Raw genomic sequence first — 115343 nt, 5'->3', positions numbered from 1 at the left:
CACGATCGGCGCGGCCACGAAGAGCCCCAGCGTCTCCGCCACGCTCAGGCCCGTGCCGGGGTCGTCACCGTCGTCGCGGGTCAGCGCGAGCGCGGGGGACGACATGAGCAGCATCATCAGCGTCGTACCGGCGGCCAGGGCGCCGGCGCGCAGGGCGTTCTTCTTGTCCACGGTGCAAAAGTAGCGAACGCCGGAACGGCCCGCGCGCCCGGGGGTGCGCTACGGCTCACGCCGGCCGTCACCCGGCCCTGCCCCGCAGCACTCCCATCAGCGCGTGCAGCCGCGGTGAGGCCGCCAGATCCTCCAGGGTCACCGGTTGTCCCTCCGCATCCGCTATCGGCAGTCGCCAGTTCGGGTACTCGTCCCAGGTGCCCGGCAGGTTCTGCGGGCGGCGGTCGCCCACCGCGTCCGGAAGCCAGACGCCGATCAACCGGGCCGGGGTGCGCAGCAGAAAGCGATGGACCGCCTGGATCTCCATCTCCTCCGACACCACCGAGACCCCGCCACTCCCTCCCTTCAGCAGTCCGAGCCGGGACAGCAGGGCGAGCCACTCACCGGTGTCGGTGGCCGCGGCGGCCCGCTCCTGGTCGAGCGGGCGGGTCAGCAGACCGAGCCGGTCGCGCAGTTCGACGTGTTCGCCGGTGAGCCGGGCGGCCGTCGAGGGCAGATCGTGGGTGGTGGCGGTGGCCAGGCAGTCCGCGCGCCAGCGCTCGGGCGGCAGCGGTTTCCCGGTGCCCTCCCAGTCGCGCTCGAACCACAGCACGGATGTGCCGAGCACACCGCGCTCGTGCAGCGTCCCCCGCACCCCGGGCTCCACCGTCCCGAGGTCCTCACCGATGACGAGCGACCCGGCCCGCGAGGCCTCCAGCACCAGGACGGCGAGCATGGCCTCGGCGTCGTACCGGACATAGGTCCCCTCCGTGGGCGGCTCCCCCTGCGGTACCCACCACAGCCGGAACAGGCCCATCACATGGTCGATGCGCAGGGCGCCGGCGTGCCGCAGCAGGGCGCGCAGCAGCCGGCGGAAAGGGGCGTAGCCGGACGCCGCCAGACGGTCGGGGCGCCAGGGCGGCAGGCCCCAGTCCTGGCCGCGTGCGTTGAAGGCGTCCGGCGGAGCGCCCACCGACATGCCGGCCGCGAGGTGCTCCTGCTGCGCCCAGGCGTCGGCGCCACCGGGGTGCACGCCGACCGCGAGATCGTGGATCAGGCCGACCGCCATCCCGGCGTCCCTCGCGGTGCGCTGGGCGGTGCCGAGTTGGGCGTCGGTCAGCCAGGCGAGCCGGCTGTGGAAGTCGACGCGCTCCATCAACTCGGTGCGGGCCCGGGCGGTCTCGGGCGAACGCGGATCGCGCAGCCCGGGCGGCCAGGAGTGCCAGTCGGCGCCGTACGCCTCCGCGAGCGCACACCACGTCGCGTAGTCCTCCAGTACCTCGCCCTCCTGGGCGAGGAAGTCCGCGTAGGCGGCGCGCCGTCCGGGTCCGAGCGGCACCGCGTGCACAAGTTCGAGCGCCTCGCGCTTGAGCTCCCACACCGCGTCCCGGTCGATCAACTCGCCCTTGTCCACGACCGATTCACGCAGTCGCGCGGCGCGCTCCAGCAGCGTACGCAGGCGGGTCCGGTCCTCGACGTACGGGAGCTCGGGAACGTCCTCGACACGCAGATGCACGGGGTCGGGGAAGCGGCGGGAGGAGGGGCGGTACGGAGAGGGGTCGGTGGGTACGCCGGGCACGGCCGCGTGCAACGGGTTCACCTGGACGAAGCCGGCGCCGAGGGCCCGTCCGGCCCAGGCCGTCACCTCGGCGAGGTCACCGAGATCTCCCATGCCCCAGGACCTCTGGGACAGCAGGGAGTAGAGCTGGACGAGCAGTCCGTAGGAGCGGGCCGGAGGTACGGGCAGCCGGGCGGGCGCGGCGATCAGATGGGCCCGGGCGGTGCGTCCGTCGGGTGCGGTGACGTGCAGGGCGTGGATCCCGGGCGGAAGTTGCTCGGCCGACGCGCGCGTCTCGCCCTGTTCGGTCTCGACCGTGACGCGGCTGCCGTCCGGTAGTGCGGCGAGCGCCGCGGGCGCGCGTCCGCCCCAGCACACCACGGTCGGCGGCAGCAGGCGTTCACGCAGCTCGGTCTCGCGGGCGGCCAGGGCCTGCCGCACGGCGTCCGGAGTGCCCGCGTCCACGCCGAGCGCGGCCAGAACGGCGGTGACGGCGGTGTCCGACGCCGCGACCGTACGGTCCGCGGACGGGCGGTAGGAGGTGGCGACACCGTGCAGCGCGGCGAGCCGGGCCAGCGGCGTCCCGTCGCGCGCGGGGTCGGCCGACGTCATCTAGTACCCCGTGGGGTCCGCGCCGGCGGCCGAGGGCTCGCTGGTCAGCGGCGTGAGATCGGTGTGGGGCGGTTCACTGGTGAGGGGCTCGGCATCGGGCAGCGGCGGCTCGCTGGTCAGCGGCGCCTCCGCGCAGGCACCCTCGGCGCTGAGCACGCACAGCAGGGCGTCGGCGTCGGCGGACGGCACCGCGTCGGGTTTGTACTGCGCCGGGAGCAAGGGGTGTACCGGTGCGGCCACGGGGGCCTCCTCGTCGTCGTACGACAGATGCGGGTGAGAGCAGCCCTACCCAGTGGGCGCGTTCGCAGACGTACGAGGACGAACAACGTGTGTCTGGTCACATTTCGTTCCCGTGCACGTCCGCCCAAGGGGCAAAACGCGACACATCGACCACTCCCGTCGACACTCTAGTCAGGATGGCGGCGCGTTCGACGTCGCCGGGCGCCACCGGAAGAGGCCGCCTGCGAACCGGCGGTCCCCACCGGAGCGATAGACGGGGTGTGAGACTGTTCCGCCCCATGGGGGGCCACAGGGAGAAGGACACGGACGCGGCCCTGCTGCGCGCGGTCGCGGACGGCGATTCGACGGCGATGGCCGCCCTGTACGACCGGCACGCGGGATGGCTGCACATGCGGCTCGCGCGGCGCTGCGGCGACGTCGAAGCGGTGCGGGAGATCCTGCAGGACACCTTTGTGACGGTGTGGCGGTCGGCAGCGGCACACCGCGGCGAGGAGGTCGGCGGCTGGCTGTGGACGATCGCCGCACGGCGACTGGTCGACGCGCGCCGCGCACAGGAGCGCACCGCACGGATCGAGACGTCACCGATGGACGCGATACGGGTCGAGCACGAATCGTCGGTGGCGGCGCCGTCCACGGAGGAACGGGTGCTCGCGGGGCTGGAGTTCGGCGAAGTGGGCACCGCCCTCGACCGGATCTCCCCCGAGTTGCGGGACGTGTTGCGCGCGACGGTCGTCGACGGGCTGACCACCCGTGAGACCGCCCGTCTCCTCGGGATACCCGAAGGCACGGTCAAGAGTCGCGCCATGCGCGCCCGCGCCGAACTCCGCTCGGCGCTTGCCCATTTGAGCCCGACACCGCTGGGAGGCCCGGCATGACCGGCTGGCACGCGCCCGACGACCTGGTCACCCGCTATGCAGACGACGCGCTGCCGGAGCCGGACGCGTGGTCGCTGGAGAAGCACCTGGAGGAGTGCGGCAGTTGCGCGACACGCGTGTCGCAGGCGGTACGGGAAACGGCGGCGGGCGCTGTCCTGGCGGACGTGCGGACGGCGGTACTGGCAGCGGCCCCCGCAAGGCGCGTGTCGAACGCACGGCTGTGGTCACCGCGCGTCTTCCTCCCCTCCTCCCGCCCCCGTCTGGCCCGCGTCCTGTGGGCCGCCGGCCCCGCCGTCCGCGGACCCTGGCCGGCGGCCGTGCTGCTCGTGGCCCTCGGAGCGGTCGCACTGGCCCATGCGGGCGGTTTCGACGGGACTCGGCCGCTGCTGCTCGCCGTCGCGCCGGTCGCGCCCCTCGCAGGGGTCGCCCTCTCCTACGGGGCGCACGCCGACCCGCTGCACGAGATTGTGACGGCCACCCCCTCCGGAGGCCTGCGGCTGGTGTTGACGCGCACGGCCGCCGTGCTGGCCGTGAGCTTGCCACTGCTGACCCTGGCCGGGCTGCTGCTGCCCGCATCCGGCGCGCCGGGCGCGGCCGCCTGGCTGCTGCCCGGGCTCGCACTGACATCGGCCTCGCTGGCCCTCGGCTCCTACGTCGGTTGCCGCACCGCGACGGCCGTGATCGCGGGCGGCTGGCTCTGCGCCGTGCCTGCCCGGGCACTCGCCGGCCACGGCGGCCACCCGACGGCCCGCCTCGCCGAGCAACTCTCCCGCTGCCTCGACGGGGCCCCGGCGCAGGGCGCCTGGGCGGCCGCGGCCACGCTCTGCGTCGCCCTGCTGGTCGCCCGCCGGGCCACCTTCGACCACGGGGGGCAGCGTTGACGACCCGAGAGCCCCTTTACGAGCCCACCGGCGCGCGTCGCCGCCCCCCTCTGGAGAAGCGTTGAGCACGATACGAGTGACCGGTCTGCGTGTGCGGCACCGCAGGACCATCGCCCTCGACGGGGTCGACCTCGCGTTCGGCCCGGGCGTGCACGGACTGCTGGGCCCCAATGCCGCGGGCAAGACGTCCCTGATCCGCGTCCTCGCCACGGTGGCAGCACCGAGCGACGGCCGGGTGGAGATCCTCGGAGAGGATGTCGGCGACCACCGCCGTCGTGGCAGGGTGCGCGGTCGTCTGGGCTATCTGCCCCAGGAGTTCGGCTACTACCCGGGGTTCACGGTGCGCGAGTTCGTCTCGTACGTGGCCTGGCTGAAGGAGATGCCGGCCACCGCCACCCCGGCCGCCGTGGAGCGGGCCGTGGCCCGGGTCGGCCTGACCGACCGCATCGACGCGAAGATCAGGACACTGTCCGGCGGCATGATCCGCCGCGTCGGGATCGCCCAGGCCATCGTCAACGAACCGCACATCCTGCTGTTCGACGAGCCGACGGCCGGACTCGACCCCGAGCAGCGGGTGGAATTCCGTGCATTGCTGCGCCGTCTGGGCGCCGACGCCACGGTGATCGTCTCCACCCATCTGGTGGAGGACGTGGCCGCCGCCTGCACGGAGGTCACCCTTGTGGACGCGGGGCAGATCGCCTACCGCGGCACCCCCGGGGCGCTGGCCGCGCTCGGCGGATCGGATGACGGCAGTGGTGACAGCGCGATCGAACGTGGGTTCATGGCGGCGTTGCGGGCGCACCGCGCACCGTCGGCCGCCCGGGAGGTCTCGCCATGACTCTCACGGCCGATAGCCGGAAGCCGCCCGAGCGCCGGCTTCACCCCCTGCGCGCCGAAATCGTCCGCGGCTTCGCCCCCTGGACCGGAGCCGCCGTGCTGCTGACGCTCGGCATGCTGCTGACCGGCACTTCCGCGCAGTGGCAGGGCGGCTGGGCCGAGACCCGCTCCCAGCTGCACGACTCGATGCTCGTGATCGCCCCCCTCACGGCAGCCGCGGGCTGCCTGCAGGGCGGGCGGGAACGCCGGCGCCGTACCGACGAGCTGTGGGAGACCGCCGTACGCGGGCGACTCGCACGGTTCCTGGCGTCGGCCATGCCGGTCGCCCTGTGGGCTGCCGCCGGGTTCACGGCTGCGGCAGCCCTGGCCCTGCTCGCCACCTGGCCCTACGCCCAGGGCGATCGTCCGCACCTCGGCCTGCTGCCGGGGGACGCGGTGCTGCTGGCGGCCTGTGCGATGGCGGGTCATGTCGTGGGGCGGCTCGTGGCCTGGCGGCCGGCGGCCCCTGCGCTCGCGATGGCCGGGTACGTCGGTCTGGCCGTTCCGGCGATGGCTTCCCCTGGGGCCGGCCGCCATCTGGACGCAGCCTTTCCGGCGCCGGTCGGTTCGTACCCGGTCTGGTGGCAGCCGGTGGTGATGGCGGTGTGGACGGGCGGGCTGGCGTCGGCAGCGGTGCTGGCGTACGCCGCCCGGCGGCGGTACACGGCGCTGGTACCACTCGCCGCGGCGATCGCCGCCGGTGCCCTTCTGGTCCGGACCGGGGACGGTCTGTGGCACGACGACCCGCTCGCGAGCCGTCAGGTCTGCGACACGTCTACCACACCCCAGATCTGTGTGAACGCCCGCTACGAGGGTCTGTTGCCCCAAGTACGTGAAGCCCTGTCAGAAGTCGTTGGTCGGCTGGAGGGCGTGCAGAACCTTCCGGTCCGGTTCGAGGACCGTCCGACCGCGCCGCGACACGGCGAAGCGCGGTTGCCGATGCTGGCGCCGTTGGGCTGGTCCGTCGTCCGGGGGCGGTTGACCGATCCGAAGCAGTACGCGTGGGAGGCGGTGGCGGAGCTGGAGGGCCGCGGCGACTGCCAGAGCACCCTGGACCCGCGCGTGCGCAGGGCGGACGACGCGGTCGAGCACTATCTGGCCCCAGGCCCTCACCAGGAATACTTCGACCAACTGGCAGCCGAGGGCAGTGCCGCCGAGCGCGCCGAGCTGACGGCCAGGCAACGGGCCAGGGCCCGGCTGGCGTCTATGGGCGAGGAGGAACGCCGCATCTGGCTGTCGGCGTACTTCGCGACGGCAGGCAGCTGCGGTGCGCGGGCGGTGCCGGCCCTGTGACAGCCATCGGTCTCCTGTTGTACGCCCGCTCCCGCGCGCTGTGGCCCACCCTCGCGGCGCTCGTCGGGACCACCGGATTCGCCCTGTGGGCCGCACACCTCATGGACGCCTACCTGGACCCGTCCCGGCGGGTGCCGGTGGTCGCACTGGCCCCGCTCCTGGCCGCCGCCGTGATCGGTACGAGCCTGTACACGGCGTCCGACGAACTGGACCGCACCGCCGTCCGCCCGTGGTGGCCCCGGCGACTGGTGCAGTTGCTGGGCCTGAGCGCTGTGGCGGCCGCGCTGCTGCCGACGGCCGTGCTGGGTGACACGCTCGTCTTCGGGCCGCCTGCCATGATCCGCAACACGCTGGGCAGCACGGGCGTCACGGCGGCCGCGGCGGTGCTGTTCGGCGCACGGCTGAGCTGGCTGCCGGCTTTCGGCTACGTGAGTGCGGTGTACCTGGCGTCCGGCGGCGCGCGCGGACCTGCGGTCACGGTGTGGGCGTGGCCGATGCAGCCGGGCACGCAGACGGGCGCCTGGGCGGCCGCCCTCGTCGCCTTCGCCGCGGGCGGAGCCCTGTACGTCGCGCGCGGAGCGCGCCCCGAGGGGGCCCGCGCCTGAGACGCGGGCCTCCTCTCCGGGTATGCAAAAGCCCGGATCGTCAGGCGGAAATGCCGTCGATCCGGGCCAAGGCGTCGTCCGCGCCGTACGGCTGCAGGTATGGCAGCCAGCGCGGGTCCCTATGCCCGGTGCCGATGATGCGCCAGGCCAGACCTGTTGGTGGAGCGGGTTTGTGGCGCAGGCGCCAGCCCAGCTCGAACAGGTGCCGGTCGGCTTTGACGTGGTTGCAGCGGCGACAGGACGCCACCACGTTGTCCCAGACGTGCTGACCACCGCGGCTGCGCGGAATGACGTGGTCGACGCTGGTTGCGACGCCACCGCAGTACATGCACCGGCCGCCGTCGCGCGCGAACAGCGCGCGCCGGGTGAGAGGAACGGGCCCCCGATAGGGAACCCGCACGAATCGCTTCAGCCGGACCACGCTGGGTGCGGGGACAGTAACGGTTGCGCTGTGCATAAAGGCGCCGGACTCCTCGAGGCAGATGGCCTTGTTCTCGAGGACGAGGACGAGCGCGCGGCGGAGCGGTACGACGCCGAGTGGCTCGTACGACGCGTTGAGGACCAGGACGTGCGGCACGGATGCCTCCTTGTACGCCGGCGGCGCGTGGCTCGCGCCGGGACGATCTGCAGCCAGTTTCCCCTCATGCCTGGTGGAAGCGCCACCATGTCCCGGTAACGGGCTGGGAGTGTTTTCGACCACACCTGAAGCATTCCCCGAGATGCACCCCCTGACTTCTCCGGGTGAGCACCGTCTCTCCTCGCCACTTCGGCATGATCCTCACACGATGCCCCGTTAGTGTGGTGGGGCTGCCCATCCGGTGACCTTCCGTGACCTCGCCGACCTGACGACCGTGCCCGCTCGTGCCGGAGGCAGACGTTGCACCAGGAGGTACCTGCCGTGTCCCTGACCGCGCTGTCGTTCGCCGGCGCTGCCAGTCCTTCGCCGTCGCCGTCGCAGTCGACGCCTCCGGCGGTCCCCACCCTCCAGGACGCCCAGGAGAGTGCGACGAACGCCGCGACCTGGGTCCAGCAGAACTGGTCCACGTGGCTCGCGATCGGTCTCAGGGTCCTGCTGATCCTGGTGGTCGCGGCGGTACTGAGAGTGATGGTGCGGCGGGCGATCACCAAGCTGATCGACCGTATGACCCGCACCGTCCAGGCGGTGGACGGCACGGCGCTCGGCGGTCTGCTGGTGAACGCGGAGCGCCGCAGGCAGCGCTCGCAGGCGATCGGCTCGGTGCTCCGCTCGGTGGCGTCGTTCCTCATCCTGGGCACCGCGGCACTGATGGTCCTGTCGACCTTCCAGATCAATCTGGCGCCGCTGCTCGCGTCCGCCGGTGTCGCGGGTGTGGCCATCGGCTTCGGCGCGCGCAACCTGGTGACGGACTTCCTGTCCGGCGTGTTCATGATCCTGGAGGACCAGTACGGCGTCGGCGACAGCATCGACGCGGGCGTGGCCTCCGGCGAGGTGATAGAGGTGGGCCTGCGGGTGACCAAGCTGCGCGGCGACAACGGCGAGATCTGGTACGTCCGCAACGGCGAGGTCAAGCGCATCGGCAACCTCTCGCAGGGCTGGGCGACCGCCGGAGTGGACGTGACCGTCCGCCCCAGTGAGGACCTGGACCGGGTGAAGGCGACCCTCGAGGCGGTGGCCGAGCAGATGAGCAAGGACGAGCCCTGGAACGAGCGCCTGTGGGGGCCGATCGAGGTACTCGGCCTGGACAGCGTGCTGCTGGAGTCGATGGTGGTCCGCCTCACGGCGAAGACGATGCCGGGCAAGGCCCTGTCGGTGGAGCGCGAGTTGCGCTGGCGCATCAAGCGGGCCTTCGACGAGGCGGGCATCCGCATCGTGGGCGGCCTGCCCACGGCCGAGGCGCTGGAGGCCGCTCCCGACCCGGCGGCCACGGTGGCGGCCCCCTCCGTCTACTCCAACACTGCCTCGCCCCAGGCGGAGGCGGCGGCGCCGATCACGCCAGCGCGGCCGCCGGCGCGGTAGCGGTCCGACGAGAAGGAGGCGGCGCCCGGTATCCACCGGGCGCCGCCTTTTCGTGTCCCAAGGCCGGCGCACTCCGGGGCCGGGCCATGGCGGTCCGCCGGACGAACCGCGCGCGCCGCCGGCCCCCTGGGCACCGGCTCCGGCCGCCCGCCTTCAAGGCCGTCAGGTAACGAGTTGGTTGCCGCCAGTGGCCGGTATTGACGCCTTCGTGGCGGCGGGCCTACCTTCCTGTCACCAATAGGAAACTTTCCTAACAGTGATCTCCAAGGGCCGCCCCGAACACGGGAAATCCCCCGAACGATCACCCGGTGGACTTCCCGGCGGCCCCGCTGAGAAGCTGGGCCGTTGAAAGGCAGGTGGCGACACACATGGCAGGATCCGCCGGCACACCGGGCACCCCGCGTGTGCTGCGCGCCATGAACGACCGCGCCGCCCTGGACCTCCTCCTGGAGCACGGTCCGCTCAGCCGCACCCGCATCGGCAAGCTCACCGGACTGTCCAAGCCCACCGCCTCCCAGCTCCTCGCACGCCTCGAGGCGGCCGGTCTCGTCCTGATGACCGGCACGAGCGAGGGCCGGCCGGGCCCGAGCGCACAGCTGTACGTCGTCAACCCGGCCGCCGCCCATGTCGCCGCCCTCGACGTCACCCCCGAACGCATCCTCGCCGCCGTCGCCGACATCACCGGCAGAACGGTGGGCGAGCACAGACTGTCCACCCCGGGCCGCCGCCCCTCCCAACCCGTCGTACGCCAGGTCACCGACGCGCTCGAGGGCGCCGTGAAGGCCGCCGGGCTCGCCGTCTCCGACGTGCACCGGGTGGTCATCGGCACCCCGGGCGCCTTCGACCCCAACACCGGCCGGCTGCGCTACGCCTCCCACCTGCCCGGCTGGCACACCCCCACGCTGCTCGACGAACTCGCGGCCGGCCTCCCGATGCCCGTCGAGTACGAGAACGACGTCAACCTCGTCGCCCTGGCCGAACAGCGGCTCGGCGCGGCCAGGGGCCACGCTGACTTCGTCCTGCTGTGGAACGAGGGCGGTCTCGGTGCCGCACTCGTCCTCGGCGGCCGGCTGCACCGCGGCTGGACCGGCGGTGCCGGCGAGGTCGGTTTCCTGCCGGTGCCCGGCGCTCCCCTGGTCCGCCAGGTGACGAAGGCCAACAGCGGCGGCTACCAGGAACTGGCGGGCTCCCAGGCCATCCCCCGGCTCGCCCGCGAACTCGGCGTCACGGACGTGCCCTCCGGTCCGTACACCGAGGTCGCCGCCACCCTCGTCGCCCTGGGCGCCGACAGCGCCACCGGCCCCCACCGACGGCTCCTGGAGACGTACGCGACCCGGCTGGCCACCGGTCTCGCCGCGCTCGTCTCCGTGCTCGACCCCGAACTCGTCGTCCTCAGCGGCGCCTCGCTCACCGCCGGAGGCGAGCCGCTGCGCACCCTGCTCCAGGCCGAACTGGAGGAGCTGGCCGCGTCCCGGCCGCGCCTCGCCGTCGGCGATGTACGCGAACACCCCGTACTGCGAGGCGCGTTGGAGAGCGCCCTCGCAACCACCCGCGACGAGGTCTTCGACACCTCGCGCTGAGCCATGGGCCCCGGCCCCGGCACCCGCTCCGGTCGAATCACACCCAGCCCGTCCCAGGGAGACCCCGTCATGCCCGAAGTCATGCCCAAAGTGATCCGAAAGACGGCTTTCGCCCTCACCGCGTCCCTCGCACTCCTCACCACCGCCTGTACCGGTCAGTCCTCCTCCGGCGCGAACGACGACGCCTCCAAGGACACCACCATCAACTTCTGGCACGCCTGGAGCGCGCCCTCCGAGACGAAGGCCGTGCAGGACCTGATCGCGGGCTTCGAGAAGGCGCACCCGAACATCCACGTCAATGTCGTCGGCAACATGACCGACGACAAGATGAACCAGGCCCTGCGCACCGGCGGCGACAAGGCCCCCGACGTCATCTCCTCCTTCACCACCAACAACGTCGGCAAGTTCTGCTCCTCCAACGCCCTGATCGACCTCAACCCGTTCTTCAAGAAGTCCGGCGTCGACCCGGCCACCACCTTCCCGAAGGCGATGAACGAGTACACCCAGTACGACGGCAACCGCTGCACGGTGCCACTGCTCGGTGACGCCTACGGGCTCTACTACAACAAGACGGCCTTCGAGAAGGCGGGCATCACGAACCCGCCCAAGACCTGGAGCGAGTTCGAGGCCGACGCCAAGAAGCTGACGATCCCCGCCGGGGACGGCTACAAGCAGCTCGGATTCATGCCGGACTACCACGGCTGGGAGACCACCACCGAGCACTACTTCGCGCAGTTCTCCCCGACGTACTTCGACACGAGCGGCAAGTCCAGCCTCGCCACGGACCCGGCCTTCAAGGCCGGATTCACGCTCCAGAAGAAGCTGGTCGACGAACTGGGCGGATTCCAGAAGCTGGAGAAGTACCGCTCCAAGCTCGGCGACGAGTGGGGTCCCAAGCACCCCTTCCACACCGGCCAGGTCGCCATGCAGCTGGACGGCGAGTGGCGCCTGGGCATGGCCCTGGACGCGAAGCCGAAGTTCGACATCGGCGTGGCCCCGCTGCCCGTGCCCGACGACCAGGCCGACCAGTACGGCAAGGGCTACATCACCGGCACCATCGCCGGCATCGCGGCCACCAGCAAGAAGCAGAACGCGGCCTGGGAACTGGTGAAGTACATGACCACGGACACGGACGCGGTCGTCGGCTTCTCCAACGCCATCCACAACGTGCCCTCCACGCTGGAGGCGCTGAAGTCCCCGAAGCTGAAGTACGACCCGCGCTTCAAGACCTTCCTGGACATCGCGGCGAACCCGAACTCGACCACGACGCCCGCCTCCATCAACGGCGGCCAGTACCTCGTGACCATCCAGCAGTTCGGCTACGACTACGAGAGCGGCAAGGTCACGGGCCTCGACGCGGGCCTCGCCGGCGCGGCCAAGCAGATCGACACGGACATCGCGCAGGCGAAGTAGCGATGAGCACGATCACCCTCGCGTCGAAGCGCCGCCGGGCGGCGCTTCGCACGCTCGCCTTCATGTCGCCCTGGCTGATCGGCTTCGCGGTCTTCTTCGCGTACCCGCTGATCTCGACGGTCTACTTCTCGTTCATGCACTACGACGGCTTCAGGCCGCCGTCGTGGAGCGGGACGAAGAACTGGACATACGTCTTCAACGACTATCCGTACTTCTGGGCCGCCCTGCGCAACACCCTGTGGCTGGTGCTCGTCATGGTCAGCCTCCGGGTCGTCTTCGGACTCGGCGTCGGCATGCTCATCACCAAGATCAGGACGGGCACGGGCGTCTTCCGCACCCTCTTCTACCTGCCCTACCTCGCCCCGCCCGTCGCCGCGACGATGGCCTTCGCCTTCCTCCTCAACCCCGGTACGGGCCCGGTCAACGCGATCCTCGACAAGATCGGGATACCGGCGCCGGGCTGGTTCAACGACCCCACCTGGTCCAAGCCCGCCCTCACCCTGCTGGCCCTGTGGGGCGTCGGCGACCTGATGGTCATCTTCATGGCGGCGCTGCTCGACGTGCCCAGGGAGCAGTACGAGGCGGCCGAGCTGGACGGGGCGTCGGCGTGGCAGCGCTTCCGGTACGTCACCCTGCCGAACATCTCGCCGATCGTGATGTTCGCCGTGGTCACCGGAGTGATCCAGACCATGCAGTACTACACGCAGCCGCTCATCGCCGGAAAGGTCGCCTCGGGCGTCATCCAGGGCGCCGGGACGCAGTTCGAGCCGGGCTATCCGGAGAAGTCCACACTCACCCTGCCCCAGCTCGTCTACAACCTCGGCTTCCAGCGCTTCGACTACGGCTCGGCCTGTGTGGTCGCACTCGTGCTCTTCGTCCTGTCGATGGTGTTCACCGCGTTCCTGATGCGGCGCCGGGGCGGCCTCAATCTGGCAGGTGACTGACCATGACCCAAGTACTCGACAAGCCGGTGGAGTTGAGGACGCCCGTCTCGCCGGCCGAACGCACCGCACGCCGCAAGGCCCTCCTCGAGTGGATAGGCGTCCATTCCCTCGGCGTGGCCGCCGCGCTCTTCTTCACCCTGCCCTTCGTGTTCGTGTTCCTGACCTCGCTGATGAGCGACACCCAGGCGCTCAGCCGCGATCTGATCCCGCACACCTGGGAATGGGGCAACTACAAGAAGGTCTTCGACACACCCGGCTTCCTCACCTGGTGGAAGAACACGCTGATCTACGCGGGCCTCGGCACCGTCCTGACCGTCGTGTCCTCGATCCCGGTGGCCTACGCACTCGCCAAGTTCCGCTTCCCGGGGCGCAATCTGTCCCTCATGCTGGTGATCTCGATGATGATGCTGCCGCCGCAGGTGATCATCATCCCGATGTACCTGTTCTGGGCGAAGCAGCTGGGCCTGTCCGGCACCCTGTGGCCGCTGATCATCCCCATGGCGTTCGGCGACGCGTTCTCCATCTTCCTGCTCCGCCAGTTCCTGATGACCATCCCCAACGAGTACCTGGACGCGGCGAGGGTCGACGGCTGCGGTGACCTGCGCACGCTGCTCAAAGTCGTCCTTCCGATGGCCAGGCCGGGCATCGCCGCCGTAGCGCTCTTCCAGTTCTTCTACGCCTGGAACGACTATTTCGGCCCGCAGATCTACGCCTCGGAGAACCCGGGCGCGTGGACGCTCAGTTACGGCCTTGAGTCGTTCAAGGGCGCACACCACACCGACTGGAACCTCACCATGGCCGCGACCTTGCTGGTCATGGCCCCCGTGATCCTCGTGTTCTTCTTCGCCCAGAAGGCGTTCGTCGAAGGTGTCACGCTCACCGGAGTGAAGGGCTAGCAACGCAATGAAACTCACCGTGGTCGGCGGAGGCTCGACCTACACACCCGAACTAGTCGACGGGTTCGCACGGCTGAGGGACACCCTGCCCGTCGAGGAACTCGTCCTCGTCGACCCGGCCGCCGAACGCCTCGAGCTGGTCGGCGGACTGGCCCGGCGCATCTTCGCCAAGCAGGGGCATCCCGGGCGCGTCGTGACGACGAGCGACCTGGACCAGGGGGTCGAGGGCGCCGACGCCGTGCTGCTCCAGCTGAGGGTCGGCGGCCAGGCCGCTCGGGAGCAGGACGAGACCTGGCCGCTGGAGTGCGGCTGCGTCGGCCAGGAGACGACCGGCGCGGGCGGTCTCGCCAAGGCCCTGCGTACGGTGCCCGTGGTCCTCGAGATCGCCGAACGGGTCCGCAACGCCAACCCGAAGGCCTGGATCATCGACTTCACCAACCCGGTGGGCATCGTCACCCGCGCCCTGCTCCAGGCAGGCCACCGCACGGTCGGTCTGTGCAACGTGGCGATCGGCTTCCAGCGGTCCTTCGCCCGCCTCCTCGGCGTCACCCCCGCCGACGTCCACCTCGACCATGTGGGCCTCAACCACCTCACCTGGGAGACCGGTGTGCGCCTGGGCGGCCCCGAGGGCGAGAACGTGCTGCCCAAGCTGATCGCCGAGCACGGCGACTCGATCATCGAGGGCATGGGGCTGCCGCGCGCCCTCCTCGACCGGCTCGGCGCGGTCCCCTCCTACTACCTGCGCTACTACTACGCGCACGACGAGGTCGTACGGGAACTGAGGACAAAGCCGTCGCGCGCCGCCGAGGTCGCCGCCATGGAGCGGCAGTTGCTGGACATGTACGGCGACCCGGCGCTCGACGAGAAGCCCGCGCTGCTGGCCAAGCGCGGCGGTGCCTACTACTCGGAGGCCGCGGTCGACCTCACCGCGTCCCTGCTGGGCGGAGGGGGTTCGCCCTACCAGGTGGTGAACGCGTACAACAAGGGCACGCTGCCCTTCCTGCCGGACGACGCGGTGATCGAGGTGCAGGCGGCGGTGGGGCCGCAGGGTCCGGCCCCCCTGCCCGTGGCGGCGGTGGACCCGCTGTACGCGGGCCTGATGGCGAACGTGACGGCCTACGAGGAGCTGGCCCTGGAGGCGGCCCTGCACGGCGGCCGTGATCGCGTCTTCCGGGCACTGCTCGCCCACCCCCTCATCGGTCAGTACGCGTACGCCGACGCCCTCACCGATCTGCTGATCGCGCACAACCGGGAGCACCTCGCGTGGGCCTGACCGCAAGTGTCCTCGCCATCGACGCGGGCAACAGCAAGACCGACGTCGCCGTCGTGGCAGGCGACGGCGAGGTCCTCGGCACCGCGCGGGGCGGGGGCTTCAGGCCACCGGTCGTGGGGGTCGGGGCGGCCGTGGACGCCCTGGGCGAGGTCGTCGCGGAGGCCTTCGCCCGGGCCGGGGTCACCGCGGCCGACCATGTCTCGGCCTGTCTCGCCAACGCCGATCTTCCGGTGGAGGAGGAGCAGTTGGCGGCCGCCCTGCGTGCACGCGGGTGGGGCACGACCGTGGAGGTGCGCAACGACACCTTCGCCATCCTCCGGGCCGGTGTCTCCGCGCCCCGGGGGGTGGCGGTCGTGTGCGGGGCCGGCATCAACTGCGTCGGTATGCGTCCCGACGGCCGCACCGCCCGCTTCCCGGCACTCGGCCGTATCTCCGGTGACTGGGGCGGTGGTTGGGGCCTGGCGGACGAGGCCCTGTGGTGGGCGGCCCGCGCGGAGGACGGCCGGGGCGGGCCCACCGAACTGGCGCGCACCCTGCCCGCGCACTTCGGGCTCGACTCCATGTACGCGCTCATCGAGGCGCTCCATCTGGAGCACATCGAGCACGCCCGGCGGCACGAGCTGACGCCGGTGCTGTTCGCCACCGCCGGGCACGGGGATCCGGTGGCGCGCGCGATCGTCGACCGGCTCGCCGAGGAGGTGGTGGTCATGGCGACGGTCGCACTGACCCGCCTCGACCTGCTCGACGAGGAGACACCCGTCCTGCTCGGCGGCAGCATCCTCGCCGCCCGCCACCCCCAACTCGACGACCGCGTACGGGAGCTGCTGACCGTCCGCGCGCCCAAGGCGGTCCCCCAGGTGGTCACGGCCCGACCGGTCCTGGGCGCCGCCCTTCTGGGCCTGGACCACGAACGCGCGGAGGGGCGGGCGCACGCGCGGGTGCGGGGCCACTTCGAGCGCTAGCGAGCCCCGGCTCGAGGCCCGGCGCCACCCCTGGGAACCGAACACAGGCACGTCGCGTATTCATGAGCGGGGGTGGTGCGCGGCAACGGCGTGAACGGACATCTGCACAAACGCTGCGATCCGGAAACAAGATCGTATAAAGGCCTGTGCGGATACCCGTCCCGGCGGCGATACTTGCCGCCGTACACCTGTGTCCGCTCCCACGCTCCGGGCGGAGGCGACCGACGGATGACCATGGGGGAGGTCGAGTGACACACCCGCAGCAGAGCGGCGCGCCACCCGCGACGCCCACGATGCCCGACGCACCGGCGCGGGCCACGGCGGGCGGGGGGCGCAGTGCGGCCGTGCCACAAGACCCGCCGGGCCCGCGGCGCCGCACCGCCTTCGCCGAGGGCGCCGACCGGCTGCGCTCGGCCGCCACCACCGAGCCCGGCCGGCTGCGCGTCATCGGTGCCGTCCTCGCCCTGCTGGTCATCGCGTTCGGGGCCGTCACCGCCTGGCAGATGACCGACCGCTCGAACGCCGCCGACGACGTGCTGCACAGCAGCCAGCCGCTCAGCGCGGGAGCCGCGGACATCTACCGCTCGCTCGCGGACGCCAACACCACAGCCTCCAGCGGCTTCCTGGCCGGCGGCCAGGAGCCCAGGGCGACCACCGAGCGGTACGACCAGGACATCCGCACGGCCGCCGCGGGGCTCGTCACGGCGGCCGCCAGCACCGAGCCGGGCTCGCCCTCGGCAGCCACCATCACCAAGCTCAACAAGCTGCTTCCGGAGTACAAGGGCCTGATCGAGCGGGCCCGTGCCAACAACCGGCAGGGCTTCCCGGTGGGCGGCGCCTATCTGCGGACGGCGAACGAGGTGATGCAGAAGCAGATGCTGCCGGCCGCACAGGACCTGTACACCAAGGAGAACGAGCGGCTGCGCTCGGACTACGCCGACGCGACCCCCTACCCGTGGTTCGCCATCGCCCTCGGTGTGCTGGCGCTCGTGGCCCTCGGCTTGACGCAGCGGCGCAACTACCGGCGCACGAACCGCCTGCTGAACCGCGGACTGGTCGCCGCGACGGCCGCCTCGGCGATCGTCCTGCTGTGGACGGTCGTCGGCCACAGCGTCGCCCGCGCCGGGCTCAACGCCTCGTACGACCACGGCGTCCGCTCGCTGAACGTGCTGCACGATGCGCGCATCGCCTCCCTGAACGCCCGCGGCAACGAGAACCTGACCCTCGTCAGCCGGGGCGCCGAGACCAAGCAACTGCCCGACGGGACGGTCGAGGACGCGTACGACTACGCGTTCCAGCAGGACATGAAGACACTCTCCGCGGGGCTGGCCAAGGCCGTGACACTCGCCGACGACCAGACGGGCAGGGCGCCTGTGACGGCTGCCACCGGCAATATGAAGGTCTGGCAGCAGCGGCACAAGCAGGCCCGCACCGCCGACGACGACGGCAACTACCAGGCCGCCCTGAACAAGATCATCGGCTCCGCGGCCGACCAGCCGACGGGTGAGTGCTTCGACAGCGTCGACGCGAACCTGGCGAAGGCGCTGGGCCACGAGGAGGGCGAGTTCCAGCACCGGGCGGCCGACGGCCGGAACGCCATCGCCGGGCTGCCGGTCGGCGCGGCGGTCCTCGCGGTGCTGGCCGCGTCCGGCGCGCTGCTGGGCATCGGACGCAGGCTTTCGGAGTACCGGTGAGAGGGGGACGGGCGATGATCGCTCGACGCCTGAGGGCGAGCCTGAAGGGCTGGGGCGGTGTAGGAGCGATGCTGAGCGTCTGTGTCCTCGCCGTGGCCTTCGCCCTGCTGCTGCCGCTGACCCACGCGCCCGTGGACTCCGCGCCCGGCTCCGGGAGCACAAGGCTCGCCGAGGCCACCCAGGCCAAGGCCGACACCTGCGGCAGGCACCCCGAGCAGCTGAGCCCGCAGCCGTCCGGCGACGAGAGCGGCCCCGCGGTCACGGCCGTCAAGCAGCGCGGCTATCTCTCGGTCGGCGTCGACCAGAACAGTTACCGCTGGGGCTACCGCGACCCCAACAGCTCGGGCGGCGACCTCGAGGGCTTCGACATCGACCTCGCCCACGAGATCGCGCGGCAGCTCCTCGGCGACCCGAACGCCGTCCGCTTCCACGCGATCCCCACCAACCAGCGCATCCCGGCGATCAAGAGCGGCCAGGTGGACATGGTGGTGCGGACCATGACGATCACCTGCGACCGGCTGAAGGAAGTCGCCTTCTCCGACCCGTACTTCGCGACCGGGCAGCAGGTCCTCGCCCCCAAGGCGTCCGGCATCACGGGCTACGACGCGTCGCTGGCCGGCAAGAAGATCTGCACCGCCGAGGGGTCGACGGCCAACACCGCGCTGACGCAGGACAAGAAGAACCACAAGCTGGCGGCCTCCACGGACATCTCCACCACCGTGCCCAATCAGCTGGACTGCCTGGTCGAACTGCAGCTGGGCGAGGTCGACGCGATCGTCACCGACGGCGCGCTCGCCGCGAGCCAGGCGGCCCAGGACCCGACCGTGGAGCTCAAGGGGAAGCCCTTCACGACCGAGTACTACGGCGTGGCGATGAACAAGGGTGCCGGGGATCTGGTACGCCGGGTCAACCAGGTGCTCGTGGACTACCGCAAGAGCGGCTGGCAGACCTCGTACGACAAATGGCTGTCCCCGACGCTGGGCACGGACTCGGCGTCGTCACGGCCGCCTTCCTCCTGACCGAAGCAACCGACCTGATACCACTGGAGAGTTACCCCCGGCGCACCGGACACGCGCACTGGGCACGACAGGACGAGAGGTGATCGATGGGCGTCACGGGACCCACCGGGCCGGTGCTGGACCGGGACGAGGTGGACCGTGCGCTGGCGCGGCTCGGCGCGGAGCACGAGGCCATAGAGACCTCGCTCCTCGCCCTGCAGGACCACGCGGGCCGCAGACTCCTCGAGGGCGCCGAGCTGACGGGCGTCACCAAGGAGCGCTGGACCTCGGCGGAGGCATCGATCACCCTGCTGTGGACGTACTTCGACGCCTACACGGGCGCTCTGCGCCGCGCGCGCGAGATCCGCACCCGGCGGCGCTGGTCCAGCCGTGAGGACCTGGTCGAGCTGACCGAGCTGCTGCGCGGCACCGGCGTCACCGTCGCCGGCGGCGCGGCGAACACGTCGGCGGGCGCCGCGCGGCTCAGCGAGCAGTTCACGCTGGCCCAGCTCGTGGAGCGGATGAACGACCTGTACGCCTCCTCGCTCGACATGGTCGTCGCCGCGGACGCGGTGTGGTCGGCCCTGCCCGCCCGGATCGATTTACTGGCCGCCGAGTTGCAGCGCACCCGGCGGCTCGCGCACTCCGTGGGTGTGCGTCCCGGTGAGCATCCGGCGGGCGACGACCTGGAGCGCATCACCCGCACGCTGACCCACCTGCGCGAGCAGGTGATCTCCGACCCCCTCGCCTACTGGGTCCCCTCACAGGGGAGTTCGGCGCCCGGCGGCGGCAGGCCGGACACATCGACGTACGACCGCGAGGCGCGCGCCCTGGAGGACGTGCGCCGGGAGATCGACGCCGTCCTCGCCGTCCGCCAGGACGCGGAGACCCGGCTGGTCAAGCTGCGCGACCTGCTCAGCCGCGCCGATCGCACACTGGCCGAGGCCCGCAACGCACGCGGTGAGGTGCTCGCGAAGATCGCCGCCTCGGAGGTGCCCGCGGTCAGCGGTCCGCCGACCGCGCTGCAGGAGCAACTGGCGACGGCGGCCGAGTACCGCCGACACGCGCAGTGGCACCGTCTGTCGCCGCTCCTGGAAGCGCTGGAGCAGGACGCCGAGGAGGAACTGCTACGCGCCCGCGAGTCGCTGACGGCGGTCACCGCTCCCCTCGCGGTCCGTGCCGAGTTGCGCGGCCGGCTGGACGCGTACAAGGCGAAGGTCGCCCGGCACGGACTCGCGGAGGACCCGCTGCTGGTCGAGCGGTACGACGCGGCGCGCCGCATGCTGTGGAGCGCGCCGTGCGACCTCCGGGTCGCCGAAGAGGCGGTGCTGCGCTACCAGCGGGCTGCCGCGGAACTGCTCGGACCGCGCGTGCCCCGGCAGGGCGAGCCGGCCGATCGTAGGGGGGAAGTATGAGTCAGGCTGGGCAGAAGTGCCAGCGCCCCGGATGCGAGGGGTCCTACGAGGACGTGGGCGGCGGCGAGCTGTACTGCGACACGTGCGGGCTCGCGCCGGTCGTCTCGGCGAACGGCGCGGTCGGCTCCCCGGCCACCGGGATCACGGCCGGCGGCAAGGGCTCCGACGGTGACAGTTCGCGCTCCAGTTCCCGTACGTCGTCCCGGTCGTCCCAGTCCCGGCGCTCGGTGTCGGGGCGGCTGACGGGCAGTTCCACCGGCCGCTCGGTGTCGGTGCGCAGCTCCGGTACCGCGAGCGGGAGTTCGGGCCGTGCCCGGCTCGGCCTCGGCCTGGTGCAGGTCCCGGACGTACCGCGGCCCGACCCCAGGGCGATGGTCCTCGAGAACCCCGAGGTGCCGGAGCGCAAGCGGTTCTGTTCACGCTCCGACTGCGGTGCCCCGGTCGGGCGTTCGCGCGGCGAGCGGGCCGGTCGCACGGAGGGCTTCTGCACCAAGTGCGGCCACCCGTACTCGTTCGTGCCCAAGCTGCACGCCGGGGACGTGGTGCACGGGCAGTACGAGGTCGTGGGCTGCCTCGCGCACGGCGGGCTCGGCTGGATCTACCTGGCGGTGGACCGCGCGGTCTCCGACCGGTGGGTCGTCATGAAGGGCCTGCTGGACACAGGTGACCAGGACGCGATGGCCGCGGCGATCTCCGAGCGGCGGTTCCTCGCCGAGATCGAGCACGCCAACATCGTGCGCATCTACAACTTCGTGGAGCACCTCGACCAGCGCACCGGCTCCCTCGACGGCTACATCGTCATGGAGTACGTCGGCGGCAAGTCGCTGAAGGAGATCGCCAACGAGCGCCGCACACCCGACGGAAGACGCGATCCCCTCCCCGTCGAGCAGGCGTGCGCCTACGGCATCGAGGCGCTCGAGGCCCTCGGCCACCTGCACAGCCGCAATCTCCTGTACTGCGACTTCAAGGTCGACAACGCGATCCAGACCGAGAACCAGCTCAAGCTGATCGACATGGGCGCCGTGCGCAGGATGGACGACGACGAGTCGGCGATCTACGGCACGGTGGGCTACCAGGCGCCCGAGGTCGCGGACGTCGGTCCGTCGGTGGCGAGCGACCTCTACACGGTCGCGCGCACCCTGGCGGTGCTCACCTTCGACTTCCAGGGCTACACGACCGTCTTCGCGGACTCCCTGCCCGACCCGGACACCATCGAGGTGTTCCGCCGGTACGAGTCCTTCTACCGTCTGCTCGTCCGGGCCACCGACCCTGACCCGGCCCGCAGGTTCGCCTCGGCGCAGGAGATGTCGGAGCAGCTGACGGGCGTGCTGCGGGAGGTCGTCGCCGTCCAGACCGGTCGCCCGCGGCCCGCCCTGTCGACGCTGTTCGGGCCCGAGGTGAAGGTCACGGACAGTGAGATGTTCCCGAAGCTGGACGAGGACGTGTCACGGCTGGGCGCACGAGTGGTGCCCTCGCGGCGCAGGCCCGTGGCGTCCCCGGCCGGCTCGCTTCCGTCGGCGGCCCCGGCGGGCGTCATGGTGCCCGCCCCGCGCTCCGGCGGGGCCTCGGACGCCGGAGCCACCGTCGCTCCTGCCGCGCCGGCCTTCGTCAAGCCGGTCGACACCTCCGCCGCCGCCCTCGCGCTGCCCGTCCCGCTGGTCGATCCGGGCGATCCCAACGCCGGTTTCCTCGCGGGTCTCATGACGTCCGCACCGGGCGAGCTGATCGCGGCGCTGCACGCGGCACCCAGCAGCTCCCTGGAACTGCGGCTGCGCGAGCTGCGGGCCCGGCTGGAGATGGGCGAGACGTCGAGTGCGGGGCGCGCCCTTGAGACCTTGGAGGCGGACCACCCCGACGACTGGCGGGTCGTCTGGTACCGCGGTGTCACCGCGCTCGTCACCGGCGACCACGAGGCCGGCGCCGTCTCCTTCGACGCGATCTACGACGCCTTCCCCGGCGAGCCCGCTCCGAAGCTGGCCCTCGCCCTGTGCGCGGAGGTGCTCGGCCAGCTCGACAACGCCGCCGAGTACTACCGCCTCGTGTGGAGTACCGACCCCAGCTATGTCAGCTCGGCGTTCGGCCTGGCCCGCGTCCAGTTCGCCGCCGGCGACCGCAACGACGCCGTGCGCACACTGGAGTCCGTGCCGGAGGCGTCCATCCACTACACCGCCGCCCGCGTCGCCGCCGTACGGGCGCGGCTGCGGCAGCGTGCGGGCCGGGTGCCCGACCCGGCCTTCCTGGACGACCTCGTCGCCGCCGCGGGACAGATCCAGGCGCTCGAGGGGTACGGTCTGGACGCCGTACGACGCGAGCAGTTGTCCACAGAGGTCCTCGGCTGCGCCCTGGACTGGGTACTCTCCGGTAGCCAGGGCCCGGAGCCGTCCGCCGAGGGCGGGCGGGCACTGCTCGGCAGTGATCTGGACGAGCGTGGCCTGCGCTTCGGCCTGGAGCGCTCGTACCGCACGCTGGCCCGGCTCGCACAGGGCAGCGATGAGAGGATCGACCTGGTGGAACGTGCCAACCGTTACCGCCCCCGGACGTGGGTGTGATCGATGTCGCAGATGCCCCAGTCGACGGCGCTGTCCAGGTGCCCCAGTTGCGAGGAGCCCCTCGAGTCGGGTGACCGCTTCTGCGGCGCCTGCGGGTACGACCTCTCGGTGGTGCCTGCGCCTCCGCCGGACACCCCGACCCTGACCATGAACGGCATGGCCCCGCACCCCCGTTCGGAGACGGCCCCCGTCGACTGGCCGACCGCTCCCGAGGCGGGCGGCGCGAACACGCCGGCCGCGGTGCATCTGCCGTCCGACATCCAGGGCACGGACTCGGGCGGCTCCCAACTGGCCGCCACGACCCCGGCCAAGGGCGTGTCCAAGGGCGTACGGTTCGACCGCCCGTCGGACGCCGACGACTACCACCTCGCGGCACCGCAGCCCGTCGACCCGCGCACCTCGGTCCCCTCGACTCCCCCCGCCGGCACAAAGGTCTGCGTGGCCTGCCGCACCGGCCAGGTGGACAGCGACGGCTACTGCGAGAACTGCGGCCACGCACAGCCGCGCGAACGCGACCATATCGAGCAGGAGCTGGACGCGGTCGCCGCGGTCAGCGACCGGGGCCTGCGTCACCACCGCAACGAGGACGCGTTCGCCGTCTCCTCGACCGCGCTGCCCGACGGCTCGCCCGCCGTCGTCGCGGTCGTCTGCGACGGCGTCTCCTCGGCGACCCGGCCCGACGAGGCGTCGATCGCCGCCGCCGGGGCCGCGAACGAGGCGCTGCTCGCGGCCCTGCCGCTCGGCACGCACCCCCAGCAGGCCATGCACGACGCGATCATCGCGGCGTCCCACGCCGTCAACGCGCTCGCCGTCGAGCCGGAGACGGCCCAGGAGCACTCACCGCACCAGAACGCCCCCGCGTGCACGTTCGTCGGCGCCGTCGTCACCACCGGCCTGCTCGTCGTGGGCTGGGTCGGCGACAGCCGCGTCTACTGGATCCCCGTCGACCGCGGCGCGTCCCCGGCCCGCCTCACCGAGGACGACTCGTGGGCCGCTCAGATGGTCGCCGCAGGCCTGATGAGCGATACGGAGGCGTACGCCGACGAGCGCGCCCACGCGATCACCGGCTGGCTCGGCGCTGACGCGTACGAACTGGAGCCGCACACCGCTTCCTTCAAGCCGGACCGGCCCGGGGTGGTGGTGGTGTGCACGGACGGTCTGTGGAACTACGCCGAGGCCGCCGAGGAGATGGCCGAGGCGGTGCCGTCCGATGCCGAACGGCGTCCGCTGCACGCCGCCCAGGTACTGGTGGGCCACGCCCTGGACGGCGGGGGCCACGACAACGTAACAGTGGCGGTCCTGCCGTTCCCGGCCCAGCTCCAGGGGGCAGGATCCGCCTGAGGCGTGTCCGGGGACACACCCGGAGCCGGTGGGACCGGCCACGGGACCGGAGGGGACCGGTCCGCAACCAGTCATCACCCCACAGCGCTGGGGTTCTCGAGGGGGCTCAAAGAGGGCATGGCCAATTTCTCGAAGTCGAACGTGCCGCAGTTCTCGGTGGACGTCTACCAGAACGAATACCTGCCGGAGGGCGGCCGCGAGGTCAATGCCATCGTGACGGTGACGGCCACCGGGGGCGGCACGATCGGAAGCGCGTCCGCCGCGCCCCACCTCTACTCGCCGGGACGTGGCCCCAGCGCCGCCGTGGCCGTCATGGTCGACTGCTCGGGATCGATGGACTACCCGCCGACCAAGATGCGCAACGCCCGCGACGCCACGGCCGCCGCCATCGACACCCTGCGCGACGGTGTGCACTTCGCGGTCATCGGCGGCACCCATGTCGCCAAGGAGGTCTATCCGGGCGGCGGCCGGGTCGCCGTCGCCGACGCGACCACCCGCGACCAGGCCAAGCAGGCGCTGCGCAGGATCAGCGCGGGCGGCGGGACCGCGATCGGCACCTGGCTGCGTCTGGCGGACCGGTTGCTCTCCTCGGCGGACGTCTCCATACGCCACGGCATCCTGCTCACCGACGGCCGCAACGAACACGAGTCGCCCGAGGACCTGAAGGCCACGCTGGACGCCTGCGCCGGCCGTTTCACATGTGACGCGCGTGGAGTGGGCACCGACTGGGAGGTCAAGGAGGTCACCGGGATCGCCTCGGCGCTGCTCGGCACCGCGGACATCGTCGCCGATCCGGCCGGACTGGCCGCCGACTTCACCCGGATGATGGAGACGGCCATGGGCAAGGAAGTGGCCGATGTCTCACTGCGGCTGTGGACCCCCGTCGGTACGGAGATCAAGTTCGTCAAGCAGGTGGCGCCCACGGTCGAGGAACTGACCGGCCGTCGCACCGAGGCCGGCCCGCGCGCCGGGGACTACCCCACGGGCTCGTGGGGCGACGAGTCCCGCGACTACCACGTGTGCGTCCAGGTCCCGACCGCAGGGCTCGGCCAGGAGATGCTGGCCGCCCGGGTCTCACTGGTGATACCGCAGGCCGGGGGCACCGCCCAGAACCTCGGGGCCCAGGGGCTCGTACGGGCCGTGTGGACCGACGACATGGTGGCGTCCACGTCGATCAACCCCCAGGTCGCCCACTACACAGGGCAGGCCGAACTGGCCCAGGTCATCCAGCAGGGTCTGGATCTGCGCAAAGTGGGCGATTTTGATGGCGCAACGGCCAAACTGGGCCGCGCCGTTCAGCTCGCGAGCGTCTCGGGGAACGCAGATACTGCGAAACTGCTTGCGAAGGTGGTGGACGTGGTCGACGCCGCGACAGGTACTGTGCGACTTAAGGCAAAGGTCACGGAAGCCGACGAGATGACTCTCGAGACACGGTCCACAAAGACTGTTCGTGTAAAGAAGTGACCTGAGAGTTCCGACAGCGACGAGCCCGGCCCCCGGTGGGTCGGAGAACCACACCGGTCGTAGCGACCGGAGAAGGAGAGGGGGAAGCGCCGACATGCCGACCTGCCCGAACGGACACCAGTCGGGTTCCGACGACTGGTGCGAGGTCTGCGGTCACCGTATGGCCGGTGCCGTACCCCCGCCGCCTCCACCGCCGCCCACCGCCGGCTACGGCTTTCCGCCGCCCGGTTCGGCCCCGCCCCCTCCGGGGCCCGGCGGCCGGCCCGGAGGCCGCCCGCAGTCCGCGATGCCGAACCTCGAGCCGGAACTCTGCCCGCAGTGCCGCACGCCCCGCGAGGGCGGCGCCCCGTTCTGCGAGGAGTGCCGCTGGAACTTCCTGACCAACACGGCGACCTCCTACACCCCGGCCGCACCGCGCCCGCCCGCGCCCAACCCCGCGCTGCGCTTCCAGCAGGGCGGACAGACGATGCCGGGTCCCGACTCGTTCGACTACGAGCGGTCCAGGCCGTCGCAGGTGAACCGGCCCGCTGAACCGATTCCGCCGGGCCCGCCCTTCGGCGACGAGCCCTCCGGTCCCACGGGCTTCGGCGGTGCGTCCTCGCGTCCGTCCGTGTTCGGGAACGAGCCCCCGCGTCCGCCCGCCTTCGGCGGCGAGACCTCACCCCAGCCTCCCTACGGTACGGATCCCGCGCGTCCGGGGCCGCCGCCCGGACCCGCCGCCGGCGGCCCCGGAGGTCAGCAGGGCGGCGGTGCCCCGAGTGCACCGTCGGCCTTCCAGGGCGGTGCCCCGTCCGTGTTCCGGCGGCCGACCCCGCCCTCCTCGTCCGCGTCCCAGGGCTTCCCGCCCTCCGCCCCGCCGCAGCAGGGCGGTCCGTCCTTCGGCGGCGGTGACGAAGACTGGGTGATCTCTCCGCCGTCGAACTCCCCCGCGCCCGGTGCCCCCGGGGCCGGCGGCCAGGGCGGTGGCTACGGCTTCCCGCAGCCCGGCGCCACCCAGGCCCCGCCGTCGCCCTACGAGCAGCAGCCGGCGACCTGGACCGCGACCATCGGTCCGGACCGCGAGTACTTCATGGCGATGATGCAGCGCTCCGGTCCCGAGGCCGCCGGCCTGAACCTGCCCGCCTACTCCCCGGAGCAGCAGCGCACGCTCACCGGCAACCAGATCACCATCGGGCGCCGACGGCACTCCACCGGTGACACCCCGGACATCGACCTGTCGGTGCCGCCGGAGGACCCGGGCGTCTCGCACCAGCACGCGCTCCTGGTCCAGCAGCCGGACGGCTCGTGGGCGGTCGTCGACCAGAACTCCACGAACGGCACCACGGTCAACGGCGGTGAGGAGCCCATCCAGCCCTTCGTGCCCGTGCCCCTGCAGGACGGGGACCGGGTGCACGTGGGCGCGTGGACCACGATCACGGTCCGTCGCGGCTGAGTACGACGGCTGCTCTGCGCGTGCGAGGGCCCTCATGGGCTCTCGCACGCGCATCCGCCCGGTCCGCTCACCGTGGCCGGCCGTTTCGGCGTTCGCGTTCTGCGTTCCCGGCGGCCGTGGCCCGGCCCTCACGGCATCGGCCAGCGGTTCGGCCCCTCCGGGTCGTCCAGCCAGGCCCAGGAGCGGTCTCCGCTGACGGTGATCCCGAACCGCTCGCGTGCGGGCCGCCCCTCCCGCTCCCACAAGACGTACGCCTCGTACGGGTCGAGGCTGCGCTGCGTCAGGGCCAGCAGGAACCTGAACAGCTCGTGACCGCGGGCCCGGGACGGCAGCCCGTCCAGGTACAGCGCCTCGGGCTCGACCCGCGTTCCGCCGCGCAGCGGCACGAAGTAGGCGGGCGTGCGCAGGAAGCGCCCCTCCGCGTGCCCGGCACTCCCCACCCGCAGCGAGATGAGGCCGGTCGCGAACGGCGCGAGGATCCGCGCACCGGGGCGGCACTGCGCCGGCCACGCCGCCGGCACCGTGGTCGGCGCGCAGGTCGCGATGATCCGGTCGAAGGGTGCCCGCTCCGGCACACCACGAGCGCCGTCGCCCGTGACCACGGCCGGGTGGTGTCCCGCGGCGGCCAGATGCTGCCGGGCCGACTCGGTGATCTCCGGATCGAGGTCGACGGTGGTGACCAGGTCGTCAGCGAGCCGGTGCGCGAGCAGTGCCGCGTTGTACCCGCTGCCGGCTCCGATCTCCAGGACGGTGTTCCCCTCCTCGACCTCGAGCTCGGTCAGCATCTGCGCCATCAGCGAGGGCTGGCTGCTGGAGGAGACGAGTTCGTCGCCCCGTACGAGAGTGGCCAGCGGGGCGTCCTCGTAGGCGCCGCGCAGCCACTGCTCCCGGCGCCAGGGGTCGGGGTCGTCACCCGATCTGCGCTCGTAACCGTCGGCGGCGCCCACGTAGTAGTAGGGCACGAAGAGATGGCGGGGCACCGCCTCGAACACCTCCCGCCAGCCCGGATCGGTGTCCCAGACGCCGCTCGCATCGATCTCGCGCACGAGTTCCGCCCGCGCCGAGGCCGCGAGGGCCTCCAGCTCACGATCAAGAGAGTGCGTGGCCATACCTCCACTGTGCTGCGGGAGACGGCCCGGGGGCGAGCCCCCTCCCCCGCGCCGGAAGAGCGGACCCGCCCGTGGGGCCGGTTGCCGTCGAGAGGGCGGGCCCTACGAGAGGGCGGGTCCTAAGCCTCGGGTCCTCGGTCTCCGCGTCTGAGACCATGGAGCATGTGACAGAGATTCGGCGCGGCACGCTTCAGGAGCAGACCTTCTACGAGCAGGTCGGCGGTGAGGAGACCTTCCGCCGCCTGGTGCACCGGTTCTACGAGGGAGTCGCCGAGGACCCGCTGCTGCGGGCCATGTACCCGGAGGAGGACCTGGGCCCGGCCGAGGAGCGCTTCACCCTGTTCCTGATGCAGTACTGGGGCGGCCCGACGACGTACAGCCAGAACCGGGGCCATCCCCGTCTGCGGATGCGCCACGCGCCCTTCGCCGTGAACCAGGCCGCGCACGACGCCTGGCTCCGGCACATGCACGTCGCGGTCGACGAACTGGGCCTGTCCGAAGAGCACAGGACCACGCTCTGGAACTACCTGACGTACGCCGCGGCCTCGATGGTGAACACCCCGGAGTGAGCCGGCGGCCGGCCGGTCCACGGACTGCCGGTGCACCGGATTCCCGCCCGGCGTCAGCCCGGTCCCCGATGGGAGAGGTCAGCGGACGCTGACATCCAGGGCGCCGAGTCCCGCCCGGCGCACGGCGATCGAACCGAACGGTGTGCGCAGCCTCAGCCAGGTGCCCGACGACAACAACGCCGGCGGCTCGCTGTCGGAGGCCTGCGGGACGGGCCGCAGAAAGCCCAGCGACTGGGCGGCGTGCAACGCCCGCACCGGAAGCTCGGTGTCCCCCAGCGTGCGGGACCAGATCTCCCGGCCTATGCGGTCCAGGGCGACTCGGGTCCGCTGCTCGGGCGCCAACTCCTCCGTGCGCGAACGGAATTCACCGACGGCCGCGGCCACGGTGGCCCGCAGGGCGTCCATGGCGGGCAGTCCCGGCCGGGGACGCCAGCCGCCGCGCGGCGGAAGGACCCCCGCCCACGGGGGCCCTGTGACGGCCGCCGGCACCTCGGCCGTCGCCGCCGCCTCGTCGACGGACTCAAGGAGTTCGCCCGCCGAGACGGTCACATCGAGCCGGGCCTCCAGCCCGTTCTCGTACGGCTTGGCGAGCCGCACCGCACGGATGGCGAGCACCTCGAACGACGGCGGGCGCCCGAACACCGCCAGCGTCTTCCCGGTCGTCTGCAGACGCACGGCGGCGCCGCGGTCGTAGTGGATCAGACGCGCCAGGAAGGCGGCGAAGTCCGCCGCCTCCCCCTCGTCGGCGAGATGGAGCACCGTCATGCGGCGACGGCCTCCCCCTCGTCATCCCGGTAGTCCGTGAGGAACTCCCGTTCCTCGGCCGTGATCCTGCGCGGCCGTTGCGCCTCGAAGTCGAACGGCACGATCACCGTCGAGGCCCGGACGTAGATCTGGTCCGGGTCCTTGACCTCGTAGGTGAGCGTGAAGGACGCGGCCTTGATGTCCGTGACCCACAGCTCGACGTCCACCGGCGCGTGCCGGTGGACCAGCTGCCGCTTGTAGTCGATCTCATGGCGCGCCACCACGGACCCCTGCTTGAACTGCTTGTCCGGGCGGAACAGGAAGTCGATACGCGCTTCCTCCAGATAGCGGAGGAACACCACGTTGTTGACGTGGCCGTATGCGTCCATGTCCGCCCAGCGCAGCGGGCAGCGGTAGATGTGCCGCAAGATCAGCCCCGGGTCAGCTTCTTGTAGGTGGCACGGTGCGGACGGGCCGCGTCCGGGCCGAGCCGCTCGATCTTGTTCTTCTCGTACGACTCGAAGTTGCCCTCGAACCAGAACCACTTGGAGTCGCCCTCGTAGGCCAGGATGTGCGTGGCCACACGGTCGAGGAACCAGCGGTCGTGGGAGACGACCACGGCGCAGCCCGGGAACTCGAGAAGGGCGTTCTCGAGCGAGGACAGGGTCTCGACGTCGAGGTCGTTGGTCGGCTCGTCGAGGAGCAGCAGGTTGCCGCCCTGCTTCAGGGTGAGCGCGAGGTTGAGGCGGTTGCGCTCACCGCCGGAGAGCACACCGGCCGGCTTCTGCTGGTCCGGGCCCTTGAAGCCGAAGGCGGAGACATACGCCCGCGACGGCATCTCGACCTGACCGACGTTGATGTAGTCGAGACCGTCGGAGACGACCTCCCACAGCGTCTTCTTCGGGTCGATGTTCTCGCGGCTCTGGTCGACGTACGAGATCTTGACGGTCTCGCCCACCTTGATCGAGCCGGCGTCGGGCTCCTCGAGGCCCTGGATCATCTTGAACAGCGTGGTCTTGCCCGCGCCGTTCGGACCGATGACACCGACGATGCCGTTGCGCGGCAGGGTGAAGCTGAGGCCGTCGACGAGGACCTTCTCCCCGAAAGCCTTGTTGAGCTTGTCGACCTCGACCACGACGCTGCCCAGACGCGGGCCCGGCGGAATCTGGATCTCCTCGAAGTCCAGCTTCCGCATCTTGTCGGCCTCGGCCGCCATCTCCTCGTAGCGGGCCAGACGCGCCTTGGACTTGGCCTGCCGCCCCTTGGCGTTGGAGCGGACCCACTCGAGCTCTTCCTTCAGACGCTTCTGCCGCTTGGCGTCCTTCTGGCCCTCGACCTTGAGACGCGTGGCCTTGGTCTCCAGGTACTTGGAGTAGTTGCCCTCGTAGCCGTGCAGACGGCCACGGTCGACCTCGCAGATCCACCCGGCGACGTTGTCCAGGAAGTACCGGTCGTGGGTGACCGCCACGACGGTGCCCTCGTACTTGGCCAGGTGCTGCTCCAGCCAGTTCACGGACTCGGCGTCGAGGTGGTTGGTGGGCTCGTCGAGCAGCAGCAGGTCGGGCTGCTCGAGCAGGAGCTTGCAGAGCGCGACGCGGCGGCGCTCACCACCGGAGAGCTTGGTCACGGCCCAGTCGCCGGGCGGGCAGCCCAGGGCGTCCATGGCCTGCTCCAGCTGCGCGTCCAGGTCCCAGGCGTTGGCGTGATCGAGCTGCTCCTGGAGCTTGCCCATCTCGTCCATGAGCTCGTCGGTGTACTCGACCGCCATCTGCTCGGCGATCTCGTTGAACCGGTCGAGCTTGCCCTTGATCTCGGCGACGCCCTCCTGGACGTTCTCCAGGACCGTCTTCTCCTCGTTCAGCGGCGGCTCCTGGAGCAGGATGCCGACGCTGTAACCGGGCGTGAGGAAGGCGTCACCGTTCGACGGCTGCTCAAGACCGGCCATGATCTTGAGGACGGTGGACTTACCGGCGCCGTTCGGGCCGACGACGCCGATCTTCGCACCCGGAAGGAAGCTCAGGGTGACGTCGTCGAGAATCACCTTGTCGCCGTGCGCCTTGCGCGCCTTGCGCATGGTGTAAATGAACTCAGCCAAGAGAAACCGTCCGGCAGCTTGAAATCTGGCAGTGGGCAGATACACCCCATCTTGCCTGACCGCCACCCCTGGACGGAAACCCGTCAGACGCGACGGCGCTGACCTGGGGTTTCACCGCTGCCTTCGGTGGCTTGCCTGTCACTGTCGGTTGCCGTCGAGCGCCCTCGGGCGCCCTCGGGCGCTCGCACGGCCCAGCGACGGCCCTGGAGCGATCAACAGGCAGTCGAATCTTCACCTGACGGTTGCGGTGAGCATGATCAACCACCTCACCCCCACGTGGGCGCACATGGAGACGGCTCCATCCCGCATGGCGGGGCAGCTGCATCCTGCTTGGGGGCGGCCCCATCCCGCATGGGGAGCGGCTCCCTCCCGCGCGGCATGGCGGTGATCTCGGCCGGCCGGGTTGTCCGATCGTGTGGGCCTCCGCCTGGATGGATGACGCGAACGAGGCGGTCGCCCCATACATCGGACTGCCAAGGCTGCCCGTCGTGGAGTGGCCGGACGCCCCGGCCGACGACAACCCGCGTGGCCTTCACCGGAAGACCCGTCATCTTGTCGAGTGGGCCAACCGTCGGCCATTCATCTGGGTCGATGACGAGATCAGCTCTATGGACGGCCTCTGGGGCGCATACCGTCGGTTTGAACCATGGGGGTGGAAGCCTGTGTTGTACGCACACGAGGTGATCCTGAACGAACTCGCGCAAGAGCTCAGACCAGCGGCTGAGGGTGTCGAGTGGTTCGAGGGCCTTCCGGAGGATGAGCAACGCAAGGTCTTGCACGCGCTGGTGCTGTTCTGCGGACAGGCACGTGCCCGTCAGGATGATGTGCCGGAAAGCATCGCGCGTTCCGGCGTTCGCCCGACTCACACGCCCGCAGTGATGCTTGCCAATTGGCGTTTCGGGATGGAGCAGCTTCCAGCCTATGAACTCACGAAGTCGTTTCGCCTGCTCATCAGCCTCTTCAGCATCGCAGACACCCGCAGGCGGACGCTGCATTGCACCAAGAGGTGTGGTCATGAGTGGCACAACCTGCCAGATCCGCCGCGGGATGCAAACGTGGGGTAGTTCTCGCCGTGGTCAGCTGCGCCTTCGATCTTGAAAACCGTCGTGGCGCAAGTCGCCGTGGGTTCGAATCCCTCGCCCACCACGCAGGCTGAAGGCTCCTGACCAGGAACATCGGCCGGAGGTTCGTCATCCACGTTGCCCGTTTGCAACCGTGGATCCCCGTGAGATCCCCGTCTATCGGGCGTGCATGGGGCACGCTGTCAGGGCGTGATCCAGTCCGCCCAGCCAAAGGTGAACTTGTAGGCGGCGCGCGCGGCATCCCAACCTCGGCCGCCTGCCAGGAGTGCCACAACCAGGGCGATCACGAACAGCCCGGCAAAGGCTCCAGCGATGATTGCGCCCGTTCTGGGCGACCAGACCACTGCTACGACGATGGTCGCAATGATCGCTGTCGCCAAGCCCAGGTGGGCAACGGGCATTTCCACGCGAAACAGCTCCCGCAACGCTCCCCGCGATGCCTGCATGTCTGCCTTGTAGCGCTCTCTTGCCGCATCAGGATCTGCGTTCGGCCCCTCCGGCCACTGCCGCCCCACGGGCATCCACCTCCTTGGACCCTGGCGGGACCTTAGACCCCGGCTTTGTCCCCGTCAGCTCAACCCGCCACTGTCCCAGCTCCCATCCCGTCCGCCGTCGACGCACACATCATGAAGCGGGCGTGGTTCATGGCGTCCGGATAAAGCGCATCACTGTACGAACGGCCCGGCGGCCAAAAGCGCTCCGGTACCGAAGTACTCAGCCGCCGCCTCCGTTCCTTGGCCAGCCGACGCCGGATCCGTCGGAGGCGCTCGCCCGATGACTGCCTGCCGCGGTCAGACCAGGCAGAACTCGTTTCCTTCCGGATCGGCCATCACCATGTGATCGGGCCTGCCCTGCAATGTTTCCTCACGAACCACGGTCGCCCCCGCAGTAGTGAGCCGCTCCACGGCCTCGGCCACTCGCGGCCACCTCACCTCCCACGGGGTTTCACGACCGCCCCCGACCTGCACATCCAAGTGCAGCCGGTTCTTCACCACCTTCGACTCCGGTACCCGCAGGAAGGACAGATTGGGGCCCAGGCCGTCCGGATCAGCCAGATACGCGCCGTCGTCCCACTCCTCTTCCGGAACCCCGTGACGGGAGAACCACTCCTCCCAGCTCCCGAACCCCGAAGGTGCGGGCCTCTCCGCATAGCCCAATGCCAGCGCCCAGAACTCGGCCAGCCTCCTCGGACGCGCGCAGTCGATCGTCAAACTCCATGCGGTCGCCATAGGACCCTCCTGTCGTTTGACCGGACCGTACAGCGCACCTATGACACCTACGGCCGGCAAAAACGCACCCGTGGCCCCGCAGAGTCTCAACAACCGTCCGACGAGCGCACACGCCGACTCCCGAGGGTTCCGCTGATCCCCGCGACAACACCTGGTTCACGCCCTTCGCGAGGGCATCGGAGCCGCTGCGAGTAGTTGTTGGCACGCCCCTGCTTCAACCGCCGCCTCTACCACAGGGGGTGTGCGCCGATGATGTAATAACTCGATGGTGGAGTTGTGAAGAAACGGTGTTGTAGATTGTCGGTCCTGCCGCGCGCCAGGGTGTGCGCGGCTTGATCATTGGGGGGAACCGATGACTCGCATCCGTACAGTCCTGCCTGCCCTCGTGGCCGCAGGGTGCGCCACCGTGCTGCTCATGCCGTCCCAGGCACAGGCCGCAAGCTCCGTTCAGATCTACAAGATCTACTACGACAGCCCCGGCTCCGACCGCGGCGGCAACGCCTCGCTCAACGCCGAGTACGTCGAGCTGAAGAACACCAGCCGTTCGGCGATCGAACTGCGCGGCTACCGGGTCAAGGACGCGTCCGGGCACTGGTACACGTTCCCGTCGTACAAGATCGGCGCGGGGAAGACCGTGAAGGTCCACACCGGCAAGGGCACCAAGAGCGGCGGCCACGTGTACCAGGGCCGTGGCTGGTACGTGTGGAACAACGACAAGGACACCGCCACCCTGTACAAGGGCAGCAGCCGGATCGACTCCTGCTCGTACAACTCCACTCGGGTCGACTACAAGATGTGCTGACCGGCCGTCCTTACTGAAAGCGCCCCCGCCGCCGGCTGCGTGCAGGCGGCGGGGGCGCGTTTCTCAGTTGGATGTCTGCCCCCAGGACGCATCTTCGCGGCCCGGACCCCCGGCTGCCTTTTGAACCGGATGTCCGGGGAGGGTCTCCTGAGCGGTCATACGGCGGACCAGGGGCCCAGGTGAGCCTGAACGCAGTGCACGGGTCTTCTCAGCCGCGACGGTGACGGCTGCCGCGGTCCACAGGGTGTGTATGGCGGCCCCGGGCCCGGTGACATACCGGGCCCGGCTGCGTGCCCGTCAGTCGCGGGTGGGCTGCTGCTTGTCGCGGAGCAGGAGGAGCGTCGCACCGCCGATCAGGACCAGGCCGATGGCCGTGCCGGCGATGATCGGGGTCATGCTCGAGGCGCCCGTCTCGGCCAGGTTGGTGTCCGTGGCCGCCGTGCCGCCCACGGTCGCCGGGCTGGGCTCACTGAAGGTCTGCGCCCTCAGACCGCCCGTGCTGCTCTCCGTCTTGCAGTCGAGAACACCCTTGAACCACTTCTCGTAGCCGTCCGAGCCCTTGATCGTGAAGTCGTACGCCTGATCCTCCTGAAGAGGGATCGTGACGATCTGCGTCCTGCCCGCCGGGATGGTGTGGGAGACGCCCATCAGCTCGAAGGTGAACGCCTCGTCCCCCTTGTTCACCGCGGTGATGTCCACGCCCCCCTTGGCGCAGTTCTTCTCCGCCGAGAGCGCCGGTATCGCGCCGGTGGCAGCCCAGCTGGCCGTGGCTGTCGCTGCGACGGTCGACTCGCTGGAGCCGGCGAGTATCTGCGTCTGGCTGCGGGTCTCGGAGGCGAAGGCCCGGCCGACCGGCACGGTGGTCGACGCCTGCACGGTCACCTCGGCCGAACCGTTCTGCGCCTTCTCCGGCACCTCGAAGTAGACGCGCTCACCGTCGGTCGCGGACGCGATCTCCGTGCCGTCCTTGTCGACGATCTTGACGCCCGAGGTCGTGGCGTCCACCGGCGGGGTCACCGTGACACTGTCGGCGTCGGTGTGGACCGTGACCGGGCCGAGCAGCTCGCCGGGGTGACCTGAGACGGCGGCCGGTTCAAGAGTCAGGGACGCCGCGGGCTCCGGGATGTTCTGCGCGTGCTTCTGCAGATAGTCCGCGAGCTTCTCCGCCTGGGGGTCGACGGCGTCCACGTCGGCGTCGTCCGAGTACCGCCATACCGCCACCTGCGTACCGGCCGCGGCGTCCTGCTCGGTCAGGCCCTTGGCGCCGGCCTCGGCCGCCAGGGCCGCGAGATCGTTCACCTGAGGGTACGAGTGGCTCAGGATCCAGCGGATCTTCCCGGCGTTTCTGTTGCCGCTCAGAGACGTACCGCTCCAGGGCGTCTCCTGGTACCTGGAATCCTTCTGCGCCGGGTTGTGGATGTCGATGCAGTAGGTCTGCAGGGTGCCGCCGCCGTCGACGGACATCTCGAACAGACCAGCGGACACCTGCTCGTCGGTGCCACCGTCGTGGATGACGGCGGCACCGTACGTCTTGAGGCCGCCCATGGTCGCGGTCGCCCCGCCCTCGCTCTGCGGTGTCGTGTCGGCGGCCGCCATCCCCGCGGAGCCCAGCAGACCCGCCACGGCGAGTCCGGACACCAGCGTCGCGGCGGCGAGGCGGGCAGCCCCTCGCCTGAACGCGGACGACGCAGACAACGAAGAAAACACAGAATTCCCCTTCGAGCAGGACCCGTTGACATTGGGGGGACGGTCCCACCAGCAGAATCAGAAGCCACAAGAGCTATGCCTGGCATCCTAGGGAGCGTGGCACACCCCTCTCCCCAGCCATATCGTCAGATAACCGATCCGACTCGGAATCGTTATCGCACACACAGCATGTGAGCTGCGCTTATCACTCGAATACATGAGGACTGTTCGGACGCCAGCCGATGTAGTGGTGGATAGGCGGCAGTTGGGGCAGCACGCTCGAATCCGGCCGGGTGCTGTGGAGGCCCCTGCCCCTGACCGCCACTACGCGCCCACCGCAGCCGTCGTCCTGCACCGGCCCTCAGGTCGCCCCGGCCGGCTCCAACTGCGGTTGGGCGGCGCTCTCGGTCTGTTCCGCCTCCTGTGGCCGGCCGGCCGCCGCTGTCTCCGGCTCGGTTTCCCAACCGGGCTCCGATTGGGGTGGCGCACCCGTCTGCACGTCGGGCCTGGCCAACCGCCGGAAGGCCGATGTGCCGCGCGACAGATCATGGCCGATCGCCGCCGCATCGAGATCCGCGGACAACCAGCCCTGCCCGTCCCGCTGTTCGGTCCGCACCTTCAGGCGCCCCTGGACCACCAGCGGATCGCCCACCGCCACGGACGCCGCGACGTTCGTGGCCAGGGTGCGGCGAGTCCAGACCGTGAAGAAGTTGGTGTGTCCGTCCGTCCACGCGTTCTTCTCGCGGTCCAGATAACGTGCGGTCACGGCCAGCCGGAAGCGTGCCGTGGGACCCGTCGGCGACTCCCGGTACACCGGCTGCGTAGCGACGTTGCCGACCACGCACACCATCGTCTCGTTCATGCGGAACCCCTCCCTCACCCCGGCCTGCGGGCCGGGCAGAAACGCGTACGGGCCCGTCCCGTACGGCTGCGTCCGATGCGGCGGTCAGCTGTCACGCGTCGCCGCCCCTGCGCCGATCGCCTTCGCTGCGATCGCCGCGAGATCAGACTGCCTCCGACGGGCCGGGCCCGCTGAGCGCTGTGGGCCACTGGCCGATTGTGGACAACTCCCCCACCCGAACGAGTACTTCCGCCCCCTGTCCTCCTTACCGACCGGACGCGACTCATCTCGGGCCCGGACCCAGCTCACCTCGCGCGGACGCGGCTCACGTCGCCCGATCGCACCTCAACTCGCCCGACGCAACTCACCTCGCCCGGACGCAACTCACCGCACACGCGCGCCCGCCGTTGCTCCCGTGACCTTGGAGTACTCCTCCCGCACCTCCCCGAACCGGAGCAGTTCCGCCGCCAGTGGGTCCAGCACCCGGGCCCGCCCGCACCCGGCCGCCGCTTCCCTCAGTCGACGTTCCGCCTCGAGCCCGTAGCGTCGCGCCGGACCGCGCGCGGCCAGCCTGCAGGTCCACTCGATGACCGGGCCTCCGACAAGACCGGCCAGCAGGAACAGCGCGGGCACCCCGAAGTTCGACGACACGAATCCGACGACCTCTCCCAACATCCACAGCACCCCCAGGACCTGGAATAGCGTCATCGTGGCCTGGGCGAGGACGGCAGCGGGCCACCAGCCGGGCCGGGGCGGCCGACCCTGCGGCACCGCGGAACCCGCGGCCAACTCGTCCAGTGCCTCCGGCAGCCCCTGCGCGCCGCGCACCGCGGCCTCACGCACCGCCAGGGCCCAGGGCGCGGGCAGCCCGAGCGCGGCCCGGTCCGCCACCGTCCGGACGGCCTGCTCCACCCGCTGCCGAGCGGTGGCCTCCTCGTCCGCGGGTGCCTGCGCCGGGAGCCGTCCGGTGGAGGGCTCGCGCCGCTCCCGGTACCACCGCCACAGCCGCAACCAGGGAGTGCCGCAGGCACGGTTGGCATGGCGCAGCCACACGCGTTCGGCGGCCTCACCCGCCGCGGTGGCACCCACCGCGTCCGCCAGCCGTCCGGTGAAGTCCTCACGCGCCTCCTCGCTGAGCCCGCCGCGCCCACCGGTCGCGTAAACGGACCTCAGCCGGACGGCGGCGGCGTCGATGTCGGCTGAGATGCGCCGCGCGGCCGCGCCGCGCTCGCCCACGAACTGGCCCAGCACCTCTTCGAGTTCGTCCACCCCCTCTCCGGTGAGGGCGGACACCGCGAGCACGGTCGCACCCGGCTCGCCGTACTCACCGAGGGCGATCCCGTCCCCGTCGAGCAGCCGCCGCAGATCGTCGAGCACCTGCTCGGCGGCCTCCCCCGGCAGCCGGTCCACCTGGTTCAGGACCACGAACATGACCTCGGCGTGCCCGGCCAGCGGCCGCAGATAGCGCTCATGGAGGACGGCATCGGCGTACTTCTCGGGGTCGACGACCCAGATCACCGCGTCCACGAGCGCGAGGATGCGGTCGACCTGCTCCCGGTGCTGCACCATCGCGGAATCGTGGTCGGGGAGATCGACCAGGACGAGCCCCTGCAGTTGCGTCTTGCCCTCCGGGGTCTGCGAGGGGCGCCGACGCAGCCGCCCGGGGATGCCGAGTCTGTCGATGAGTGGCGCCGCGCCGTCGCTCCAACTGCACACCATGGGTGCCGCCGTGGTCGGCCGCCGCACCCCCGTCTCCGAAAGAGCGACCCCGGCCAGCGCGTTGAAGAGCGTCGACTTGCCGCTGCCGGTGGCGCCCGCGATGGCGACCACCGTGTGCTCCCCGGAGAGTCTGCGGCGCGCGGCCGCCTCGTCCAGGACCCGGCCGGCCTCGGCGAGCGTGTTGCTGTCCAGCCGGGTGCGCGACAGTCCCACGAGCTCGCGCAACGCGTCCAAACGCGATCGCAGGGGCCCGTCGTAGGCGAGCTGCGCGGGCTGTCGCGCGCTGGGCGAACGGGGCTCGACGATCGTGATCTCCTGCTGGGCCACGGCCGGTTCGGGCAGCCGCCGGGCGATCAGCCCGTCGTCCCACTCGCCCGCCACCTCGCCGCGGTCCGCCCGATCGTCGTCCTCCACACGCGCGTGCCCGGTGCCGTGCTCCACGCGCGCGTGGAGGGCACTCTCCCCGTCGTCCGCCTGCGGAGTCCCGTCCTCCGACCGAGCCTTCCGGGAGGTGTCGTGCGTGTCCCTGCCCGCCTCGTCCTCCGCCGCGCCCGCGCCCCGGTCCCGCCTCGCCCGGCCGGATCCGCGCTGCACGCGTGCGTGTCCGCCTTCGTGGCCCGACTCGCGGAGCGCCGGACCACACCCCTCGCCCTCTGGTCGCTGCTCGGTCGCCGCGGCCCCCGCCTTCGATGGTTCGCCCTCGGGGCCCTCGACGTGATCCGTGCGGTCAGTGACGGCAGCCACCGTGGTCACCTCTCCTTCTGCAGTACGGACAGCGCGGCGATGAGTTCGGCCTGGGGCTCGGCGTGCACACCGAGGGCGTCGAGGGGGGCGAGGCGGCGCTCACGCTCCGTGCGCAGCGCACGGTCGAGATACTCGGACAGCAGTCGTGATCCACGGTCACGCAGCCGCAAGGCACCCTGGGCACCGATCCGTTCGGCGAGTTCCTCGCCCGCCGCCCCCGCCCGGCGTCCGCCGAGAAGTACGGTGGCGACAAGGGCGGACACCACCTCGGTGTCCGGAGCGACGCTCTTGTCGAGGTCGCGGACCGATTCCTCGGCGTACTCCTCGAGGACGCGGCGCCAGCGCCGTACGGCCATCCCGATGCGGTGCTCGGCGTTCTCCAGGGCCGGATCCCGATTGGTCAGCTCAGCGGCCTCGGCGGCCGGTTCACGCCGCCAGGCCTCGTCGACGCGCTCGTCGGCCGCCGTGACGGCGCACAGCAGCAGGGAGCCCAGGCTCTCCACGAGGGCGTCCAGCAGCTCGCCCGCGGTGCAGTCCAGTGGGTAGCTGTGCCACCTCTTCAGGGCGTCGCCGGCGAGCACGGCCCCCGAGTCCAGGCGACTCCGCACGCGCGCGTACTCGCCGTCGTAGGCCGCGTCGACGGCCGCGGTGAGCCTCAATGCTGCCGCGTACTGCGCGGCGGTCGCACCGGCCAGCTCGGGCAGTCGCGACTTCAGTGAGTTCAGAACCCCGTGCGCCGTACGCGCCACGGCCGTCTCCCGGGCGGCGGGATCGCTCACCTGGAGGGTGAGCCAGGCCCGCAGGGGCGCGACGGCGGTGGCGGGCAGCAGCCCGCCGCCACAGGCGGACTCCGGCAGTTCGGGCACGGTGAAGCGGGGCACGGCGCCGAGCCCTGCCTTGGTGAGCAGGGCCCCGTACTGCCGCGACACCTCGGACACGACCTGGTGCGGCACCCGGTCGAGCACCGTGATGAACGTCGCCCGGTGTTCCTTGGCGGTTCGCAGCAGATGCCACGGGACGGCGTCGGCGTACCGGGCGGCTGTGGTGACCAGGACCCAGATGTCGGCGGCGGTGATCAGCTCCGCGGCGAGCATCCGGTTGTCGGCGACCAGGGAATCGATGTCGGGCGCGTCCAGAAGGGCGAGCCCGCGCGGGAGCGTGTCGGCGGTCTCGATACGCAGCAGCCGCTCCTCGCGCCCGCCGACCCCCTCGAGATCGTCGCCGGTCTCCTGATGCGGCACCCAGACGCGGGTGAGATCGGGCAGTACGCGCATGCCGCTGAACCAGTGGTGATCTTCGGGATGGCAGACGAGCACGGGAGTACGCGTCGTCGGCCGCAGTACGCCCGCCTCGCTGACCTTGCGCCCCACGAGGGAGTTGACGAGGGTCGACTTGCCCGCTCCGGTGGAGCCCCCGACCACGGCCAGCAAAGGCGCTTCAGGCTCTCTCAGCCGGGGCACCAAATAGTCGTCGAGTTGCGCGAGGAGTTCGTCGCGGTTCGCACGCGCGCGTGGAGCCCCCATCAGGGGCAGCGGGAAGCGTGCGGCGGCGACACGCTCACGCAGAGCGGAGAGTGCGTCGAGCAGCTGAGGCCGTACGTCCAAGGTCACCACATGCGAAGAATGCCCGCTTTTGTTGGCTTTATGAAGCATATGTGCGTTCCTGCGTGCCGACAGGACACAAGGGACGGAAGGCGCGACTGGGACGCAGGCATAACGAGTGCACAACACCCGGGGCGCCAGGCGTCAAAAGCGATGCAGGATTCGCACCTGCCTGCGATTATCGGACCGCTTCACTGAACCTCCACATCGAGCCACGGAGGTGAAGCACCAGGGACGAGGAGCGGAGAGCCCTATCCTTGTCCCCGGCAAGGTCACGGAACGGCCCACACCCGGGCACCACGACAGGCCACCACACCGGCCCCCGTAGCTCAGTGGATAGAGCAGGCGCCTTCTAAGCGCTTGGCCGCAGGTTCGAGTCCTGCCGGGGGCGCCACTGAGAGCCCTCCCTCCGGGAGGGCCTTTTTGCTGTTCAGAGCGGGTGCAGCCCAACACGGTGAAGCCCCGGGCGCTCCCCCGATGATCAAGGGAAGGTCCCGGGGCTGTCCGGCTGTCACCGGGTTTTCGCTGGTGGCCGTGTCGAATACGTGTCGAGGCCGGAGGTCAGCCGGCGCCCGGCACCTCAGGTAGGTCGCCCGCGGCTTCGAGCCGCTGTTTCAGGTCCGGCAGCTGCCCGTTCGATGCAGCGGGCGCAAGTGGACAGGAGCACGACGACACTGTTCCGGGCCCACTCCGCCACCCGGGCGGGATGCCGTCGTTGAGCCACTTCGTGAGGCGCGTGTTCCGGTTGTCGTACACGCGCCGCCCGGTGGGCGACTCGAACATGTGCGGGGGCAGCACGGCCTTACGCGCGCTGCGCCTGACGGATGACGGAACCGGCGAGGAGGCCGCCGTTCTCATCTTGAAAGAGCAGATCACCCGGCCTGAGCTGTTCGTCCGCGATGTGCTGCCGCAGGATGCGTGTCAGGGCGGGATGCCCGGCACCGTGCGTGTTTCACCCTCCGCACGACCTTTCAGCTCGCGTGGTTCGTGGATCTCCCCCGGGCCGGTGCACTGCTTGCCGACCTCCGGGGTCGCCGTGTGGATCAGCAGCTCGCACCACTGGTCGTCAGCGTCGGGCTAGGGCAGGGTCACGTCAGCCACACGCATGGCCACGGCTTCCTCGGGTCGTGGGCCGCAGGCCGTTCGGGAGCTTGATGCAGCGCGGCGCGCGGCGTCCCGCCCGCCAGTCGTAGAAGGTCGAACGGGATACGGCCAGTTCCTCGCAGACCTCCGCGAGAGTGAGCATGGTCCGTCGCGGCCGCCTGAGCCGGTCGATCGCCCGCTCGATGGTGTCGTGTTCCTGGTACCGGTCTTCGTCGAAGCCGGGTGGCCGTCCACCTCGTGAGCGGCCCAGCGTGGGCGGACCACATAGCGGCGGAGGCTGAGCAGTCGCGCGGCCGGTGAGCCGGTCCCGTACGAATGCCTGCGGTTCGCCTCGGTCTGCTGGGCATCCGGCCCGCCAGGCAGTGAGTAACGCTGACTACAAAGTCACCGTTCGTCATCTTTGTAGCGCCCTGACCAGGGGAAACGGAAACGGGGCCGGTCGCCGCCCGGGCGCGCTGAGCGCCTGCTTCGCGCCAACTCCGCGCCGCGCGGACGCTGCCCCAGCGCGTTCCAGCCACTCGCCAAGGCTTCTGGCTCTCGCCTGAACGCGACGATCCGTCAACCGCAGGGTTGACCGAAAAATGATCTAGCCGGGGGTGCGACGAACTTGAATCATCTGCATGGCCATGTCATTCATTGACTTCCACATGACGACTTGAGGGTTGACTATGAAGATCAAGAGCGGTCTGAAGGCTAGCCTGGCAGCTGGCGCCTTGGTCATCGCGGCTGCCACCCCGGCGCTGGCGACCATCACCTACCCGGCGGAGGGCGGCACCTGGGACCACGGAGCCGGAACGGCGATCGTGTGGTCGGACTACTACCACGGGAGCAAGTGCCACGGCTCGACCGCCGTCGGTAAGTACATCGACAGTGACGAGGCAGCCAGCGGCAGCTGGTCCTTCGCGCAGGCCGACGTGGCGCTGTCGGGGAACAAGGCCTACTACAACACCTCTTGCTGATGCGGGCGGGCCTGCCCGCCCGCTGACCACAGGGTGAGCGGGTCGCCCGCGGACGCAGACGCCAGGTCTCGCGCGGACGGCCCGTCACCTGTCTGACTCTGCCCTTCCGGAGCCGCGCTCCCCGATCCCGGGTCGTTCATGCTGCACCGAAGTATCAAGTTCGTTCACGCCGCTGTGCTGGTGTTCTCCGCAGTACTCGCCTTTCTGTTCATCCGAGACCTCGATGGGCGTTGGGCCATGGGGCATTCAGCTGTCGTATGGGTGACGGATTCGAACGGTGCGACCAGCGGTGCACAGGTCACCCACGTGCTGACGGAGTTCGCCGATACCCACCGGGCGACAATCGCCCGTGAGACCCCCGATCTCAAGGCGCCGTACAGCCGTCGACACCTCTATCTCACCGCCGGCGGGCCCCGCTCGGACTGGCTGCGCGATGGCTACCCCGCGTTCGACCGCGACTACAGCACCGAGGTGCACCCCATCGCCGAACTCGGCAATCGCGATCCCCGCGGCTACTACTACGTGTTCGGACCGGACCAAGCCGCCGGCGAACTCGTCCAGGTCCTGGCAGGCCTCGGATTCGAGGCCGCGGTATACCACCCCTACTCCATCGACCAGTTGACTCCGGTCTACAGCGGCAGCGCTCTTCTCCGCTCCTTCTTCATCGTCGCCCTGGCCGTGGTGACGATGACAGGTGCCGGCGTCATGCTCAGCGCCAAGGCATACGGGGTCCAACGGCTGCAGGGCAGAAGTTTCGGGCGGATACTCCTGCGGGACTTCCGTCAGCTGGCCGTCTTCTGGATGGCCGCACTCCTGGTCGTGACCGCCCTGGTCCTCCTAGTGCTGGCCTGGTACAACGGGCTGGCCTGGATCGGGACCTTCGCTCTCGTGGCCTTGGGGTTCGCCGCCGCGCTGGGCCTCGTCGCCCTGACGGCCCACGCGATCGTCCTCCAACTGACCTTCCGGGCCGAGCTGCTGCGCGCCCTCAAGGGTGAACTGCCTACCCGTACCGCTTCGGTGAGCACCTACCTCGTACGGATTCCCGCTCTGTTGCTCGCGGTGGGCATCACGGGTGACGTCGTCCTGGCCGGCCAGAACATCATGGCCCGTGAATCAAGCATCCAAAGCTACCGCGAGATCGGGGACACGACGGCGCTCGCTCTCAACGGCAGTGTCGCAAGCGAGAGCGGCTTGAAGGCGCTCACCGATCAGGTAGGGGGGTGGCTGCGCCAGGCGGACAAAGACGGACAGGTTCTTGTCGTCGGACACCGGCATTTCCGGGATTCCGCCAACCGGGCCGCACTCCCCGACCGTGATCTTCTTCTGGTCAACGAGTCCTATCTCGCCGCGCAGCCGGTCCTCGACGCGGGCGGTCGGCGTCTTCCCGAGACAACAGCCGACCGCACCCGGATACGGCTGCTGGTGCCCAAGGGTCTGAGCCGTTACACCGACCGGCTGGCCGCCATGGTCCCGGAGACATTGAACCCGAACGAACCGGGCAAGGTCCCCGGCAAGCGGGTATCCGCTGTCTCCATCGAAGACGGTCAACGTCTCTTCACCTACAACCCCCGAGGTCGGCTGCAGCGGAGAACCAACCCGGATGCGGACGAGTCCTTCGTACAAGATCCCGTTCTCATCGTCTTTCCCGACGGGTCTCCCTACATGAGTGACCGTGGGTACATGTCCTATGCCTCGCAGCAGAGTCTCGTCTTCAAGGACCCGCACGATGTCACGGCCGGAATCGCGAAGTACCACCTGGAGACCTATGTCACCGGCATGAGCCCGGTCGGCCAGAACGCCGCCCTCAACCTCCGGGACCTCGTCGCCGACTTCAGGCTTCAGCTCTTCAACCTGGCGGTAGCGATATCGGTCCTGCTCATTACTGGCGTGGGAGCGTGCATCGTCCATGCCCGGAAGAACGCACAGACCATCTTCGCCCGGCACATCAGCGGCTGGCGGTTCCCCGTCACCCACCGCTCTCTCCTGGCCTTGGAGGGTGTCCTGGCCGTTCTTCTCGCTGTCTGGATGCCGTTCCAGATATGGCGGGAGAACCAGCAGAACCTTGAGCGGGCCGCCCTGGGAGCGGCGCGGCCCACTGCCCTCATTGAGATCACCGGCCTCGATCTCACCGCCAACGCCCTGCTCGTCGCCGTCGAGGTCACGGCGGTTGTCGTGGCACTGGCGGTCTTCCACCGCCGGATCGTCAAAGAAGGGGCGGCAGAAGCATGACATCGCACCGTTCTCCCGGAGCCAGCGCATGATCAAGATCGAAAACCTCGGCAAGTCCTACGGCCCCCGAACCCTCTGGTCCGGCCTGGACTTCACCGTCCAGCGCGGTCAGTTGCTTGCGCTGGTCGGCCCGAGTGGCTCCGGCAAATCGACCCTGCTCAATTGTCTCGGACTTCTTGACAGCCCCAGTACAGGAGCGATCCACCACGAGGGCAAGGACATCACGGGCTTCGGGCCGGGCGCCGCCCGGCGCTACCGGCGCGATGTCCTCGGCTATCTCTTCCAGAACTACGCCCTCATCGAGAACGCGACGGTCGCCGCCAACCTCGAAGTAGCCATGAAGCCGCGCAGGAAGCGAGGAGGCTCCCCGACCGTCGCCGACGCCCTCAAACGTGTCGGGCTCGACGGCCGTGAGAAGGAGCAGGTCCATAGGCTCAGCGGCGGCGAACAGCAGCGCGTTGCGCTCGCTCGCCTCATCGTCAAGGAACCGGCCCTCGTGCTGGCCGACGAACCTACCGGCGCCCTCGATCACGAGAACACCACCCTGGTGGTGGATATTCTCCGCACGATGAGTGACGACGGCTGCGCCGTGGTCATCGCCACCCACAACGACGCCGTCCGAGACCGCTGCGACACCGTACTGACCGTCGGAAGTGCGACGGAGCCGGAGCCCGTCAAGAACAAGGAGCACACATGAAAATCCGTCTCGGCTGGGCTGTCCCGCTCGGGCTGATCGTCCTTGCCGCCATCGCGGTCTTCGCCGTCTACGGCACACACGCATTCACCCTCGCGGGTCGGATCGCAGAGACGGTCTTCTGACGTCACAGGGCCCGGGTGCGTGGTGCGAAGTGATCCAGGGCCGCCGCAGTCCTACACGCACCTGCGGAGCCGGGGCGGGCACGGGACTGCCGCCGCCCACCCCGGCTGGCAGCGATGCCGGGGTGGGCGGTCTGGACGGTGTCCAACACGCTGAAGCCGCCTCGCCGTACGGACTGACGGGGCGGCTTCGTAGCAGGGGGCGGCTCGGCTGCTGCGCCGGTTCGGGGCGGACCGCGCAGACCACTTCGCCCGTCAACGACACCCTCAAAGGCCGGCTCGACCTGGAACGGCACGGCGGCCGCACACCCGATGACCGGGCAGTCCGCATCCTCCAGCGACTCCTCGCCCTGACCGCCGCGACATGGCACAACCACCACACCGGCCGGCCCGTCCCGCGGTCCCTGACCGACTACGACCACTAACCCTTGGAATCAGTCATCTAGTCACGTCGACAGCAGAGAAGACCTGGCCGCCTTGGTTCGTTGCGTCGCAGTCACTCCGAGGGCGGAAGCTTGTGGGAGAACGCGGGCCTTCCGAGCTTTCTGGAAGCCTCGGCAGGCTGGATCGACGACGCAGACGGTGGTACACCAACAGCGGCCTGGAGATGCCGCCCGGCGGTGACTGGAAGTTCTTCGCACGAGCTCCGCAAGCGGCGACCGTGTACGAGTAGACCGAGCCGGGTCGAATGCGTGTCGAAGACCAGTCGACGGGACATCAAGTGCAGCAGAAGACCCGGGTCAGCGGAGGTGTGGTATCCGTCCCGCCAGGCGCCTTCTAAGCGCTTGGCAGCAGGTTCGAGTCCTGCCGGGGGCGCCGCTGAGAGCCCTCCCTCCGGGAGGGCCTTTTTGCTGGTCGGAGCGGGTGCGACCGCGACCCGGGCAAGGCGAAGCCCCGGGCACTCCCCTGGTCACCGAGAGAAGGCTTCGGGGCTGTCCGGCTGTCGCCGGGGTCTCGCGGGTGGCTGTGTCGAATACGTGTCGACGTTTTCGCCTGGGGAAACAGCCGGCGCCAAGCCGCTCGGGGAGATCATCGGCAGCTTCGAGCCGCTGCTTCAGATCGGGAAGCCGTCCGTCGACGCACCGGGCGTAGGGAGACAGGAACACCAGGATCCTGATCCCGGCCCGCTCGGCCACCTCGACTGGCGGCAGCCCGTCGCTGAGCCATGCGGTCAGGCGCGTGTACGTCAGGGCGGGATGCCCAGGCAGGGTGAGCGTGTCCCCCTCGGCACGGCCCTTCAACTCGCGTTCTTCGTGAAGCTCCCCCCGTCGGTCCACTGCTTGCCGATCTCCGGGGTCGCCGTACGGGTCAACAGCTCGAGCCACTGGTCGTCGGCTTCGGACCGGCGCCGCTCGGGCGCACCGGACGATGACTCGTAGTGTCGGCTGCCGAGCTCGGGACTTGGCGGGCCCGCTCGCCAGGGGGTCGATCTGCCTCGGCGAGCCGGCCCGTCAAGCGGGTGGGACGGTGCTCCCTAGCCGAATTCGCCGTTCCGCACTCCGTCCCGGAATGCCGCCCATTCCTCTGCGGTGAACCGCAGGGACGGCAGGTCCTTGTTGTTCGAGTCGCGGATCGCGACGGCTCCGTCGCCGAGCTCCGCCACCTCGACGCAGTAGGGGCCCGTCGTGCTCTTACTGCTCTTGATCCAGTGCGCTTCCCTCAGGTCACGCGCGTACAGGTCGGACTTTCGCGCTTCCATGAGAACTCCGTTCGATGTTCGATCGGATACTCCCCCCTTTCCACCCTCATCCCGTCCCTCCCACGTTGCAACTGGCGTCGCGCCCGCCTCGAAAACCGCAGGTCAAGGCGAGCACGGTGTACGCCCGCGGCAACACGGTCGTGCCGTACGGAGGGGCCATCGACATCCTGCGGTTCTCCGCCGGCCCGGGAAGCACGACATGGCGGATGTGGGTGACGGTGCGGAGTACGAGCAACCGCCCGGATCGACGCCGACCAGCGTGACGAGGGAAGGAAGCATCCGTCGCGGTGGCACGCAACTGCCCCTATTGGTCCCAGCAGCGCCCCGGGCAGCGACGACTGCGGGCACGGAGGGGCGACGGCTCGGAAGATCTCTCGCCGGACCTCACCACGTCACCCGCCCCAGTATTTGCTCAGCTGGCCTTCCTTGAACGGATGTGGACTCACACTCACTTCGCCGGCGAAGGGGTGCTCAAGAACGAGGACCAGGGTGAGACTCAGGCCTACCAGCAACGCGATCGACCCTACGAAAAGTAGCTGCACCTTGAGGTTCTCCACCCCGTAAAGCAAGGTGACCAGCATAACGACGAGTGCTCCCCCGTAGGTGAGGACCTGCAGGAGAGGGGGCAGTTGTTGCGTTGCGGCCAGGATGCGGGTCCTACGCTGCGCGGTCACATCGTTCAGACGCTCCACTGACTGGCTGTAGAAGGCCTGTTCGGAACCGCTCTTGGGATCAAATCCCTGAAGGACTCCGTACAACGCCTCGAGCTTGCCCGATGTCGCGCTGAGGCTGTTTTTCCCGTCGCGCATCAGCGGCCAGGCATCCTCCACGACAGCATGGACGTAGTCACCGATCGCTCGGTCCAGTTTTTTCTGCACGTCGTCTGGAAACGAATGCGCGTTCCGGGAGATCACGGCGAGATCTGTCGCCTCCGACGTCACCACTGCTTGAACTTGCTCGAGTTCGGTCCACAAGGTCACGATGACGAAAGCAAGGACGATTCCGTAGATGGCTCCGAACAGTTCAAGTACCGTGCGGGACACGTCATTGGTCACGCCATTGATCAACTCGGGAAAAAGACGGCGCGTCACCAGGCAAGCAGCGAGCGACAAAACAACAACGCCGCCAACGATGAGGATCGCGAGGGTGGCCGTGTCCAGGTTGTTGAGTAGCCAAAGTCCCACGTGGACGACTCTACCCAGCTCGCGGCCGCGTTCAGGGTCGGCACGACCACCGCCTACCCCTACATCACCGAGGCAGTCGAAATGCCGGCCGCGACGCTCCCAGAAGTGCGAATTGCGCCATGTCCGGCTACAGCAGCACCCGATCCCGATCGAGCTTCGCCCGCTCTTCACGGTCCGCGCATTCACGGCGGCGGGGCGGGCAGCCAACCGGTCAGGAAGGCGAGATGCACATGAGGACCATCAGAGTGACGCTTGAGGGGAGAACGTCCATCCATCCGACAGCAACGGGAGATCCCATGATGGACACAGCGAAGACCGCGCTGTACGCGATAGACCTGACCGATGCGGACTGGGTCACGAGCAGCTACTCCAACAGGTGGGACAAGACGTGTGTGGAGGTCGCAGACCTAGGCGACGGAGCGGTTGCGGTCCGCGATTCGCAGAACAGGGAACTGCCGCCGCTGCGATTCACCGCAGAGGAGTGGGCGGCGTTCCAACTGGGCGTACGTGACGGCGAATTCGGCTGAAGGCCTTGCAACGTATCGGCGCCTGACGTTGTTGATCGCGTAACAACTCCTCAATCTTGGAGTTGGCGGCCTTCCTACCCCGGTAGCGCGAAATCGTGGGTGGTCGCGCAGCGCCTGGCCGGCATCCGGCCGAGCCAGTCGAGGCTCACGCCTGTGTCGGTGTTCCGTGGGCAGCGCCGCGTCTCTCCCGTCGATCAAAGGAAGGCCGCGGACCGTCCGGCTGTCACGGGTTTCCTGAGGATGCCTCCGCGATGCGTTCACCGAGCAACAGGGCATGTGCGGAGTTCGGAGAACGGCGTCCGGTCTTCCCATCCCGAGCAGTAGACGAACTCCCGCCGAGGGACCGGGCTGAGTGTGCCGGCGAGCCGGATCGTTTGCAGGAAGGACGCGAGGGGATGAGGACGGCGGCGGGGATCGCCGCCGTCCGGCGGGCGGACGGCGTAGCCGGTGGTCGCAGCCCCGGCGGCGAACGCTTCCCGGTAGCGCTCGGTCGTCGACGACCAGCACGACTCGCCGTCGCGCGGAACGTAGGCATCGAGATGCACCAGTCGTGGGATCCGGCCGTCAGCACGATCGGCTGCGGCCGACGACCGACTGCAGGCCATAACCCGGAGGCTGTACGAGAAGCCGGCAGACAACGCGACGCTCGCCGAACTGGGAAGTCGATCGGGGCCAGCCCCCGCACCCTCAGCCGACTGCTCCGCAACGAACTCGGCATGACCTTCTACGAGTGGCGCACACAGCTACGCATCTACCACGCGCTCGTGCTCCTAGCCGAAGGCCACGACACCATCCGAACCGCCTACGCCTGCGGATGGGCCAACCCCAGCAGTTTCATCGCGGCGTTCACCAACATCATCGGAACGACCCCGGGCCGCTACCGAACCGGCCGCCGGACCACCGCCCGTGCATCCCGACTCCCGACGGTGGTCGAGTCCTCGGATTGATGTGCTTGGGCACCCCGGCTGCTGCCGTATGCGATCGACCGTTCCGATAAGAGAACTCGTGCATACGAGAGAACTCCGGGTCTGCCCGTCCTCGTGAGGGACGTCGGCCGGAAGGCCGGCCGCAGGGAACGACCGCATCTTCCAACCCCCTGACCGCAGGTTCGAGTCCTACAGGGGCGCCATCGAGAGCCCCCTCCATCGGGAGGCCGGGTTCAGGACCGTCCGCCGACAGCGGTCAGCGGCTCGGGTCGTGCTTGTGGAGCGCGGCCGACGCCCGGAAACGGATGCGCCCGCACTGCTCAAGGTCCTCCTCCGGCGTGTCCTCGGAGCAAAAGCAGTGGGACGCGGGCCGGCGAAGATCCTCGGCGTCCAGCCACAGTGGGACGCGCCCCCTCGCCCTCTCGGCTTCCGTATCCGTCGGTTTGATCTCAGGCACGAGCCGCAGCCCAGCCGTGCCCCTGCGCGCCCGGTCCGACGGGACGCAGCGGGACTCGTGGGAAGCGGTGGCGCCGCGCAGAGGTCACCCGGAGGCGGGACGGATCGGGTCGGCCTGCGGCTTCGAGGCACGCCGGGCGGCAGCCCGGCGATCTGAATGAGGGAAGCACCATCAATCACTGCCGCGGCACTGTCACAGAATCGACCCCCACTCGGTCATTCGACGCAAAAGGGGCGCATTGTTCGAGCCCCATACCGTCGGCTTTCCCAGACCCCCAGGGCGGCACTCGATGACCACGATCAGCCTGGACGCAGTGACACTCGGTAAACAGTTGAACGCGTCCGAAATATTCGACACGGCCATCGCGCTGCTCGACGAGCAAGGGACGGTCGCCGCCTGGACACACACCGCCGAACGGCTCCTGGGACACTCCGCCGGGGACATCGTGGGCCGGTCCGCCGCGCTCGTGCTGCCGTCCTTCGTGGAGGCGACGACATCGGCATTCGTCGAGCGGTGCCGGGCCGAGAACGGCTGGCCGGGCGTGACGGAGGTGCGCCGCCGGGACGGCCGGGTGCTCGACGTCAATGTGCGGATCACGGCATTGCACGGTCAGGACGGATCGGCACGATGGCTCGCGTCCGTGACCGACGCGGGCATGCCGTCCGGGGACGCGGTGGACGGATCGGTGCGGGGACCGCTCCTCGCCCGCGCGCCGATCGGGGTCGGCGTTCGTGACCGGCAGCTGCGGTCCATCTACGTGAACGACGTCGCCGAGAGCCACGACGGCCTTTCCCCCGATCGGCGCCTCGGGCGTCGGTTCACCGACGTCCTGCCCGGTGCCAATGCCGAAACGATCGAGGCGGTGATGCGGCAGGTCCTCCAGAACGGTACGACCAAGATCCACGAGTACCGGACGTGGCTGCCGACGAGCCAGGGCGCCGAGAAGCCGTTCGCGGTGTCGTTCCAGTGCCTCCAGGGCGCCGACGGCGAATCGCTCGGGGTGTGCGTCATCAGCGCCGACGTCACCGCGAGTTGGCAGGCGCGTGAGCGCCTCGCCGTTCTCGACCGGGCCAGTGCGCGTCTGGGCAGCACCCTGGACGTGATGCAGGCCGGCCAGGAACTGGCCGACCTCGCCGTGCCCCTGCTCGCCGACTACGTCGCCGTGGACCTGGAACAGTCGATCTCGTTCGGAGAGGGGCCCCCGGTCGGCATCAGCGCGACGGGCAGTCGTCTCCCCGCTTTCCGGCGAGCGGGTCTGGCCTCGATCCGTCAAGGTGTCCCGGAATCACCGTGGATGCGCGGCGAGCCGGTCGACGTACCCGCCGACTCACCTTTCACCGCGGTCCTGCAGGCCGGGAAGTCCTGCCTGGAGCCGGTCTTGGACACCGGTGCGGGCACATGGGTCGACAGCGTGCCGGGGCTGGCGCGCCGGGTTCGCGAGAACGGCATGCACTCGATCATGATCGTGCCCATCCGCGCACGACGCGCCCTGCTGGGCGTCGCCCTGTTCGTCCGCACCACCGATCCCGTGCCGTTCCACGAGGCCGATCTGCTCCTGGCCGAAGAACTCGTCGCCCGCGCCGCCCAGTCGCTGGACAACGCCCGCCAGTACGCAAGCCGGCACGCCGCCGCCCTCACCCTGCAACGCAACCTCCTGCCCCGCCATTTGACGGGAGGCACGGCGGTCGAGGTGGCGTCACGCTACCTGCCCGCGGACGTGGACCACGGCGTCGGCGGCGACTGGTTCGACGTGATCCCGCTGTCCGGCGCACGGGTGGCACTCGTCGTCGGCGACGTGGTCGGGCACGGCCTCCACGCCGCCGCGACCATGGGCCGGCTCCGGACCGCCGTCCACACCCTCGCCGACATGGAACTGCCCCCCGACGAACTGCTCGCCCAACTCGACGACACCGTCCAGCGCCTGGGCGAGGAGGACTGCGATCTCCCGGACCCGCCCACCGCGGTGGCCGGCGCCACCTGCCTCTACGCCGTCTACGACCCCGCCACCCGCCGCTGCACCATGGCATCCGCCGGACACCCCCCACCCGCGATCATCGACCCGCAGGGACGGGTCCTGTATCCCGACCTCCCCACCGGGACCCCGCTGGGTGTCGGACTGGGGGAACCCTTCGACTCGGTTGAGCTGGAACTGGCCGAAGGCAGCGTCCTCGCCCTGTACACCGACGGCCTGATCGAGACCCGCGACCACGACATCGAAGAGGGAATGCACCGCCTGGGCACCGCACTCGCCCAGCCGGACCGAACCCTCGACGACCTCTGCGACATCGCGACCCGCACCCTGCCCGACCAGGCTCCCTGCGACGACGTCACCCTCCTGCTCGTCCGCACCCGCTCCCTCAACCCCAGCCGGGTGGTCACCTGGGCCCTGCCCGGCGACCGCTCCGCCGTCCGCCACGCCCGCAGACTCGCAGCACACCAACTGACGCAATGGGGCCTGGAAGGCCTCGCGGACGCCACAAGACTCATCGTCAGCGAACTCGTCACCAACGCCGTACGCCACGGCAACGGACCGATCGAACTCCGCCTCGTCCGCCACCGGGTCCTGACCTGCGAGGTGTCCGACACCGCCGCCGTCATCCCGCGACAGCGTCGCGCACGCACCACGGACGAGAACGGCCGCGGCCTCTTCCTCGTCACCAAGCTGTCCCGCAGATGGGGCGCGCGATCGACATCGGGCGGCAAGGTCGTCTGGGCCGAACAGGAACTCCCCCACACGTCCGAACGCCAACCGGTTGCCGCCTGAGCCGCCCCCACCGATCTCGCGAAACGGGCTTCGCAGGGGCGTCCGGCACATCCCCGCCCCTCTCTGTGCCGCCGACGCCGCCCCGCCGCCGGTTTCCGCCGGACATGGGGCGAGTCGTGCCGGGCCCGGCCTGTCGAGGAGAAGCCGGGCTGGGCGGATTCACGTGTGCCCGAGGTCAGGGTCGTTGCCGGTGCCAGTACTCAGCCCAGCCGGGATCGAAGTCGGGATGCTCCTTCCACTGCTCCGCGATCCGCGTGAGCGCGCTGAAGGGCTTGTACGCGGGTCCGCCTTCGTCCAGTTCCAGCTCGGCCATGCCGTGCAGATAACGGACGGCGAAGTCCAATGACGTGGCGACCGGGGCGTATCGGGGATCCTCCGTCACCAGCAACGGGGCGAGCCTGTCGCTGATGAAGGAAAGAACCTTCGCGAAGTCGTCCTTGGTCGGGGCCGGGGGCGGCGTGTGGGACTCGCTGGTCATGTGCCGAGGTTATCCATGCACCGGCCGCGCACGGCTTGACGTGCTTGTCCTGAAGCCTTCTGGCGTATCCGAGCGGATGCGGGTGCCGGTGCGGCCCATCAAGCCGTCCACCTTCGTCGGCGACTCGGCGAGCGCGTCGGACCGTACGGCGCACTCCGGCCCGGGCGGCTCAGGGCGGCGGGGCGTCGGTTTCCGCGGCCGTGCTGTGATGGGCGCGGATGAGTGCGATCACGGTGTCGGCCGTGCGGTCCAGATGGCTGCGGCCGTCGGGCAACAGCGTCGTCGGGTTGATGTAGCTGCGCGGCCCCACATGCGTGGCCGGTTCGAGCCGGTGCTCGGTGATCTTCCCGGCGCGGCGGGCCCGGTTCCATGCGCTTGTGCGGAACAGCCGCCAGCGCTGCGGGAAGATCCAGGTGCCGACCCGCTCGATCCGGTCGTACTTGCTGGTCAGCCGATGCAGGTGCTCGGCACGGCCGATGTCGTTGGAGCCGTTGTGGAAACCGCCCAGCGTGATCAGCAGGAGCGGGGAGCGCAGCCGGCCGCGCAGTTCGTCCACCGCGCCGGTGGCGACCTGGGCGCCGCCGCTGTAGCTGAGCAGCACGACCGGGATGCCGCTGTCGGGCCGGTAGCCGGCGAGCCGGAGTTGGGTGGCGATCTGCGAGCCGACGGCACGGTTGTACAGCGGACGGTACCGGCTGTCGGCCGCCACGAAGATCTGCATGACATTGTGGAGGAACAGCAGCAGCCCGACGCGGCGGCGCAGCCACACCCACACGGGCCTCTCGGCAAGCGGGTCGGCCAGTGGGGAGTACGGCAGCACCTGACCGAGCACCCGCAGCTCCGGCCCCCTGCGCAGCAGCGCCTTCACCAGCCGGCCCCCGTCCCGGCTGTCGCGGACGCGACGTTTGCCGATGCCGTCCAGGTAGACCAGATAGGCGTCAGGGGGGTCGCCGGGAGCCGCGCCCCGGGCGTAGGGAACGCCCTTGGGGAGCTCGGTGAGGGGGGTCCGCCAGGCCGCGCCGTACGCCAGCACCTCATGGCGCGCCAGCAGGGCTTCGGCGAGCAGAGCGGGGCCGATCACGCACACCCAGAGGAGAAAATCGTTCATACGATCGGCTCCCACGCCGTCGTGGCGCCGATCCTCACGACCGAGCGCCGCACGGCCTCCACAGCGGCTCCGAGCCCGGCCCCGGCGAGGGCCACGCAACCGGCGGAGCCCCACCGGCCCAGGTCGGTCGCCGTGGAGACCGGCCCGACGAGACCGGCTCCGACACCGACCAGGAGCAGCAGGTGGAGCGTGGGCCCGAGCAGGGGAAACGCGAGGACGGCGGCGAACACCAGCGGGGTGACCAGGCCTGGCGTCCATCCCGGCCCGGCACCGGTCGGTGGCGAGGACTGCACGAGTTCGGCCAGGCTCGCCGCGGTCAGCGGCCACAGCGCGAACAGTGCGCCCTCGACGAGGCCACAGGCCAGCAGCAGTCCGGCCACCCGGGTTCGTGACATGCCCGGGCGGCGCACCACCAGGGGCAGGATGCGCCCGGCGACCTCCGACACCCCGGCGAACAACAGCAGAACGACGACGAGGAGTGACACCGCTCAGCCTCGCTCGGACGGCACGACGGGAGGCTGCTGCCCGAGCGGGCCTGCGGCTTGGAGGTACCGCTCGAGTTCGTCGGCGGCGCGCCGATATCCGCCGGCCTCCCTCTGGGCGACGCACAGGGTGGCTGCCGCCGCACTGAACCGGGGACTGTGCAGCAGACGCCCGGCAAGGGCACGCACGGAGCCCTCGGTGACGTCCTGCGTACGTATCGACAGGCCGGCGCCCAGCTCCACGACACGGCGGGCCACCATCGGCTGGTCGGCCCCCTGGGGTACCACCAGCATCGGAACCCCGGCGTACATGGCCTCGTTGACGCTGTTCATTCCGCCGTGCGTGACGAACAGCACCGCACGGGCCAGCACCTCCGGTTGCGGAACGGAACGGCGGGCGAGCACATTGGCCGGCAACGGACCCAGCGCGTCGGGATCGGTCTTCCCGGTCGAGACGACGACCGTGCCACCCAGCGGGGCGAGCGCGGTGGCGAAGCAGCGCAGCAGCTGCGGGTCGGCGTTGAACACCGTGCCCAGCGAGGCGTACAGCACGGGGTCCGTCAGCCGATCGGACGGGAACGACGGGTCGGCCGGTCGGGCACCGATGCTCGGGCCGACGAACCGGTAGGACTCGTCGAAGTCCTCGACGGCAGGCTGGAACGACCGGGAGGTGTAGACCACATTGAGCGGCTGGCGGATGTTCCCCATGTCCAGCATGGGCAGCCCGCGGGTGTCGAAGCGGCGCAGGCCTCGGCGCGAGCGCAGATAGCTCCGGAGGGTACGAGGTCGAGCCGCCGCCTCGGCGAGCAGACTCCACGAGCCGCGGGTGGGACTGGGAACCCGCCGGTTGAACGCGAACGTGGTGAACGATGCCGCCGCCGGCACCTTGAGTTCGCGGGCGGCGATCGCGCCCCACAAGCAGGCGCTGTCGTGGACGATCAGGCCTGGCCGAACCTTGCGCAGGTCCGTGAGCACCGTGGGCAGCAGGCGGGCGGCGGTGCCCGCGAGCCCCGCCATCAACGTGCCGGGCGTCGGCGGATCGGGCAGCGGCTGGTCGCCCCCGGGGTAGAGGCACACCCTCGCGCCGACGGCCTCGATCTCCTCCCGGAACGCGGGCGACGTGTGGTACGTGACGGAGTGGCCGCGGCGGACGAGTTCATCCACCAGCGGCAGCGTCGGGTTGACGTGCCCCTGCATGGCGATGTTGAGGAACGCGATGGTGCTCACAGAACGATCCCTGGTTCGGAGAAAGTTGATACGTCGCCCGGTGTGACCGACGTGGCGGTCGCCCGAGGATCGTCGGCCCGGTACAGGCCGGGTCCGCTGATGCGCAGCTCGTCGAGGAAGCGCCCCGCCGCTCGCGAAGCCGTGCTGATCAGCCGTTGGGAATGGCCGAAGTCCCGGGGGGCCGGCCAGGCCTCGACTCCGGTCGGCAGCACGACGGTCGGGATCTGCCGGGACACCTCGCGCAGATCACGCTCGATCTGGTGGTGCATGAGCAGCAGTGCGGCCCTGGCGGCGATCGCGCCGGCCCGTGGGGGCGGGACGGCCGGGGGCAGCGGCGAGCCCTCCGGCCCGGTCGACAGCACCACCACGCTGGCCGCCCCGGCCTGCAGCGCCGCCAGTACCGGGACATAGGCGATCACTCCGCCGTCGACGAGCGTCCTGCCTCCACGCTCCACCGGGGGCAGGATCCCCGGCATGGCGGCACTGGCGAGCAGTGCGGACTCCAGGTCCCCGTGGTCGAGCAACGCGGGCGCACCGGTGACCAGGTCCATGGCCACCGCCGTGAACGGGACGGCGAGTTCCTCGATCCGCGACGGCAGCCCGGACCGGGCGATCAGTCGACGCAGGCCGCGATCCGTGCAGATGCCGGCCCGTGAGGAGGGATAGCCGAGCGGATACACCTCACGACGGCGCAGCCGCGTCCACACGTGGTCCAGCCACGGCGCGGCCTTTTCGGGGTGAGCCGCCGCGATGGCCCCGTTGAGGGCGCCCACCGAGGTTCCGATGATCATGTCCGGGACGAATCGTTGCCGTTCCAGCGCGTACCCGACACCGACATGGGCCGCTCCGAGCACGCCCCCCGCACCCACCACGACGGCCACGGGACGGGGAAGGCCCTGCAAGCCCCGCACGGGATCCCCGGGCGCGCGGCACGACGACGGGGAGCGCACCCCGTCGTCGTCCTGCACGGCGCTGCGCCTCTCGCGGCCACGACCACTACTCGAGCCGCCCCTGAGCAAGCCCGAACGTGCCCAGGAGACCGGTGTCCGGCCACGGGTGATCCGCATGATCCACCTCTCTCGTTTCGGCGCGGAATACGGGACGGCCTCTCAGCCGGTGCCGGGCGGCAACCCGACCCGGGACGCCAGCCTCCGGACCTGCCCGGCGAAGCGGTCACCGATCCGTGCGACGACACGCCCCGTCCTCGTGCTGCGAGGGGCGTGGCCCTTCGCGAGCTCTGCGGTCGCGGTCCGTGGACCGTGCGGCCTCGAGGTCGGACAGGCCGCTGCTCCCCCGGCCGGGGGGCGAGCTCGTCGTGCCGCGTCGGCCGAGTCGACGAATGTGACCGTCTCCCCGAGGGGCGCCCGGCCCGTGCGGGAGTGGTTCACCGTGGCGTCCTCGAACCCGATCGACATACCGCAGAAGAGGATCAGTTCGTCCGGCGGCGACAGGATCTTCGCGACGGTCGTGCGGTACTTCGCCCACGCCATCTGCGGGCAACTGTGCAGTCCTTCGGCGCGGAGGAGCAGCATGACGGTCTGCAGATACATGCCGAGGTCGGACCATTGGGGCCTGCCCATGCCGCGGTCGACGTAGCAGAACAGGGACGCGGGCGCCCCGAAGCAGTCCCAGTTCGCGGAAGCCGCCCGCTGGCGCGCCTCCAGGTCCTCGCGCGGAATGCCGAGTGCGCCGTAGCGCTCCGCACCGAAGGCCGACCGGCGCTCTCGGTACGGGGACTTCAACTCGGCGGGGTACTGCTCGTACTCCGGCTCGTCCCAGGGTTCGCCCGTGGCCAGCCGCTCGCCGACCCGCCTCTTGAGCTCGGCCAGTGGCGCACCTGTCAGGACGTAGACATGCCACGGCTGGATGTTCGATGCGGACGGCGTCCAGGCCGCGGCGGACACCACGCGCTCAAGCGTCTCTCTCGGGACCTGCCGGTCCGTGAACCCGCGCACCGCACGTCGGGTGGTGACCGCTTCGTAGACGTCCATGATCGCCTGCCTCCCTGGCCGCTCGATTGCAGTAGCTATCGTTGCACTCAAGATAGTATCACTCAAGACGATCTCATGATTGACTATCTCGGCCAAGAAGAATTGCCGACCCACGGCTGCCCGCCGGGGCCCTGCACATCGGAGAAGGCCATGGCCACACTGCTGCACATCGATTCGTCCGTATTTCCAGGAGAGGCGTCCTCGTCCCGCGCGGTCACGGCGGCCTTCCGCGAGGCGTGGAGGGAGCACCACCCGGAAGGCACGGTGGTCTACCGTGACCTCGCCGCCAGCCCCGTCGCGCACATCACCGCCGACGCCTGGTCCGCCGGTTACACCGCCCCGTCCGACCGCACCCCCGCGCAGTCCGCCGCGTTCGCCGAACGCCTGAAGCTCATCGAGGAACTGGAGCAGGCGGACGCGGTCCTGATCGGCGCGCCCATGTACAACTACTCGGTCCCGTCGACCCTCAAGGCGTGGCTGGACAGCGTGCTCCTGATGGGCCGCACCGCGGGCGAGGCTCCCACCGCCCAGGGCACCCCGGCCGTCGTCGTCGCCAGCCGTGGCGGCTCCTATGCGCCGGGCACCCCGCGCGAGGGCTTCGAGTTCGTACAGAACTATCTGGAGGCCGTCCTCAAGGGCACTCTGGGCCTGGATCTCGACTTCATCGTCCCCGAGCTCACCATGGCCCCCCGTAACCCGGCCATGTCGGAACTGGTCCCCCTCTACGAGGCCTCCCGCAAGCGCGCCTTCGAGGACGCGACGATCAAGGCCGAGCGACTCGCGGAACGCCTCGCCGCGTAACTCCCACGTCATGGGCGCCGCGTGACACTCCGCCCGAGGAGGTCACACGGCGCCTTCGTCGTCCATGCCCCCGTCGCCGAGGAGGCCGCCCGCATCGCAGCGGCGACCCGGCCCCGAGCACGACAGCGACCCACGACCGAACGGCGCTGTGTGCGGGGACGCAGATCCGGCCGATCCGGTACGGGCGCGGCAGCCGTGCCGACGGGCCCGGACTCGGTCGAGGGCACCGCCCGGCCGCCCTCGACCGCCGACGCCCGGTGGAGACGGCCGCGGCCCACGAGGGCGGCCGACCGCGAAATACGACGGAAAGCGCCGACGCGGCCGGCACGCAGGTGTCGAGCGAGCGCCTACGCCTTGCCGTCAGCGGGATAGACGAACCGCGTCAGCAGATCAACCAGCTGCTCGGCATCACCGGGCGCCAGTTCGGCGACCAGACGCTCGGACAGCGGTGCCGCCAGCACATGAGCCGCGTCGAAAAGCTCGATGCCCCGGGGCGTGATCTCCACGGCCCGCGCCCGCCGGTCCCCCGGAACGGGCTTGCGGACAGCCAGCCCCTTGCTCTCCAGGTCGTCGACGATCCGCATGATCCCCGCCTTGTCCGACCCCGTTTCCGCAGCCAGGTCCCGCTGCACGGTGGGCCCGCGGTCGACCAGCACGATGAGCACGGCGAAGTGGCGCAACTCGATGCCGAGCGGCCGAAGCGCCTCACCCATCACCGCCGCCGCGTGCCAGTGCGCCCTGCGCAGCAGCAGGCCGAGGGCGAAAGGCGAGGTGTCCCCCGGGCGGTCGGTCGCACGCGCGGTGGTCCGAGGCGGAACGTCAGCTGTCATGAACCCACACTACAACCATTTACTCGGTCGATACAGTATCGTTTGAAACTAAATACGACCAACGCAGAGCGGATAGAACGCCGTCAGGTCGGCCTCGGGCATGGAGTCCGGGGTCGCCCGGTCGGTCTGATCGGCTTCCTTCGTATAGGCCCTGTTCCTGTCGTCCGACCTCCGGTCGAGGCCCTTCACGCCGCCGAGCCGGGCCGCCGTCGAATAGACGCCGTCACCCTCGTGACCGTAGGACGCGAGGTCCGGGTAGCGGTCGTGATCGTAGTCGGCGACGGCGATCGCACGCGGCTCGCTCAGGTCGACGTGGTGATCGCTCTGCCCCCGTCCGCGTGCCGAGAAGGGCCCGAGCCGCAGCTCGGAGACGTCCGGTCGCACCGGGTCGTCGCCCTGGAACGCGCCGGTGGCGACGACGAAGAGGTCACTCCAGCCGTCCCGGTCGAAGTCCGCCACGACGGCGAGCACGTCCTTCGCGCCGTCCCCGCGCTCCCCGACCAGATCCCGTGGCCCCACCTTCGCGCCCCGCCCTCCCTCGGCTCCGAACGTGATGGTCAGGCCGGCGCCGGTGCGGGACGGGGAGGAGACACGGTCGGCCGTGCCGTCCCCGTCGAGGTCGGCCACCAGAACTCCCGTGGAGGTGGCACAACTTCCGATCGCGGGACCGGCGGCCGGGCGTCCGGGCGGATCGCCCCGGCCGTCGCCGCAACCGGCCATCAGTGCGGTCGACGTCACGAGCGCCAGTACGCAGCACGCCCGCCCGGCTGTTCGTCCCCCGACCCCCATGACGTGACCGCCTTTCCCCACGGCTTGTTTCCGAACAGGCCGAACGTATCGCGCGGACGGAACTCCGCGAACGGCGGTCGCTGCGCATGGTGCGGTGCGCGAAGGGGCAGCGAGAAACGGCGAGCGCCGGGAGCGGAAGGGCGTCCAGCCCAAGCGTCCAGGGCAGTGGCTCTCCGACCGGCCTGCTAGTGGTCCGACCGCGGCGGCCCACGTCGTGGTGCCGTTCGAACGTGCCCGCGCTCCGCCGGGCCGGCGGAAGGAAAGTCGCGAACAAGGCCGCCCCCCTCCATTCACCGACTCGTCCGCGATCGAAAGAAGTCCCGAAAAAATAATTACTGGGGCATTGTCGATAAATGGTGTGACCGCTGTGGTCATACCCCCTTTTTCGTATTGATAATTCCCTCCCCCGTCGCCCCCCACTTAGCGTTGCGTGCCAGATGGGACAACGGACGACGCGAAGGGAGTGGACGATGGCGGAACGCCTCGCCACCGGGCCGCTCGACGGGATGCCGCTGCACGACCCGTCGACGCCTCCAGGCCGATCCGGTTCGTCGCGCCGCTGTTCGCGGCCGTCCGGCGCGCCCCCTCGGCGCCACGGCCGATTCGCCCCTCCCGCCACAACACGCCCCCCGGAGCCCCCATGCCTGCTCTCGACCGCCAGGACAACGTCTTCGTGCTCGACATCGGAGACAGTGAGAACCGCTTCCACCCCGACTGGATCGCGTCGGTCAACGCCGCCCTGGACGAAGTGGAGCAGGCGGAAGGGCCGCGGGCTCTGGTGACCGCGGCGACGGGCAAGTTCTTCTCCAACGGTCTGGATCTGGAATGGCTGTCCGCCCATGGCGAGCATCAGCAGGACTACCGCACCTCGGTCCACAAGCTCTTCGCCCGTGTGCTGGCCCTGCCGATGATCACGGTGGCCGCCCTGCAGGGTCACACCTTCGCCGCAGGCGCCATGCTGTCCCTTGCGCACGACTTCCGCGTCATGCGCGCCGACCGCGGCTTCTGGTGCCTGCCCGAGGCCGACATCAACATCCCGTTCACACCCGGCATGTGCACCCTGATCCAGTCCCGGCTGGCACCGAGGACCGCGCACGAGGCCATGGTCACCGCACGCCGCTACGGCGGGTCGGACGCCGCGGCCGCGGGCATCGTCGACCAGGCGGTCGCCGAGGACGCGGTGCGCTCCACGGCCGTGGAGATCGCCCAGGCGCAGCTGAGCAAGGCCGGAGACACACTCGGCACCATCAAGGCGCGCATGTACGGACCCGTCCTGGAGACCCTGCGCGGCACGGCCGGTCCTCGCGACTGACCCCACCGGTGATCGACGGAGGGCCGGACCCCGCTGCGGCGGGGCCCGGCCCTCCGGTCGCGCGCACCCGGGACCGCCGCACCGTCACCGGAGTCCCGCAAGCAGGCAAGTCGCGCTGCTTCCTCCGCGACGGGACACCCACCCCCGAGCCCTGCCGGGACGCCGACACCCGCTTTAGTTGACTCGTCAAGGAGATTCAGAGATGATTGACGTATCAATTAACTGCACCGTGCCGCACACGGCCGGGGAGCGCAGCAGGAGGAGTCCATGACAGCCCAAGGCTTCGAACTGGGCCTCAACTCGTTCGGGGAGGTCGCGACCGATGACCGCGGCACCCTGAGCGACGCCGAGACGGTTCGCCTGATCGTCGAGGAAGCCGAGCTCGCCGAATCCGTGGGGCTCGACGTGTTCAGCGTCGGCGAGCACTACCGCCGCGGCCACAACGACAGCGCCACCCCGGTCCTGCTCGCCGCGATCGCCACCGCGACGGAGCGGATCCGGCTCGGCACCTCGGTGACCGTGCTGAGCACAAACGATCCGGTGCGGCTGTACCACGAGTTCTCCACACTGGACGCCGTCTCGAACGGGCGCGCCCAGCTCGTGCTCGGGCGGGCGTCGGCCACGGACTCGTTCCCGCTGTTCGGCTACAACCTCGCCGACTACGACGAGCTGTTCGAGGAGAAGCTCGACCTGTTCATGCGTCTCCAGCGCGAGGAGACGGTGACCTGGTCCGGGAGGTTCCGGCCGCCGCTCGTCGAGCAACAGCTGCACCCCCGGATGCCGCCCGGCGGCATCCCGACCTGGATCGGTGTGGGGGGCAGCCCGAACTCCGTGGTGCGCGCGGCCCGTTACGACCTGCCGCTCATGCTGGCCATCATCGGCGGGCGCCCTCAGCGCTTCGCCGGCCACGTCGAGCTCTACCACCGCACACTCGAGCAGCTCGGACACCCGGAGCGGCCGGTCGCCCAGCACTCGCTGGGGATGGTCGCGGAGACCGACGAGGAGGCACTCGAGACCTGGTGGAAGTACTGGCAGCCGCTGGTGGCCCAACTCGCCGAGGAACGCGGGTTCTACAAGCCGACCCGTGAGCGCTATCTGCAGGAGGTCGATTCCGGCGCACTCTTCGTCGGCTCGCCCGAGACCGTCGCCCGCAAGATCGCAACGATGGCACGCGACCTGCGTCTGAGTCGTTTCGACCTCAAGTACGACGTCCTGAACCTGCCCCGCGAAGCCCGGGCCCGCACCATCGAGCTGCTGGGACGCGAAGTCGCCCCGCGGGTGAAGCAACTGCTCACGAAGGAGCCCACCCATGTCTGATCTCGTCTTCGGCCTGGACACGTTCGGCGATGTTCCGACGGACGACACCGGCAGCCCGGTGTCCTACGCGCGTGCCGTCCGGCAGGTCGTCGAGGAGGCAGTTCTCGCGGAGGAGACCGGCGTCGACGTCATCGCCCTCGGAGAGCACCACCGACCGGAGTATGCGATCTCCAGTCCGGAGACCGTGCTCGCGGGCATCGCCACGCGGACCGAACGCATCCGGCTGGCTTCCGGCGTGACCGTGCTGAGCTCCGACGACCCGGTGCGCGTCTTCCAGCGCTTCTCCACCGTGGACGCGCTCTCCGACGGCCGGGCCGAGGTCATCCTCGGACGCGGCTCCTTCACCGAGTCGTTCCCCCTCTTCGGGTACGACCTGAGCGACTACGACGTGCTGTTCGAAGAGAAGATCGAGCTGTTCGCCAAGCTGCTCGAGGAGAAGCCCGTCACCTGGAGCGGGACCAAGCGGGCCGCGCTCGACAACGCCGACGTCTTCCCCAAGACCGAGTCCGGGCACCTGAGCACCTGGGTCGGGGTCGGCGGTTCGCCCCAGTCGGTCGTCCGCACCGCGCATTACGGCTTCCCGCTGATGATCGCCATCATCGGCGGCAACCCGGAGCGGTTCGCCCCCTATATCGACCTCTACCAGCGCGCCACCGACAAGTTCGGTACGACCGCCCATCCGGTCGGGATGCACTCGCCGGGCTTCATCGCCGACACGGACGAGGAGGCCCGCGAACTGCACTGGCCGTACTACCGGGTCATCCGCGACCGTATCGGCGCGCTGCGGGGATGGCCGGCGATCCGCAGGCAGGAGTACGACGCCGAGATCGAGCACGGCTCCCTCTACGTCGGCTCCCCCGAGACGGTCGCCCGCAAGATGGCCGACGCCGTCAAGGCACTGGGCGTCGGCCGGTTCGACCTCATCTACACCTCGGGAACGCAGCCCGTCAGCGCCCGTCTGCGCGCCGTCGAGCTGTACGGCAGCAAGGTGATCCCGATGGTCCGCGACCTACTGGCGGGCTGACGCCGTGAACGGAGAAGACATGGACACCACCGCCGTGCACACCGTCGGCATCCTGGGTGCGGGGAAGGTCGGGACCGTACTGGCCCGTCTCGCCGTCGCGGCCGGCCATCGTGTGCTCATCGCCGGATCGGGCGACCCCGAAAAGATCGCGCTCACCGTCGAAGTCCTCACGCCCGGCGCGGTCCCCGTGACAGCCGAACAGGCCGCGGCGACGGCGGACGTGGTCGTCCTGGCGCTGCCGCTCGGGAAGTACCGGAGCATTCCCGCCGAGACCCTGCGGGGCAAGCTCGTCGTCGACGCGATGAACTACTGGTGGGAGGTGGACGGCATCCGCGAGGACCTCACCGACCCGCTGACCTCCTCCAGCGAGATCGTGCAGGCGTATCTGGCCGGAGCACGTGTGATCAAGGCGTTCAACCACATGGGGTACCACGACCTCGAGGACGAGGCGCGGCCCGCGGGGGCACCGGGACGCAAGGCGATCGCGATCGCCGGCGAGGGGCCGGACGACCTCGCGACCGTTGCGCGCCTCGTCGACGCCCTCGGCTTCGACCCCGTCGTCGCCGGCCCTCTGGCCGAAGGCGTACGACTGGAACCCGGCACCGAGCCCTTCGGCGCCGATGTCGGCGCCGAGGAACTGCGGGGAATGCTCGACCGCTTCCCGGAGTCGGAACGGGGGCGGACCGTACTCAGCGCACGGGCGGCCGCCGCGGCGTCGGCCGAGACCGCCGCCTGACCCTCGCCGACGCCGGGCCGGGGGCCCGCTCGGCACACGCCCGACGACGAGGTCGCACGGCCCGGCGTGACGTCCGGGCCGTCCGGCCGCCCGCCGCAGTCGTGACCCCCCGCGCGGTCGACGTCGAGGCGGCCGAGCATCGCCGGACCTCTCCCCGGCCAGCCGTTCGGGGCTTGGGGGTCCGGCGGCGGGGCGGCCCGGTGCGCGGACAGCGGGCCGCCGTGGCCGTGGGCCCCGACCGCGAGGTCGACACGAAGGCGCCCGCGCCTCGGAGAGGTTGAGCGGGGGCAATCGACGGAGTGCCCGTGACCGGGCCGTCCGGGACCGCCGGTTCGCCGAGGGTCTGTCACACCGGGACCCCCCAACTCCGTCAGGTCATCGGGGGAGTCCGCCTCTGACGAGGGAGTCCGCGATGACCGACGCCGCCTTTGTGAAGACCGTGCGCTACACGAGCCTGCTGTGCTGCGCGATCCTGTCGGGGGTCGCCGTCACCGTGCTCTTTCTCGAGCTGGCGCTCAGGCAGCTGACCGGGCCGGCCTACATCCGCGTTCGCCAGGTCGAGTTCGGCTTCTTCACCTGGTACATCGGCGCCGTCACCGTACCGACCCTGGTCGCCGTGGTGATGCTCGTCCTCCACGCGCGCCGGGCGCACAGCGCCGTCCTGCGTCCGTCGGTCGTCGCACTCGTTCTGCTGCTCCTGGCCCTGCTGGTCACCCTCGTGGTCAACGGCCCCGTCAACGTCCAGGAGTCGGGCTGGAACGCGCTCACTCCGCCCGCCGACTGGGCGCGCGTCCGCGACCGTTGGCAGATCGCCCACGCCGTGCGGACCGTGGCGATCGTCCTCGCACTCGGCTTCCTCGGGGTGGCGGTCCCGGACCGCCCGGCTCCCGTTTCGTCCGGCCACGGCGGCGCCGAGACCTGACCCGCGCTGCTCCGGGCGCCGGGGCCCCGACGGGGGCGCAGCACTCCGGGATCCCCGTACGCCCACGGCATCGCGTTCCGAGCAGGCCGAGCCCGCCCCCTCCGCCGCCACCGGGCCGAACCCGCGTCACCTGCGGCGGAACGAGCACGCGAAGATCCCCTTCGAGGCCGGTCCGACAGTCACCCGAGGAGCGCCTCGATGATCAGCGGCCAGGCGGTCCGGCCCAATCGGGCGTCGGCGTCAGGGGTTCCGCCGTAAAGATGGTCCGCGGACGGCAGGGCAGGACTCTCGCCGGGGAATCGAGTGCGGTGACCGGCGTCGTCCCGGCTGATCAACCGCACCGGCGACCCGGACGAGCGACGGCGGGCGGCCAGTTCTTCGGCGTAGGGCAGCGAGGGCCACATCGCGTCGTCGCCCCCGGCCACGAGCAGTACGTCGGCCGCTGCCCTCTCCACCGGGATCGCCGTCTCGGCGAGCAGATGGGCGAAGGTCCGTTCACTGCGTTCGTACCATCCGCGGACGGCGACCGGTCCGCCGTGCGGCTCGCGGGGGGTCCAGGTGTCGTCCATGGGCATGAAGGGCAGTGGCTCTCCCCGCCACGTCCAGGACGAGCGGTAGGGCCGCGCTCGTCCGTCGCGCCCGGGACCGACGTTGCACCAGACCCGCGAGGTCGGCGACACCGGGACCACGACGTCCACACGCGGGTCGTGCACCGCGGTGAGCAGGGCGGCCTCGGCTCCCTTGGAGACACCCAGGACACCGATGCGCCGTGCGCCCGCCGACCCGAGCACGTCGACGGCGGCGGTGAACGTCTCCAGTGGGATCTCGCAGATACCCGCCGGCTGTCCCGGACCGCCGAACCAGCGGATCGCCAGAGCGGTCACCCCGTGCCGCGCGAGGATCCGAGCCCTCTCCCGCTCGACCCGTCCGCTCGAGCCCGCCAGGACCACCACGGCCGCGTCACCGCCACCGACCGGTGTGACCAGGACGCCCTCCCAGGGAGAGGACACCTCGCGCTCATGAACCTCCACACGGACCCCCTCGAACACTGGCCCGACAGGCCGGCCGCCCGGAGCCTACGGCGTCACGGCCGCGGGTGAACACCGGGAACCGGTCGCCACGGCACCCGTGCGGCGAGCGCCGGCACACCGAAGGGCCCCGGGGCGTCCCGGGCTACGGCTCGATCAGCCCGACTCGGATGGCGTACCTGGTGAGTTGAAGGCGGTCCTTCATGCCCAGCTTCTCCAGGAGATTCGCCCGGTGCCGTTCCACGGTCTTGACGCTGATGACGAGGATGTCGGCGATCTCCTGTGAAGTGTGGCCCTCGGCCACGAGTTTGAGGATCTCCTCCTCGCGGTTGGTGATCGCCCGCTCCGGGATCGGCTCGCCCTGCCTGGCGCGGTCGAGGTAGTTGCGGACGAGGGCGTTGACGGCGCCGGGGTAGAGGAAGGGCTCGCCGCGCATGGTGGCGCGGCAGGCTTCGACGAGATCACGGTCGGCGACGGATTTCAGCACATAGCCGGAGGCGCCTGCCGCCAGGGCCTCGAAGAAGTACTGCTCGTTGTCGTACATGGTCAGGATCAGGATGCGCAGGTCCGGCTGGATGCGGGCGAGTTCGCGGGCGGCCTGCAGTCCGGTCATGCGGGGCATGGCGACGTCGAGAATGGCCAGGTCCGGCCGGTGGGTGCGGGCGGCCTCGACGGCTTCCGCGCCGTCACCGGCTTCGGCGACGACGGTGAGGTCGGGTTCGCCTTCGAGGATGAGCCGGACTCCCCGGCGGACCAGATGGTGGTCGTCGGCGAGGAGGATACGGGTCGGGGGCGCCTTGGACATGGTCAGTGGCTCCGTCGGTGGGCGGGCACGGTCAGGCGTACCTCGGTGCCCGCGTCGGGGCCCGGGGCGAGGGTGAGGGTCGCTCCGATGAGCAGGGCGCGTTCCCGCATGCCGCTGATGCCGGCTCCCTCGGGAGCGCCGTCGATGCCCCGGCCGTCGTCGCGGATGACCAGCTCCACACCGGCCGGAGTGCGCCGGAGTGTGAGGTCCACGCGGCGGGCCCCGGCATGGCGGGCGGCGTTGGTCAGGCTTTCCTGCGCGACTCGGTAGAGCACGAGTTCGACATCCCGGCTCAACGGCGGCAGATCGGTGTCGATGCGATGGCGTACCGCGAGGCCGGGTCGGGTGAACTCGTTGGCCAGCGCCTTCAGGGCGCTGACCAGGCCGAGGTCCTCCAGGACACCCGGGCGCAGCCGGCGGGCGATGCGGCGGATCTCGTCCAGGCCGGCGCGGGTGGTCTCCTGCACCCGGTGGAGATCGGCCCCCAGGGCGGGAGGGGCGTGGTCGGCGACGCGTTTGAGTTCGAGCAGTACGGCCGTGAGGGTCTGGCCGACCTCGTCGTGGAGCTCCTGCGCGATGCGGTGGCGCTCGGCCTCCTGTGCGGACAGGGCTCGAGCGGCGCTGGTGGCGCGTTCGGTCTCCAGACGGTCGAGCATCGAGTTGAAGGTCGTGATCAGCTCGGCGACCTCGCCGTGACCGGCGACCACCGGGCGGGCTCCCGGGCGGAGCAGGTCGATGGCGGTCATGGCACGGGTGAGGCGCTGCAGCGGGGCGAGGCCGATGCGCAGCAGGACGGCGTTGGCGACGAGCATCGCGGCCAGTCCCGCGGTCAGGACGGCCGCCTCGGTGAGCAGGACGGGGCTGGACACGGTGACCGGCCCCAGCAGCAGGGCGGTGGCACAGATGAGTACGACGGCGTTGAGCAGGAAGATCCGCCAGAACAAGGGCACCGACCTCGCCTCCGTCCCATCGCCGTCCGTGACGCCATGAGCCCGCCGCGGTGCCGCCCGCCGGCGCGTGCCCCGGTGCCGTCGAGGGGCCCACGGCCGTCATGGCCAGCGTGCGGGGTGCGGTGCGCCGGTGTCCATCGGTGCCGACACCCATTCGGCCGCACATGACATGGGTGCGGGGCGCCCGCGGAAATGGGTGGTGGACCCGATGGTGTCGCTCCCGGCCCCCGTGTGACGGTGGCATGGACCCCCTGACCTGCCGGTCCTCGGAAGGAGCCACCATGACACGTCCTGACGTCGACCTGCCGCACGCTCTCGACGAGCGGGTGGAGCGAAGGGACCCGCGTGGTGCCCGCGGCCCGGAGACCGGACATCCGCGGCGGCCGCGGGAGCACGGGCGCGGCCTGGCCCGGGCGCTGCCGGCACTCGCCGTGGTGATGCTCGTCGTGGGCCTGGTACTGCCGCAGGGCCTGATCCTGGCCGCGGGTCTGGTCCTGGCGGGGTCGGCCGCGTATCTGTTCGCGCCCCCACAGGGACCCGCCGCACGCCACCCACGTCCCCGCTGACGTCCGACGCCGCACCGGGCGGCCGGGAGTGATCAGCGGAACCGGTTATCCGAAAGACCACAGACCCGAGGAGGACTTATCCGCCCCGTCAGTCGCTGCACCTTCGACCCTCCGCGCGGAAGGTGGTGACCCGTGGGACATGCCGACACTCTGCTCGCCATGGGCGGCGCCTTCCTCGCCGCCGCCGTCCTCGCCCGTCTCGGCAGCCGGATCGGGCTGCCGACCATCCCGCTGTTCATGCTCGCCGGCATTCTGCTCGGCCCCCACACCCCGGGTCTCGTCCTGGTCGAGGACGCACACGACTTCGAGATGCTGTCCGCGCTCGGTCTGGTGCTGCTGCTGTTCTACCTGGGTCTGGAGTTCCACCTCGACGACCTCAGGAGCGGCGGCAGGCGCCTGCCGATCGCCGGTGGGATCTATCTGCTGCTGAACGTCGGGGCCGGTCTGGGCTTCGGGTTCGCCCTCGGCTGGGGGGCACGGGAGGCGCTGGTGCTCGCCGGGGTACTGGGGATCTCCTCCTCCGCGATCGTCACCAAGATCCTCATCGACCTCGGCCGCATCTCGCGCCCGGAGACACGCTTGATCCTGGGCGTGATAGTGGTGGAGGACATCTTCCTCGCGCTGTATCTCGCCGCCCTCCAACCGGTCATCAGCGGTGCCCAGGGCCTCACCGACACGGTCCTGCAGGCGGCCAAGGCGTTCGGGTTCCTCCTGGTGCTGGCCGCCGCCGCCCGCTACGGCACCCGGCTGATCGGCCGCCTGATGGCGGTGCGCGACAACGAACTGCTGGTCGTCAGCTTCCTCGGCGTCACGGTCCTCGTCGCCGGCGTCTCCGAGGTCCTCGGGGTCGCCGACGCGATCGGCGCCTTCATGGCCGGCCTGATCCTCGCCGGGACCCCCTCCGGCCCGCGGATCCGTGAACTCGTGCACCCCCTGCGCGACGCCTTCGCCGCCATCTTCTTCCTCGCGTTCGGCCTGGCCATCGATCCCGGGCACCTGGCGTCTGTCGCGGGACCGGTGGCCGCCGCGGCAGCGCTGACCGTCGTGATGAACCTGATCGCGGGACTGCTCGTCGCCCGCCTCTACCGCTACGGCCCCGGGCCCGCCGCGGACATCGCCACCACTCTCCTAGCGCGGGGGGAGTTCGCACTGATCCTCGCCGCCATGGCCACCAGTGCGGGCCTGGACGACCGCCTCGCCCCGTTCATCGCCGGATACGTGCTGGTCCTCGCCGTCCTCGGACCCATTGCCGCCGGGCGCGCCCATCTGCTCGCCCGTCTCCTCGATGCCGCGGTCGCCCGACTGCCGGTCCGCCCTGACCCCCTCCGCACATCCGACGGCCCGCGACCGAGCGGGCCGGAGGCCGCCACCCCTGCGCCCGAAGCCGGGGGAACGCCGTGCGGGGGCCGCCACGACACGGAGCGTGCTGCCGCCCGTGGCGCCTGACTGCTGGGCCGCGACCGGGTGAGGGTCGCGGCATCGTCGGACATCCGCCCCGTCCGGCCCGCGCACCGTCGAACAGAGCGCCGCCGGTGGGTGGTTCAACGGTGTGGTGGCCGGGCACGGCCGGGTTCCGGCGTACCGGCCGAACCGCCCCGGCTCCGCCTCACCGGCGACTGGCACACTGACCGGACCCCGCTGTCCGGCGAAAGAGAGCCTCCGCATGTCGATGGTCGGCAACCTGCGCAAAGTCGCCCGGCTGACGCGACGCAGCCGACGCGTGGACCTCAGCCATCCGGCCCGCTCCCCGCTCGGCTCCACCGTCGTCAACTGCGTCGTCTACCGCGACGGTGTCCGACGGCCCGGCGTCGACTCCGTGGAGGAAGCCGTACGGCAGGTCCACCGGCATCGGCACGGTTTCGTGTGGCTGGGCCTGCACGAGCCGACCGAAGACGAATTCGCCGGAGTCGCCGAACTGTTCGGACTGCACCCGCTCGCCGTCGAGGACGCCGTCCACGCACATCAGCGCCCCAAGGTCGAGCAGTACGGCGACGTCCTGTTCGCCGTCTTCAAGACCGTCACCTACGTCGAACACGGCGAACTCACCGCCACCAGCGAGGTCGTCGACACGGGCGAGATCATGGTCTTCACCGGCCCCGACTTCGTCGTCACCGTCCGCCACGGCCGCCACGGCTCCCTCGGCCCCCTGCGCGAGGACCTGGAGGCCGACCCGGAGCAGCTCGCCAAGGGTCCCTCCGCGGTGCTGCACGCCCTCGCGGACCATGTCGTCGACGACTACCTGACCGTCATCGACGCGGTTCTCAACGACATCGAGGAGGTCGAGACCGACGTCTTCTCCCCGCACACACCGCGAAGCGCCGACGCCGGCCGCATCTATCAGCTCAAGCGCGAACTCCTGGAACTCAAAAGGGCCGTGCTCCCCCTCGCCCGCCCCCTGTCCCGGCTCGCCACGGAGCCGATGCGCTCGGTCGACGGGGAGATACAGGCCTACTTCCGCGATGTCGCCGACCACCTCTTCCGCGTCACCGAACAGGTCACCGCCTTCGACGCGCTGCTCGACTCGATCCTGCAGGCCCATCTGGCCCAGGTGGCGGTGGCCCAGAACGAGGACATGCGGAAGATCACCGCGTGGGCCGCGATCATCGCCGTCCCCACCATGGTGTGCGGCGTGTACGGCATGAACTTCGACCACATGCCGGAACTGCACTGGCGCCTCGGCTACCCCCTCGCCCTCTGTGTCATCGCGGCCGCCTGCTTCGTCATCCACCGCGGCTTCAAACGCAACGGCTGGCTGTGAGGCCGACGGCCCGTCGACGGTGCGACCCGACGGCGGTGACTCGTCCGCGACCGGGCTCGTGATGCCCTCGGGGTGCCGTCCGATAGGCTCCCCCGGTTGATCGGAAAGGGGCTGACATGCGGTTCCGCTGTGCCGTGCTCGACGACTTCCAGCAGGTCGCCACGACCGTCGCGGACTGGTCGGCGCTGGCGGACCGGGTCGACGTGGTGTCCTTCGCCGAGCACTTCGCCGACGAGGACGCACTGGCGGAGGCGCTCGCCGAGTTCGACATCGTCGTCACACTGCGCGAGCGCGTGCCGTTCCCCGGGTCGCTCTTCGCCCGGCTGCCGCGGCTGCGGCTTCTGGTCGCCTCGGGAATGCGGAACACCGTCATCGACCACGCCGCCGCGCAGGCGCACGGAGTGACCGTGTGCGGCACGGCGAGTTCCTCCGCACCACCCGTCGAGCTGACGTGGGCCCTGCTGCTCGGACTCGCGCGCGGCATCGTCGAGGAGAGCAACGCCCTGCGCGACGGCGGGCCCTGGCAGAGCACTGTGGGCGCGGATCTGCACGGCCGACGGCTCGGACTGCTCGGGCTCGGGAAGATCGGCGGCCGGGTGGCGCGGATCGGGCTGGCCTTCGGCATGGAGGTCGTGGCCTGGAGCCGCAACCTCAGCGAGGAACGCGCGAGCGAAGTGGGCGTCGAACTCGCCCCGTCCATGGACGAGTTGCTCACAAGCAGCGACTTCGTGTCGGTGCACCTCGCGCTCGGCGACCGCTCACGCGGCCTGATCGGCGCCCGCGAACTCGCGCTCCTGAAGCCGACCGCCTACCTGATCAACACCTCGCGCGCCGCCATCGTCGACCAGGACGCCCTGCTCACCGCACTGCACCGAGGCCGCATCGCAGGCGCCGGCGTCGATGTGTTCGACGTCGAACCGCTTCCGGCGGACCACCCGATGCGCACGGCCCCGCGTCTGCTCGCCACCCCGCACCTGGGGTATGTGTCGCACACCAACTACGCCACGTACTACGGCCAGGCGGTCGAGGACATCCAGGCGTATCTCTCCGGGGAGCCCGTGCGCCGGCTGGGCTGACCCGCCCGAGCCGTGCGTCGACTCTCACTCCCGGCCCCGCGGACGCGGCCGCCCGCTCCGGCTCGACGGGGGCGCGGCGCGGTCACCCGCGAGTACCCGTCGACGGGCCGGAGCGCGCCGCTCGTCCGGCCGGAAGCGCCCGCCGTCGGCACGAAGGTTCCGCGGCGATCGTTCGATGTCCGCGAGTGCCGCCTCGTCAACCCCGGACGGGCAGCCCGCCGAGCAACCGGGCGGGGGCGCTCTGCTGGTTGAGCGTGGTGGTCGCGCGCTTCAAGGTGCTGAGCGCGGAGTTCGTGTTCTCGGTGTCGAGGCTGTGGGACTGATGCGCGAAGGGATGCACATCCAGCGACTTCTGGCTGGTGACGGTCTCGAGGGCGCCGCTGAGGCCGGTGGGCGTGGTGTGGGAGGTGTCGGCGGCGAAAGCGGGGGCGGCGATACCGCTGACCGCCAGGGAACCCGCAACGACGGCGGCGGCCTTGAGGGACTTCATCGTGTTCCTTTCTTCGGCGACTTGCGTCACCACGGGGAAGGGGTGCGCCCTGGCTAACGAGCCCCCTCATCCGCGGAAACCCGCATCCGGAAGATTCCCGGGACCCACGCGGTCGCCCGCGGACGTCGGACAGCCGTCGGTCCCGTCCGCGTGGACGGGACCGACGGCTGTCCGGTCCCTGTGCCGCCTCGCCTCAGACCATGGGGCGCGACGCGGACGTCGTGGGCGTGGACGGTGCGGTGACGGCAGTGCTGGGCACCGGCATCGGCCGCAGGCTCGGCGCCGCAGGCATGCTGGGCATGGGCGGGAGACTGGGCAGGACAGGCATACCGGGGTGGTGCGGGAGTCCGCCGACGATCAGACCGGCGAGGACGACCCTGACGAGCGAGCCCAGCACGTCCCTGGCCGCCGGCAGCACATCACCGGACTGACCGGCGGTCGACACCGAGATCAGTCTGTCGACCGACTTCTGCAGCGCGCCCAGCACGTCGCCGGGTGCCGACGTGGCCGAGGCGGTCGGCGTGGCACCACCCATCTTGGCGATGGCGTCCTTGACGGCCTTGTTGAACCCGGCCGCCTTGTCCGCGGAGAGACGCCCGTTGTCCGCCGCGAGTACGGCGTTGAGCAGACCGGTGACGGGGGCCACGGTGCCGTCGGCGCCCGCCACCCGCTGGACCTGCGTCAGAAGCGCGTCGGCCCCGGGTACGGGGGTGGTCGGCGGGTGGGACTCCGTCACCTGGATGACGTCTCGCGATGAGCCGTGGTCGGAGGCCACGGCGGTCGGCACGGCCATGCCGAGCACGAGCGTGGCGCAGAGGGAGGTGGTGGCGAGGCGCCGGGCGGGCAGATCACGCATGGGTGTTCCCTTCCTGGTGAGCCGTCGTTCCTGTGCTCACCGTGAAAGGGGACATCACCTACTGCAACCGATCGACTGCTCCGCGCAGTCGTCAAGGTCCCATGGCAGGCGCTTCTCCCCTGGTGGGAACCCTTCGAACACCTTGAAACCCGATTCCCCCGTTCGGGGCAATGCCTCGAACGGGGGAATGCCAACCGGCCGCCTTCCCTGGGGAGAGCGGCCGGCAGAAGGGTTCGCTCGGCGTCAGCCGTTGACGCAGGTGCTGCCGGACGCGGGGTTCAGCAGACCGATCACGTCGACCGTGTTCCCGCACAGGTTGACCGGAACGTGGACCGGCACCTGCAGGACGTTGCCCGACAGGACGCCCGGGGAGTTTTCGGCAGCGCCGCTGGCGCCGCTGTCGGCGGCGGCGATGCCGGCGGTGCCTGCCACAGCCGCAGCGGCAACGGAGGTCAGGGCCAGGCCCTTCGCGATACGCGACATGGAGAGATGCTCCTTGGGGATCGTCACAACAGTCGGGCGGAATGCCCGACGTGGAGTCAACTGCGGGGCACGTGCCCGGGTTGCGCCTCCGATGGGGTGATCTCCTGAATTGCCAACTTCACGTTTTCGGCCACGTGAACCCTCCGGCACCACCCGGTCCACGGCGCACGACGACCGGCCGCGTCGCTCCGCACAAGGCGGCGGACCCGCCGCACCCGGCCCGTCCGCGCATTCCCGGACGCGGTCGCCGAGCCCGGCCTCGTGCCGGCTTGCGGTCCTCGGACAGCACGGGACCGCTGGGCACACGGGAAATCGCCCGGAACCCCGCACAGACACGCCTGATCGCAGAAGCCACAGGCAGAAGCCACCGACCGCCGCGGTCCCGGCCGGAGGCGAGCAACGTTCCGCCCGGCCCGACAGCGAGCAGAGCACGGCGGCGAGTTGACGGACACCCGGCCGCGCGACGCGCCCGGCCGTCCCACCGGCGAGCCGATGCGGTGACCGTCCGGGTCCGCGACGTGGTCGGTCAACTCGCATCGGGGCGTACCCCCAGAGTGTGCGCGCGGCCCACGGCATGGGCAGGATCTCGACATCGAGAAACGGCCACAGCGCCCCGGGCACGCGTCAGGAAGCCCGCCGGGGCGCACGTGGCAGGAACGGGCCGGAACCCGGGCCGAGCGCCGGCTTCCGGTGCCTCCCGGCGGCGGGTTTCCCGTGGTTTCCGGGCACCTGACGTGGGCCGATCGCGAGGCGGACGGCGCCGGAGCCGAGAGCCGATCCGCCCCGGATGAGCGACAGTGGGCCGAGGGGCGACGGTGCGTTCATGGGTGTGGACTTTCGGGCAACCCGAAACCAAGTCAAGCTGTCGTCCGAATGTCCGGACAAAATATTGACACGGCTCCCTCGACGCGGCTAGACCTGGGGGCAGCCGATGCGAGGGGAACTGATGGAGGAGCTCAGGGAGTCCGCGCCGCACTCCGCAGACGGGTCGGACGGCGGACCGCTCGGAACCGGTGACCGGTACGACCTGGTCACCATGGGACGGATCGGTGTGGACCTCTACCCGCTGCAGACGGGCGTGCCCCTGCCGCAGGTGACGTCCTTCGGGAAGTTCCTGGGCGGTTCGGCGACGAACGTCGCGGTCGCCGCCGCGCGCCTAGGACGCCGTACGGCGGTGATCACCCGTACGGGCGACGACCCCTTCGGCACCTACCTCCATGAGGCACTGCGCGGCTTCGGCGTCGACGACCGCTGGGTCACCCCGGTCCCGGGGCTGCCCACCCCGGTGACGTTCTGCGAGATCTTCCCGCCGGACGACTTCCCGCTGTACTTCTACCGGCAGCCCAAGGCGCCGGACATGGAGATCGACGCGCACGAACTGGACCTTGACGCCATCCGGGCCGCGCGGATCTTCTGGATGACGGGCACGGGCCTGAGCGAAGAGCCGAGCCGCACCGCGACGCTCGCCGCGCTCGCGCACCGCGCCAAGTCCGGTACGACGGTCTTCGACCTGGACTGGCGGCCGATGTTCTGGCGGGAGGAGCGCGACGGCTCACGCCCCGGGCCGGACGCCGCGCGCCCCTTCTACGCCGAGGCCCTGCGCCACGCCACCGTGGCCGTCGGCAACCTCGACGAGGTGGAGGTCGCCACCGGCGAGCGCGACCCGCACACCGCCGCCCGTGCCCTGCTGGACGCCGGGGTCGAACTCGCGGTCGTCAAGCAGGGGCCCAAGGGCGTCCTCGCCGTCAGCCGCAGCGGCGAATCGGCGGAGGTCCCCCCGCTTCCGGTCACGGTGCTCAACGGCCTCGGCGCGGGCGACGCGTTCGGCGGGTCGCTCTGCCACGGACTGCTCGGCGGCTGGGACCTGGAGCGGATCATGCGGTACGCGAACGCCGCCGGCGCGATCGTCGCCTCCCGGCTGGAGTGCTCGTCCGCGATGCCCACGCCCGACGAGGTGGAGAACGCGGTCACGGCGGGAGCGGTGCTGTGAGGACCGCCGCCACCGCCCGCGTCGACGTCGCCGAACTCGTCCGCCTCCGCACGCACCGCCCCGAGGCGGTGGCCGAGGCCGCCGCCCGCCGTGCCAGGCGCCCCCTGGTCGACGACACCGGCCGGCTGATGATCGTCGCCGCCGACCACCCCGCGCGGGGCGCCCTCGGCGTGGGTGAGCGCAGGATGGCCATGGCGAGCCGCGCCGACCTGCTCGAACGGCTGTGCCTGGCGCTCTCCCGCCCCGGTGTCGACGGCGTGCTGGGCACCGCCGACATCCTCGACGACCTTCTGCTGCTCGGGGTCCTCGACGGCAAGATCGTCATGGGCTCGATGAACCGCGGCGGCCTTCAAGGGGCGTCGTTCGAGCTGGACGACCGCTTCACCGGTCACCGCCCGAAGGACATCGAGCGGCTCGGCTTCGACGCCGGAAAGCTGCTGCTGCGCATCGACTACGACGATCCGGGTTCGCTCAACACCCTGGAGTCCACCGCCCGTGTCATCGACGAGATGGCAGAGCGCCGACTCCCGGTGTTCGTCGAACCGTTCATCAGCCGCCGCACTCCCGAGGGCCGGCTCCGCAACGATCTGGGCGCCGAAGCCGTGACCAGGTCGATAGCCATCGCCAGCGGCCTGGGCGGTACGTCGGCGTACACCTGGCTGAAGGTCCCCGTCACGGAGGACCCGGACGACATGGCCCGGGTGATGGAGACCTCCACGCTGCCGGCCGTGCTGCTCGGCGGCGACGTCGGAGAGGACCAGGAGGGCGCGTACGAGAAGTGGCGTCACGCCCTCCGGCTGCCCACCGTCCAGGGTCTGGTGGTCGGCCGTTCGCTGCTCTACCCGGCGGACGGCGACGTCGCCGCGGCCGTGGACACCGCCGTAGGACTTCTGTGAGGGCCGCATGAGCAACGAGCTGTACGTCCCCCGGGGGACCACCGCCAACGCGCAGTACACCCTCGACATCGACCCCAAGCGGGCCGGCTGGAGTCACACCAGCCTGCGGACGGTGGAGCTACGGCCCGGCGGCACGCACATGTTCACCACCGGCGACAGTGAGTGGATCGTGCTTCCCCTCGAGGGCGCCTGTACCGTGCACATTGAGGACAAAAGGTTCCAACTCCTGGGCAGGGACGACGTGTTCGCGGGGGTCTCCGACTTCGCGTACGTGCCCCGCGACGCCCGGGTCCACATCGCCTCCGGCGCGGGAGGCCGCTTCGCCCTGGCAGGAGCGAAGTGCGAGCGCCGACTCCCCGCCCGCTACGGCCCCGCGCCGGAGGTCCCCGTCGAGGAGCGCGGCAGCGGCAACTGCGCACGCCTGGTGCGCAATTTCGCCTCTGCCGACGCCTTCGCATGCGACAGGCTCATCGCCGTCGAGGTCGTCACGCCCGGCGGCAACTGGTCCTCGTATCCGCCCCACAAGCACGACGAGGCGCGGCCCGGCGAGGAGATGGAACTGGAGGAGATCTACTACTTCGAGATCCAGGGCCCGAACGGATTCGGGTACCAGCGCGTATTCCCCTCCCGTGAGGGCGGCTCCGACGTCCTCGCCGAGGTCCGCACCGGCGATGCCGTCCTCGTCCCCGACGGCTGGCACGGCCCCTCCATCGCCCAGCCCGGACACTCCATGTACTACCTGAACGTCATGGCCGGACCGGGCGAGGAGCGCCAGTGGCGGATCCGATTCCACCCGGACCACACGGAGGGATACCGATGACCTCGACGACGAGGCTCACGGTCGCTCAGGCGCTCGTACGCTTCCTGGCCGCCCAGTACACCGAGCGGGACGGCGTGCGCCGCCGTCTGATCGGCGCGACCTGGGGCATCTTCGGCCACGGAAACGTCGCGGGCGTCGGCCAGGCGCTGCTGGAGTACGGCGACGTGATGCCGTACCACCAGGGCCGCAACGAGCAGGCGATGGTGCACGCGGCGGTCGGCTGGGCCCGGCAGTGCAACCGGCTCTCCACGCACGCCGTGACCACCTCCATCGGGCCCGGCGCCACCAACCTCGTCACGGGCGCCGCCCTCGCCACCGTCAACCGCCTCCCGGTCCTGCTGCTGCCCGGCGACGTGTTCGCCACCCACCCCGCGGACCCGGTGCTGCAGCAGCTGGAGGTCCCGCACGCGGGTGACACGTCCGTCAACGACTGCCTGCGCCCGGTGTCGAAGTACTTCGACCGGATCACCCGTCCCGAGGCCCTGATCCCGGCCGTGCTCCAGGCGATGCGGGTGCTCACCGACCCCGTGGAGACCGGCGCGGTCACCCTCGCGCTGCCGCAGGACGTGCAGGCCGAGGCCCACGACTGGCCGGAGGACCTCTTCGCCGAGCGGACCTGGACGGTACGCCGTCCGGGCCCCGACCCCGTCGAGTTCGCCGAGGCCGTACAGGCGATCCGTGCCGCACGGCGACCGCTCGTGGTGGCAGGCGGCGGTGTCCACCACAGCCGGGCCGAGGACGCCCTCGCTGAGTTCGCCGGGACCACCGGCATCCCGGTCGCCTCCACCCAGGCCGGAAAGGGCTCGCTGCGCTGGGACCACCCGCAGGACGTCGGGGGAATCGGGCACACCGGCACCGCGACCGCCGACGAACTGGCCCGCACCGCCGATCTGGTGATCGGCGTCGGCACCCGCTACACCGACTTCACCACCGCCTCCGGCACCCTGTTCATCCGGGACGGCGTCCGCTTCCTCAACCTCAACATCGCCCCGTTCGACGGCCACAAGCTCTCCGGGCTGCCGCTGGTGGCGGACGCCCGCAGCGGCCTCGAGGAGTTGACCGAGGCACTGGAGATGCACGGCCACCGTGTCGAGCCGGCGTACGTCGCCGAGTACACGGAGGACAAGGAGCGCTGGGAGCAGCGCGTCGACGCCTGCTTCGACGCCGACGAACCGGACATACGGCCGACGCAGACTCAGGTCATCGGCGCGCTGGACGCCCTGGTGGACGAGTCCGACGTCATCGTCAACGCGGCCGGTTCGCTTCCCGGCGATCTGCACAGGCTGTGGCGGTCCCGCTCCCGCGACCAGTACCACGTCGAGTACGGCTACTCGTGCATGGGCTACGAGATCCCGGCCGCCATCGGCGTGAAGATGGCCGCTCCCGACCGCGCCGTGTGGGCCCTGGTCGGCGACGGCACGTATCTGATGATGCCGACGGAGATCGTCACCGCCGTGCAGGAGGGGATCGCGATCAAGGTCCTGATCGTGCAGAACCACGGCTACGCGTCCATCGGCGGCCTGTCGGAGTCGGTGGGCGGCGAGCGGTTCGGCACCGACTACCGCTACCGGTCCGAGGACGGTGCGTACACGGGCGCGCCGCTGCCCGTGGACCTCGCCGCCAACGCGGCCAGCCTGGGGATGCGCGTACTGCGCGCGAAGACGGTACGGGACCTGCGCCGCGCCCTCGCCGAGGCACGCGCGGCGGACACTCCCACATGTGTCTACGTGGAGACCCAAACCGCAGACACTGTGTCGGGCGCGCCCGGGACGCAGGCCTGGTGGGATGTACCCGTGGCCGAGACCGCGACCCGATCGTCGGCGGTCAAGGCGCGCGAGGAGTACGACCGGCACGTCTCGACCCGACGCCGCCATCTGTGAAGGAGTACTTGGCATGACGAAGATCGTCAACCACTGGATCGGCGGGAAGACCGTCGAAGGTGCGTCGGGCACGTACGGGCCGGTGACGGACCCGGCGACCGGCGCGGTCACCACGAAGGTCGCCTTCGCTAGCGTGGACGAGGTGGACGCGGCCGTCGCGGCGGCCAAGGACGCCTACCGGACCTGGGGCCGGTCCTCGCTGGCGCAGCGCACGTCCGTCCTCTTCAGGTTCCGGGCGCTGCTCGACGCGCATCGCGACGAGATCGCCGAACTGATCACCGCCGAGCACGGCAAGGTGCACAGTGACGCACTCGGCGAGGTCGCCCGCGGCCTGGAGATCGTCGACCTGGCGTGCGGCATCAACGTCCAGCTGAAGGGCGAGCTGTCCACACAGGTCGCGAGCCGCGTGGACGTGGCCGCGATCCGGCAGCCGCTGGGCGTCGTCGTGGGCATCACCCCGTTCAACTTCCCCGCGATGGTCCCGATGTGGATGTTCCCGATCGCCATCGCTTGCGGCAACACGTTCGTGCTGAAGCCGTCGGAGAAGGACCCGTCGGCCTCCGTCCGCCTGGCCGAGCTGCTCGCGGAGGCCGGACTGCCGGACGGCGTCTTCAACGTCGTCCACGGCGACAAGGTGGCCGTGAACCGGCTCCTGGAGCACCCGGACGTCAAGGCGGTGTCCTTCGTCGGCTCGACCCCGATCGCCCGCTACATCCACACCACGGCCTCCACGAACGGCAAGCGGGTGCAGGCCCTCGGCGGGGCCAAGAACCACATGCTGGTGCTGCCGGACGCCGACCTGGACGCCGCGGCCGACGCCGCGGTCTCGGCGGCGTACGGCTCGGCCGGCGAGCGCTGCATGGCGATCTCCGCCGTCGTGGCCGTCGGCTCCATCGGCGACGAGCTGGTGGAGAAGATCCGCGAGCGCGCCGAGAAGATCAAGATCGGCCCGGGCAGTGACCCGGCCTCGGAGATGGGCCCGCTCATCACCAAGGTGCACCGCGACAAGGTGGCCTCGTACGTGACGGGCGCGGCGGCCGAGGGCGCGGAGGTGGTCCTCGACGGCACCGGCTACACCGTCGACGGCTTCGAGGACGGCCACTGGATCGGCATCTCGCTGCTCGACAAGGTGCCGACCACGGCCAAGGCCTACCAGGACGAGATCTTCGGCCCGGTGCTGTGCGTACTGCGCGTGGACACCTACGAGGACGGTGTGCGGCTCATCAACGACTCGCCGTTCGGCAACGGCACCGCGATCTTCACCCGGGACGGCGGCGCCGCCCGCCGCTTCCAGCTGGAGATCGAGGCGGGCATGGTCGGTGTGAACGTGCCGATCCCGGTCCCGGTGGGCTACCACTCCTTCGGCGGCTGGAAGGACTCGCTCTTCGGCGACCACCACGTCTACGGCAACGACGGCACGCACTTCTACACCCGCGGCAAGGTCGTCACCTCCCGCTGGCCCGACCCGTCCGAGGCCCCCGCGGGCGTCGACCTCGGGTTCCCGCGCAACCACTGAGCGTCGCCGTAAGCCCTCGTCAGGCCGTCCGGATACCGGACGGCCTGACATTTTTTTGACGCCTTCGCTGCGGTTCCCGTATGGACGTCATCAAACGGGTGACGCAGGCAACGATGCGCATTCACCTTAGAAAGCAAGGTCCAAGAGCTGCATGGCTTGATCAACCAAGAAGAGGGGCGTCTCGTCCTGGGAAAGCAACGTGACGCAGGTCGCTTTACAAGTGCGGATTCCGAAGGTTAACGGCCATTGACGCGCCGGTTTTCGTCGGGGTTCCATGCAGCCCACCGGGAGAGGACCAGCACCAGAACGACCCAGCCTCCGGAGGCGATAGCGCTCCCGTCCGAACCACCGCCGCACGAGTCGATCGGAACCGCCGCATGACCGACACGCTCAGTACCGTCGAGACCGTCGTCGCCCCAGCACCCGACAGCAGTCCCCGGACACTCAAGCGCTCCATCGGCGTCGTCGGCGGCACCCTGCTCACGCTCTCGTGCGTGACGCCCGCCTCCACGCTCTTCGTCGTCGTCCCCGACCTGTTCGGCTCGCTGGGCACCGCCACCGCCGTCACCATCGCCATCGGCTCGCTCCTCTGCATCGCCGTCGCGTTCTGCTACTCGGAGCTGGGCACCCTCATCCCCAGCGCCGGCGGCGAGTACGCGATGGTGTCGACGCTCGCCGGACGCCTGGCGGGCTGGCTGGTCTTCGTGCTGTCCCTGCTGGTCGTCGTGATCGTCCCGCCGGTGATCGCGATGGGCACGGCCGACTACCTCGCCCCGGTCGTCCATCTCGACCCGGCGATGACCGGCGCCGGGGTCATGCTGCTCGCCACCCTGGCGGGCCTGCTGGACCTGCGGGCCAACGCCTGGATCACCGGCATCTTCCTGGTCCTGGAGGTCGTGGCCGCGGGTCTCGTCGCGATCCTCGGCTTCGCGCACGGCGAGCGGGGCACCGGCAGCCTCGTCTCGATGCAGGTGGCCGGCACCGGCGGCCACGCGGACACGGTGACGGCCGCGATGGTGGTCTCCGGGCTCGCCATCGCCCTCTTCGTCACCCAGGGATTCTCGACCGCCGTCTATCTCTCCGAGGAACTCGAGAACCCGCGCCGCAACGTCGCCCGCACGGTCCTCGCCACCCTCGCCATATCGACGGTCGTCATCCTGGTCCCGGTCGTCGCGATCACCATGGGCGCCCCCGACCTCCAGGCGCTGACGAGCGGCGACATCAGCAGCATGGTCGCCGCCTGGTCGAACTCGGCCGTGGGCACCTTCATCAGCCTCTGCGTCGCCCTCGCGATCATCAACGCGGGCATCGTCATGGTCATCCAGAACTCCCGGGTGCTGTTCGCCTCGGCGCGCGACAAGGCCTGGCCGGAGCCGGTGAACAGCGCCCTGTCCCGGCTCGGCCGATTCGGCTCCCCCTGGGTCGCCACCCTCGTCGTCGGCGTACCCGGCGCCCTCCTGTGCTTCGTCAACCTGGACACGCTCTACGGGGTCACCGGCGTCTCCGTGACCGGGATGTACCTGCTGGTGGCGATCGCCGCCCTGCTCGCCCGGCGCGGCTCGCACGCGCGGACCCCGGCCTGGCGGATGCCGCTGTGGCCCGCGACCCCCATCCTGCTCATCGCCGTCCTGACCTACATCCTCAGCCTGCAGGAGGTGAGCTACCTGCTGTGGACGGGCGGCATCACCGCGGTGGCCACCCTGTACTGGCTCCTCTACCTCCGCCCCCGCCGCACCACCCGCTGGCTGGTGTCGATCCCCGAGGACGCACAGGCCTGAGCCGGCATCACCGCGCTCAGCCGAAGTCCCACGTCACCACGGAGCACGTCCCGTCGTCCTCGCCGCCCGCACTCCGGTACGCGGCGAGGGCGACGTCGTTCCCGGTGTCGATCAGCACCCACATGCCGTAGCAGTCCAACTTCCGGGCGAGCGCGGCGAGGCGCTCGACGAGCGCGCGCCCGATCCCCCTGCGCCGGTAGGGCTCCGCCACCGCGAGCTCGTACAGGAACATCTCCGTGCCCTTGTCGGGGTGGATCGTCTCGACCCCGCTGACGAAGCCGACGGGAGCGGACTCACCGTCCGCGTAGGCGAGGAAGAGATGGTGTCCGGCGGCGGCGAGAAAGCGCCCGGCCCACTCGGGGCGGACGGGATGGTCGAACAGGTGCTCGGCGGCGGCCACTTCGACGACGGTCGTGGCACGGCGAATCTCCATGGGTCTTCGTACCACGGCTGCGGTACGCGGCATCAGGCCTCTACGTCCATGGGAGGGTCCCCGGTTCAGACCGGCGGCTGCTTCGGATGTCGGTGCCCGCCCTTACCGTTGACACATGGATCTTCGACTGCCCGCGGTCCGGGGGCTGCGCCGGGGTGCCGTGGCCGCCGTGGCCGCGGTCCTCCTCGTGCTGGCCGGCGTGGGGACATGGACGGCCGTCGCATCGGACGACGCGCCCGCCGTGCGCCGCACCGACAGAGTCATGGACATGGGCGACGGGGTGCGGATCGACACGTCGTACTTCACCTCGGGGACCACCGGGCACCGACCGGCGGTCCTGCTGGCGCACGGATTCGGCGGCAGCAAGCAGGACGTCGCGGGCCAGGCCGAGGACCTCGCGCGCGACGGGTACGCCGTGCTGACCTGGTCGGCGCGCGGCTTCGGCCGGTCCACGGGGAAGATCGGGCTGAACGACCCCCGGGGAGAGGTCGCCGACGTCTCCAGGCTGATCGACTGGCTGGCGAAGCAGCCCGGCATCGAACTCGACGGGCCCGGCGACCCGCGGGTGGGCATGGCGGGCGCGTCGTACGGCGGGGCGATCTCGCTGCTGGCCGCCGGGTACGACCACCGGGTGGACGCGATCGCCCCCGCGATCACGTACTGGAACCTGGCGGACGCCCTGTTCCCGAACGGCGTGTTCAAGAAGCTCTGGGCCGGCGTCTTCATGAACTCCGGCGGAGGCTGCGCGAAGTTCACCGCCGAACTGTGCGGGATGTACAACCGCGTGGCGGAGTCCGGCCGGCCCGACGCTCAGGCGCGAGCCCTCCTCGATGCGCGGTCCCCGTCCGCGATCGGCAAGGACATCAAGGTGCCCACGCTTCTCGTCCAGGGCCAGTCCGACTCGCTGTTCCCGCTCGGCCAGGCGGACGCCGCGGCCAGGGCGATCAGAGCGAACGGCGCGCCCGTGGACGTCGACTGGATCGCGGGCGGGCACGACGGCGGGGACCTGGAGTCGAGCCGCGTCCAGGCGCGCGTCACGGCGTGGTTCGACCGCTATCTGAAGGACGGGAAGGGCGTCGACACCGGTCCGGCCTTCCGGGTCACACGCACCGGCGGCGTCGACTCCACCGACGGCGCCGCCCTGTTGCGCGGCGCGAGCGGGGACGCGTACCCCGGTCTGGAGAGCGGACCGCGTACGGTCCCGCTCAGCGGCGGCGCGCAGCGGTTCACGAATCCGGCGGGAGCGAACCCGCCCGCGATCTCCGCGCTCCCGGGCCTCGGCGGGGCGGGCGGCCTGTCCCAGCTGTCGTCGCTGGGCATCGGGGTCTCACTCGACTTCCCCGGGCAGTACGCACACTTCGACTCACGGCCCGTGCACGATGACCTGTGGGTCACCGGATCGCCCACGGTGACCGTCCATGTGATGTCCACCAGCGACGACGCCGTCCTCTTCGGAAAGGTGTACGACGTCGGGCCGGGCGGCGGCAGGCAGGTGCTCCCGTCGCAGCTCGTCGCTCCCTTCCGGGTGACCGGCGCCAAGGCGGGCAAGGACGTCACCCTGACGCTGCCGGCCGTCGACCACGAGGTGCAGAAGGGACACCGGCTGCGCCTCGTCCTCGCCTCGACGGACCTCGGCTATGCCTCCCCGGCCGCTCCCGCCACCTACTCGGTGTCCCTGAAGGGCGCTCTGCACGTGCCGACGGCACCGGGTGTGACGACCGCGGCGGCCCCGCTTCCCGGCTGGGTGTGGTGGCTGCCGGCGGCCGGAGCCGCCGTCGCCCTGGCCCTGCTGCTGGCCGGACAGCGCCGTACGACGGCACCGGCACCCGATCCCGCACTGGCCGATGTGCCGCTGCAGATCACGGACCTGAGCAAGCGGTACGCGAGGTCGGCCGACCGGTACGCGGTGCGCGACCTCTCGTTCCGCGTGGAGAAGGGCCAGGTGCTGGGCCTGCTCGGACCGAACGGCGCGGGCAAGACGACGACGCTCCGCATGCTGATGGGCCTGATCAAACCGGACGGTGGCGAGATCCGGGTCTTCGGCCATGCCATCCGCCCGGGTGCCCCGGTGCTCTCGCGGGTCGGGGCCTTCGTGGAGGGCGCCGGTTTCCTGCCGCATCTGTCCGGCCGCGACAATCTGGAGCTGTACTGGCGGGCGACGGGACGTCCACCGGGGGACGCGCATCTGGACGAGGCGCTGGAGATCGCCGGGCTCGGCGACGCGCTGGCCCGCGCGGTGCGCACGTACTCCCAGGGCATGCGTCAGCGGCTGGCCATCGCCCAGGCGATGCTGGGCCTTCCGGACCTGCTGATCCTCGACGAACCGACCAACGGCCTGGACCCGCCGCAGATCCGTGAGATGCGCGAGGTCATGATCCGGTACGCGGCGGCGGGCCGCACCGTGATCGTCTCCAGCCATCTCCTGGCGGAGGTCGAACAGTCCTGCACCCACCTGGTGGTGATGGACCGCGGGCGCCTGGTCCAGGCGGGCCCGGTGCACGAGATCGTGGGCTCGAGCGACACCCTGCTCGTCGGCCTGGCGGCCGACATCCCCGATCCGCTGGTGGAGAAGGTGGCCGCGCTGTCCGGGGTGTCCTCGGCGGTGCGGACGGAGGGCGGTCTCCTGGTGCGCCTGGCTCCGGTCGCGGAGTCGGCGGAACCGGCCGTCGGAGCCGCGGGCACGGAGCCCGTCCTCGCCGGCCCCGCCCGCGACGTGGTGTCCGCGCTGGGGTCCGTGGAACCGGTCGCCTCCGCCGTGGGGGCTCCGGGGCGGACGGCGTCCCTCGACACCGGCGAAACGATCACGGTCGCTGCCGTCGGGCCGCTCACCAACGCGGACCTCGGCCCGGAGCCCCTCCCGTCCCTCGCGAACGGCGAGGACGCCACGGGCATCACCGCGCTCCCCGAGGGGTCCGGCGACCCGCTCCGTTCCGGATCGGCGGCCGCGGCCCGGCTTCTCGTCGAACTCGTCCGGCTGGAGGTTCCGGTGGCATCGCTCGGTCCCCACCGGCGTCTCGAGGACGCCTTCCTCACGCTGATCGGAGGTTCCGCATGAGTGCCCTCGCCGAGCGGGCGGAGACGGCCGACGGATACCGGGCGCGGCGGACGCTGCCCCTGCGCGTCGAACTCGTCCGGCAGTTGAAGCGGCGCCGTACGCTCGTCATGGGCGCGATCCTGGCCGTGCTCCCGTTCGTACTGGTCGTCGCCTTCGCCATCGGCGGCGACCCCGGGTCCCGCAACGGCCAGGTCACGCTGATGGACACGGCGACCGCGTCGGGTGCGAACTTCGCCGCGGTGAACCTCTTCGTCTCCGCAGGGTTCCTGCTGGTCATTCCGGTGGCCTTGTTCTGCGGGGACACCGTCGCCTCCGAGGCCGGCTGGTCCTCGCTGCGCTATCTGCTCGCGGCGCCCGTCCCGCGGGCCCGTCTGCTGTGGTCCAAGCTCGTGGTCGGTCTCGGCATGAGCCTCGCGGCCATGGTGCTGCTGCCGGTCGTCGCACTCGCGGTGGGCACCGCGGCCTACGGCTGGGGACCGCTGGAGATACCGACCGGCGGCTCTCTCCCCGCGGGCACGGCTGCCCAGCGGCTCGTGGTCGTCGTGGCCTACATCTTCGTGTCCCAACTGGTCACCGCCGGCCTGGCGTTCTGGCTGTCGACGAAGACGGACGCACCGCTGGGCGCGGTCGGCGGCGCCGTCGGCCTCACCATCGTGGGGAATGTGCTGGACGCGGTCACCGCGCTCGGCCACTGGCGCGACTTCCTGCCCGCGCACTGGCAGTTCGCCTGGGCCGACGCCGTTCAGCCCCGTCCGGAGTGGTCCGGCATGATCCAGGGCACGGCGGTTTCCATAACGTACGCGCTGGTGCTGTTCGCCCTGGCCTTCCGCGGTTTTGCGCGCAAGGACGTCGTTTCCTAGGTCAACGGAGGATTTCACACCGGTCTCGAAGGCGGCCCGCCGTGGCCGGTTCGAGATTCATCCGCAACGTCCCGTACCGCACATCTCGGCCCCCTCCGCCGTCACAGTCACAGACGTCAACGGACGGAGGGGACCCATGCGGGAGTACCGGACACGACGGCCCTGGGGGGTGCTGATCGCGATCACGGTCGCGGGCGGCCTGTTGCTCACGGGCTGCGGGGGCGGCGCCTCCGACGGATCGGGCAAGTCCAACGGCTCCGCCGTCTTCCCCGCCCCGGCGTACAGCCCGGGGCCGAACGACGGCAGGGAGAGCACGAACCATCTGTCCACCTTCGCGCTGGACGTGGACACCGCCTCGTACGGCTATGCGCGCCGCGTCCTTTCCGAGGGCCGGCTGCCGGAGCCGTCGACCGTCCGGCCCGAGGAGTTCGTCAACAGCTTCCCGCAGGACTACGAGCGCCCACGGGGCAACGGATTCACGGTCACCGTCGACGGTGCCCGCACCGGCGACACGGACTGGTCCCTGGTCCGGGTCGGCCTCGCCACCCGTGCCGCACCGACGGAGGGCGAACGTCCGCCCGCCGCGCTGACGTTCGTCGTCGACGTCTCCGGCTCCATGGGTGAGCCCGGCCGCCTCGACCTGGTCCGGGACTCCCTCGACATACTGACCGACCGGCTGCACGACGACGACTCGATCGCGCTCGTCACCTTCAGCGACGAGGCGAGGAGGGTGCTGCCGATGACCCGCCTCGGCGGCCATCGGGCCCGGGTCCACGAGGCGATCGACGAACTCGAGGCGACGGCCTCCACCAACCTCGGCGCAGGCGTCCGCACCGGCTACGCCACCGCGGTCGAGGGTCTGCGCCCGGGCGCCACCAACCGGGTCGTCCTGCTCTCCGACGGACTGGCGAACACCGGCGACACCGCTGCCGACACCATCCTCGAACGCATCGCGGACGCCCGCCGCGAACACGGCATCACCCTCTTCGGGGTGGGTGTGGGCAGCGAGTACGGCGATGCGCTGATGGAACGCCTCGCCGACCGCGGCGACGGCCACACGACCTATGTCTCCTCCGACGGCGACGCCCGCAGGGTCTTCAGCGAGCAGCTGCCGCAGAACGTCGAGCTGACGGCCCGTGACGCGAAGGCGCAGGTCGCCTTCGACCCCCGGAACGTCACGGAGTTCCGCCTCATCGGTTACGACGACCGGCGCGTCGCCGACGAGGACTTCCGCGACGACCGCGTGGACGGAGGCGAGATGGGCCCCGGGCACACGGTGACCGCGCTGTACGCGGTCCGCACCCGGCCCGGCGCCGGCGGGCATCTCGCCACGGCGAGCGTCCGCTGGCTTGACCCAGGCACCCGGGAGCCGCACGAGGAGTCGGGACAGCTGGAGACCGGCTCCCTCGACGACGACCTGTGGCACTCCTCGTACGGCCTGCAAGTCGCCGCGACGGCCGCCTACTTCGCGGACGACCTGCGGGTGAACCGGGCGGGCGGGGCCCCGCTGCCGGGCAGGCCGGACCTCCGCGCACTCGCCGACCGCGCCGACTCACTCGCGGAGCGCAGGCAGGACGCGGACGTACGCGGGCTCGCGGCGGCGATCCGGACGGCGTCCGAGCTGCGCGGCTCCGAGTAGGCCGAGGGCCGCGCCGGCCCCACGGGGGAGCGTGCGTCCGGACTGTCCCGGCCACGCCCTCCGGGGCCGCAGCCCCTCCGCGGGACCACCCGGGCCCGGCGCCCGCGACGGGGCCCTACCTGTCCGGCCCACGCCCCGGGCACGGCCCGCGTCCGGATCACCCGTGCGCGCACCATTGAAATTCCTTAACTGGTGAGTAAGTTGACTTCCAAGTAAGTACGCATGTCCGCACGCGAGCCGCGACCGGAGCCGTCATGGGCGTACGCAGGGATCTGAAACGGGCACAGCGGCGCGGGGACCTGGCCTCCCGCGGCGAGGTCGAGCTGATCAGGGACGGGACCGGCACCGTCCGCGAGGTGCGCGCCGCACCGATGACACCGCGCCCCACCACGGGCAGCACCGCAGATCTCCCCTACACCAACGCCCAGGAGGCACCCGAGGCGGTGGCGCTGCGCCGCCAGGAGGGCACCTCATGGCGACCGGTCACCGCCGCGGCGTTCGCCGCCGAGGTGACCGCCACGGCCAAGGGGCTGCTCGCGGCGGGGCTGGAACCGGGCGGCCGGGTCGCGGTCATGTCCCGCACCCGCTACGAGTGGACGGTCCTGGACTTCGCGATCTGGGCCGCCGGCGGGCAGACCGTCCCCGTCTACGCCACGTCGTCCGCCGAGCAGGTCGAGTGGATCGTGCGGGACTCGGGGACCCGCTTCGCCGTCGTGGAGAGCGCCGAGAACGCGGAGACGGTCACGACGGCGACGGCCGGGCACCCCGAGCCCCCGCGAATGTGGCGGCTGGACGACGACGCTCTGGGCCGGCTCGCCGCCCTCGGCCGGGATGTCCCCGACGAGGAGGTGACCAAGCGGCGCGCGGCGCTCACCCCCGAAACGGTGGCGACGATCTGCTACACCTCCGGCACCACCGGCCGGCCCAAGGGCTGTGTACTCACCCACGCCAACCTGCACGCGGAGGCCGCCAACACGGTCGAGCTGCTCCACCCGGTCTTCAAGGAGGTCACGGGCCAGATCGCCTCGACACTCCTGTTTCTGCCGTTGGCCCACATCCTGGGCCGCTCGCTGCAGATCGCCTGCCTGATGGCCCGTATCGAGATCGGCCACTTCCCGAGCATCAAACCCGACGAACTGCGGCCCGCGCTGCGCGGGTTCCGCCCCACGTTCCTGGTCGGTGTCCCCTACCTCTTCGAGAAGATCCACGACACCGGGCGCGCCACCGCCGAGAAGATCGGCAGAGGCGCCTCCTTCGACCGCGCCGACCGGATCGGGGTCCGCTTCGGCGAGGCGTACCTGCACCGGTTCCTGGGCTCCGGCAAGGGCCCCGGTGCCGGCCTGTTCGCGGCGTGGGCGCTGTACGACCTGCTGGTCTACCGGCGCATCCGCAAGGAACTCGGCGGCCGTATGCGGTACGCCGTCAGCGGTGGATCCCCGCTCGACCGCGATCTCAACCTCTTCTTCTACGCGGCCGGAATCATCGTCTACGAAGGCTACGGGCTCACCGAGACGACCGCCGCGGCCACCATCGTCCCGCCGCTCGGACCCCGCCCCGGCACCGTCGGCCTCCCGGTGCCGGGTACGGCCGTCCGTATCGCCGACGACGGCGAGGTCCTGATCCAGGGCGGTGTGGTCTTCGGCGCCTACTGGAACAACCGGGCCGCCACGGACGCGGTCCTCGGCGACGGCTGGTTCGCGACGGGCGATCTCGGCTCCCTCGACCAGGACGGCTACCTCACCATCACCGGCCGCAAGAAGGACATCCTCATCACCAAGGGCGGCAAGAACGTCTCCCCCGCCGTCCTCGAGGACCGGCTGCGCAGCCGCCCGCCCGTCGGGCAGTGCATCGTGGTCGGGGACAACCGCGCCTACGTCGCCGCCCTGATCACCCTCGATCCCGAAGCGATCGCCCACTGGTTGTCCGTGCACAGGCTGCCCCCGGACACTCCGATGTCCGAGGTCGTCCGTGACCCGCGGATCCTCGCCGACGTCCAGAGGGCCGTAGACCATGCGAACGCGGCGGTGTCCCGGGCCGAGTCCATCCGCAGGTTCGCCCTGGTCGAGGGCGAGTTCAGCGAGGACAACGGTCTGCTCACCCCGTCCTTGAAGGTCAGGCGTCATGCGGTGAGGACGGCGTTCGCACGGGAGATCGAGGCACTGTACGACGACTGAGGCCCGGGGGACCCGGACACGCCGGAGCGCATCGCAGGAGGGGTCCGCCGAACGGTTCGGCGGACCCCTCCTGCGATGCGCGAGACCCGGCTGTCGACGGCGCTGTCCGACAACGGCAAATGGCGTCGATCGGGCGTTTCCGCAGGTGCGGGTCACGCTGTTGATCCTGTGCGCTTTCCGTATGAATCGAATCGCGGCATTCGGGTGAATTGAACGGCAACTGAGGCTGGGGGGTTGCTTCCGCGGCCGATTCCTCGTTTCACAGAGTGCAGGTCGTGCGGCGAGCTGTTCAAGTTGTGCTCGCTCGGCTTCAGCCGTCACAGGGGCACGACCGCACAGAAGGGAAATTACGTGAAGCACAAGAAGAGCGCTGCCGTTGTCGCCGGCGCCATCATGACCCTGGGACTGGCCGCCCCGGCCATGGCCGACTCGGGTGCCGAAGGTTCCGCGGTCAACTCTCCGGGCGTCCTTTCCGGGAACGTCATCCAGGTTCCCGTGCACGTGCCCGTGAACGTGTGCGGCAACACCCTCAACGTCATTGGCCTGCTGAACCCGTCCGCCGGGAACGCGTGCGCCAACAGCTGACGTCATAGCCGCCACGGCTGAGGCGTCACACACCAGCCGTGGCGGCGGTGTCAGGGCCGGCCTTGGACTGCTCCTTCACGGCGCCAGGGCCGGCTTTCCACTTCTCCCACCTCTACCAGCAGGAAGACAACTAGATTGCGACAGACCCTGAGCAGGGGAATGGTCGCGGCGGCCGCCGCGACGGGCATTCTGTCCCTGTGCGGCAGCCCGGTGTTTGCGGACTCGAACGCGGACAGCACCGCGGCCGGATCACCGGGCGTCGCGTCCGGCAACACCGTCCAGGTCCCCGTGAACATCCCGGTCAACATCTGCGGCAACACCGTCGACGTGATCGCGGCGCTGAACCCCGCCTTCGGCAACACCTGTGCCAACGGCACCAGCGTGCAGACCCCCGAGGAAGACACCCCGACCGTCCCGGAGCAGCCGCCCGGTGACAACACGGGCACCGACACCCCGGGCGGGTCGACCACCACTCCGGAGCAGCCCGTCGGCACGCCGGGCACCGGACAGGACCAGCCGGGCGACAACACGGCGCCGCCGACCGAGACCGTGGACACGCCGCAGATCGGCACCCCGGTGATCAACACGCCCAGCACGTCGTCGCACACGACGCCGGCCCTGGCCGAGACCGGCAGCGAGGGTCTGCTTGCGGCCTCGGCGGTCAGCGTGGCCATGCTGGCCGGTGGGCTCATCCTGTACCGACGCGGCCGGGCGACGTCCCACCGCTAGTGCACCGGGTGCCGGGCGCCGCGTGCGCCCGGCACTCGCGCCACCACCCCGCACGTTCCCTCTTCGGCCGACGGCCCGGGGGCCGCACCCTTCACTCGGGTGCGGCCCCCGGGCCGTCGCCGTGTGCGAGGGGGCGGCAGTAGATCCCCGGCGCGCAAGTACCCCCGCCGGGGCGGAATTCATCACCCCTGTCACAAACGCGTTGCCCGTGTCACACATGTCCCGTGGACGTGGCGCTTCTGTCACACCCGTTTCACAGGCACTGTCCGCCCGTCGAGGTGCGTCGTTGAGCGAGCACAGCCTTTGTGATCGCCAGCGCGCGTCCGGCTCCCCCGACGACCTCCCCCGGTCGCCGCCGCGGCGCGCGCGGGGAGGTGCTACTGATGACCGACCGCAGTCTCTGGTCGTACAAGGACATCGCGGCGCATATCCGAGTGCAGCCGGACACCGTGAGGTCGTACCGAAAACACGGACTGCTGCCACCACCCGACCATGTGGAAAGCGGAAAACCCTATTGGTACGCCGACACGGTCCGGGCATGGGTGGCCGCCCGGCCCGGCAACAGGGGCCGCACCGGTTCCTGACCACCTCCCGCCGCCGTGGCCCGCCCCGGTCGGGGGCGGGCCGCACTGTCGTCTTCGGCCTGCGCGGTCGCCGACGCGCCGGCGCGGGCCCGGGCGGCAACGGGGCCTGGCGATCCGCCACGGCGGCCTCCCGGCCGGCTCAGCTCCACGGTTCGACGACCGTCACTCCCTGGCCCGGGGCCGTCCCCATCGCGGCCAGGGCCTCCGGGGACGCGGACAGCGGGATCGTCGATGTGACCAGCAGGTCGGGGCGCACCGCGCCGGAACGGACCAGTTCCAGCATGGGCGGGTAGGCATGGGCCGCCATGCCGTGGCTGCCTATGATCTCCAGTTCCAGGGCGATCGCCCGGGCCATCGGGACCGGACTCGTACCGGGGGAGGACGGCAGCAGGCCGACCTGGATGTGCCGGCCTCGGCGGCGCAGCCCGTTCACCGATGCGGCGCAGGTCGCCGGGGAGCCGAGCGCATCGAGGGAGAGATGCGCGCCGCCGCCCGTCAGGTCGCGGACCGCCTGCGCCGTGTCCTCGGTGCGCTCGGCGTCCACGCACTCGGCCGCGCCGAACTTCCGTGCCAGTTCGAGGGCTCGGGGCGAGACGTCCACCGCCACGACCCTCGCCCCCGAAGCCGCCGCGATCATCACCGCCGACAGTCCGACGCCCCCGGCGCCGTGCACCGCGACCCACTCCCCCGCGGCCACCCGGCCCTGCTGTACGACCGCGCGGAACGCCGTGGCGAACCGGCATCCCAGCGCGGCCGCCGTGCGGAACGACATCTCCGCGGGCAGCGCCACCAGATTCACGTCCGCGTGCTCCAGGGCCACGTACTGCGCGAAGGACCCCCAGTGTGTGAACCCCGGCTGTGTCTGGCGCTCGCACACCTGCTGGTCGCCCGCCGCGCAGGAGGGGCAACTGCCGCAGGCGCACACGAAGGGCACCGTCACCCGGTCGCCGGGTCGCCGGCCGACCACCCGGGCGCCCACCTCCTCGACCACACCGGCCAGTTCGTGTCCGGGCACGTGCGGGAGAGTGATGTCCGGGTCGTGCCCCATCCAGCCGTGCCAGTCGCTGCGGCACAGCCCCGTCGCCTCGACCCGGACCACGACCCCGTGCTCGGACGGCTCCGGGTCCGCTACCTCACGTACCTCGGCCGGCTCCCCGTACCGCTCGAAGACCACCGCACGCATTAGCCCGCACCCTCCGCCCGTGTCCCCGATCCCCTGCCCCGGGGATCGTCCCTGTGGCGGAACGCTAGCCGTGCACCCCGGCGGTGTCCCGGTCCCGGTCCGCCGCCTTCTCCTCGACGGCCGCCACCGGCTCCTCCTCACGCAGTCCGAACCGTCGGTGGAAGCGCCGCAGCGGGGCCGGGGCCCACCAGGTGGCACGGCCGGTCAGCCGCATCACCGCCGGCACCAGCAGACTGCGCACGACCATCGCGTCCATCAGCACGGCCAGCGCGATACCGAGGCCGAGCATCTTGGTGTTCGTCACCCGGGAGGTGCCGATCGCGACCATCACCACCGCCAGGATGACCGCCGCGGCCGTGATCAGCCCGCCGGTGCGCTGCAGTCCGAAGCGCACCGCCTCGCGATGGTCCCCGGTGCGGTCGTACTCCTCCTTGATACGGGACAGCAGGAACACGCCGTAGTCCATGGAGAGACCGAAGGCCACACAGAACATCAGCACCGGAAGGGTCGTCTCGATCGACCCCGGACTGGTGAATCCCAGCAGACCCGACAGATGCCCGTCCTGGAAGACCCAGACCACCGCGCCGAACATCGCCGTCAGGCTCAGCGCGTTGAGCAGTACGGCCTGGACGGGGATCAGCACGCTGCCGGTCAGCAGGAAGACCAGGATCAGGGTGACCACCGCGATGATGCCCGCGGCCCAGGGCAGCCGCTCGGCGATCGCGTGCTTGGAGTCCACCAGGATCGCGGCCGTGCCTGTCACCGAGGTGTCGAAGGGGGCGGACGTCGCCCTCAGCTCGCCCACCAGCCGCTGCGCTCCGGCGTCCACCGCCTCGCCCCTGGGCTGCACCGTGAAGTACGCGTGCTCGCCCTTCACCAACGGGCCGTCCACCCGCAGTACCCCGGGCAGGGCCGTGATCCGGTCCCTGTAGGCGTCGTACTGGGCGGGGGTGGCCCGGCCCTCGGCCAGCACCTCCAGGCCTCCGCCGGGACTGCCCGGGAACCCGTCCCGTATGTGCTGCTGCACCACATGGGACTCGGCACCCGAGGGCAGCTGGCGGTCGTCCGCGGTGCCGAACTTCACTCCCATGAACGGCAGTCCGAGGACCACCAGGCCGACGGTGGTGGCAACGGCGAACAGTGGGGCACGCCGCATCACAAGGGTCGCCATCCGGCTCCAGCCGCGCCCCTGCGCCGTCGCCCGCGGAGTCCCGCGCCTGAACAGCCGCCGCAGGTCGAGCGCGTTCACCCGGTGGCCCAGCACCATCAGTGCCGCGGGGAGCAGGATCAGCGCCGCCGCGGCGGCCAGCAGCACCACCGCGATGCCGGCGTAGGCGAACGAGCGCAGGAAGTACTGCGGGAAGACGAGCATCGCGGCCAGGGACACGGCGACGGTCAGCGCGGAGAACAGGACGGTGCGTCCCGCGGTGCGCAGGGTGGTGGCCACCGCGCCCAACGGGTCGGCTCCGGCGGACAGTTCCTCGCGGAACCTGCGCACGATGAAGAGCGCGTAGTCGATGGCGAGGCCCAGCCCGAGGGCCGTCGTGAGGTTCAGGGCGAAGACGGAGACGTCGGTGACCTCGGTGAGGCCGCGCAGTACCGCGTTGGTGCCCAGAATGGCGACGATGCCGATGCCCAGCGGCAGCATGGCCGCGACCGCGCTGCCGAACACCGTCACCAGCAGCACCAGCGTGATGGGCAGGGCGATCATCTCGGCCCGGGTCAGATCCTCCTGGATGATCGTCTGCATCTCGGAGCGCACGGCGACCGGGCCGCCGACCTTGACCGTGACCGGCCCGTGCGCGCCTCGGTAGTGGGGCGCGATGCGGTCGAGGGTGTCGCTCGCGGCCTTCTCCTCGCCCGTGATGTGCGCGGCTATCAGCGCTTCGCGGCCGTCCTCGGCGCGCAGTGCAGGTGCTCCCGACTGCCAGTACGAGCCGACCCCTGTGACGCCGTGTTCGGAGGCGAGCCGCGCGGTCAGACGCCGGGCCTCCGCGGCCACCGCCGGATCGTCCGCGGACCTGTGACCCGAGTCGACGAGGAGCAGCAGATTGGGCTGCGAGGCGGGGAACTCCCGCTCCAGCGCGTCGGTCGCGTAGGTGGACTGTGCGGCCGGATCCTGCCAACCGCCGCTGCCCAGCCGGTCCGCGACCCCGCTGCCGGCGACCACCGCGAGTGCGGTGAGGAGCAGCGCGACGAGCAACGACAGCCGGGGCCGCGCCGTCACGAACCGTGTCCAGCCACCGGGCCCCGCCCCGCCCTCACCCGTGTGCCCGGCCCTTTTGGCCGGCTCCGGCGCACCCCCTCCGTCACCGGTCTCCCGGCCGCCCCTGCGGTTGACTTCGGCCATGATGCGGTGTCCCCTTCACCGTGACCCCGCATGCCGTGCATCCGTGCATCCGTGCATCCGTGCAGGCAGCATGGGTCGTCGATTGCCATAGACTGGCAAACACGAGTGAGCGCTCGCGTTTCTCAAGAATGCGAGCGACAACTCGCGTTTGTCAATCGCGTTCCGAGAGGTGGGGACAACGCGTGCCCAGGAGTCAGAAGACCGAGGGGCCTGCCACCGGACCGGGCGCGGAGTCGGCCGGACAGGAGCAGGAGGCCCGGCCGCGCCGCCGCCAGGCCCGGGGCGAGCGCCGTATCGCGCAGCTGCTGCAGGCCGCCGCCGAGGTCTTCTGCCGTACCGGCTACACCGCCGCGAGCACGAACGCCATCGCCCGCGAGGCCGGCGTCTCCCCGGGGACGCTGTACCAGTTCTTCCCGAACAAGGAAGCGATCGCCATCGGCCTCGGTGACCAGCTGCTCCAGCAGTGGCAGGAGTCTCAGGACCGCGCACTGACCGAGGAGAACCTCGGACTCCCCCTGGACCAACTGCTGGACGCCGCGCTCGACCCGCTGATCGCGTTCAACGTCGAGAACCCGGCCTTCGGCGTCCTGCTGCACGGCCCCGACGTCCCCGGGCCGATCGCACAGGAGCACAACACCCTGCACGAGGCGTCCCTCACCCGCATCGAGGGGATGATCGCGGGCTTCCTGCCGGACACCCCGCCCGACGAGCGCTCCCGCACCGCGAACATGCTGCTGGCCCTCTTCAAGGCCGGGCTCGACCTGATCATGTCCCACGACGGCGCTGCACGCGAGGCCTACATCACCGAGCTGAAGACGGCGATGTACCGGTATCTCGAGCCGATGCTGCACGACGACGAGGACGACAGCGGCGACGGCTCCACCGGCCACTCCCCCTGAAGCCCCACCGGCGACCACTCCACGGAGCCCCACCGGCGAGTCCACCCTGAAGCCCTCGTCGGCGGTTTCCGCCCACGGTCGCCGCCGAGGAACCGGCGCGGCTCGCGGACTCGCGCCTGAATCCCTTGGATGAATACCCCCTAGGGGTATAGTCTGGTTCTCGTAAGCCACACGAGCCTCCCCGAGGAGTTGGAGAGATGACCACACAGACCGAGACTCCGGGTTCCGTGACGACCGTCTACAAGGTGAGCGGTATGAGCTGCGGGCACTGCGAGGGCTCCGTCTCCGGCGAGATCTCCGCCATCGCCGGCGTCAGCGCCGTCACCGCCGTCGCGTCCACCGGCGAGGTCACGGTCGTCTCCGCCGCACCCCTCGCCGACGAAGCCGTGCAGGCGGCGGTCGACGAGGCCGGCTTCGAACTCGTCGGCAAGGCCTGAACCAGCATCTGCTCCCCGCACCGGGCCGTACCGACCAGCTGATACTGGCTCCGCACGGCCCGGTCCGTTGTCTGGAGTCCGGACATGACCAGCACCGCAGCACCGGCCGCGATAGACGCGGCCACGCCCTCCGAGGTCGAACTCGCGATCGGCGGCATGACCTGCGCCTCCTGCGCGGCCCGTGTCGAGAAGAAGCTCAACCGCATCGACGGCGTCACCGCCACGGTCAACTTCGCGACGGAGAAGGCGAAGATCGCCTATCCCGCCGGGATCCAGGTCGCCGACCTGATCGCCACGGTGGTGAAGACCGGCTACACGGCCGAGGAACCCCCGCCGCCGCAGCCTGAGCAGCCCGCGGCCGCCGAGGCCGCCGGGGAAGACCCGGAATCGGCCGCCCTCCGTCAGCGACTGACCGTCTCGGCGCTGCTCGCCCTGCCCGTCGTACTGCTCTCGATGGTCCCCGCCCTGCAGTTCGACAACTGGCAGTGGCTCTCACTGACGCTGGCCGCGCCCGTCGTCGTATGGGGCGGACTGCCCTTCCACAAGGCGGCGTTCACCAACGCCCGGCACGGCGCGGCCACGATGGACACCCTGGTGTCGGTCGGCACGCTCGCGGCGTTCGGCTGGTCGCTGTGGGCGCTGTTCTGGGGGGACGCGGGCATGCCCGGCATGCGCCACGGCTTCGACCTCACCGTCTCCCGCACGGACGGGTCCTCGGCCCTCTATCTCGAAGTGGCCGCCGGTGTCGTCGCGTTCATCCTGCTCGGCCGCTATCTGGAGGCCCGCTCCAAGCGGCGCGCCGGCGCGGCCCTGAGGGCGCTGCTCGAACTGGGCGCGAAGGACGTCGCGGTCCTGCGGGACGGCCGTGAGGTGCGCGTTCCGGTGGCCCTGCTGACCGTCGGCGACCGGTTCGTCGTACGGCCCGGCGAGAAGATCGCCACGGACGGGACGGTCGTCGAGGGCGCCTCGGCGGTCGACGCCTCCATGCTCACCGGAGAGTCGGTGCCGGTCGACGTGACCGTGGGCGACCGCGTGACCGGCGCGACCGTCAACGCCGGGGGCCGCCTGGTGGTCGAGGCCACCCGGGTCGGCGCGGACACCCAGCTCGCACGGATGGCGCGGCTCGTGGAGGACGCGCAGAACGGCAAGGCGGAGGTGCAGCGCCTGGCCGACCGCATCTCCGGGATCTTCGTGCCCGTCGTCCTGCTGATCGCCCTCGGCACATTCGGGGTGTGGCTCGGCGTCACCGGAGACACCGTCGCCGCCTTCACCGCGGCCGTAGCGGTGCTGATCATCGCCTGCCCGTGCGCGCTGGGGCTCGCCACCCCGACCGCCCTGATGGTCGGCACGGGCCGCGGTGCCCAGCTCGGCATCCTCATCAAGGGCCCGGAGGTGCTGGAGTCCACGCGCCGGGTCGACACGGTGGTCCTGGACAAGACCGGAACGGTCACCACGGGCCGGATGGCCCTCCAGGGGGTGCACACCGCCGAGGAAGAGGACGAGAAGGACGCCCTGCGGCTCGCCGGAGCCCTCGAGCACGCCTCCGAGCACCCGATCGCCAGGGCGATCGCGGCAGGCGCTCAGGAGCGCCTCGGCGGGCTTCCCGCCCCTGACCGGTTCGAGAACGTCCCGGGCCTCGGCGTGCGCGGGCGCGTGGAGGGGCACGAGGTCACCGTGGGCCGCTTCCCGGACGCCCTTCCGGACGCGCTGGCCCGGGCGAAGGCGGAGGCCGAGGCCGAGGGACGCACGGCCGTGGTGGTCGCGCGCGACGGCGTGGCACTCGGCGTCCTCACCGTCGCCGACGCCATCAAGGAGACCAGCGCCGAGGCCGTACGGGGGCTCCGGGCCCTGGGCCTCAGGCCCGTCCTGCTGACCGGGGACAACCGGGCGGTCGCCGAGGCCGTGGCGGGTGCCGTGGGCATCGCCGCGGGCGACGTGTTCGCCGAGGTGCTGCCGGAGGAGAAGGTCGCCGTCGTCAGGCGACTCCAGAGCGAGGGACGGACCGTCGCCATGGTCGGTGACGGCGTCAACGACGCGGCCGCACTGGCCACCGCGGATCTGGGACTGGCCATGGGGACCGGGACGGACGCGGCGATCGAGGCGAGCGATCTGACGCTGGTGCGCGGGGATCTGCGGGTGGCCGCGGACGCCATCCGGCTCTCACGGCGCACGCTCTCGACGATCAAGGGGAATCTGGTGTGGGCCTTCGGGTACAACGTGGCCGCGCTGCCCCTGGCCGCCGCCGGGCTCCTGAACCCGATGATCGCGGGTGCGGCGATGGCCTTCTCGTCGGTCTTCGTGGTCACCAACAGCCTTCGGCTGCGGGCATTCTCATGACGAGAGGGTGAGAGTCCCTCTAGAGTCCGACGCGAGCCTCACATAAGCTCTTCACAAGGCTCGCGCATCATCCTTACGCTGGGGGCCTCGGTCGACGTATCGGGGCTCTTGCGTATCTTCAGGACATATGCGAGAGACACAGATCACAATGATGTGAACGTAACCAGCGGAAGGGTTCGTGAGTCTAAGTTGGCGGTGTCAGAAGCGTCTTGGGGGGCGTGACTGACATCCGGGGATGTCTTGGGGGACGTTCCCAGGAAACTGCGTTGCCGGGACACGTACACCGGGGAGCTTTGAGCGGCCCTCCCGTACGCGTCCCGGCAGAGCGCACCGCAGTGTTATGCCGAGTTGTGCTCGTTTTGCTCACAGCGATTCAGGCGCTGTCCCGCAAACGCCCGGCCGGATCCCGTGGGGGGAATCCGCACCGGGACATGGGAAGGCGCCCTGCACGTCGGCCCGTGGGGGGACCGGCTGTGGGGCGCCTTCCGCTTTTCACAAGACTTTTCATACGGCTTGAGACGAGGATCCGTCACCGCACCTGGCGTACGTCGCTCTACGACGACGTACGCCCTGCCTACGTAATCCTGCTCAGCGCTCCTCGACCGGAACGAAGTCGCGCTCGACCACGCCGGTGTAGATCTGGCGCGGGCGGCCGATGCGGGAACCCGGCTCCTTGATCATCTCGTGCCACTGGGCGATCCAGCCCGGCAGTCGACCGAGGGCGAACAGGACCGTGAACATCTCGGTCGGGAAGCCCATCGCGCGGTAGATCAGACCGGTGTAGAAGTCCACGTTCGGGTAGAGCTTGCGCTCGACGAAGTAGCTGTCGGACAGCGCGTGCTCCTCGAGCTTCAGGGCGATGTCGAGCAGTTCGTCCGACTTGCCCAGCGCGGAGAGCACATCGTGCGCGGCGGCCTTGATGATCTTGGCGCGCGGGTCGAAGTTCTTGTAGACCCGGTGGCCGAAGCCCATCAGGCGGACGCCGTCCTCCTTGTTCTTCACCTTGCGGATGAAGGTGTCGACGTCGTTGCCGGAGTCGCGGATGCCCTCGAGCATCTCCAGGACGGACTGGTTGGCGCCACCGTGCAGCGGGCCCCACAGCGCGTTGATGCCGGCCGAGATCGAGGCGAACATGTTGGCCTGCGACGAACCCACCAGGCGCACGGTCGAGGTCGAGCAGTTCTGCTCGTGGTCCGCGTGCAGGATCAGCAGCTTGTCCAGCGCGGAGACGACGACCGGGTCCAGGTCGTAGTCCTGCGCCGGGACGGAGAACGTCATACGCAGGAAGTTCTCGACGTACCCGAGGTCGTTGCGCGGGTAGACGAAGGGGTGACCGATCGACTTCTTGTAGGCGTACGCGGCGATCGTCGGAAGCTTGGCGAGCAGGCGGATGGTGGAGAGGTTCCGCTGCTTCTCGTCGAAGGGGTTGTGGCTGTCCTGGTAGAAGGTGGACAGCGCGGAGACCACCGAGGAGAGCATCGCCATCGGGTGCGCGTCGCGGGGGAAGCCCGTGTAGAAGTTCTTGACGTCCTCGTGCAGCAGGGTGTGCTGCGTGACCTCGTTCTTGAAGGCGGAGAGCTCGTCGACGGTCGGCAGCTCACCGTTGATCAGCAGGTAGGCGACCTCCAGGAAGGTGGAACGCTCGGCCAGCTGCTCGATCGGGTAGCCGCGATACCGGAGGATGCCCTGCTCGCCGTCGAGGTAGGTGATGGCGGATTTATATGCGGCGGTGTTGCCGTAACCGCTGTCCAGGGTGACCAGACCGGTCTGGGCGCGGAGCTTCCCGATGTCGAAGCCCATGTCACCGACGGTGCTGTCGACCACCGGGTAGGTGTACTCGTCGCCGTCGTACCGCAGTACTACAGAGTTGTCGCTCACGTCTTCCCTCACCGACGTAGTGCCTCATCTTCGAGGTGCCCTGACTGTCTCTACCATCCCCCATTTGGCGCAGGAGAGTGCACTCGGGGTCGACCTTTGGGCGCATCGGCGGCACTGAGTGCCGTCAACCTGCTCATCGTGCCCCCCGTCGACCGGTTCCGGAAGTGCTCTGTGACCTTTGCGACTCGTTTGATCGATCATTTTTTTCAATGAAGGGTGCGGATGCGAACCGGGCCGGGGCTCAGCCCTCGACGGGCCTCGGCGACAGCCTGAAATCCAGGGCCGTGCAGCGCCGGCCCGCCGAGACCGTGCGGACCGCCTGCCCGATCGCCTTACGGGAACCGACGAGCACGACCAGCTTCTTCGCCCTGGTGACGGCCGTGTAGAGGAGGTTGCGCTGGAGCATCATCCACGCCCCGGTGGTGACGGGGATCACCACCGCCGGATACTCGCTGCCCTGCGAGCGGTGGATGGTCACCGCGTAGGCATGCGCCAGCTCGTCCAGCTCGTCGAACTCGTACGCCACCTCCTCGTCCTCGTCCGTCAGCACCGTGAGGCGCTGATCGACCGGGTCGAGCGAGGTGACCACGCCCACGGTGCCGTTGAAGACACCGTTCTTCCCCTTCTCGTAATTGTTGCGAATCTGGGTGACCTTGTCGCCGACACGGAAGACCCGGCCGCCGAACCGCTTCTCGGGCAGATCCGGACGGGCGGGGGTGACCGCTTGCTGGAGCAGCCCGTTCAGCGTGCCGGCGCCTGCGGGTCCTCGGTGCATGGGCGCGAGCACCTGCACGTCGCGGCGCGGGTCGAGACCGAACCGGGCCGGGATCCGCCGCGCCGCCACGTCCACGGTGAGACGACCGGCCTCCTCGGTGTCGTCCTCGACGAAGAGGAAGAAGTCCTTCAGGCCGTCGGTGAGCGGATGCTGCCCGGAGTTGATGCGGTGCGCGTTGGTGACGACGCCCGACTGCTGGGCCTGGCGGAAGACGCGGGTGAGGCGGACGGCGGGAACGGGACTTCCGTCGGTGAGCAGATCCCTGAGGACCTCCCCGGCGCCGACGCTGGGCAGTTGGTCGACGTCACCGACGAAGAGCAGGTGGGCGCCGGGCGGCACGGCCTTCACCAGTTTGTTGGCGAGCAGCAGGTCGAGCATGGACGCCTCGTCGACGACGACCAGGTCCGCGTCGAGCGGGCGGTCCCGGTCGTAGGCCGCGTCGCCGCCCGGCTTCAGCTCCAGCAGCCGGTGCACGGTGGAGGCCTCGGCCCCGGTCAGCTCGGACAGGCGTTTGGCCGCGCGGCCGGTGGGCGCGGCCAGGACGACCTTGGCCCGCTTGGCCCGGGCGAGCTCGACGATGGAGCGCACCGTGAAGGACTTGCCGCAGCCGGGCCCTCCGGTCAGGACGGCGACCTTCTTGGTCAGCGCGAGCCGCACGGCCTCCTCCTGCTCGGGCGCCAACTCCGTTCCCGTGCGCCCCTTGAGCCAGCCCAGCGCCTTGTCCCACGCCACGTCCCCGAACACGGGCATCCGGTCCTCGTCCGTGCGCAGCAGGCGCAGCAGCTGGGCGGAGAGGGACAGCTCGGCGCGGTGGAAGGGGACGAGGTAGACGGCCGTGACCGGGTCCCCGCCGTCCGGCCCGGGCACCCTCTCCCTCACGACGCCGGGGTCGGAGTCGTCCTCGGGGGGCGCAGCCAGCTCGGCCAGGCACTCGATGACCAGCCCGGTGTCGACCTGGAGGAGCTTGACCGCGTCCGCGATCAGCCGCTCCTCCGGGAGATAGCAGTGGCCCTGGTCGGTCGACTGGGACAGGGCGTACTGCAGACCGGCCTTGACTCGCTCCGGGCTGTCGTGCGGGATCCCGACGGACCGGGCGATCCGGTCGGCGGTGAGGAATCCGATGCCCCAGACGTCCGAGGCGAGGCGGTACGGCTGGTTCTTGACGACGGAGATGGAGGCGTCGCCGTACTTCTTGTAGATGCGTACGGCGATGGACGTGGAGACCTCGACGCTCTGCAGGAAGAGCATGACCTCCTTGATCGCCTTCTGCTCCTCCCAGGCGTCGGCGATCTTCTTGGTCCGCTTCGGGCCGAGCCCGGGCACCTCGATGAGCCGCTTGGGCTCCTCCTCGATGATCTGGAGGGTGTCGAGCCCGAAGTGCTGGGTGATCCGGTCGGCGAAGACGGGTCCGATGCCCTTGACCAGGCCGGAGCCGAGATAGCGGCGAATGCCCTGGACGGTGGCCGGGAGGACGGTCGTGTAGTTCTCGACGGTGAACTGCTTGCCGTACTGCGGGTGGGAGCCCCAGCGCCCCTCCATCCGCAGCGACTCGCCCACCTGGGCGCCGAGGAGCGCTCCGACGACGGTGAGCAGATCACCGGCGCCGCGGCCGGTGTCGACGCGGGCGACCGTGTATCCGTTCTCCTCGTTGGCGTACGTGATCCGCTCGAGCACACCCTCCAGCACGGCGAGGTGCCGCTCCCCGGCACCCGCCTGCCCCGCCCGACTCGACTCCTGGGTCATGATCCGACGCTACCGAAGAGGACCGACAGTGACGACGACACGGTCCTCACGGCCCCGGACTCCTGCATGCTGGGGCCATGGAGCCGGTGCTGCGCGGCCTGCCGTCCGCCTTCTGGAGTGTTCCCTACGTGGGCTCGCGCTTCCCGGGGTCGCCGGCAGTGGCGGCGCGCCCGGGCCTGGCGGCCGGCGCGAACTGCCAGCTGTTCGCGTACGAGGTGCTGCGCCACTTCGGACTGGTCCCACCCGCCCTGCGCTCGAGCGACCTGTGGACGGACACACGGGCCACGGTCCGTGTGTCCGCGGCCCGGCCTCTCGACCTGATGCTCTTCAACTCCACCGACGACGCCTACGGCGCGCACGTCGGGGTGCGGACGGGAGAGGAACGGGTGCTGCACCTGTGCGCGGAGGTGGGCCGGCCGGCGGTCTGGGAGCCGGCGGAGTTCGCGGCGCGGGAACGGTACCGGGTGCTGGTCGGCATCAAGCGGGTGACGGCGGGCCGGGAGAACAGGGGTGCCTGCAACAGTTACTGACAATCCGGGGGGGCTCCGACGAGTGGCTTTCCCGTTGGCTCCCCTGCAGATCAGGTCTCGAACTCACCCAGCCAGCTGCGCTGGACGAGGTGCTTGGGAAGGTAGTCGGACTCGACCTCGATCGGGATCCCGCCGTCATGCGCGAGACAGACGACCGCCAGGAGGCCGAGGGCCACCAGTCCGTCGACCCGTTGGGCACGGTCCTCGTCCGCGGTCCAGTACTGTTTGTGCAGCTCAAGGGCCTCCACCAGGGCCTGGTTGAAACCCTGCTCGTCCTTGCGTACGAAGCGGTGGAAGAGGTTGATCGGCTGGTAGAGAATGTTCTGCAGCAGGTCGGGCGGGGTGATCGTCGCGGCTTCCGGATAGGACCCCTCGATGGCGGCCACCAGCTTCTCGACCAGTCCTGGACGCCTGAGCCAGTAAGTCTGCAGGGCATCCACCCAGTGGTAGACGTATTCGTCCACCTCGGCACCGGATGCCCGCAAGAGCTCGATCGGGACCTCGCAGAGCTGAGCCATGCGGTTCTGTTCACGGCAGACGACCGCGAGCCAGAAAGCCGTGAGCCAGTTGCCCGCATCCGAGTAATCCTGCGGACCCGTCGCGGGAATGGTCCGCATCTCCCGGTTGATACGGCATTGCACCGATTCCTCGGTCGTCACCGCCGCAGCGAACATCGCCGAACCCACCTGCATCGCGGTGACCACGGCTTCCCATGTCTCCAGTTGCCCCGCCCGCGGATCGACGGCACAGCGCGCGTCCATGTGCAGGATCGCCTTGCCCAGCGTCGAGTTGAACATGCGGGGCGATTCTTCCAGCCATTGGATCGACTTCGCCGTGCTTTCACCGAGCGACTTGGCGTAGGCCTCGTCATCGGGGCCCGGAGCTCCATGCCGTGCCACTCGTACACTCACTGCACTCTCCCGATCACCCGATGTCGAACTTCGACATAGTGTACCCGGCATACTCGCCGACGTTACGATTGCCCTTGACGACGATATAGTCCAACTTGTTGTCCTTCAGGGCGCGTTCGAGTTCATCCGCCAGATCCATTTCCTTCGGGTTCTGTCGGCCTCGTCCCCGCATTTCGCGGAGAATATCGTCGAAGTACTTCCTCGTCCCCTGGGACACCCGCTCACCATTGGGCAGATTGCGCGCCCCCAGCTCCGTGTCCACGCTGCTCTTGGCCTCGACGACCACGTAGCCGCCGTCATCACGTCGCCAGACCTGGTCGAACTGGTCATTGCCGTTCAGGGGACCGTCCAGCGGTTCCCGGGTGGCATGTGGATAGTGCTCGGGTATGACGTGGTGTTCGGCTATGGATTCGCCGTAGGCTTCGGCGCTGTCCCGCATGTCACGGTGCGCCGCCTTGTACTCGTAGGTCCGCTCCGTCCGCGTGAGCTCTGTTTCCGAATTGGGCGCGTCGTGATGTGCCTGTACGGCTTCCGCCTTGTGACGACCGGCCGCCTGGTCGTAGTTGACCGCCTGGTGCCGATGAGCCGCCGCATCGTCAAGGGTCTTGAGCCCCTCGGGGGTGATGTGCTCCCGACCGCGCACCACGGAATCCTCGAGGTAATCGGGCTTCAGAGGCTCCGGGGCTTCCTTGGCCGAAATCCACTCGCCGGTGTTCATGTCCTTGACGAGTTGAGGAGGGACGAGGCCCGTGTGGTCGGGAATCTCGACGCTCTTACGATTGCCGTTGGATTTGTAGAACTCTTTGAAGTAGTCCGGGTCGTGGTTTGCCCGCGCCACCTGCTCCTGCATGATCTCGAGCTTGCGCTCGGGAGACATGTGCGCGGGGTCCTCGGGACCGTCATGGGCGACAGGAGCCTCGTCACCCGGATTGTGCCCGCCGGGTGTGTGCTCCCCGGCACCACCCATGTCGTCGGCCGTGTGACCGAGATCGTCCAAGGGCCCCCGGCCGGACGGCACGCCATGGCCATGACCCGGCATGGTGTCGGTGCCGCCGCCCGGCAGGTCGTGTCCGGTGCCGGGTTCGTGGCCGTGGCCGCCCGGCAGGTGGTCGTCCGCCCTGGTGGGTAGCGCGTTGTCCGGGGCGTGTCCGGGGGCGTGGGTGTCGAGACTGTTGGCCGGCATGTTGTCGGGTGCGTGTCCGCCGGGGAGGTGGTCTCCGGCATGCCCGCCGGGAAGATGGTCCCCTGTGTGCACGGTCGGGATGTTCTCGCCGCCGGCGTGGACGGTGGGCATGTCGTTGCCGGCGTGGACGGCGGCGTCGTCGCCGGTGCGGCCCACGTCGCCGAGGTCATGACCCGCGCTGTCGCCCAGGCGGATGTGCTGCCCGGCCTGTTCCGCGGCATGGGTGCCCGCGCCGACCAGCGCCGGTTCCTTCACCGGGGACGGTGTGTGCGGGACGTCGGAACCGGCGTGCGGATCGCCGAGGTCGGGCTGGTCCACGATGTCGCCCGGACCGTCCTCGGCCTTCTGCAGCACATCGCCGTGCTCGTCGAGGATGTTGCCGTGCGGGTCCATGTACTGCGCCGGCGCGCCGTGCTCGGTCGGCAGCTTCATGCTGCCCTCCGGCAGCACCGGCCCGTCGTGCGGCAGCTGGAAGTTGCCGTCCGGCAGCTTGACCGCACCCTCCGGGATCACCGAACCCTCGGGCAGATGCACGGTGCCGTCCGGCAGCTTCAACGCACCCTCGGGCAGCGTGATCGCGTTGTCGGGGAGTTTGGGGATCTCGATGTTGCCGACGCCCTTCAGCGCCTTGCTGATGTCCCCGATCTTCGACAGACCCGCACCCGCACCCTTGGCGACATACGTCATCGGATCGATGACCTTGCCCGCCTTACCCGCCAACGACAACGCCTTCGCTACCGCACCCGCCTTGCCCGCACCCGACGCCGCACCACCCGCACCACCCGTGAACACCGTCGTCAACACATTGAACGTCACCGCACCCGCAGCACGAGCAGGATTCTTCCCCCACTCGTCCCACGCCACCAACGCCTTACCCGTCTCCTTCATCGCCGTACGCGAATCACGCAACCACGACGGCAACTTGTCATCCGGCAACGCCCAGAACAACGCCCCCGCACCCGGCACCGACGAAATCACCAAACCCGTCGCCAACTGCGCCAGACCCTTCCACGCCTGACCCATCGCCTCCCAACCACCAAAACCCACCAACGTACCCAGGCCCTTGATCGTCCCCCACACGCCATCCACGATCAGCCCGTCCCACACAAACGACTTCACCCAATGGCCGACCTCATACCAGTGATGCCGCTCCTCCACCGGATCACCCCAGGGAAGCTTCGCGCCCTTCATGTCCTCGGCACTGAACCCGTACTGGTCCTTACGCTCCGAACCATCCCCCGCCACCATCTGCGTCCCACCGAACAACGCAGTGATCTTGTTATGACACGTCCGCTCCGCCGCCCAGAACGCCGCCACCGCCGCCGTCACATCATCACGAATCCGATTGTGACGATCGACCTTGTCCCCGTCGTACTCCCAATCCCCATCACCCTCGACGGAATCCACGAACGCCGTCGCATCCGCCTTCAACTGCTTCAGCCTCGCCACCAGCGGACGGATCTCCACCGCATACGACGACAACGCCGACGACACCGTCTCCAGATCACCCGCGAACCCGTCCGCCCGATCCGCCACCGGCTTCGTCGTCGCGAACAACCGCTCCGCCTCCGGCGCCGTGTAATACGCCGACAAGCCCTGGAACTGCGTATGCACATCCCGACCCGTGGAACGGATATGCGACGCATCCGACCTCAGATCCCCGTAATCCTTCTCCAACTGCGCCAGATCACCCGTGAACTGCGGAATCTGCCCAGGATCGATCACGCCCCACCCACCCCCGGCACATCCACCCGCGGCTCCGCCAACGCCCCCCGCTGCGCCCGCGCCGCCATCTCCTCATCCCCCCGCAAATACGCCGTCGTCGCATCCACCGCACCCTGCAACGACTTCCCCGCCCGCAACGCGATGTACTGCAAATCCTTCGTCGCATGCTCCGCATACTGCGACAACGCCAAAGCCACCAAACCCCCCTGCGGCTTCCCCCCACCACCCCCGCCACCCTCAGCAGACACAGTCCCCGCACTCGACGCCGCCGACGTCAGATGCTCCCCATACGCCTTCGCCTGACCCTCAAGATGCGACGCCGTCTCACCCGTCGACTTCAACACACCCTGAATACCCTGCGGCTTCAGATCCCAGCCGGTCATCCCCGTCGTCCTCCGCGTCCAGCCCAGCAACAGCCACCGTCACGTGACGACCCGAAAGCCGCCCAGGACCGCCGACGGGGCCGACCGTCGTCCACGCCCGCCGGCCCCGACCAACACCACCCACGTCAGCCGATGTTGTCCACCGCCGACTTCGCCTTCGCGATCGTCGACTGCGCCGTCGAATCGTTCTGCTCCAACGTCGACTTCAACAACCCGATAATGTTCTTGACCTCCTGCGACGCACGATTCCACCGCAACTCCTTGCCGTGGTACTCATCCGCCACACCATCAGCCGAGAAATCCGCCATCGCAGCCTTCACCTGACGATCACGCTGCGCAATAACCTCCTCCAACCGGCCGATCACCGCCTGGATATTGCCCTGCACATCCGCCGACGCACCCGTGTCATACGACCGACGATCCGCACCCGAACCCGCCATCACACACCACTCCCCGTAAAGACCCAGCCCAACAACCCCGCACCACAGCACAGTTCAACGAAACGAGACACACACCACCCAAGCCCCACGGCTCAACGGAAACGCGCACCGTCGAAGTTCGCCGCCGACATCTGACCCCGAGCGTTGTCACCCTGCTCCTGATCACCCGAGGAGAACGCCGAATCCATCCCCGACTGACCACCCAGGATCGCCGCCAACGACCCGTTCAACTCCCTGGCGATCCCATCCGCCCGCAACTTGAACTGATCGAACGCCACCCGACCCGCACCGTTGAACTTCCCCTCCAACGGCTGCGCCGCCTGCACCAACTGACGGATCAACGTCCCCAGATCATCACTCGACCCACGCGAATCCTTCATCAGCGTCGACAGGGTCTGCGCCCCCATATCGAACTTCATCTTGCCTCCCCCTGTGGCGAGTTGACCTCACTGAACGATTCTGCACTCTCCATGTTCACGTCCAGCCGTCGCACTCGCAACCACCTGACGTCACAGCCCTGCTACAGGGAGCAGACCTCGAGCCGCCGTGCGCACACCCGCACCGACGCGTCCCGCCTGCCCGAAAGGCGGCGGCGCCGCCCGGGCAAGGCCCGCCGGACGACGGCGACATGAGACCTGGATCACACGGGTCACAATCGGGTCTCGGTAGCCCTCAACCCTTGATTCCCCTTCGTGTAATCGATTCCAATCCTTCGTGTCAGTCGTGTAAACGATTCCACGACTCACAAACGGACCCAAAGGACCCACAAGGAGGTGGTCCGGCGATGGCGAGCATCAAGGACGTCGCCGCAGAGGCGGGCGTTTCCGTCGCCACTGTGTCGCGCGTCCTGAACGACCACCCGTCGGTCAGCGCCGACGCGCGTACCCGCGTGCTGGCCGCCGTGGAGGCGCTGGGCTATCGCCCCAACGCCGTCGCCCGGTCCCTGCGCACCGACCAGACCCGCACCCTCGGCCTGGTCATCAGCGATGTACTGAACCCCTACTTCACCCACCTGGCCCGCTCCGTGGAGGAGGAGGCCCGCGCACTCGGCTACAGCGTGATCATCGGCAACGCCGACGAACGGCCCGACCTCCAGGACCACCATGTGCGGACCCTGCTGGACCGCCGGATCGACGGACTGCTCGTCTCGCCGACCGACGGAGGGTCGCCGCTCATGCTGGACGCGGCGCGGTCCGGGACGCCGATGGTCTTCGTCGACCGGTGGATCGCGGGCGTCGACGTACCCGTGGTGCGCTCCGACGGGCGCACCGCCGTGCACGACCTCGTCGCGCATCTGCACGGGCTCGGACACCGCCGGCTCGCGATCATCGCGGGCCCGGCGGCGACCACGACGGGACGTGAGCGTGTCGAGGCCTTCCGGCAGGCCCTGGCCGCCTACGGGCTGCCCCTCCCGGACAGCCACATAGGACAGGGCGACTTCCAGGCCGAGAGCGGGCGCCGGGCCATGGAGCGGTTCCTGGATCTGGCCGAGCCGCCCGAGGCCGTCTTCGCCGCCGACAACCTCATGGCGCTCGGCGCGCTGGACGCCGTCCGTGTGCGCGGCCTGCGGGTACCGGACGACATCGCGCTCGCCGCGTTCGACGACATCCCGTGGTTCGTGCACACCGATCCGCCGATCACCGCCATAGCCCAGCCCACGGGCGAGCTGGGACGCGCCGCCGTGCGTGCGCTGGTCGACCGGATCGAGGGGCGGCCCCCCGAGTCCGTCACCCTTCCCGCCCGCCTCGTCGCGCGCCGCTCGTGCGGCGAGCCCGCTTCCGCTGAGCCCCGGGCCCTGCGGAAGCCCCCGGTTCTCCAGGAGGCCACGGCTTCCACGGAGCCGTCCCCCGCAACGAACAGGAGCCAGTCGTGAGCAACCCGGACGAGTTGCTGCGCATCGAAGGCATACGCAAGACCTTCCCCGGCGTGGTCGCCCTCGACGGCGTCGACTTCGACCTGCGCAGGGGCGAGGTGCATGTGCTGCTCGGTGAGAACGGCGCGGGCAAGAGCACCCTCATCAAGATGCTCTCCGGCGCCTACCGCCCCGATGGCGGGCGGATCCTGGCCGGCGGCGAGGAGGTGCGCATCAACAGTGCGCAGGACTCCGAGCGCCTCGGGATCGCCACCATCTACCAGGAGTTCAACCTCGTTCCCGACCTGACCGTCGCCGAGAACATCTTCCTCGGCCGGCAGCCGCGCCGGCTCGGGATGATCGACAGGAAGCGGATGGAGGCCGACGCCGCCCGGCTCCTGGAACGCGTCGGTGTGCAGGTGTCCCCTCGCGCCCGGATCCGTGAACTCGGCATCGCACGTCTTCAGATGATCGAGATCGCCAAGGCGCTGAGCCTGGACGCGCGGGTGCTCATCATGGACGAGCCGACGGCCGTGCTCACCTCCGAAGAGGTCGAGAAGCTGTTCTCCATCGTCCGCACACTGCGCGAGGACGGCGTCGGGATCGTCTTCATCACCCACCATCTCGAGGAGATCGCCGCCCTCGGGGACCGGGTGACCGTGATCCGCGACGGCAGGAGCGTCGGGCAGGTGCCCGCCTCCACACCCGAGGACGAACTCGTACGCCTCATGGTGGGGCGGTCGATCGAGCAGCAGTACCCGCGCGAACGGCCCGCATCGGGCGGTGCGTTGCTCACCGTCGAGGGCCTCACCCGCAACGGGGTGTTCCACGACGTGTCCTTCGAGGTGCGGGCCGGTGAGGTCGTCGGCATCGCCGGGCTCGTCGGGGCCGGCCGTACGGAGGTCGTCCGGGCCGTGTTCGGTGCCGACCCCTATGACAAGGGCGCGGTGAAGGTCGCGGGTACCGAGGTCCGGCGGCACGACGTGAACGCCGCGATGGATGCCGGTATCGGGCTCGTGCCCGAGGACCGCAAGGGCCAGGGGCTTCTCCTCGACGCGTCCGTCGAGGAGAACCTGGGGCTCGTGACCATGCGGACCGCGACCCACGGCGGTCTGGTCGACCGCAGGGGCCAGCGGGCCGCCGCCGCGAAGGTCGCCGAGCAGCTCGGTGTGCGGATGGCCGGACTCGGGCAGCACGTGCGCACCCTGTCCGGCGGCAACCAGCAGAAGGTCGTCATCGGCAAGTGGCTGCTGGCGAACACCAAGGTGCTCATCCTCGACGAGCCGACGCGCGGTATCGACGTCGGCGCCAAGGTCGAGATCTACCAGCTGATCAACGAACTCACGGCCGCCGGCGCCGCCGTCCTGATGATCTCCAGCGATCTGCCCGAGGTGCTCGGCATGAGCGACCGGGTGCTGGTGATGGCCCAGGGCCGGATCGCGGGCGAGCTGACCGCCGACGAGGCGACGCAGGACTCCGTCATGGCGCTCGCCGTCTCCACACCCACCACGTCTGTCAATGAAAGGGAGGCCACCCGTGGCCACTGACACGCTCAAGGGCACAGCGGGCGCCGGTGGCGCCACGGGCGTGCGCCGCCTGCTCCTCGACAACGGCGCGCTCACCGCGCTGATCGTCCTGGTCATCGCCATGTCGGCGCTGTCCGGCGACTTCCTCACGACGGACAACCTGCTGAACATCGGCGTGCAGGCGGCGGTGACCGCCATCCTCGCCTTCGGTGTCACCTTCGTGATCGTCTCGGCGGGCATCGACCTGTCGGTCGGCTCGGTCGCCGCCCTGTCGGCCACGGTGCTCGCCT

At 70.3% G+C, this 115343-nt stretch carries 99 protein-coding genes, 1 tRNA gene and 4 pseudogenes (2 of these 104 cut by a window edge); 63 read left to right on the top strand and 41 right to left on the bottom strand.

From position 1 onward, the window contains the following. The 3 genes from RCR19_RS24060 to RCR19_RS24050 form a co-directional block, all read right to left on the bottom strand. A protein-coding gene (locus tag RCR19_RS24060; protein WP_059130919.1) for a hypothetical protein crosses the window boundary here: on the bottom strand, positions 1–171 show its 5' portion. The gene continues 69 nt to the left of window position 1, outside the view; only the first 171 of its 240 coding nucleotides appear in the window; the start codon lies at positions 169–171; its stop codon lies off the left edge, out of view. Positions 172–238: 67 nt separating this feature from the next. Next, complete coding sequence (gene malQ, locus RCR19_RS24055) at positions 239–2320, bottom strand: 4-alpha-glucanotransferase (RefSeq protein ID WP_331267007.1); 2082 nt, start codon at positions 2318–2320, stop codon at positions 239–241. Then, the gene (locus RCR19_RS24050) at positions 2321–2560 is read right to left on the bottom strand and encodes a hypothetical protein (RefSeq protein WP_107116734.1); all 240 of its coding nucleotides are present in this window, start codon (positions 2558–2560) and stop codon (positions 2321–2323) included. It lies immediately after the preceding gene. Positions 2561–2838: 278 nt separating this feature from the next. Here RCR19_RS24050 and RCR19_RS24045 point away from each other — a divergent pair, with 278 nt between their 5' ends. From RCR19_RS24045 to RCR19_RS24025, 5 genes are all read left to right on the top strand, one after another. Beyond that, complete coding sequence (locus RCR19_RS24045) at positions 2839–3435, top strand: RNA polymerase sigma factor (RefSeq protein WP_331267006.1); 597 nt, start codon at positions 2839–2841, stop codon at positions 3433–3435. After that, entirely contained in the window at positions 3432–4316 is an 885-nt protein-coding gene (locus tag RCR19_RS24040) for a zf-HC2 domain-containing protein (RefSeq protein ID WP_331267005.1), read from the top strand. Before RCR19_RS24045 ends, RCR19_RS24040 begins: the two co-directional genes overlap by 4 nt. 61 nt (positions 4317–4377) lie before the next feature. Beyond that, a complete protein-coding gene (locus RCR19_RS24035) occupies positions 4378–5154 on the top strand; it encodes an ATP-binding cassette domain-containing protein (RefSeq protein WP_331267004.1) in 777 nt (258 codons plus the stop codon). Then, complete coding sequence (locus RCR19_RS24030) at positions 5151–6485, top strand: hypothetical protein (protein WP_331267003.1); 1335 nt, start codon at positions 5151–5153, stop codon at positions 6483–6485. The genes RCR19_RS24035 and RCR19_RS24030 overlap by 4 nt, the downstream gene beginning before the upstream one ends. Continuing rightward, the gene (locus RCR19_RS24025) at positions 6482–7090 is read left to right on the top strand and encodes a hypothetical protein (protein WP_331267002.1); all 609 of its coding nucleotides are present in this window, start codon (positions 6482–6484) and stop codon (positions 7088–7090) included. Before RCR19_RS24030 ends, RCR19_RS24025 begins: the two co-directional genes overlap by 4 nt. Before the next feature lie 40 nt (positions 7091–7130). Here RCR19_RS24025 and RCR19_RS24020 read toward each other — a convergent pair whose 3' ends face one another. Next, positions 7131–7667 (bottom strand): HNH endonuclease, encoded by a 537-nt coding sequence (locus RCR19_RS24020; protein WP_331267001.1) that lies wholly within the window; start codon positions 7665–7667, stop codon positions 7131–7133. Between the two features lie 321 nt (positions 7668–7988). Here RCR19_RS24020 and RCR19_RS24015 point away from each other — a divergent pair, with 321 nt between their 5' ends. The 14 genes from RCR19_RS24015 (at position 7989) to RCR19_RS23950 (ending at position 27047) form a co-directional block, all read left to right on the top strand. Continuing rightward, on the top strand, positions 7989–9086 hold the full coding sequence (locus RCR19_RS24015) for a mechanosensitive ion channel family protein (RefSeq protein WP_331267000.1): 1098 nt from the start codon (positions 7989–7991) through the stop codon (positions 9084–9086). 368 nt (positions 9087–9454) lie between these two features. Beyond that, a complete protein-coding gene (locus RCR19_RS24010) occupies positions 9455–10666 on the top strand; it encodes an ROK family transcriptional regulator (RefSeq protein WP_331266999.1) in 1212 nt (403 codons plus the stop codon). Positions 10667–10747: 81 nt separating this feature from the next. Continuing rightward, positions 10748–12079, top strand: a complete 1332-nt coding sequence (locus RCR19_RS24005; protein WP_331269540.1) for an ABC transporter substrate-binding protein — start codon at positions 10748–10750, stop codon at positions 12077–12079. A 2-nt stretch (positions 12080–12081) separates the two neighbouring features. Beyond that, positions 12082–13023 carry a sugar ABC transporter permease gene (locus tag RCR19_RS24000; protein WP_331266998.1) on the top strand — a complete coding sequence of 314 codons (942 nt, stop codon included), beginning with the start codon at positions 12082–12084 and terminating at the stop codon, positions 13021–13023. A gap of 2 nt (positions 13024–13025) precedes the next feature. Continuing rightward, positions 13026–13919, top strand: coding sequence for a carbohydrate ABC transporter permease (locus RCR19_RS23995; RefSeq protein ID WP_331266997.1), 894 nt, complete (start codon positions 13026–13028; stop codon positions 13917–13919). 7 nt (positions 13920–13926) lie between these two features. After that, positions 13927–15192, top strand: coding sequence for a 6-phospho-beta-glucosidase (locus RCR19_RS23990; protein WP_331266996.1), 1266 nt, complete (start codon positions 13927–13929; stop codon positions 15190–15192). Next, positions 15183–16154: a BadF/BadG/BcrA/BcrD ATPase family protein gene (locus RCR19_RS23985; RefSeq protein ID WP_331266995.1), complete on the top strand. Its 972-nt coding sequence runs from the start codon at positions 15183–15185 to the stop codon at positions 16152–16154. The genes RCR19_RS23990 and RCR19_RS23985 overlap by 10 nt, the downstream gene beginning before the upstream one ends. Positions 16155–16402: 248 nt before the next feature. Next, complete coding sequence (locus tag RCR19_RS23980; RefSeq protein WP_331266994.1) at positions 16403–17848, top strand: hypothetical protein; 1446 nt, start codon at positions 16403–16405, stop codon at positions 17846–17848. Positions 17849–17862: 14 nt separating this feature from the next. Then, entirely contained in the window at positions 17863–18867 is a 1005-nt protein-coding gene (locus tag RCR19_RS23975) for a glutamate ABC transporter substrate-binding protein (RefSeq protein ID WP_331266993.1), read from the top strand. An 86-nt stretch (positions 18868–18953) separates the two neighbouring features. Then, positions 18954–20261 carry a hypothetical protein gene (locus RCR19_RS23970; RefSeq protein WP_331266992.1) on the top strand — a complete coding sequence of 436 codons (1308 nt, stop codon included), beginning with the start codon at positions 18954–18956 and terminating at the stop codon, positions 20259–20261. Next, complete coding sequence (locus RCR19_RS23965) at positions 20258–22810, top strand: tetratricopeptide repeat protein (RefSeq protein WP_331266991.1); 2553 nt, start codon at positions 20258–20260, stop codon at positions 22808–22810. The genes RCR19_RS23970 and RCR19_RS23965 overlap by 4 nt, the downstream gene beginning before the upstream one ends. A gap of 3 nt (positions 22811–22813) precedes the next feature. Beyond that, on the top strand, positions 22814–24151 hold the full coding sequence (locus RCR19_RS23960) for a PP2C family serine/threonine-protein phosphatase (RefSeq protein ID WP_331266990.1): 1338 nt from the start codon (positions 22814–22816) through the stop codon (positions 24149–24151). 117 nt (positions 24152–24268) lie between these two features. Continuing rightward, complete coding sequence (locus RCR19_RS23955; RefSeq protein ID WP_331266989.1) at positions 24269–25615, top strand: VWA domain-containing protein; 1347 nt, start codon at positions 24269–24271, stop codon at positions 25613–25615. Positions 25616–25709: 94 nt separating this feature from the next. Continuing rightward, positions 25710–27047, top strand: coding sequence for an FHA domain-containing protein (locus RCR19_RS23950; protein WP_331266988.1), 1338 nt, complete (start codon positions 25710–25712; stop codon positions 27045–27047). Between the two features lie 128 nt (positions 27048–27175). On the opposite strand, the gene RCR19_RS23945 is transcribed toward RCR19_RS23950, so the two are convergent. Next, positions 27176–28156: a methyltransferase domain-containing protein gene (locus tag RCR19_RS23945; RefSeq protein WP_331266987.1), complete on the bottom strand. Its 981-nt coding sequence runs from the start codon at positions 28154–28156 to the stop codon at positions 27176–27178. A 155-nt stretch (positions 28157–28311) separates the two neighbouring features. On the opposite strand from RCR19_RS23945, the gene RCR19_RS23940 reads away from it, so the two are divergent. After that, a complete protein-coding gene (locus RCR19_RS23940; protein ID WP_331266986.1) occupies positions 28312–28725 on the top strand; it encodes a globin in 414 nt (137 codons plus the stop codon). A gap of 78 nt (positions 28726–28803) precedes the next feature. Here RCR19_RS23940 and RCR19_RS23935 read toward each other — a convergent pair whose 3' ends face one another. Genes RCR19_RS23935 through ettA form a run of 3 tightly spaced genes read right to left on the bottom strand, consistent with a single transcriptional unit; the run spans position 28804 to position 31564 of the window. After that, entirely contained in the window at positions 28804–29490 is a 687-nt protein-coding gene (locus RCR19_RS23935) for a hypothetical protein (protein WP_331266985.1), read from the bottom strand. Then, positions 29487–29897, bottom strand: coding sequence for a thioesterase family protein (locus RCR19_RS23930; RefSeq protein WP_331266984.1), 411 nt, complete (start codon positions 29895–29897; stop codon positions 29487–29489). Before RCR19_RS23930 ends, RCR19_RS23935 begins: the two co-directional genes overlap by 4 nt. A gap of 2 nt (positions 29898–29899) precedes the next feature. Next, complete coding sequence (gene ettA, locus RCR19_RS23925) at positions 29900–31564, bottom strand: energy-dependent translational throttle protein EttA (RefSeq protein ID WP_059130944.1); 1665 nt, start codon at positions 31562–31564, stop codon at positions 29900–29902. 401 nt (positions 31565–31965) lie between these two features. Between ettA and RCR19_RS23920 the strand changes: the two are divergent. Continuing rightward, a pseudogene (locus RCR19_RS23920) lies at positions 31966–32178 on the top strand (hypothetical protein); the annotation flags it as partial. Then, positions 32173–32628, top strand: a complete 456-nt coding sequence (locus RCR19_RS23915) for a DUF5958 family protein (RefSeq protein WP_331269539.1) — start codon at positions 32173–32175, stop codon at positions 32626–32628. The pseudogene RCR19_RS23920 and the gene RCR19_RS23915, both read left to right, overlap by 6 nt. 200 nt (positions 32629–32828) lie before the next feature. Here the strand turns inward: RCR19_RS23915 and RCR19_RS23910 are convergent, their stop codons facing one another. Together RCR19_RS23910 and RCR19_RS23905 are read right to left on the bottom strand one after the other, a co-directional pair. Further along, the gene (locus RCR19_RS23910) at positions 32829–33161 is read right to left on the bottom strand and encodes a hypothetical protein (RefSeq protein ID WP_331266983.1); all 333 of its coding nucleotides are present in this window, start codon (positions 33159–33161) and stop codon (positions 32829–32831) included. 276 nt (positions 33162–33437) lie between these two features. Next, positions 33438–33875: a VOC family protein gene (locus RCR19_RS23905; RefSeq protein WP_331266982.1), complete on the bottom strand. Its 438-nt coding sequence runs from the start codon at positions 33873–33875 to the stop codon at positions 33438–33440. A gap of 352 nt (positions 33876–34227) precedes the next feature. Here RCR19_RS23905 and RCR19_RS23900 point away from each other — a divergent pair, with 352 nt between their 5' ends. Next, positions 34228–34677 (top strand): lamin tail domain-containing protein, encoded by a 450-nt coding sequence (locus RCR19_RS23900; protein WP_331266981.1) that lies wholly within the window; start codon positions 34228–34230, stop codon positions 34675–34677. A 297-nt stretch (positions 34678–34974) separates the two neighbouring features. On the opposite strand, the gene RCR19_RS23895 is transcribed toward RCR19_RS23900, so the two are convergent. The 4 genes from RCR19_RS23895 to RCR19_RS23880 form a co-directional block, all read right to left on the bottom strand. Next, complete coding sequence (locus tag RCR19_RS23895) at positions 34975–36384, bottom strand: Cys-Gln thioester bond-forming surface protein (protein ID WP_331266980.1); 1410 nt, start codon at positions 36382–36384, stop codon at positions 34975–34977. Positions 36385–36724: 340 nt separating this feature from the next. Then, positions 36725–37225 (bottom strand): single-stranded DNA-binding protein, encoded by a 501-nt coding sequence (locus RCR19_RS23890; RefSeq protein ID WP_331266979.1) that lies wholly within the window; start codon positions 37223–37225, stop codon positions 36725–36727. Between the two features lie 363 nt (positions 37226–37588). Then, the gene (locus RCR19_RS23885; protein ID WP_331269538.1) at positions 37589–39337 is read right to left on the bottom strand and encodes a YfjP family GTPase; all 1749 of its coding nucleotides are present in this window, start codon (positions 39335–39337) and stop codon (positions 37589–37591) included. A 335-nt stretch (positions 39338–39672) separates the two neighbouring features. Continuing rightward, positions 39673–41280 carry a dynamin family protein gene (locus RCR19_RS23880; protein WP_331266978.1) on the bottom strand — a complete coding sequence of 536 codons (1608 nt, stop codon included), beginning with the start codon at positions 41278–41280 and terminating at the stop codon, positions 39673–39675. A 306-nt stretch (positions 41281–41586) separates the two neighbouring features. On the opposite strand from RCR19_RS23880, the gene RCR19_RS23875 reads away from it, so the two are divergent. After that, positions 41587–41662, top strand: a tRNA-Arg gene (locus RCR19_RS23875). A 321-nt stretch (positions 41663–41983) separates the two neighbouring features. Further along, positions 41984–42349, top strand: a complete 366-nt coding sequence (locus RCR19_RS23870; protein WP_331266977.1) for a hypothetical protein — start codon at positions 41984–41986, stop codon at positions 42347–42349. A 57-nt stretch (positions 42350–42406) separates the two neighbouring features. Here the strand turns inward: RCR19_RS23870 and RCR19_RS23865 are convergent. Next, positions 42407–42514, bottom strand: a pseudogene (locus RCR19_RS23865) (helix-turn-helix domain-containing protein); the annotation flags it as partial. Between the two features lie 526 nt (positions 42515–43040). Between RCR19_RS23865 and RCR19_RS23860 the strand changes: the two are divergent. From RCR19_RS23860 to RCR19_RS23840, 5 genes and pseudogenes are all read left to right on the top strand, one after another. Further along, positions 43041–43331 carry a lactococcin 972 family bacteriocin gene (locus RCR19_RS23860; protein WP_059130951.1) on the top strand — a complete coding sequence of 97 codons (291 nt, stop codon included), beginning with the start codon at positions 43041–43043 and terminating at the stop codon, positions 43329–43331. A gap of 261 nt (positions 43332–43592) precedes the next feature. Beyond that, positions 43593–45560, top strand: a complete 1968-nt coding sequence (locus RCR19_RS23855; protein WP_331266976.1) for a hypothetical protein — start codon at positions 43593–43595, stop codon at positions 45558–45560. Positions 45561–45588: 28 nt separating this feature from the next. After that, positions 45589–46257, top strand: a complete 669-nt coding sequence (locus RCR19_RS23850; RefSeq protein WP_331266975.1) for an ATP-binding cassette domain-containing protein — start codon at positions 45589–45591, stop codon at positions 46255–46257. After that, complete coding sequence (locus RCR19_RS23845; RefSeq protein ID WP_267889283.1) at positions 46254–46379, top strand: hypothetical protein; 126 nt, start codon at positions 46254–46256, stop codon at positions 46377–46379. The genes RCR19_RS23850 and RCR19_RS23845 overlap by 4 nt, the downstream gene beginning before the upstream one ends. Before the next feature lie 251 nt (positions 46380–46630). Further along, positions 46631–46801 (top strand): annotated as a pseudogene (locus RCR19_RS23840) (IS982 family transposase); the annotation flags it as partial. 1049 nt (positions 46802–47850) lie between these two features. Here RCR19_RS23840 and RCR19_RS23835 read toward each other — a convergent pair. Both RCR19_RS23835 and RCR19_RS23830 read right to left on the bottom strand, forming a co-directional pair. After that, complete coding sequence (locus tag RCR19_RS23835; RefSeq protein ID WP_331266974.1) at positions 47851–48075, bottom strand: DUF397 domain-containing protein; 225 nt, start codon at positions 48073–48075, stop codon at positions 47851–47853. Between the two features lie 392 nt (positions 48076–48467). Beyond that, positions 48468–49259, bottom strand: a complete 792-nt coding sequence (locus RCR19_RS23830) for a DUF4239 domain-containing protein (RefSeq protein ID WP_331266973.1) — start codon at positions 49257–49259, stop codon at positions 48468–48470. Between the two features lie 299 nt (positions 49260–49558). Here RCR19_RS23830 and RCR19_RS23825 point away from each other — a divergent pair, with 299 nt between their 5' ends. From RCR19_RS23825 to RCR19_RS23815, 3 genes are all read left to right on the top strand, one after another. Continuing rightward, a complete protein-coding gene (locus tag RCR19_RS23825; RefSeq protein WP_331269537.1) occupies positions 49559–49786 on the top strand; it encodes a DUF397 domain-containing protein in 228 nt (75 codons plus the stop codon). A gap of 716 nt (positions 49787–50502) precedes the next feature. Continuing rightward, on the top strand, positions 50503–50733 hold the full coding sequence (locus RCR19_RS23820; RefSeq protein WP_331266972.1) for a helix-turn-helix domain-containing protein: 231 nt from the start codon (positions 50503–50505) through the stop codon (positions 50731–50733). Positions 50734–51458: 725 nt separating this feature from the next. Continuing rightward, entirely contained in the window at positions 51459–53933 is a 2475-nt protein-coding gene (locus tag RCR19_RS23815; RefSeq protein ID WP_331266971.1) for a SpoIIE family protein phosphatase, read from the top strand. Positions 53934–54108: 175 nt separating this feature from the next. On the opposite strand, the gene RCR19_RS23810 is transcribed toward RCR19_RS23815, so the two are convergent. From RCR19_RS23810 to RCR19_RS23785, 6 genes and pseudogenes are all read right to left on the bottom strand, one after another. Beyond that, positions 54109–54411: a hypothetical protein gene (locus RCR19_RS23810; RefSeq protein ID WP_331266970.1), complete on the bottom strand. Its 303-nt coding sequence runs from the start codon at positions 54409–54411 to the stop codon at positions 54109–54111. Positions 54412–54580: 169 nt separating this feature from the next. Further along, complete coding sequence (locus tag RCR19_RS23805; protein ID WP_331266969.1) at positions 54581–55519, bottom strand: hypothetical protein; 939 nt, start codon at positions 55517–55519, stop codon at positions 54581–54583. Then, positions 55516–56004, bottom strand: coding sequence for a hypothetical protein (locus RCR19_RS23800; protein ID WP_331266968.1), 489 nt, complete (start codon positions 56002–56004; stop codon positions 55516–55518). The genes RCR19_RS23805 and RCR19_RS23800 overlap by 4 nt, the downstream gene beginning before the upstream one ends. Before the next feature lie 3 nt (positions 56005–56007). Further along, complete coding sequence (locus tag RCR19_RS23795) at positions 56008–57228, bottom strand: macrolide family glycosyltransferase (RefSeq protein WP_331266967.1); 1221 nt, start codon at positions 57226–57228, stop codon at positions 56008–56010. After that, entirely contained in the window at positions 57225–58196 is a 972-nt protein-coding gene (locus tag RCR19_RS23790) for a patatin-like phospholipase family protein (protein WP_331266966.1), read from the bottom strand. The genes RCR19_RS23795 and RCR19_RS23790 overlap by 4 nt, the downstream gene beginning before the upstream one ends. A gap of 363 nt (positions 58197–58559) precedes the next feature. Further along, a pseudogene (locus RCR19_RS23785) lies at positions 58560–59219 on the bottom strand (nitroreductase); the annotation flags it as partial. Positions 59220–59369: 150 nt separating this feature from the next. On the opposite strand from RCR19_RS23785, the gene RCR19_RS23780 reads away from it, so the two are divergent. Next, positions 59370–60020 (top strand): NAD(P)H-dependent oxidoreductase, encoded by a 651-nt coding sequence (locus RCR19_RS23780; RefSeq protein ID WP_331266965.1) that lies wholly within the window; start codon positions 59370–59372, stop codon positions 60018–60020. Between the two features lie 347 nt (positions 60021–60367). Here the strand turns inward: RCR19_RS23780 and RCR19_RS23775 are convergent, their stop codons facing one another. Continuing rightward, on the bottom strand, positions 60368–60850 hold the full coding sequence (locus RCR19_RS23775; RefSeq protein ID WP_331266964.1) for a MarR family transcriptional regulator: 483 nt from the start codon (positions 60848–60850) through the stop codon (positions 60368–60370). 48 nt (positions 60851–60898) lie between these two features. Then, positions 60899–61588, bottom strand: a complete 690-nt coding sequence (locus RCR19_RS23770; RefSeq protein ID WP_331266963.1) for a VCBS repeat-containing protein — start codon at positions 61586–61588, stop codon at positions 60899–60901. A 691-nt stretch (positions 61589–62279) separates the two neighbouring features. On the opposite strand from RCR19_RS23770, the gene RCR19_RS23765 reads away from it, so the two are divergent. The 5 genes from RCR19_RS23765 to RCR19_RS23745 all read left to right on the top strand — a co-directional run bounded on the left by RCR19_RS23765 (position 62280) and on the right by RCR19_RS23745 (position 66950). Then, positions 62280–62951, top strand: a complete 672-nt coding sequence (locus tag RCR19_RS23765) for an enoyl-CoA hydratase-related protein (RefSeq protein WP_331266962.1) — start codon at positions 62280–62282, stop codon at positions 62949–62951. A gap of 267 nt (positions 62952–63218) precedes the next feature. Next, the gene (locus tag RCR19_RS23760; protein ID WP_331266961.1) at positions 63219–64268 is read left to right on the top strand and encodes an LLM class flavin-dependent oxidoreductase; all 1050 of its coding nucleotides are present in this window, start codon (positions 63219–63221) and stop codon (positions 64266–64268) included. Then, a complete protein-coding gene (locus RCR19_RS23755; RefSeq protein WP_331266960.1) occupies positions 64261–65292 on the top strand; it encodes an LLM class flavin-dependent oxidoreductase in 1032 nt (343 codons plus the stop codon). The genes RCR19_RS23760 and RCR19_RS23755 overlap by 8 nt, the downstream gene beginning before the upstream one ends. A 19-nt stretch (positions 65293–65311) precedes the next feature. After that, positions 65312–66028 carry an NADPH-dependent F420 reductase gene (locus RCR19_RS23750; RefSeq protein ID WP_331266959.1) on the top strand — a complete coding sequence of 239 codons (717 nt, stop codon included), beginning with the start codon at positions 65312–65314 and terminating at the stop codon, positions 66026–66028. A 412-nt stretch (positions 66029–66440) separates the two neighbouring features. Continuing rightward, complete coding sequence (locus tag RCR19_RS23745; RefSeq protein ID WP_331266958.1) at positions 66441–66950, top strand: anthrone oxygenase family protein; 510 nt, start codon at positions 66441–66443, stop codon at positions 66948–66950. 179 nt (positions 66951–67129) lie between these two features. Here RCR19_RS23745 and RCR19_RS23740 read toward each other — a convergent pair whose 3' ends face one another. The 3 genes from RCR19_RS23740 to RCR19_RS23730 form a co-directional block, all read right to left on the bottom strand. Continuing rightward, positions 67130–67981, bottom strand: coding sequence for an acyl-CoA thioester hydrolase/BAAT C-terminal domain-containing protein (locus RCR19_RS23740; protein WP_331266957.1), 852 nt, complete (start codon positions 67979–67981; stop codon positions 67130–67132). Between the two features lie 142 nt (positions 67982–68123). After that, complete coding sequence (locus tag RCR19_RS23735; RefSeq protein ID WP_331266956.1) at positions 68124–68783, bottom strand: response regulator transcription factor; 660 nt, start codon at positions 68781–68783, stop codon at positions 68124–68126. Positions 68784–68785: 2 nt separating this feature from the next. Continuing rightward, positions 68786–69733, bottom strand: a complete 948-nt coding sequence (locus tag RCR19_RS23730) for a HAMP domain-containing sensor histidine kinase (protein WP_331266955.1) — start codon at positions 69731–69733, stop codon at positions 68786–68788. Positions 69734–70014: 281 nt separating this feature from the next. On the opposite strand from RCR19_RS23730, the gene RCR19_RS23725 reads away from it, so the two are divergent. The 4 genes from RCR19_RS23725 (at position 70015) to RCR19_RS23710 (ending at position 74133) form a co-directional block, all read left to right on the top strand. Continuing rightward, entirely contained in the window at positions 70015–70299 is a 285-nt protein-coding gene (locus tag RCR19_RS23725; protein ID WP_331266954.1) for a hypothetical protein, read from the top strand. A gap of 132 nt (positions 70300–70431) precedes the next feature. After that, the gene (locus tag RCR19_RS23720) at positions 70432–71745 is read left to right on the top strand and encodes a cation:proton antiporter (protein ID WP_331266953.1); all 1314 of its coding nucleotides are present in this window, start codon (positions 70432–70434) and stop codon (positions 71743–71745) included. A 217-nt stretch (positions 71746–71962) separates the two neighbouring features. Next, entirely contained in the window at positions 71963–73057 is a 1095-nt protein-coding gene (locus tag RCR19_RS23715) for a magnesium and cobalt transport protein CorA (protein WP_331266952.1), read from the top strand. Positions 73058–73173: 116 nt separating this feature from the next. Continuing rightward, the gene (locus tag RCR19_RS23710) at positions 73174–74133 is read left to right on the top strand and encodes a D-2-hydroxyacid dehydrogenase family protein (RefSeq protein ID WP_331266951.1); all 960 of its coding nucleotides are present in this window, start codon (positions 73174–73176) and stop codon (positions 74131–74133) included. Positions 74134–74329: 196 nt separating this feature from the next. Here the strand turns inward: RCR19_RS23710 and RCR19_RS23705 are convergent, their stop codons facing one another. From RCR19_RS23705 to RCR19_RS23695, 3 genes are all read right to left on the bottom strand, one after another. Continuing rightward, complete coding sequence (locus tag RCR19_RS23705) at positions 74330–74623, bottom strand: hypothetical protein (RefSeq protein WP_331266950.1); 294 nt, start codon at positions 74621–74623, stop codon at positions 74330–74332. Positions 74624–74816: 193 nt separating this feature from the next. After that, the gene (locus RCR19_RS23700; protein ID WP_331266949.1) at positions 74817–75479 is read right to left on the bottom strand and encodes a hypothetical protein; all 663 of its coding nucleotides are present in this window, start codon (positions 75477–75479) and stop codon (positions 74817–74819) included. A gap of 243 nt (positions 75480–75722) precedes the next feature. Next, complete coding sequence (locus RCR19_RS23695; protein ID WP_059131300.1) at positions 75723–75962, bottom strand: chaplin; 240 nt, start codon at positions 75960–75962, stop codon at positions 75723–75725. A 946-nt stretch (positions 75963–76908) separates the two neighbouring features. Here RCR19_RS23695 and iolC point away from each other — a divergent pair. The 6 genes from iolC to RCR19_RS23665 all read left to right on the top strand — a co-directional run bounded on the left by iolC (position 76909) and on the right by RCR19_RS23665 (position 84842). Next, positions 76909–77952, top strand: a complete 1044-nt coding sequence (iolC, locus tag RCR19_RS23690; protein ID WP_331266948.1) for a 5-dehydro-2-deoxygluconokinase — start codon at positions 76909–76911, stop codon at positions 77950–77952. Further along, entirely contained in the window at positions 77949–78848 is a 900-nt protein-coding gene (locus RCR19_RS23685) for a deoxyribose-phosphate aldolase (RefSeq protein ID WP_331266947.1), read from the top strand. Before iolC ends, RCR19_RS23685 begins: the two co-directional genes overlap by 4 nt. 7 nt (positions 78849–78855) lie before the next feature. Next, entirely contained in the window at positions 78856–79668 is an 813-nt protein-coding gene (gene iolB, locus RCR19_RS23680; protein ID WP_331266946.1) for a 5-deoxy-glucuronate isomerase, read from the top strand. Then, a complete protein-coding gene (gene iolD / locus RCR19_RS23675; RefSeq protein ID WP_331266945.1) occupies positions 79665–81548 on the top strand; it encodes a 3D-(3,5/4)-trihydroxycyclohexane-1,2-dione acylhydrolase (decyclizing) in 1884 nt (627 codons plus the stop codon). Before iolB ends, iolD begins: the two co-directional genes overlap by 4 nt. Positions 81549–81561: 13 nt before the next feature. Beyond that, positions 81562–83064, top strand: a complete 1503-nt coding sequence (gene mmsA / locus RCR19_RS23670) for a CoA-acylating methylmalonate-semialdehyde dehydrogenase (RefSeq protein ID WP_331266944.1) — start codon at positions 81562–81564, stop codon at positions 83062–83064. A 377-nt stretch (positions 83065–83441) separates the two neighbouring features. Beyond that, positions 83442–84842, top strand: coding sequence for an APC family permease (locus RCR19_RS23665; RefSeq protein WP_331266943.1), 1401 nt, complete (start codon positions 83442–83444; stop codon positions 84840–84842). A gap of 16 nt (positions 84843–84858) precedes the next feature. Here the strand turns inward: RCR19_RS23665 and RCR19_RS23660 are convergent, their stop codons facing one another. Continuing rightward, positions 84859–85275, bottom strand: coding sequence for a GNAT family N-acetyltransferase (locus RCR19_RS23660; protein WP_331266942.1), 417 nt, complete (start codon positions 85273–85275; stop codon positions 84859–84861). Positions 85276–85390: 115 nt separating this feature from the next. Here RCR19_RS23660 and RCR19_RS23655 point away from each other — a divergent pair, with 115 nt between their 5' ends. The 7 genes from RCR19_RS23655 (at position 85391) to RCR19_RS23625 (ending at position 94901) form a co-directional block, all read left to right on the top strand. Then, positions 85391–88330, top strand: a complete 2940-nt coding sequence (locus RCR19_RS23655; RefSeq protein WP_331266941.1) for a CocE/NonD family hydrolase — start codon at positions 85391–85393, stop codon at positions 88328–88330. Then, positions 88327–89190, top strand: a complete 864-nt coding sequence (locus RCR19_RS23650; protein WP_331266940.1) for an ABC transporter permease — start codon at positions 88327–88329, stop codon at positions 89188–89190. Before RCR19_RS23655 ends, RCR19_RS23650 begins: the two co-directional genes overlap by 4 nt. A gap of 136 nt (positions 89191–89326) precedes the next feature. Beyond that, positions 89327–90829, top strand: coding sequence for a von Willebrand factor type A domain-containing protein (locus RCR19_RS23645; protein ID WP_331266939.1), 1503 nt, complete (start codon positions 89327–89329; stop codon positions 90827–90829). 254 nt (positions 90830–91083) lie between these two features. After that, the gene (locus tag RCR19_RS23640; RefSeq protein ID WP_331266938.1) at positions 91084–93003 is read left to right on the top strand and encodes an AMP-binding protein; all 1920 of its coding nucleotides are present in this window, start codon (positions 91084–91086) and stop codon (positions 93001–93003) included. A gap of 393 nt (positions 93004–93396) precedes the next feature. Next, complete coding sequence (locus tag RCR19_RS23635) at positions 93397–93588, top strand: chaplin (RefSeq protein WP_059131325.1); 192 nt, start codon at positions 93397–93399, stop codon at positions 93586–93588. A 135-nt stretch (positions 93589–93723) separates the two neighbouring features. Then, a complete protein-coding gene (locus RCR19_RS23630; protein WP_331266937.1) occupies positions 93724–94317 on the top strand; it encodes a chaplin family protein in 594 nt (197 codons plus the stop codon). Positions 94318–94700: 383 nt separating this feature from the next. Next, positions 94701–94901 (top strand): MerR family transcriptional regulator, encoded by a 201-nt coding sequence (locus RCR19_RS23625; RefSeq protein WP_059131312.1) that lies wholly within the window; start codon positions 94701–94703, stop codon positions 94899–94901. 139 nt (positions 94902–95040) lie between these two features. Here the strand turns inward: RCR19_RS23625 and RCR19_RS23620 are convergent, their stop codons facing one another. Both RCR19_RS23620 and RCR19_RS23615 read right to left on the bottom strand, forming a co-directional pair. Further along, a complete protein-coding gene (locus RCR19_RS23620; protein WP_331266936.1) occupies positions 95041–96084 on the bottom strand; it encodes a zinc-dependent alcohol dehydrogenase family protein in 1044 nt (347 codons plus the stop codon). Positions 96085–96148: 64 nt separating this feature from the next. Continuing rightward, on the bottom strand, positions 96149–98434 hold the full coding sequence (locus RCR19_RS23615) for an MMPL family transporter (protein WP_331266935.1): 2286 nt from the start codon (positions 98432–98434) through the stop codon (positions 96149–96151). A 182-nt stretch (positions 98435–98616) separates the two neighbouring features. On the opposite strand from RCR19_RS23615, the gene RCR19_RS23610 reads away from it, so the two are divergent. The 3 genes from RCR19_RS23610 (at position 98617) to RCR19_RS23600 (ending at position 102107) form a co-directional block, all read left to right on the top strand. Beyond that, entirely contained in the window at positions 98617–99333 is a 717-nt protein-coding gene (locus RCR19_RS23610; protein ID WP_331266934.1) for a TetR family transcriptional regulator, read from the top strand. 197 nt (positions 99334–99530) lie between these two features. After that, complete coding sequence (locus tag RCR19_RS23605; RefSeq protein WP_331266933.1) at positions 99531–99770, top strand: heavy-metal-associated domain-containing protein; 240 nt, start codon at positions 99531–99533, stop codon at positions 99768–99770. An 84-nt stretch (positions 99771–99854) separates the two neighbouring features. After that, positions 99855–102107, top strand: coding sequence for a heavy metal translocating P-type ATPase (locus tag RCR19_RS23600; protein ID WP_331266932.1), 2253 nt, complete (start codon positions 99855–99857; stop codon positions 102105–102107). Between the two features lie 588 nt (positions 102108–102695). Here RCR19_RS23600 and RCR19_RS23595 read toward each other — a convergent pair. Both RCR19_RS23595 and RCR19_RS23590 read right to left on the bottom strand, forming a co-directional pair. After that, on the bottom strand, positions 102696–103985 hold the full coding sequence (locus tag RCR19_RS23595) for a citrate synthase (protein ID WP_331266931.1): 1290 nt from the start codon (positions 103983–103985) through the stop codon (positions 102696–102698). Between the two features lie 241 nt (positions 103986–104226). After that, positions 104227–106503 (bottom strand): ATP-dependent RecD-like DNA helicase, encoded by a 2277-nt coding sequence (locus RCR19_RS23590; protein ID WP_331266930.1) that lies wholly within the window; start codon positions 106501–106503, stop codon positions 104227–104229. Positions 106504–106580: 77 nt separating this feature from the next. On the opposite strand from RCR19_RS23590, the gene RCR19_RS23585 reads away from it, so the two are divergent. Next, a complete protein-coding gene (locus RCR19_RS23585) occupies positions 106581–107033 on the top strand; it encodes a hydrolase (RefSeq protein ID WP_331266929.1) in 453 nt (150 codons plus the stop codon). A gap of 50 nt (positions 107034–107083) precedes the next feature. On the opposite strand, the gene RCR19_RS23580 is transcribed toward RCR19_RS23585, so the two are convergent. From RCR19_RS23580 to RCR19_RS23560, 5 genes are all read right to left on the bottom strand, one after another. Then, complete coding sequence (locus tag RCR19_RS23580; RefSeq protein WP_059131321.1) at positions 107084–107944, bottom strand: immunity 49 family protein; 861 nt, start codon at positions 107942–107944, stop codon at positions 107084–107086. A gap of 13 nt (positions 107945–107957) precedes the next feature. Continuing rightward, on the bottom strand, positions 107958–110852 hold the full coding sequence (locus tag RCR19_RS23575) for a hypothetical protein (RefSeq protein WP_331266928.1): 2895 nt from the start codon (positions 110850–110852) through the stop codon (positions 107958–107960). After that, a complete protein-coding gene (locus tag RCR19_RS23570; protein ID WP_331266927.1) occupies positions 110849–111235 on the bottom strand; it encodes a DUF6507 family protein in 387 nt (128 codons plus the stop codon). Before RCR19_RS23570 ends, RCR19_RS23575 begins: the two co-directional genes overlap by 4 nt. A gap of 125 nt (positions 111236–111360) precedes the next feature. Continuing rightward, entirely contained in the window at positions 111361–111675 is a 315-nt protein-coding gene (locus tag RCR19_RS23565) for a pore-forming ESAT-6 family protein (RefSeq protein ID WP_331266926.1), read from the bottom strand. A 92-nt stretch (positions 111676–111767) separates the two neighbouring features. Then, complete coding sequence (locus RCR19_RS23560) at positions 111768–112094, bottom strand: hypothetical protein (protein ID WP_331266925.1); 327 nt, start codon at positions 112092–112094, stop codon at positions 111768–111770. Between the two features lie 365 nt (positions 112095–112459). On the opposite strand from RCR19_RS23560, the gene RCR19_RS23555 reads away from it, so the two are divergent. The 3 genes in view from RCR19_RS23555 to RCR19_RS23545 are tightly spaced (each overlapping or abutting the next) and all read left to right on the top strand, a layout consistent with a single transcriptional unit that may run on beyond the window. After that, positions 112460–113548 (top strand): LacI family DNA-binding transcriptional regulator, encoded by a 1089-nt coding sequence (locus tag RCR19_RS23555; protein ID WP_331266924.1) that lies wholly within the window; start codon positions 112460–112462, stop codon positions 113546–113548. Next, the gene (locus tag RCR19_RS23550) at positions 113545–115074 is read left to right on the top strand and encodes a sugar ABC transporter ATP-binding protein (protein WP_331266923.1); all 1530 of its coding nucleotides are present in this window, start codon (positions 113545–113547) and stop codon (positions 115072–115074) included. Before RCR19_RS23555 ends, RCR19_RS23550 begins: the two co-directional genes overlap by 4 nt. After that, on the top strand, positions 115064–115343 hold the 5' portion of the coding sequence (locus RCR19_RS23545; protein ID WP_115975382.1) for a substrate-binding domain-containing protein. 1667 nt of this gene lie beyond the right edge of the window; only the first 280 of its 1947 coding nucleotides appear in the window; its start codon is at positions 115064–115066; the stop codon falls past the right edge of the window. The genes RCR19_RS23550 and RCR19_RS23545 overlap by 11 nt, the downstream gene beginning before the upstream one ends.

The sequence above is a fragment of the Streptomyces sp. WAC07094 genome (assembly GCF_036320405.1).
Taxonomy (GTDB): domain Bacteria; phylum Actinomycetota; class Actinomycetes; order Streptomycetales; family Streptomycetaceae; genus Streptomyces; species Streptomyces lannensis.
This window is presented reverse-complemented; position numbering and strand designations above follow the sequence as displayed.

Bases quoted from the DNA above. Each gene is read 5' to 3' on its own strand.
- RCR19_RS23960 (WP_331266990.1), top strand. From the start codon at position 22,814: ATGTCGCAGATGCCCCAGTCGACGGCGCTGTCCAGGTGCCCCAGTTGC.
- RCR19_RS23635 (WP_059131325.1), top strand. From the start codon at position 93,397: ATGACCCTGGGACTGGCCGCCCCGGCCATGGCCGACTCGGGTGCCGAA.
- RCR19_RS23780 (WP_331266965.1), top strand. From the start codon at position 59,370: ATGGCCACACTGCTGCACATCGATTCGTCCGTATTTCCAGGAGAGGCG.
- malQ (WP_331267007.1), bottom strand. From the start codon at position 2,320: ATGACGTCGGCCGACCCCGCGCGCGACGGGACGCCGCTGGCCCGGCTC.
- RCR19_RS23755 (WP_331266960.1), top strand. From the start codon at position 64,261: ATGTCTGATCTCGTCTTCGGCCTGGACACGTTCGGCGATGTTCCGACG.
- RCR19_RS23760 (WP_331266961.1), top strand. From the start codon at position 63,219: ATGACAGCCCAAGGCTTCGAACTGGGCCTCAACTCGTTCGGGGAGGTC.
- RCR19_RS23660 (WP_331266942.1), bottom strand. From the start codon at position 85,275: ATGGAGATTCGCCGTGCCACGACCGTCGTCGAAGTGGCCGCCGCCGAG.
- RCR19_RS23765 (WP_331266962.1), top strand. From the start codon at position 62,280: ATGCCTGCTCTCGACCGCCAGGACAACGTCTTCGTGCTCGACATCGGA.
- RCR19_RS23935 (WP_331266985.1), bottom strand. From the start codon at position 29,490: ATGACGGTGCTCCATCTCGCCGACGAGGGGGAGGCGGCGGACTTCGCC.
- RCR19_RS23850 (WP_331266975.1), top strand. From the start codon at position 45,589: ATGATCAAGATCGAAAACCTCGGCAAGTCCTACGGCCCCCGAACCCTC.
- RCR19_RS24010 (WP_331266999.1), top strand. From the start codon at position 9,455: ATGGCAGGATCCGCCGGCACACCGGGCACCCCGCGTGTGCTGCGCGCC.
- RCR19_RS23700 (WP_331266949.1), bottom strand. From the start codon at position 75,479: ATGCGTGATCTGCCCGCCCGGCGCCTCGCCACCACCTCCCTCTGCGCC.
- RCR19_RS23970 (WP_331266992.1), top strand. From the start codon at position 18,954: ATGGGCGTCACGGGACCCACCGGGCCGGTGCTGGACCGGGACGAGGTG.
- mmsA (WP_331266944.1), top strand. From the start codon at position 81,562: ATGACGAAGATCGTCAACCACTGGATCGGCGGGAAGACCGTCGAAGGT.
- RCR19_RS23615 (WP_331266935.1), bottom strand. From the start codon at position 98,434: ATGGCCGAAGTCAACCGCAGGGGCGGCCGGGAGACCGGTGACGGAGGG.
- RCR19_RS23665 (WP_331266943.1), top strand. From the start codon at position 83,442: ATGACCGACACGCTCAGTACCGTCGAGACCGTCGTCGCCCCAGCACCC.
- RCR19_RS23655 (WP_331266941.1), top strand. From the start codon at position 85,391: ATGGATCTTCGACTGCCCGCGGTCCGGGGGCTGCGCCGGGGTGCCGTG.
- RCR19_RS24000 (WP_331266998.1), top strand. From the start codon at position 12,082: ATGAGCACGATCACCCTCGCGTCGAAGCGCCGCCGGGCGGCGCTTCGC.
- RCR19_RS23915 (WP_331269539.1), top strand. From the start codon at position 32,173: ATGGACGGCCTCTGGGGCGCATACCGTCGGTTTGAACCATGGGGGTGG.
- RCR19_RS23715 (WP_331266952.1), top strand. From the start codon at position 71,963: ATGTCGATGGTCGGCAACCTGCGCAAAGTCGCCCGGCTGACGCGACGC.
- RCR19_RS23585 (WP_331266929.1), top strand. From the start codon at position 106,581: ATGGAGCCGGTGCTGCGCGGCCTGCCGTCCGCCTTCTGGAGTGTTCCC.
- RCR19_RS24005 (WP_331269540.1), top strand. From the start codon at position 10,748: ATGCCCAAAGTGATCCGAAAGACGGCTTTCGCCCTCACCGCGTCCCTC.
- RCR19_RS23825 (WP_331269537.1), top strand. From the start codon at position 49,559: ATGGACACAGCGAAGACCGCGCTGTACGCGATAGACCTGACCGATGCG.
- RCR19_RS23990 (WP_331266996.1), top strand. From the start codon at position 13,927: ATGAAACTCACCGTGGTCGGCGGAGGCTCGACCTACACACCCGAACTA.
- RCR19_RS23620 (WP_331266936.1), bottom strand. From the start codon at position 96,084: ATGCGTGCGGTGGTCTTCGAGCGGTACGGGGAGCCGGCCGAGGTACGT.
- RCR19_RS23705 (WP_331266950.1), bottom strand. From the start codon at position 74,623: ATGAAGTCCCTCAAGGCCGCCGCCGTCGTTGCGGGTTCCCTGGCGGTC.
- RCR19_RS23955 (WP_331266989.1), top strand. From the start codon at position 24,269: ATGGCCAATTTCTCGAAGTCGAACGTGCCGCAGTTCTCGGTGGACGTC.
- RCR19_RS23835 (WP_331266974.1), bottom strand. From the start codon at position 48,075: ATGGAAGCGCGAAAGTCCGACCTGTACGCGCGTGACCTGAGGGAAGCG.
- RCR19_RS23710 (WP_331266951.1), top strand. From the start codon at position 73,174: ATGCGGTTCCGCTGTGCCGTGCTCGACGACTTCCAGCAGGTCGCCACG.
- RCR19_RS23860 (WP_059130951.1), top strand. From the start codon at position 43,041: ATGAAGATCAAGAGCGGTCTGAAGGCTAGCCTGGCAGCTGGCGCCTTG.
- RCR19_RS23695 (WP_059131300.1), bottom strand. From the start codon at position 75,962: ATGTCGCGTATCGCGAAGGGCCTGGCCCTGACCTCCGTTGCCGCTGCG.
- RCR19_RS23775 (WP_331266964.1), bottom strand. From the start codon at position 60,850: ATGACAGCTGACGTTCCGCCTCGGACCACCGCGCGTGCGACCGACCGC.
- RCR19_RS23625 (WP_059131312.1), top strand. From the start codon at position 94,701: ATGACCGACCGCAGTCTCTGGTCGTACAAGGACATCGCGGCGCATATC.
- RCR19_RS23995 (WP_331266997.1), top strand. From the start codon at position 13,026: ATGACCCAAGTACTCGACAAGCCGGTGGAGTTGAGGACGCCCGTCTCG.
- RCR19_RS23735 (WP_331266956.1), bottom strand. From the start codon at position 68,783: ATGTCCAAGGCGCCCCCGACCCGTATCCTCCTCGCCGACGACCACCAT.
- RCR19_RS23600 (WP_331266932.1), top strand. From the start codon at position 99,855: ATGACCAGCACCGCAGCACCGGCCGCGATAGACGCGGCCACGCCCTCC.
- RCR19_RS23845 (WP_267889283.1), top strand. From the start codon at position 46,254: ATGAAAATCCGTCTCGGCTGGGCTGTCCCGCTCGGGCTGATCGTCCTT.
- RCR19_RS23605 (WP_331266933.1), top strand. From the start codon at position 99,531: ATGACCACACAGACCGAGACTCCGGGTTCCGTGACGACCGTCTACAAG.
- RCR19_RS23750 (WP_331266959.1), top strand. From the start codon at position 65,312: ATGGACACCACCGCCGTGCACACCGTCGGCATCCTGGGTGCGGGGAAG.
- RCR19_RS23805 (WP_331266969.1), bottom strand. From the start codon at position 55,519: ATGAACGATTTTCTCCTCTGGGTGTGCGTGATCGGCCCCGCTCTGCTC.
- RCR19_RS24045 (WP_331267006.1), top strand. From the start codon at position 2,839: ATGGGGGGCCACAGGGAGAAGGACACGGACGCGGCCCTGCTGCGCGCG.
- RCR19_RS23555 (WP_331266924.1), top strand. From the start codon at position 112,460: ATGGCGAGCATCAAGGACGTCGCCGCAGAGGCGGGCGTTTCCGTCGCC.
- RCR19_RS23820 (WP_331266972.1), top strand. From the start codon at position 50,503: ATGACCTTCTACGAGTGGCGCACACAGCTACGCATCTACCACGCGCTC.
- RCR19_RS23815 (WP_331266971.1), top strand. From the start codon at position 51,459: ATGACCACGATCAGCCTGGACGCAGTGACACTCGGTAAACAGTTGAAC.
- RCR19_RS23590 (WP_331266930.1), bottom strand. From the start codon at position 106,503: ATGACCCAGGAGTCGAGTCGGGCGGGGCAGGCGGGTGCCGGGGAGCGG.
- iolD (WP_331266945.1), top strand. From the start codon at position 79,665: ATGACCTCGACGACGAGGCTCACGGTCGCTCAGGCGCTCGTACGCTTC.
- RCR19_RS23810 (WP_331266970.1), bottom strand. From the start codon at position 54,411: ATGACCAGCGAGTCCCACACGCCGCCCCCGGCCCCGACCAAGGACGAC.
- RCR19_RS24030 (WP_331267003.1), top strand. From the start codon at position 5,151: ATGACTCTCACGGCCGATAGCCGGAAGCCGCCCGAGCGCCGGCTTCAC.
- RCR19_RS23940 (WP_331266986.1), top strand. From the start codon at position 28,312: ATGGAGCATGTGACAGAGATTCGGCGCGGCACGCTTCAGGAGCAGACC.
- RCR19_RS23650 (WP_331266940.1), top strand. From the start codon at position 88,327: ATGAGTGCCCTCGCCGAGCGGGCGGAGACGGCCGACGGATACCGGGCG.
- RCR19_RS24040 (WP_331267005.1), top strand. From the start codon at position 3,432: ATGACCGGCTGGCACGCGCCCGACGACCTGGTCACCCGCTATGCAGAC.
- RCR19_RS23965 (WP_331266991.1), top strand. From the start codon at position 20,258: ATGAGTCAGGCTGGGCAGAAGTGCCAGCGCCCCGGATGCGAGGGGTCC.
- RCR19_RS23565 (WP_331266926.1), bottom strand. From the start codon at position 111,675: ATGGCGGGTTCGGGTGCGGATCGTCGGTCGTATGACACGGGTGCGTCG.
- RCR19_RS23570 (WP_331266927.1), bottom strand. From the start codon at position 111,235: ATGACCGGCTGGGATCTGAAGCCGCAGGGTATTCAGGGTGTGTTGAAG.
- RCR19_RS23945 (WP_331266987.1), bottom strand. From the start codon at position 28,156: ATGGCCACGCACTCTCTTGATCGTGAGCTGGAGGCCCTCGCGGCCTCG.
- RCR19_RS23975 (WP_331266993.1), top strand. From the start codon at position 17,863: ATGATCGCTCGACGCCTGAGGGCGAGCCTGAAGGGCTGGGGCGGTGTA.
- iolC (WP_331266948.1), top strand. From the start codon at position 76,909: ATGGAGGAGCTCAGGGAGTCCGCGCCGCACTCCGCAGACGGGTCGGAC.
- RCR19_RS23745 (WP_331266958.1), top strand. From the start codon at position 66,441: ATGACCGACGCCGCCTTTGTGAAGACCGTGCGCTACACGAGCCTGCTG.
- RCR19_RS23645 (WP_331266939.1), top strand. From the start codon at position 89,327: ATGCGGGAGTACCGGACACGACGGCCCTGGGGGGTGCTGATCGCGATC.
- RCR19_RS23640 (WP_331266938.1), top strand. From the start codon at position 91,084: ATGGGCGTACGCAGGGATCTGAAACGGGCACAGCGGCGCGGGGACCTG.
- RCR19_RS23950 (WP_331266988.1), top strand. From the start codon at position 25,710: ATGCCGACCTGCCCGAACGGACACCAGTCGGGTTCCGACGACTGGTGC.
- RCR19_RS23905 (WP_331266982.1), bottom strand. From the start codon at position 33,875: ATGGCGACCGCATGGAGTTTGACGATCGACTGCGCGCGTCCGAGGAGG.
- RCR19_RS23725 (WP_331266954.1), top strand. From the start codon at position 70,015: ATGACACGTCCTGACGTCGACCTGCCGCACGCTCTCGACGAGCGGGTG.
- iolB (WP_331266946.1), top strand. From the start codon at position 78,856: ATGAGCAACGAGCTGTACGTCCCCCGGGGGACCACCGCCAACGCGCAG.
- RCR19_RS23560 (WP_331266925.1), bottom strand. From the start codon at position 112,094: ATGAAGTTCGATATGGGGGCGCAGACCCTGTCGACGCTGATGAAGGAT.
- RCR19_RS23900 (WP_331266981.1), top strand. From the start codon at position 34,228: ATGACTCGCATCCGTACAGTCCTGCCTGCCCTCGTGGCCGCAGGGTGC.
- RCR19_RS23890 (WP_331266979.1), bottom strand. From the start codon at position 37,225: ATGAACGAGACGATGGTGTGCGTGGTCGGCAACGTCGCTACGCAGCCG.